We start from the raw sequence: 92,067 nt of genomic DNA on the forward strand, positions 1-92,067 counted from the left end.
ACACTAGCCCGGTGCAGGTACCTTGCATAGCGTGTTCAGGGGAACGGCAGACAAAATGAAATGTGCCGGCCTGCCCCGTGGGGCCGACCGGCACATTGAGGGTGCAAAAAGGGCTCAGGCAGCCTTGACGAAAGCCACGTCAAGGGTGATTGTGACCTTGTCGGAGACCAGCACGCCGCCGGCTTCCAGGGCTGCATTCCAGGTCAGGCCGAACTCCTTGCGGCTGATGACGGTCTTGGCCTCGAAGCCTGCCCGGGTGGCACCGAACGGGTCCACGGCAACGCCGTTGAATTCACCGGAGAACGTCACGGTCTTGGATATGCCGCGGATGGTCAGCTCGCCGGTCAGCTCAAAGTCGCCTTCGTCACCGGAGACGCTGGTGGAGGTGAAGGCAAGCGTGGGGTGGGCTTCCACGTCGAAGAAGTCGGCGCTGCGCACGTGTCCGTCGCGGTTGTCATCGCCAGAGCTGAAGCTGGCGGCCTGGATGGTGGCGGTCACGGCAGCGTCGCCCAGCGTGGGGCCGAGTTCCAGCGTGGCGGCGACGTCGGTGAACTTGCCGCGGACCTTCGAGATGCCGGCGTGGCGGACGGAAAAGCCAACTTCGCTGTGGGCCGGGTCAAAGTTCCAGGTCCCCTGGCTCAGGCCTACGGTTTCAACGGTGGTTGCAGTCATGTGTTGCTCCTTGAAGAGGGTTTGTGTGCAGCTTGTCAGGTTCCCGATCGGGATGCCTTCACGCTGTATAAGCATGCGTTTGCATCTAATATTCCCGGCCCGGGAACTTTTTCCCAAACTTTTTTCCAGCTTGCCCGCGCAGCCTGTGAATTCCCTGATTAACCCCTTGTTGCGTAACTTTGAGAAACTTGGACACATGCCCCGAGTCACTGTTCATCTTCTGCGCCATGGTGAGGTATTTAACCCCGACGGCGTGCTCTACGGCCGGTTGCCGAATTTCCACCTGTCCGAGCGCGGCCATGCCATGGCCGAGCTGGTGGCCGGGCACTTCAAGGACCAGGCCGACGCCGGCAACGCCCCCGTCTACCTGGTGGCCTCGCCCCTGACCCGGGCCCAGGAGACGGCACAGCCCACGGCCTCCGCACTGGGGCTGGACATTGTCACCGATCCGCGCATCATTGAGGCCAGGAACCACTTTGAGGGCATGAAGGTCAGCAAGGGCGAGCTGCTCAAGCCCAAGCACTGGCGCTACTTCGTCAACCCACTGCGCCCCTCCTGGGGCGAGCCTTACCAGGCCCAGGCGGAACGCATGCTGGCAGCGGCACGGGATGCCCGCCGTCGTGCCTTTGAATTGGGAGGGGACGGCGCGCAGGCCATCATGGTCAGCCACCAGCTGCCGATCTGGGCCACGCGGCGCAGCGCGGAGGGGCGCCGGCTCTGGCACGATCCCCGCAACCGTGAATGCACCCTGGCCTCCCTGACGTCCCTGACGTTCGACGGCGACGACGTGGTGGGCGTGAGCTACAGCGAACCGGCGGCGGCCCTTTTGCCCGGCGCCGCCACCACCCCGGGAGCCTGAATGTCCGGCTTCGGGTAGGCAAAAAGACCATTTTCGACGTACTGTAGAAGTTCCAAGCGCAAAAATCCGGGGTGACGCGCCTTCCGGAAACCAAAAAAACGAAAGACTTCCTCGTGACTTCCTCCATGAGCAGGCGTTCCTTGTTCGCCGCCACCGGTGCCGTGCTGTCCGTGGCCCTCGCCGCGTGCACGGCCAACGACCCCCTGGCCCAGCAGGCCGCGGCCGGGGACAACAAGGGGTTCGTGGCCGGGGACGGCTCCGTCACCGAGTATGCGCTGGCCAAGCGCTCGGACCCGGTGGAATTTTCCGGCAAGCTTTTTGACGGCACCACCATTACCGCAGCCTCAGTGCGCGGGAAGGTCACCATCCTCAACTTTTGGTACGCCGCATGCTCCCCCTGCCGCCTGGAAGCGCCCAGCCTGCAGTCGCTGTACTCCGAGTTCAAGGCCCAGGGCGTTGACTTTTTCGGCGTGAACATCCGTGACGAGGTGGCCACGGCGGAGGCCTTCGAGCGCACCTTCAAGATCGGCTACCCGAGCATCATGGACAAGGACGGCGGCGTGCTGTTGGCCCTGTCCCGGCGCAACCTGGTGCCGCCGGCCGCAGTGCCCACCACCTTGGTCCTGGACCGGCAGGGCCGAGTCTCGGCCCGCATTCTGGGGACCGCGGACAAGAGCACGCTCAAGGCCTTGATCACGTCCACGCTGGCCGAGAAGTAGGGACGTTGGTCAACAACCCATTTGCCGAAACGATCTTCAGCGGCTCCATGCTGCTGGCCATCCCGGTTGCCCTGCTGGCCGGGCTGGTGTCGTTTCTCTCCCCCTGCGTGCTGCCGCTGGTCCCCGGCTACCTGGGCTATGTCAGCGGCCTGACCGGCGCTGACCTGCAGAACCAGCGGCGCGGGCGCATGCTGGCCGGCATTGGGCTGTTTGTCCTGGGATTTTCCCTCGTGTTCATGCTCATTGGCGCTGTTTTCGGCCAACTGGGTGCGTGGCTGAAGGGCTCCGACGCCGCGTGGGTCACCCAGGTGCTGGGCCTGGTGGTCATTGTCATGGGAATTGTGTTCCTGGGCGGGCTGGGTTGGTTCCAGCGGGAGGCCAAGGTGCACGCGAAGCCGCCGGCCGGGCTGTGGGGGGCCCCGCTCCTGGGCATCACTTTCGGGCTGGGCTGGGCGCCGTGCATCGGGCCGACATTCAGCGCCGTGCAGACGCTGGCGTTCTCCGACGGCACGTCCGCGACCAAGGGCGCCTTCCTGACTTTTGTGTACTGCCTGGGCCTCGGGGTGCCGTTCCTGCTGATCGCCCTGGGCGTGCGGCGCGGCCTGGGCGCACTCGCCTTCTTCCGCACCCACCGCCGAGGGCTGCAGTGGTTCGGCGGCGGGATGCTGATTGTCCTGGGGCTGCTGATGGTTACGGGGCTGTGGGGAACATGGATCAACAACCTGCAGTTCTGGTTTGCCGGTGAAGTGAGATTGCCAATCTGATGAGGAATGACTCGGTGCAAGACGTGCAAAGCAAGAAGCCGGCCAAGGATGACATTGCGCTGCCCCGGCTGGGGTTCCTCGGCATGCTCAGGTGGGCCTGGCGGCAGCTGACCAGCATGCGGACGGCCTTGTTCCTGCTCCTGCTGCTGGCCGTGGCGGCCGTTCCGGGTTCGCTGTTCCCCCAGCGCCCCTCCAACCCCTCAAACGTGACCCAGTATTTGGCGGACCACCCCACCTCGGGGCCCATCCTGGACTGGTTCAAGCTCTTTGACGTCTACTCCTCACCCTGGTTTGCCGCCATCTACCTGTTGCTGTTCACGTCCCTGGTGGGCTGTGTGCTGCCCCGGGCCAAAATCCACTGGAAGGCCATGCGCTCCGCGCCGCCGCGCACTCCCAAGCGCCTGTCCCGCCTGGCTGAGTACGGCACCGTGGAGATCCCCGCCGGCAGCGGCGTCGATGCCGCGCAGGCCGTCAAGGACGCCGCTGCAGTCCTCAAGGCCCGCCGCTACCGGGTTGACGTCCGGGACCTGGACACGGACAGGCCCTCCGTGGGGGCGGAAATCGGCTTCCTGAAGGAAGTGGGAAACCTGGTCTTCCACATCTCCATTCTTGGCGTGCTCGCCTCCGTGGCATACAGCGGACTTGCCGGGTACAGTGGCCAGCGGATCGTGGTCGAGGGTGAAACCTTCGTCAACACCCTGGTGGGCTATGACACCTTCACCCCCGGGGCCTACTTCAACAGCGACCGACTGAGCCCCTACTCCGTGCAGCTGGACAAGCTGGCCGTCACCTACGACAGGGAGTCCCCGGGCCACTACGGCCAGCCGATCGACTTCACGGCCAGCCTGACCACCAAGTCCGGCCCCGACGCGCCCGCCAAGAAGCAGGTCCTGAAGGTCAATGACCCCGTCGCCCTGGGTGGCACCAACATCTACCTGGTCGGTAACGGCTATGCGCCGGTGGTCACGGTCAAGGACAGCAAGGGCAACATTGCCTTCCAGGGCCCGGTTGTCACCATCCCCACCGACGGCGCCTACACCTCGCTGATGGTCATCAAGGTCCCCGACGCCAAGCCCAACCAGCTCGGCTTCGTCGGCTTTTTCCTGCCCACAGCGCTGCTCGACAAGACCACGGGCGTCACCTACGGCTCCGACCCGGATCCCATCAACCCGCAGCTGAACCTCAACGCCTACACGGGCGACCTGGGACTGGACAACGGCATCCCCCGCAACGTCTACACGCTCGACACCTCCAAGCTGAAGCAGATCAATGGCCGCGACATGAAGGCCGGCGGCATCGTGCTGGCTCCCGGGCAGAGCTACTCGCTGCCGGAACACAACGGCACCATCAGCTTTGACGGGATCAAGCGCTACGCAGCCCTGGACATCCGGCACGACCCCGGACAGAACTTCGTGCTCATCTTTGCCGTCCTGGCCCTGGCCGGACTCATGGCGTCACTGTTCATGAACCGCCGCCGCGTGTGGATCCGCACGGGCAACCACCCGGACGGGCGCACCATGGTCGAATTCGGCCTGCTGGCCCGCGGCGAGGACCACCGCCTGGCGGGGGAATCGGCGGCCATCGACAAGGCCCTCCACGCAAAGTGGCTGGTGCCAGTGGACACACCGGTGCAAGATGGTAAGCAGACACCCACTATCCAACCCGACGCCGGCCAGCGCGTCACCGTGTCAAGTAAGGACCAGTAATGCCAGGAATCAATGCAGGATTCGCACTGCTCAGCCAGCAGTTCATGTTCATGGCCGGCGTGGCCTATGCCGTGGCGTTTGGTGCCTACGCCTGGGACCTGGTGGCCTACAGCAAGCTGATGCGCCGCGGCCTGGCGCTGGAATCCGCCGCTGCGGCGGACTCCGTGGCCGCCGCCAGGCTGGTGGGCGTCGGTTCCGCCGGCAGCATTGGCCAGGACCTCGGCGCGGGTCCCGAAGACCGCGGAGTACGGCCCAGCAGCAAGGTTCATGCCGGCTCGGACGGCATTACGGCCGGCGATTCCATGAAGTACGGCCCGGAAAAGCGCCGCGCCGCCAGGGTGGCCGTGGCACTGACTGTGCTGGCCGCCGTCGTCCACGGCCTGGCAGTGGTCTTCCGCGGGATCGGTGCAGGCCGCGCCCCGTGGGGCAATATGTACGAATTCTGCACCACCGGCGGGTTCACCGTCACACTGATATTCCTGCTGGTCCTCACCCGCCGCGACCTGCGCTTCCTCGGCACGTTCATCATCGGCCTGGTGCTGATCATGATCACCTACGCGTCCCTTGAGGCCTGGACCCCGGCCGGCCACCTGGTGCCGGCCCTGCAGAGCTACTGGTTGATCATCCACGTCTCCATCGCCGTCATGTCCTCGGCCCTGTTCACCATGACGTTTGCCATGTCCGTGCTGCAGCTGTTCCAATCCCGCCGCGAGGCGTCCCTTGCCTCCGGGAAGCGGGACAAGGCCCTGGTCATGCGGCTGGTCCCGAATGCGCTGAGCCTGGAGAACATGTCCTACCGCATCAACGGCATTGCGTTTGTGGGCTGGACCCTGACCCTGATGTTTGGTTCCATTTGGGCGGAAAAGGCGTGGGGCCGCTTCTGGGGCTGGGATACCAAGGAAGTCTGGACGTTCGTGATCTGGGTGGTCTACGCCGGCTACCTGCACGCCCGCGCCACCCGCGGCTGGACCGGCACCCGTGCCGCCTGGCTGTCCATCGCGGGCTACCTGTGCGTGGTATTCAACTTCACCATTGTCAACGTCTTCTTCTCCGGCCTGCACTCCTACGCGGGCGTGGGCAGCTAGAAGTTTCCCCCGCGGCCTGGTCCGCGCGCCGCCGAGAGTACACTTCTGGCGACCTCCGATGTACGGAGGTCGCCAGAAGTGTACACTCGACGAAATTTCGGGCAGACTGCCCGCCAGAACTGTCCCTTCGCGGCTCAGGCCACATCTTTTCGCGTGCCCAGCAGGCCCAGCAGCGACGTCCCCGCGATGTTTTTCGGGTCCGGCCAGCCTGCTTGAACCAACATCCGTGCCACCTTGGTGACGGCTGCCCGCCCACCGAAGCGCATGTCCTCCCTGTTGACCAGCACCTGGCGCCAGCCAAGCGACGCCGTGATGAAATCCCTGTCGTGGTCCTTGCCGTGCTGTTCGGGCGTGAAGTGGTGGTCGCCGTCGTACTCCACGCATGTCCGGTACTCCTCGCAGCTGAGGTCCGGGGCGACCAGCGCGTTTCCTTCGTCGTCGAGAAGTTCACAATTGGGCACAAACAATGGCAGGCCCGCCCTGACGATGAGCAGCCTCAATCTTGTTTCGGGAGGCGAGTCAGAGCCGACGCGGACCAGGCCCATCGCCTCGCGCAACCGGCGGATGCTTCGTGCGCTCTGGTGGCCGGCGAGGTAGGCATTCAGCTCATCCAGTTCCACCATGGCGACTTTGGGCGGGCCAAAGCTGCGGCGGTGCTCGCACACGATCTGGTCGCCCACGGCAACCAGCTCATCCAGGGAGAGCAGCTGTGCGAGGTCCAGGAACGTACGCTGCACAGTTGTGACCGGGACTCCGGCCACCTCGAGGACGTCCGCGGCGCCAAGTTCCATCCGATGGCCGCGTACCCGACGCCGGCGCGGCGTCCCCATGCCTGCGGGCCGCGCCAGGTCCAGGAATCGGTCATCCTCGAGTCGCCGGGGCAGGTAGAGGCCGTGGATTTTCGCGGCCGTAAGATGGCTGACGACCGCTGAAACAGTGCTGTCCGTGTAGGGCCGGCAGGCGTCGAGGACGTCAAATGGCACATTCTTGTGCACCCGAATGCCCCGGCTGGGCATCCACAGGTCCGAGGCCCGGGTCCTGGACCGGGTGACGCCGGCTTCGCGGGCCTGTTCCACGGTGAAAGGACGCGTGGCGAGGTGCGGGGGGAGCGGTGATGGCTTCGTCATGAATCCATTAGGGACCCTGACGGGACGCTTAAAGCCGGATTTTGGGGGCCCGCGAGAAATCTGTGGATAACGGCCGCCGAGAGGACATGTGGGGAGGGCTGGCGGTTGCTGCAGTCCGCCGAATGTACACGAATGGCGGCCCGCATCGGGTGCGGGACCGCCGAGCGTACACATCCGGCGACCCGACTCGGGCGCACCCCGCCAGATGTGTACTATGGGCGCACTTGGGGGTTGTTCAGCGCGCCAGAGCTGTACACTCGGCGCCGCAGCAATGGCACCGTAATGGCGCCCAGCTAGCTCCGGACCGGGCGCCGTTGTGCGCTAGTGCTTCGTTTCGTCGTTGGGGTGCGGGTTCGGCTGGCCGTCGCGGAGCCTGGCCTCCCGGGCGTCGAGTTCGGCCTTGAGCTTGCGGAGGCGCTCGGCCTCGGCCTTCTGCGCGCGATTGACCTCAAGGTTGCGCAGGAACAGGGGGTCGTCGTCGGGCGCGGTGAACTGGGTGGGGCGCCCGGAAGGGGACTGGCCGCGGGGCCCGGAGGTCCACGGGGCCGCAGGGGAGGAAGTGCTGTAGCGCGGGCGGCCCAGGAAGAACCAGAGGAGCACGCCGATCACGGGCATCAGCACGATGACGATGATCCAGGCGGGCTTGGGAATGCTCCGGACATCCGCCGGCTCACTGCGAAGGCAGTCGATCAGCCCGTAAATGAAGAGAACCACACCGAAGACCACTGGGATATAACGCATAACCCAATTCTACCGTTGCAGGACAAATTGCCACTGGGCGGGCTTTCAGGAACAGCCGCTAAACTTGGGCCGTGGCTTTCTTCAAATACTCACTGATCCGTGGCGTGCTTTTTTTGGCATTTTTCCTGCTGGCGTACCTGGTCCTCCAGTTCAGCCCCCTCACGTCCACCCTGATTGCCGCCCTCTGCGCTTTTGTCGTGAGCTTCTTCCTGTTGCGCAAACAGCGGGACGGTGCCACCGCGGTCATTGCCAGGCGGCTGGCCCCCAACGCAGACACCACGCAATCCGCCCAGGCCCTTGCAGACGCCGACGCCGAAGACGCCCTGGTCGATGCCAACCCCGACGTGTGGGTTGATGCGGACCGCAAGAACGGCACCCCCCGCATCCAGCCGGAAGGCTGAGCCCCGGTGCGCTGGATGGAGACGGAGCGGCTGGCCCTCGTGGCGACGTTCCGCCAGGCCGATCCGGATGCACCAACGCTGTGTGAGGGCTGGACTGTCCGCACGCTGCTGGGCCACCTGGTCCAGCGCGAACACAATCCGTGGGCGCGAATGCTGGACACCACAGCCCGCCCTGTCCCGGGCCAGGAAAGGCGCCTCGGCGCCCTCGTCGCGACAGCCCGGACGGCGGCCGGATATGAGGCCCTCGTGCAGCAATTTGCCGCCGGCACCGGTCCCCTGAACCCCATGACGTGGCTGGGGGACGGGGGCCAGCTGCTCGAATACGTGGTCCACCACGAGGACGTGCGGCGCGGCACCGGCAACAAGGACCCCCGGACCCTTCCGGCGGGCCAGCTCGACGCGCTATGGAAGAATCTGCCCCTCATGGCCCGCTTCACCTATCGCCGCTGCCCCGTCGGTGTCAGCATCGCCTCGCCCGGCCGCGGCACCACCGCCGTCCACAGGGCGCCCAGCGGCCGCCGGCCGGCCGCCGTCGTGCTGGCCGGGGACCCTGTGGAAGTGGCGCTCTGCGTCTCAGGCCGGCAGCGTGCTGCAAACATCGAGGTCACTGGCAGCCCGGAAAACACGGCCGCATTCCACGCGTGGGCCGCCGGCAAATAGCCGCCCGGCCCAGCCCGGTGCAGGCCGGCTACAGGCCCGTCAGCACCATCGCCGCGGCAAACAGCACGCTGAACCCCAAATTGAGCAGGCCCGTCTGCTTCAACACGGGGATGAGGCTCTTGCGCTGCTTGCCCTGGAGCATCAGCCAGCTCGGCATGAGCATGAACGGGATGAGCAGCAGCACCAGCAGGATCCACGGCTTGGCGGGCACCAGCGGCATCATGAGTGCCAGGGCCAGCCCCAGCATCACCACGTAGCTCAGCCGCGCCTTCCTGTCGCCCAGCCGCACCGCAAGGGTCCGCTTCCCAACCTCCCGGTCTGTGGGGATGTCGCGGACATTGTTGGCCATGAGAAGTGCGACGGCGATCAGTCCCGTTGCGACGGAACCCAGGACTGCCGCCGTGCTCACCTGGCCGGCCTGGGTGAACGTGGTGCCGAGAGTGGCCACGGGGCCGAAGAAGACAAAGACAAAGACGTCGCCCAGGCCCAGGTAGCCGTACGGGTTCTTCCCTCCCGTGTACCCCCAGGCGGCCAGCACGGCACCGGCGCCGACCAGCAGCAGCCACCACGCCTGGGACAGGACCACTAGGGCAAGCCCGGCCAGCATGGCCAGGCCCAGCGCGGCAAAGGCCGCCATTTTCACGTCGCGGGGGCGCGCCGCACCCGATCCGACCAGGCGCAGCGGCCCCACCCGGACCTCGTCGGTGCCACGGATGCCGTCGGAGTAGTCGTTGGCGTAGTTGACGCCCACCTGCATCAGGAGCGCCACGAGCGCGGCCAGCACCGCCCGGCCCCAGTGCAGGCCGTGGAGGTCGTAGGCGGCGGAGGTGCCAATGATCACGGGGGCGATTGCCATCGGAAGCGTCCTCAGGCGGGCGCCTTCAATCCATTGCCCAACAGTGGCCACGGCTTTGCTCCTTGTTTGCGGTTGCGTTGTGAACAGGCGGCAAAAACTTGCCAGCTTCCATTGTGCCTGTTCGCCGCTACTTCGCGGCGGACGCAGCCTCTGCCAGCAGCGCCAAAATGGCCGCCCTGTCAGGCTTTCCGGTGGAGAGCACGGGCAGTTCCGAGACGAACAGCACAGTGCGCGGCACCATGTGGGCCTCCAACTCCGCCGCCGCGCCGGCCTTCAGCTCCTCGGCCGAGCAGCTTCCCACCACCAATGCCGCCACCTGCTGGCCCCATTCCGCCGAGGGCACGGGCCCCACAAACGCCTCCCGGACACCCTGCACACGGTGCAGCCCGTCCACCACGGCGCCCGCGGAAATCTTCAGCCCGCCGCTGATGATGACGTCGTCCACGCGGCCCAGCACGCGGAGCCGTCCCTCCCCGTCCACCTCGCCCAGGTCGCCGGTTTCATACCAGCGCGAGCCGCCGCCGTCGTCCTCGGTAAAGGCGGCGGCGGTCAGGGCGGGGTCGCCCAGGTAGCCGGTGGCGAGCACGTCCCCGCCCAGCCACACCCGGCCGTCGCGGATGGCGAGCTCCACGCCGTCGAGCGGGACGCCGTCGTACACGCAGCCGCCGCAGGTTTCGCTCATGCCGTAGGTGGTGACCACGTTGATGCCGGCCCCGCGCGCAGCCTCGAGCAGCACGGGGCTCGCCGGCGCGCCGCCCAGCAGGACCGCGTTGAAGCGCCGCAGCACGGTGAGCGTCTCCGCGGTGGGGTTGGTCAGCAGGCGCGTGAGCTGCGTGGGGACCAGCGAGGTGTAGCGCAGCTTGTCGGTGAGTTCCTCCGCGGCCGCCGTGAACGCCTCCGCCGTGAAGCCGCCGGAGAGGTCCATGGCCCAGGGGCGGGTGCCGGCAAACAGGCTGCGCACCAGCACCTGCAACCCCGCCACGTAGTGCAGCGGCAGGGCCAGCAGCCACTGCCCCTCGCCGCGCAGCGCCATGGCCGTGCCCACGCTCGACGCCGCCAATGCGTCCACGCTGAGCATGGTCCGCTTCGGCGTTCCGGTGCTCCCCGAGGTGCGCACGACGGCGGCAATGTCAGTTTCGCTGCCGGCCGGCAGTCCCAGCTCGGCCTGGGGGATGAGGGTGAACGCAGGTGGTTCGCCGGGTGCGGTGGGGTCGATTTCGACGGCGGGGCCTTCGCCGTGCAGCGCGTCGGAGAGGGCCTTGAGCAGGGGTTCGATGTTCATGTTCCAGTTCGGTTCAGAAGTAATAGGGGAAATTGGACCAGTCGGGGTCGCGCTTTTCCAGGAACGCTTCCTTGCCCTCCACGGCCTCGTCGGTCATGTAGGCCAGGCGGGTGGCCTCGCCGGCGAAGACCTGCTGGCCGGCCAGGCCGTCGTCGGCCAGGTTGAAGGCGAACTTGAGCATGCGGATGGCCTGGGGGGACTGGCGGGCGATGTCCGCCGCATACGCCAGGGCCGTGTTTTCCAGCTCGGCATGGTCCACGGCCTCGTTGACGGCCCCCATGGCGACCATGTCCTCGGCGGAATATTCGCGGGCCAGGAAGAAGATCTCCCGTGCCTTCTTTTGGCCGATCTGGCGGGCCAGCAGCGCCGAGCCGTAGCCGGCGTCGAAGGAGCCCACGGTGGCGTCGGTCTGCTTGAATTTCCCGTGCTGGCGGGAGGCAATGGTGAGGTCGGCGACCACGTGCAGCGAGTGCCCGCCGCCGGCGGCCCAGCCGTTCACGACGGCGATGACCACCTTGGGCATGGTGCGCATCAGGCGCTGGACCTCCAGGATGTGGAGCCGCCCGGCCCGTGCGGGGTCGATGGTTTCCTTCGTTTCACCTTCCGCGTACCGGTAGCCGTCGCGGCCGCGGATGCGCTGGTCACCGCCGGAGCAGAAGGAGTGGCCGCCGTCCTTGGGGGAGGGGCCGTTGCCGGTGAGCAACACGGTGGCCACGTCCGGGGTCATGCGGGCGTGGTCCATGGCGCGGTAGAGCTCGTCAACCGTGCCGGGGCGGAAGGCGTTGCGCACTTCCGGGCGGTTGAAGGCGATCCGGACGGTGGGAAGGTCCCTCGTGATGTTGCCCGCCGCGTCCCGCTCCACCTGGCGGTGGTACGTCATGTCCTGGAAGTCGAAGCCCTCCACCACGCGCCAACGGGTGGGGTCGAAGATGTCGGAAACCTGCTCGGGAAGATTGTCTGCGCTCACCCTCACGATCTTAGCGGGCGGGCCGTCAGCTAATGCAGAACTCATTCCCTTCAGGGTCTGCCATGGTGAACCAGGCGTGCGGGCCTTGGCTGGCCTCCCACAGGAAGGTGGCGCCGCGTTCCTCCAATTTTTCCCGGACCGCAGCCTTGTCGTCACCGCCCAGCCGCAGGTCCCAGTGGATGCGGTTCTTGCCGGCCTTTTCGCGGGCCCCGGACTGGAACAGGATCCTCGGCTGCCCGCTGCCTTCATTCGGGCCGGCGGTGATTGCCTGGCCGTCTTTCCAGACCAGCACGCCCAAGTGGCGCATGGTTTGGTCCTCGGTGGCGAAACCCTGCTCCGCCATGGAGCGGATGAACGCCTCATCCGACGGCTCCACCTCCCAGCCCATGGTTTCCGCCCACCAGTCGGCGAGTTCGTGGGGCTGGAGGGCGTCGACAACGATCTGCAGTGAATAGGCCATGGGAAAAGTCTGCCGCGACCCGGCCCGCCCGTCCAGCACTTCTCTGTGGGGACGTACCCGGCGTGGGTTCTGCCCCAGATGCACCGTGGGGCAGAACCCGCGCCGGGTTTTGCCCCACGGCATCCGCTACTGTTTTTTCATGACAGCAATTGCACCGATAACACTGCGCGGAAAATACGTCACCCTTGAGCCGTTGAGCCAGGACCACCATGACGGCCTGGTTGAAGCAGCGTCCGACGGCGAACTCTGGAACCTCTGGTACACCTCCGTTCCGCGGCCCGAGGGCATGCGGGAGGAGATCGAACGCAGACTGGCCCTGCAGGAATCCGGCATGATGCTGCCGTTCACCACACGCCTGAACGATCCGGCCACGGGGGAACCGGGCAGGGTCGTCGGCATGACGACGTACTGCAACATTGTCCCCGAGCTGCCCCGCCTGGAGATCGGCTACACCTGGAATGCGGCCAGTGTCCAGGGGACGGGCACCAATCCGGACAGCAAGCGCCTGCTCCTGGGGCATGCCTTTGAAACCCTCGGATGCGTGGCCGTTGAATTCAACACCCACTGGATGAACATGCAGTCGCGCACGGCCATTGCCCGGCTCGGCGCCAAGCAGGACGGCGTGCTGCGCTCCCACCGGCGCATGGCCGACGGCTCCCTGCGCGACACGGTTGTCTTCTCCATCCTGGCGAATGAATGGCCGCAGGTGCGCAGCGGCCTTGACCTGCGCGTGGCCAAGAAGCGCTAAATGCCTGCAGCGGAGATTCCCCACTGGGAAGGCGCCGTCAACGCGCGCCTGCTTACCGGGGACATCTACCGGATGGGGCGCAGCGAGTGGCTCACCGAGCGCGGCTGGCGGCAGGTGTTCGACGACGGCGTCCGCACAGTCATCGACCTGCGGAACCCGGGCGAGCGGAAGCGCAGGCCAACCGACCCGGTGGTCGGCGAAGGCGCGATGGCGGGATTTGACGTGGTCAATGCCCCCACGGAGGACCCCGACGACGACGAATACCGTGCGCTGGTCCAGCCGTACATGAACCACCCGCGGCTGTACGCCGACATCCTGCGGCTGTTTCCGGCGCAGGTGGCGGGCGTGTTCAAGGTGCTGGCCGCCGCGCGGGGCAAGGTGGTGATCCACTGTTCCGCTGGCCGGGACAGGACCGGGCTGGTGGCGTCGCTATTGCTGGCTCTCGCCGGACAGGCGGACCGGGCCGCCGGCCAGGACGAGCTCGCGTCACGCGGGATCAACAGCTGGCACCTGGTGGCACCCGTGAAGCACGCCTACGAGCACTACCTGGCGGAGCACGAGCTGGCCGGGGTGGTGGCGGACCGCGAGCAGGCGCTGGCCCGGTTTGTGGACGGGCTGGACGTCCGCGCGTTCCTCCTGGCCAACGGCGTCACGACCGCGGAAATCGACGCCATCGTTGCGAGGTGCCGCTGAGCGGAGCCGGCGGGTGCCGCGGTGCGTGAAACCTTTCGCCACGTCGCGGACAATACAGTGCATGGGGAACATGGAGAGCACCGGCGAAGCTGCCGACTGGGAGCGCAGCCTGAGGGGCGACGGCGAGGCATTTGGCCTGGTCTTTGACCGCCACAACGCGCGCGTCTTTCGCCACGCCTATGGCTTCCTGCACAACCGGCACGACGCCGAGGACGCCACCGCGGCTGCCTTCCTGGAGTTGTGGCGCAGGCGCTCAATAGTCCGGCTAGTCAATGGATCGGTGCTGCCGTGGCTGCTGGTGACCACCACGAATTTGGTGCGGAACCACCAGCGGGCCGCACGGAGGTACCGCGCCTTCCTGGCCGCCCTGTCCCGGGAGGCTGAATCGCCTGACGCTGCCGATGAGGCCCTGGACCTCAACCCCCTTGACGCCATGGAACCCGAGCTGGCCGCGGCCGTGCTGGGGCTGAAACCGGCTGATCGTCAGCTCGTGGCACTCATCGTCGTGGCGGGGTACAGCATCGGCGACGCTGCCGCCCTTCTGGACATCACGCCATCCGCCGCCAAAACCCGGCTGCACAGGGCGCGGCTGAAGCTGCGGGAGGCGATGGCGCCGGAGCCGCCCGACCATGCACTGCCGGGACCGCGCGAACTCGAGGGAGAACTGCCATGAACCAGATCGAAATGGACCGCACATTCCAGGGCGCGTTGCGGGCCGCGCTGGTGGCGCGCGTCGAGTCCTCTCCGGCCCGGGCCAGGCGCCGCCGCGTGTGGACGGGGGCGGGCCTGCTCAGCGGCGTGGGCGTGCTGGGCGGGGTGGCCGCCGCGGCGTCGGGGCTCTGGGTGCCGCCGGGCGCGGACGTGGTCTCCCCGCTCGCGAATCCCGTCACGGTGACGCGGACGGGCCCGGCCACGGTGGAATTGGGTGCGGTGCCTGGCGGGGCAACGGGAGTCTCGCTTTCGCTGACCTGCCTGACGCCCGGCAATTTCATGTTCGACGACGGTGCCTCCGCGCGCTGTTCCGCCGCCGACATTGGCACCCCGTCCGCGACGACCGCGTACCGGCAGGAGCTGGCGCGCGGGCAGCACACCGTGACCATCAAATCCGGCCCCGACGATCAGTGGCGGCTGGAAGCCACGTACGTGAATGCGGCGAGCAGTTCCTGGGGCGTCAATGCCAAGGGAGAAACGTACGGCGTGCAGAACGCCAACGGGTCCCCTGTGCTGATCGCCGTGGTGGCCACCAACGGGGCGGAAGGGTATGTGTACGGCAGGGAGCTGTCCGTGCAGCCGGACTTCAAGTCCCCTGAAGAGGCGTTGGCGTGGCAGTCTGCGCACGCCGGGACGTCCGTGGAAATCCCCGTGTACCGCAGCGACGGCGAGACCAAGGTGGGCGTATTCCGGGTCGGCGGGTAGGAATTGCCGGGCGAGCTTTGGCTGCGATTTGAGCCCTAACTACGAATTGCGGGACCAAATAAGAAGATAGGCCTCTTTCTTCTTCGTTAACTGGATACCGGGGCACTGTGTTGCCGCCCGCTTGGCGCCGCGGGTACGTTGGAAGGACCACCGGCCGGCCAGGCCCCAACGACTCGAGGCACCTTGCGTTTCCCCCAGCAATTCAAGAACTGGCTTTTCAACACCCCTGGTATCGCCGACACTGCGAGGTTCGGCACGCTGGCTGAAAAAGCCGCCGCCCGTGCCGACGCGGCGGCCCCCGAAGCCGGCCTGGCGGAGGCGGGGAACATCCTCCGGCAGATGCGCGGTGACGATTCCCCGAACTGGTCCGGGCAGCCCCTGGAGGACTACCTCTTCGCCGCCCGCATCCTGGCCGAGGAGTCGCTGGGAATGACACTCTTCAATACCCAGCTGCTCGCGGCGGCCACCATGCTCCAGGGCACGGTGGTGGAGATGGACACTGGTGAAGGAAAAACACTGGTGGGCGCGCTGGTGGCGGGCGCCCATGCCCTCACGGGCCGGCGTGTGCACGTGCTGACCGTCAACGATTACTTGGCACAGCGCGACGCCGCCTGGATGGGCCCCTATTTCGACAAGCTGGGTGTCACCGCGGCTTCCGTGACGGCAAACAGCACCCGAGAGGAGAAAAAGCTCGCCTACGGTGCCGACGTGGTGTACGTGTCTGTCAACGAGCTCGGCTTCGACGTGTTGCGGGACCGCAGCCGCACCTCGCCGGAACAAGCCGTTCTGCAGGACTTTGACGTGTGCATCGTTGACGAGATCGACTCGGTGCTGGTGGATGAGGCCGTGGTTCCGCTAGTCCTGGCCGGCCGGGCCCGCACCGAACTGCAGGGCGTGGACGTGGCGGATTTTGTCAGCAGCCTGGACCCGGACACCGACTACACGGTGGAACCGGACCGGCGCAATGTCTCCCTCAGCGACGCCGGCATCAACAAGGCGGAGGCGAGGTGGCCCGGCGTCGAGCTTTATTCCGCGGCAGGCACGCCGCTGTTCTCCTCCATCAACGTTGCCCTGCATGCCCAGGTGCTCCTGGAGCGCGACGTCGACTACATTGTGCGTGACGGACAGGCGCAGATTGTTTCCGATTCACGCGGCCGCGTGGCGCACACCCAGCGCTGGCCGGACGGGCTCCAGGCCGCCGTGGAAACGAAGGAGGGCCTGCACAAAACGGAGCAGGGGGAGGTGCTGGACCAGCTGCTGGTGCGCGACCTCATCAAGCAATTCGCCACCGTCACGGGCATGAGCGGGACCGCCGTGGCCGTGGCCGAGTATCTGCGTACCCATTACCTGCTCGACGCCGGACGCATCCCGCCGCATGTGCCCTCCATCCGGCGCGACCTGCCTGAGCACATCTATGCGACGGCGGAACAACGCGACGCCGCCGTCGTCGAGGCAGTGTCGGCCGCCCACGCCACGGGCCAGCCCGTGCTGTTGGGCACCCACAGCGTCTCTGCCTCCGAACGCTTCGCGGCCGCGCTCACGGCCAGGGACGTGGAATGCCAGGTCCTCAACGCCCGGAATGACGCGCTGGAGGCGGAGGTCATTGCACAGGCAGGCCGGAAAAACGCCGTCACGGTTTCAACGCAAATGGCCGGCCGCGGCACCGACATCCTGCTCGGCGGCAGGGACGCTGGCGCGGGCGAACACCAAGAGGTGGCCGAGCTGGGCGGGCTGCTGGTGGTTATTGCGGGCCGCTTCTATTCGGCCCGGCTGGACGGACAGCTCAAGGGCCGGGCCGGGCGGCAGGGTGATCCAGGCGCCAGTGTGATCTACTCCAGCGTGGAGGATCCGGCCGCCAACGGGCAGGAGGCGCACGGCCTTGAGCTGTCGGCCTCGGTTGCCGGGGACGCTGACGACGACGGCCTGCTCAACCGGGCGGGCATGGACGGGCTCCTGGACCGGGCCCAGCGGCTGGCCGAGCAGGAACGGTTCACGACCCAGGAAAATTCGTGGAAGTACAACGAACTCATCGCCTACCAGCGCCGGGTGGTGCTGGCCGAGCGGGACAGGGTGCTGGCGGAGGACGCTGCGGCGCTGGCCCCTTTTGACGGGGCGGAACGATGGGACGAATTCCGCGCGGCCCTCGGTGACGGGGAGCTGGTTCGTGTTTGCCGCCAGCTCATGCTGTTCCACCTGGATGCGCACTGGAGCGACCACCTGGCGCTCCTCTCCGAACAGCGCGCCGCCATCCACTTACGGGCCCTGGGCCGGCAAAACCCACTGGATGAATTCAGGCGCGAAACCATCCTGGCCTTTGAGGGGTTCCTGGACCGGGCCGCCGACAGTGCACGGGAATCCTTCGACGGCCTGGAACTGGCCGGCGGCACGGTGGACCTGGAGGCGGCGGGCATCCGCCGGGCGTCCTCCACCTGGACCTACGTGGTGAACGAGGACCCCTTTGGCAGCCAGTCGGACGCCATTGTGAAGTGGCTGCTGAAAAAGATGGGCAAATAGGCTCCCGCCCCACGCCGCGAAAGCGAATACTGGAGGGGCGGGCAGGCACTCTGCAACGCCAATGTGAGGGGATGATCGCCGTGGCACAACTCATTTACGCCGCAATCACGTCGCTGGACGGCTACGTCAACGATTCAAGTGGCAACTTTGATTGGAGCGAGCCGGACGAGCAGGTCCACGCCTTCGTCAACGATTTGCAACGCCCCATGGGCACGTACCTGTACGGGCGCCGCCTGTACCAGACCATGAAAGTCTGGGAAACCATGTACGGGCAAACGGACCTGCCCCGCGTGGTGCGCGACTATGCGGAGCTGTGGCACCAGGCGGACAAGGTGGTTTACTCCCGGACATTGCACAAGGCGGAAACGGCCAGGACGCGGATCGAGGCCAACTTTGACCCGGCCGCCGTCCGCCGCATGAAGACGGAGGCGACGGCGGACCTCGCCGTGGGCGGCGCCGAGCTTGCCGGCCAGGCGCTGGCAGCCGGGCTGGTGGACCAGGTCCACCTGTTTCTCTCGCCCGTCATCGTCGGCGGCGGCACCCGTGCACTGCCCCACGACGTCCGGACCGGGCTGGAACTGCTGGACGAGCACACGTTCGGCAACGGCGTGGTCCACGTTCACTACAGGGTTCACAACGGGACTTAACCCAGCAACCCCCACAACAGCCAGGCGGAAAGCGCCGCGCAGCCGGCGATGACCACGGCGAAGCCCGCCAGCCACGCGGCTGACGGGACGCCGGTGGACTGCGCCAGGATCCAGGCATCCGAGGTGGCCAGCTGCCGGCGCCGGGTGGTGTGGACGGCGGCGACCTTGAAGAAGTCGCGCACCGAGCCCACGCCCAGTGCGATGCCCAGGGCCAGCACCACGTAGCTGACACCAAGGGGATCCACCAGCATCACCAGCGCCTGGGCAACAGCGGCGCTGGCCAGCGCCACCAGAATCCCCGTGAAATTGCGCAGGAAAACCAGCGCCGCCAAAAGCACCAGCGCACCCACCGACATGGCCGCCCCGGCCCAGCCTGCCGACACGGACCAGACCAGCACGGCCCCCACCACAGCGGGGGCCGGGTAACCCCAAAACCCGGACCAGGTGGCACTGAAGCCGCGCCGCCCGCTGCTGACCAGCTGGCCGGAATGGTCCAGGCCGATCTTCAGCCCGTGAACGAAGCGGCCGGTCATGAGCGCGGCAAAGGCGTGGCCCAGCTCGTGCACAAACGTCACATACAGCCCGAACCACCGCCACGTGGCGCGCGGAATGCTCAGCACTATGGCCACTGCCACGATGCCCAGCAGCACGACGGCGGGGACCACGGGCGTGCCGGTCCGGATGAATCCGGCCAGCACGGCGTGCCACCAGTCGGAGACGGCGCCTCCCAGCTGGCCTGCGGTTCCCTGTAGTCCTGCAGTTCCCAGCTGTCCGGAGGCAAAAGTCATGATTGCAGACTAAACGATCAATCTGGCAGCCCCGCAACTACCCCCGTTGGCCTCAGCCCCCGGCCCCTGACCGCCCCACCAGACCCTCCCTCACGATCTGGGCTCTTTTCCCAATCCCTCCCTCACAATCCGGGCACTTTTCCCAATCCCTCCCTCACCTGCGCTGAGCGTGAAATCCCTTGCAGGCAAAACCGGCGCAGGGTTGGGTGGACAGCATGGCAAACATCCTGATCCTCGGCGGCACGGCATGGCTGGGCAGCACCATCGCCCGGCTGGCCCTGGACGCCGGCCACCACGTCACCTGCCTGGCCCGCGGGGAAGCCGGCGCTTTCCCGGAAGGGGCCGTCGCCGTCGTGGTTGACAGGGACAAGCCTGACGCCTACCGGCACGTGGCCGCGCAGAAGTGGGACCTGGCTGTGGAACTGACCCGGGTTCCCGCCCATGCCCGGGGCGCCCTTGAAGCGCTTTCACCCCGCACCCGCAACTGGGTTTTCGTGTCGTCCTGCTCGGTGTATGCGGACCAGTCCGCCCCTGGGCAGCGGGAGGACGCCCCCTTGCTCGCCCCGCTCCAGCCCGGAGAGGCGTACGCCTCCGAACTGTACGGCGAGGCCAAGTCGGGGTGCGAGCAATTGACCACGGCAAATCGCGGCGGCAACGCGCTGCTGGTCCGGCCCGGGCTGGTCGGCGGTCCGGGGGACCCCACCGCGCGCAGCAGCTACTGGCCGCTGCGTGTGGCGGACCGCCGTGAGCCGGTCCTGGCGCCGTACCAGGACGGCGGCGGGTACCGGCAGCACGTCCAGCTCGTCGACGTCCGGGACCTGGCGGCCTTCCTGCTTCATGCCGGGCTGGCCGGGCGGACGGGCCCGGTCAACGCAGTGGGGGCTTCGGTGCCGCTGACCGATGCGCTCATCGCGGCGCGTGAGGCGGCCAACACCAACCCGTTGATAGTCCCGTACCCGCTCTCCGCCATGGCGGACGACGGCGTGTCCCCCTGGAGCGGGCCGCGGTCCCTTCCGCTGGTGCTCCCCTCGGGTGACGACTACGCTGGATTCGCCCGGCGATCGGACGCCCGGGCGCTGGACATGGGGCTGGTGCGCAGGCCCCTCGTGGAGACGTTCCGGGACATCATTTCAGCGGAGGAGCCGTGGGCCGGGCGCCAGCTTTCCTCGGGGCTGAGCGGGGAGGGCGAAGCGGAGCTCATTGCGCGCCGCAGGCCTGCCCCGGGAGCTGAGGCGCCGCATGAATCGATTGACGGCCCTTGACAACTCCGCCCCGCCCCGTGCAAGACTGGAAAAGTTCTTATCCCCTCCGTGAGGAAACTCCCTTGAAGATCATGGTCGCCTTCGCCTAATCCGCGCCGCAGCGACGCACGCCTCTGCCACAGGAAAGCGTGCGGCTCCCGGCGCATCCATGCCCAGGGAGAACCATGCCGAACACCCACCCCATTTCGCTGTCCCACGCCACTTTTTCCTGGCCCGACGGCACCCCGGTCTTCACCGACCTCACCACCACTTTCACGGAAGGCCGCACCGGCCTGGTCGGCCCCAACGGGACGGGCAAAACCGCCCTCCTGCGCCTTATCGCCGGGGAACTGGCGGCCGACGGCGGCACGGTGGAAACGTCGTCGGCCGTCAGTTACCTGCCCCAAAAGCTGACCCTGCGCACGGACCAGCCCGTGGCCGAGCTGCTGGGCCTGGCCGACAAGCGCCGCGCCCTGGCCGCCGTCCTGGCAGGACGGGAGGACGGCATGGCAGGGAACCTGGAGGTGGTCGGGGACGACTGGGACATTGAGGAACGCGCCGTTGCGCTGCTGGCCGGCTACGGCCTCCCGGCGTCGGGCCCGGAATTCCTGGACCGCACCGTGGGGACGCTGTCCGGCGGCGAGGCCATGATCGCCGCGCTCGCCGGGCTTGAGCTTGCCGCCCGGCCCATCACCCTCCTGGACGAACCAACAAACAACCTGGACCGTGCCGCCCGCCACCGGCTCTGCCAGGCGGTGGAAAATTGGCGCGGCACCCTGCTCGTGGCCACGCATGACAGGGAACTGCTGCAGCGCGTGGACGCCATCGCCGAGCTCCGGCCCGTCCGCAGCCGTGCGTGGTCGGGGGAGCGGGTGCAGCTCATCAGGCACGGCGGCAACTGGGACGCGTACGCGGCGCAGCGCGGGGCGGAGCAGGAAACCGCCGAGCGCATGGTCCGAGACGCCGGCGCCCGGTTCGCACTGGAAAAGCGCCAGCGCATTGAGGCCGAGACCAAGATTGCCCGCAGCGCCCGGCAGGGCCGAAAGGCGGCCGAGTCCATGCCCAAAATCCTTGCCAACGAGCTGCGCAAGCGTGCCCAGGAGTCGGCCGGCAAGCTGCGCGGCACCATGGGCAGCCGCGAATCCGACGCCGCAGCGGCGCTCGCTGCCGCCCGCGACGCCCTCCAGCCCGATTCCCGCATCAGGATCGGGCTGCCGGGAACCGCGGTGCCCGCGGGCCGGACGGTGCTGGACGCGCCCACCGCCGCGGTTGCCCTGGGCGAGATGTACGACGGCGGCACGCCCCTTTCGCCCCAGGCCCGCCTCACGCTTCGGGGGCCGGAGAGGGTGGCGCTGACGGGGCCCAACGGTGTGGGCAAGACGACGCTGCTGGACGCCCTCCGCCCCCATGCCTCCGTGCCGGTGGGGTATTTGCGCCAGCGCATTGGTGTGGAGGATGACAGGTGGGAGGGGCTCGACGACTCGCTTTCAGTCATTGAAAATGTGCGGGCCGCGGCGCCGGACGCGGCGCTGGGGGTGGTTCGCGAGCAGCTGGCGCGCTTTCACTTCCGCGGCACGCTGGTGGACCAGGCCGTGGGGGAGCTGTCTGGGGGCGAACGCTTCCGCGTGGCCCTGGCCAGGATCCTGCTGGCGCAACCGGTCCCGCAATTGTTGTTCCTGGACGAGCCCACGAACAACCTGGACCTGGCCTCCATCGAGCAGCTGGTCTCCGCACTGGCCGACTTCCAGGGTGCACTGGTCGTTTCCAGCCATGACAGCGCCTTCCTCAGGGAATTGAAGCCGGACCGGGAATGGGAGCTGCGGCGGCCAACCCCTCTATAGGCTGGGGTGTGTGATCGAACCAACAGGAACCACCCGCCGATTCCAGCTGACCCTGCGCAAGCCCTGGCACAGGCTGGGGCCCAAGCCGACCGTCGTCGTCAATGGCGTGGGGCAGCCCGCCCAGTGGGGCACCCGGAACTGGAAAGTACCCGGGGACGGTGCCGCCGTCGTGACAATCTTCCTGTTCAACAGGCTCTGGAAGTTTGGCGAGGTGGAATTCGTGGCGGAGCCCGGAGCCTCGGCGCCACTGGTGTATTCAGCACCCTGGCTGCCGTTCGGCCCCGGGAGGATCCGGTCGGCCCCGGGTTCCGACTGATTCGAAAACGCCCTCACCAGGCGGAAGCGAGCAGCCCACCCAGCAGTTCGCCGTCGTCGACCTCCAGCCCGCGGGAGGTGAACCAGGCGCACATGTTGCGGCAGTCCCGGGCCAGCAGCTCAGCGCCCTGCAGGTTGCCGGCCAGGTCCACCAGCTGCGGCAGGTCGATGACCACCAGGCGGTCGCCTGCGGCCAGCAGGTTGTAGGGGGACAGGTCGCCGTGGGCAAAGCCCATCCGGGCAAATGCCGTCATGGCGACCACCAACTGCTCCCAGTAGGACTGCAAACGTTCCGGACCGGGATTGACAGACTGCAGGCGCGGTGCTCCCACCCCCGGATTTTCCGGGTCCTCGATGAACTCCATCATGATCTCCGTGCCGCAAATCTGGACCGGATATGGCACAGCTATGCCAGCTTCGAAGGCCATGCGAAGGTAGCTCCACTCGGCGTCGGCCCAGCGGCCCGCCTCCACCTCACGGCCATAGCTGCTGCCGGTTTTGAGGGCCCGGGCGTCCCGTGAGCGCCGCACGGACCTGCCCTCGGTGTAGGCATCGGCGCGGCGAAATAGCCTTTGCTCGGCGGAGCGGTAGCGCTTGGCCGCCAAAAGCACGCCCCGGGAATCCGCGGCGCGTTCGACAAGAAAAACGTCCGCCTCCTTGCCCGTTTTCAGGACGCCCAGCTCGGTGTCGACGGCGGCGGCATCCTCGATGAGCCAGTCCGGGTAGGGCTGCGGGCCCCGCATAAGTTTTTCCAAACCGGGCCAGGTGGACCAGCGCTGGTTGTCGGCGAGGGAATCGTCCAGGACGTTCCAGTTTGAGGCGCGGAGCATGGCTTCGCGGGAACGCCGACGGGTGGTGTTTGAGGTTTTTTCGAAGTGCTGTTGGTCAGCAGAATACTTCATGGGTGAATCGACTCCTGTGGAAGGACAAGCGAATGTTTTGGGCGCGGAAGGCTGCGCGAGCAATCATTGGGTCCTCCTTGGAGTCGATTCGAATATTCCACGGCCATCTGACCACGGCACAGCCGGTCCTGTCAACGACTTCCTGACACGGCCCGGAACCGCCCCCACACCACAAAGCCATACAAGGCCAGCACGGCCTGGGCCATGAAGAGAAAAACCAGCACGGAGCCCTGCGTAGCTGCTGCAACTCCCAGCAGTGAGACGAGGGACGACACCGCGACCAGCAACCACGCCCAGCGCGAGCGCCGCGCCAGCCCCGCGAGGCCGCCCACAAGGAGCCCGATGCAGAACCCGGAGAGCAGGAGCTGCGCCAAGGGGAGGCCGGCCAGGCTGCGGGACGCCGCCAGAACCCGCTCCAGCACCACCAGCGGAAGGACGTAGCAGACGGCGTACAGCAGCGCGACAAGTGCGGGCGCCACCAGATCACGGGGGCGGAAAGTCCGCAACGCGATTCTGCGGACCAGGGGCCCATTGGCGGGTGCCCGCCAGAACCGGGACAGCCCGTAAATGCTGGCGCCAACGCCCACCAGCGATGTCAGGGACACCGATACGCCATAGGCGAGCAGCTCCGGGGCAGAGCCAAAGAGAGCATAGGGCAGCGTGAGCATTGCCCCCGGAATTTCCAGCGCAAATGATCCCATGGCGAGCCACCAACCCACCTCGTTGCGCCGCGCCAAAAATGCCTCTGACGCGCACATAATGAGTACCCCGAGGATTTTCAGCACCAAGGAAAATGCCTGCAGCGGGTTGAAAATGGGGCCGAACAGGATATCCATCACCCCACTCTATGTGGGCCCCGGCGACTTCCGGCGAGGTCCCCACGGTGATCCCTGCCGCAATATGGCCCGCAGCGGTGCGCACCGTGCTTGGATGGAATCAGACGCTCGAAAGGCGGTTCACAGCCATGGCCCGTGGAATATATGTCAGTGCCACCACACCCGGATCCGGCAAGACACTTGTGTCGCTGGGCCTGGCCGATGCCCTGCACCGGCATGCGGACAGGATCGGCTTCTTCCGCCCCATCACCTCGGCCCCCGACGCCGAAGCGGACCCCACGGTGGCGCTGCTGCGCCGCATGTACAAGCTCGACGCCGGCGTGTGCCGCAGCGCCATGACCGGCGCAGAGGCCCGGGCGCTGTTGGCGGCCGGCCGCCGCGAGGAAATTGACGCCCGCTGCGTGGAAATTTACAGCCAGATCGCCAAGAACGCCGACGTGGTCATCGTTGAGGGCACGGACCTCACCGGCCAGGACGCCGCCGTCGAATTTGACCTCAACGCCCGCCTGGCAAACAACCTGGGCCTGCCTGTCCTGGCCGTGATTGGTGCCCGCGGGCTGACGGCGGAGGAGACTGCCGACGCCGTGGATGTGGCCCGCAAGGAACTGGTCGCCGAAAACTGTTCGCTGCTGGCCATGATGGTCAACCGGGCTGAACCGGACAAAGTGGAGGCCATCAAGGCCGCCGTGCGCCCCGGGGCCAGCCACCGCCCCGTTTACGTCATTCCCGAGATCGAGGAGATTTCCCGTCCCACCGTGGCGGAGGTGGCCGCCAACCTGGGCCTGCGCCAGATTGCCGGGAGTTCCGAGCTGGAGCGGGACGTGCACGCCATCAAGGTGGCCGCCATGACAGTGGGGAATTTCCTGAACCTGCTGGAGCCCAACGACCTGGTGATTGTCCCGGGGGACCGGGCCGACGTCATGGTGGCGTCCCTGGCCTCCGCCTTCTCCCCTGAATTTCCTGTCCCAAGCGGCATGATCCTCACCGGCGGGCTTCCCCCGGACCCGCACGTGCTGCCTTTCCTGGCCCATGCCCCGTTCCCTGTTTTCGCGCACGACGACGACACGTACAGCACCGCCCGCACCGTCAGCGGGGTGCGCAGCGAGATCCACTCCGGCCAGCGCCGCAAGGTTGCCGCCGCAATGGGCGCCTGGGCCCGCAACGTGGACGAGGCCGAACTTTTGGAGCGTGTCTCCCTGCCGCGGCCGGCCACCATGACACCCCTGCGGTTCCTGCACGAGCTCATTGAGCGGGCCCGCAGCGAACGCAAGCACATTGTGCTGCCTGAAGGCGGTGATGTCCGCGTGCTCAGGGCAGCGGAGATCCTGTTCCGCCGCGATGTCTGCGAGCTGACGCTGCTGGGCAAGAGGTCAGCCATCGAGGAGCTCGCCGCGGCCCACGGCGTGGAATTGGGCGGCATTGCCGTGGTGAACCCGGAAACGTCACCGCTGCGCGAGGAGTTTGCCGTGGAGTACCAGCGCCTGCGGGCGCACAAGGGCGTGGACCTGGCCCGTGCCCGGGAAGTCATGGCGGACGGCTCCTACTTTGGCACCATGATGGTCCAGCGGGGCGAAGTGGACGGCATGGTCTCCGGCGCCGCCCACACCACGGCCAACACCATCCGGCCGGCGCTGGAATTTGTGAAGACCCGCCCCGGCGTCAGCATTGTCTCCTCCGTGTTCCTGATGCTGCTGGCGGACCGGGTGCTGGTCTACGGCGACTGCGCGGTGAACCCCGAACCCAATGAGGAACAGCTGGCGGACATTGCCATTGCCTCGGCGGCAACTGCCGCACAGTTTGGGGTGGAGCCGCGCATCGCCATGCTCTCGTACTCCACGGGGGGCTCCGGTGCCGGATCGGCCGTCGAGCAGGTGCGCCGCGCCACCGAGCTGGTGCGCAGCGCCCGTCCCGACCTGGCCGTGGAGGGCCCCATCCAGTACGACGCCGCCGTGGACGCCTCGATTGCCGCCTCCAAGATGCCGGCGTCGGAGGTGGCCGGGCAGGCAACCGTGTTCATTTTCCCGGACCTGAACACGGGCAACAACACGTACAAGGCAGTGCAACAGTCCTCCGGCGCCGTTGCCGTGGGGCCCGTGCTGCAGGGGCTGAACAAGCCCATCAACGACCTCTCCCGCGGCTGCACCGTGGAGGACATTGTGAACACGGTGGCCATCACCGCCATCCAGGCCCAGGTTTCGGCAAGCCCAACCACCGAACGCACCGAAACCACCGAACGCAAGGAACCCTAATGCGCGTGCTCGTCATCAATTCCGGCTCGTCCTCCCTCAAGTACCAGGTGCGTGACACCACCACCGATGAGATCCAGGCGAGCGGGCTGATCGAGCGCATCGGCGAGGGTGGCGGCGGCCCCGCCAACCACGGCGTGGCCATGGACCAGGTGGCGGCGGGGCTGGAAGGAATCCTGGCGCAGAAGCCGCTGGACGCCGTCGGCCATCGGGTGGTGCACGGCGGGGAGCGATTCAGCGAGCCTGTGCTCATCAACAATGAAATCACCCGGTCCATTGAGCGGCTGAACCCGCTGGCGCCACTGCACAACCCGGCCAACGTGCTGGGCATCCGCGCCATCACGGCGAAGTGGCCGGCGCTGCCCCAGGTGGCCGTCTTTGACACCGCGTTTCACCGGACCCTGCCCGAGTACGCGTGGCGCTACGCCGTGCCGGACTCGCTCTACCGGCAGTACGGGATCCGGCGGTACGGCTTCCATGGAACCTCGCACGAATTTGTCATGGGCCGGGCCGCGGAGCTGCTGGGCATTCCGGTCCCGGACTTCAATGCTGTGGTGGCCCACCTGGGCAACGGGGTCTCGCTGACCGCCGTCCGGGGCGGGGCCAGCGTGGACACCTCAATGGGATTCACGCCTCTCGAAGGGCTGGTGATGGGCACGCGCAGCGGCGACCTGGACCCGTCCATCCTGATTTTCCTGCAGCGCCAGGGCCTGTCCGCCGATGAGATTGACACCTTGCTCAACCGCGATTCCGGGCTCAAGGCGCTCGCCGGCAACAACGACATGCGGGCCATCGTGGAGGCTGCCGAGGCCGGGGATGCGCACGCCCGGCTGGCCCTGGACATCACCTCCTACCGGCTGGCGAAGTACATTGGCGGCTACCATGTTGCCGTGGGCGGCGCGCAGGCGCTGGTGTTTACGGCCGGGATTGGCGAGAACTCGGCGGCGTTCCGTGCCCTGGTGGTGGACCGGCTGGGTGCCTTGGGCCTGAAGCTCGACGCCGTTGCCAACCTTGAGCGGTCCGGCTCGCCGCGGGTGGTCAGCACCCCCGAATCGGCTTTCCCCGTCCTGGTGGTCCCCACGGATGAGGAGCGCGCCATCGCGGAGGCGACGGCCGCCGTCGTGCTCGGAACGGAGCAGCGGTAGGCTCTTTGCATGGTTGAAATTCCGTACCCGCTCACCACTGAACGCCTGGTCCTGCGCCAATTCACGCCGGCCGACCTGGAGCCCTACTACGCCTACCAGCGCCTGCCTGAGACCGCCCGCTACCTCCTGGGCGGGCCGCGCAGCTACGTGCAGTGCATGGCGCGCATTGCCAAGTACATCGAGGACCCGTTTGCCGGTCCGGGGGACTGGGCCACCTTTGCCGTGGAACGTGCGGGGCAGCCGGGCCTGGTGGGGGAGCTGGCGCTGAAATGGAACTCCGGCGGCAAGCCGGACAACGGCGTGGGGCCGGAACTGTTGGGGGAAATCGGCTGGACGCTGGCACCCGAGGTGAGGGGGCAGGGGTACGCCACGGAGGGTGCCCGGGCCGTGCTGGACCTGGCCATGGACACGCTGGGATTCCACCGCGTGGAGGCCCGCCTGGACGCCCGCAATTCCGCCTCCGCTGCCATTTGCGAGCGGCTCGGCATGCGCCGGGAGGGCGTGCTGCGCGACAACATGTACCTCAAGGGCGAATGGACGTCCGAGGCCATTTACTCCGTGGTGCGGTCGTAGGGCGGGTTACCGCAGCTCCGTGGCCCCGATCGCGTCGGCCAGGAATGCGTAGTCCCAGGCGCGCGTCTTCCAGCCCTCGTACCGGCCGGACGCGCCGCCGTGGCCGCCGTCCATCTCGATCTTGAGCACAATGGGCTCGGTCCCCGTGGAAGTGGAACGCAGTTCCTGGACCCACTTGGCCGGCTCCACGTACAGCACCCGGGTGTCGTTGAAGCTCGTCACGGCGGCAATCTTCGGGTAGGCCACTGGGCGCACGTTCTCATACGGGGTGTACCCCTTCATGTACTTGTACACCTCCGGGTCCGTGATGGGGTTGCCCCATTCCTCCCATTCCAGGGCGGACAGCGGCAGCTCCGGGTCCAGGATGGTGGTCAGGGCGTCCACGAACGGCACCTGCGCCACGATGGCCGCGTACTTCTCCGGGGCCAGGTTCGCCACGGCGCCCATCAGCAGCCCGCCGGCCGAGCCGCCCATGGCACCGATCCGTGCCGGGTCCACCCAACCGGATCCCGCCAGCCAGTCCGTGGCCGCCACGAAGTCGGTGAAGGTGTTCTTCTTGTTCAGCTTCTTGCCGTCCTCGTACCAGTGCCTGCCCATCTCGCCGCCGCCGCGCACGTGGGCAATGACGAAGACCACGCCGCGGTCCAGAAGGGACAGCCGGGGCACGCCAAAGCCGGGGTCCATGCTGACCTCGTAGGAACCGTAGCCGTACACCACGCCGGCGTTTGACCCGTCCCGGACCAGGTCCGCGCGCCGCAGCACGGACAGCGGCACCCGCGTGCCGTCGCCGGCCACGGCCCACTCGCGCGTGGCCACATAATTCTCGGACCGGTAACCGCCCAGCACGGGGGTCTCCTTGCGCAGCAGCAGTTCGCCGCCCGCCGTGCCCACCGGCAATACGTAGTCGTAAACGCGCGGCGGCGTGAAATCGGAGGTGTAGACCAGCCGGATCACGGGGGACTCAAACTCGCTCCCGCCCATCGAGGCCGTATACAGTTCCTCATCAAAAACAGGCTCGACGCCGGCCGCCTGCGCCGCGGTTCCCAGGCCGTCCAGGGGGGTCACCTGGACGCGCTCAATGGTGTCCTGGCGCAGCGACACCACCATGTGGGTGGCTGTGACGGTGGCGCCGTTGATACGCACGGTCTCGTCATGGGCAATGACGGTGGTCCAGTCCTGATCCGCCAGGGGCTTGGCGAACTCCGCGGCGTCCACCAGGGAAATCATGGAATTGGCGGCGTCGCGGTCATGGGTCAGCAGGACCTTTTCGACACCCTCCCACAGGAACGGTTCGGCGTCGTACAGGACGTGCTCGCTGCGCGGGATGAGCGTCTGCAGGCCCTTTTCGGGGGCGGCGAAGTCCAGCAGGCGGGTTTCGCTGAACTCGGAGCAGCCGATGCTCACGGCCAGGTGGCGGCGGTCGGCGGAGAGGCCGAACCCCGTCCACATGGCCACGTCGTCCTCCTGGTACAGGACCTTGTCTTCGGAGACCGGCGTGCCCAGGACGTGGGTTTTCACCTGGTACGGGCGCCAGGAATCATCCGCCACCATGTAAAAGAGCGTGGTGCCGTCGGGGGAGAAGGCCAGGCCGTAAAACGCCTTGTCGATGGTGTCCGGCAGCAGCTCGCCGGTGCGCAGGTCCTTGATCCGGACGGTGAACAGCTCGTCGCCGGCGTTGTCCACGGCAAAAGCGTACAAATTCCCGTCACGGGTCACGGCGGCACCGCCCAGCGAGAAGAACGGCTGTCCCTCGGCCTCGGCGTTGCCGTCGAGCAAAATGACTTCGCCCGGGACGTCCACGCCGGGCTCCACCACGGGCGGCGTCCAATCCTCGACGGCACTGCCGTCGCCGCTGGCCTTCACCCGGCACTGGATCGAGTAGGCGCTGCCCTCCACCATGCGGGCGTAGTACCACCAGCCGTCCTTGCGGCTCGGCACGGACAGGTCCGTTTCCTGGGTGCGGTTCTTGATCTCATTGAAGATGTCCGTGCGCAGCTGTTCCTGGCCGGCCGTGACGGCGTCAGTAAATGCCTGCTCCGCGTTGAGGTGCGCCACCACTTCCGGGTTGTCCTTCTCGCGCAGCCATTCGTAGTTGTCCGTGAAGGTGTCGCCGTGGTGGGTGCGCTCCACCGGCACCCTTTTGGCGACGGGGGCTGCGGCAGCTTCGGTTGCGGACGGGGTGGCTGCGGCATCGGGAAGGGTCATGGATCCACTGTATAGACCACTGCCCGGCGCGGCACGGGTGTATGCCCACAGCGGAGCGCGGGTTGACCGTGCGCCCCATCACATGGAATATTTATAGAACGAACGGTCGGTAATTTGGCGGCCGGGTCCCTGGCGGAAGCAATTGCCACGCCGCAGAGCACGTTCGAAGGGTACTTTCATGGCCACAGCATCACCACAGGCATTTTTGGTGGACGGCGTCCGGACGCCCGTGGGCCGCTACGGCGGCGCCCTCGCCACCGTCCGGCCCGACGACCTCGCCGCCCTGACCATCAAGGAACTCATCACCCGGACCGGAATCGACCCGGCCGACGTCGACGAGGTCATTTTCGGCAACGCCAACGGCGCCGGTGAGGAAAACCGCAACGTGGCCCGCATGGCCTGGCTGCTGGCTGGCTTCCCCGACACCGTCCCCGGCATCACAGTCAACCGGCTGTGCGCCTCCGGCATGAGCGCCATCACGATGGCGAGCCACATGGTCAAGGCCGGGGCGGCGGACATTGTGGTGGCCGGCGGCGTCGAATCGATGTCCCGGGCGCCCTGGGTCATGGCCAAGCCGGAGAAGGCGTTCGCCAAGCCAGGCGCCACCTTTGACACCTCCATCGGCTGGCGCTTCAGCAACCCCAGTTTCCTTTCCGGGGAGCTGTCCCGCGGCGGAAAAATGACATTCTCCATGTCGGAAACAGCCGAGGAAGTGGCCCGCGTGTACGGCACCTCCCGCGAGGACTGCGACGCCTTTGCTGTCCGCTCCCACGAGCTGGCACTGGCGGCCATTGCGGCCGGCCGGTTCCGGGACGAAATTGTGCCCGTGACGGTCCGCGGCCGCAAGGGCGACACCGTGGTCGACACCGACGAGGGCCCGCGCCCCGGCACCACCGCCGACGTGCTGGCCGGGCTGCGCCCCGTGGTCAAGGGAGGTACCGTGGTCACGGCGGGCAATGCCTCCAGCCTCAACGACGGCGCCTCCGCCATCATCGTCGCCTCCGAAGCTGCCATCCAAAAGTACGGCCTCACCCCGCGCGCCCGCATCATCGACGGCGCCTCGGCCGGCCTGGCCCCGGAAATCATGGGCATGGGGCCCGTCGCCGCCACCCACAAGGTTCTCGAGCGGCAGGGCACGGGCATCAGCCAGCTGGCCGCCGTCGAACTCAACGAGGCGTTCGCCTCCCAGTCGCTGGCCTGCATGCGCGAACTGGGACTGGACACCGGCACCGTCAACAACGACGGCGGCGCCATCGCCCTCGGCCACCCGCTGGGCTCCTCCGGCTCCCGCATAGTCATCACGCTGCTGGGACGCCTGGAACGCGAGGCCCCCGGCGGACTGGGCCTGGCCACCATGTGCGTGGGCGTGGGCCAGGGCGCCGCGCTGCTCGTGGAAGGCCTGTCATGACGCACGACGCCGGGCACCTCCTCGATCCCGCCGCCTTCGCCACGCTTGTGGTCACCGAGGCGGAAGACCGCGTGGCCGTCCAGCTCAACCGGCCAGCGGTGCGGAACGCCATCGACGCGCAGATGGTGGCCGAGCTGCACGCTGTCTGCACCCACCTGGAGGCCCATCCCAAAGTGCTGGTCCTGTCCGGGATACCGGGCGACGAGGCCGCCGGGACCAAGGGGATCTTCGCCTCCGGGGCGGACATTGCCGAACTGCGCGAACGCCGCCGCGACGACGCCCTGGCTGGCATCAACTCCGGCCTGTTCGACCGAATCGCCAAGCTCCCCATGCCCGTCATCGCGGCCCTGGACGGGTATGCACTGGGCGGCGGCGCCGAGCTGGCCTACGCCGCCGACTTCCGCATCGGCACCCGCGCGCTGCGCATGGGCCAACCCGAAACATCGCTGGGCATCATGGCGGCGGCCGGTGCCACGTGGCGGCTGAAGGAACTGGTGGGCGAGCCCGTGGCCAAGCAGATGCTGCTGGCCGGGCGCATCCTCACCGGGGAGGGCTGCCTGGCCGTGGGGCTGGTCACCGAACTCGTGGAATCCGCCGAACTGCTGCCGGCCGCCCACGCACTGGCGGACCGGATCGGGCTGCAGGACCCTTTGGCCGTGCAGGCCACCAAGCGCGTGTTTCACGCCCCGCGTGAAGCCCATCCCGACATAGACAACCACGAGCAGGCCGAACTCTTTGAGTCGCCTGCCAAGTTCGCCCGCATGCAGGCATTCCTGGACAAGAGGAAGAAATGACCCCCACCCCCGACGCTCCCTCACCTTCCGGCGTGTTTTCCCCAACCCTCCCTCACTTTGTGGGGGTCCTGGGCGGCGGGCGCATGGGCGCCGGCATTGCCCACGCCTTCCTGATGGCCGGCTGCGAAGTGCTGGTGGTGGAGCGCGACGGCGACGCTGCCGCAGGCGCCCGCACCCGCGTGGAAGCCTCCGTGGCAAAATCCGTGGAGCGCGGCCTGGCCGGCAGCGCGGAGGGGTTCCTGGACCGGCTTTCAGTGTCCACCGACTACGCGGACTTTGCCGCCTGCGCGCTGGTGGTGGAGGCCGTCCCGGAAATCTGGGAGCTGAAGGTGGCCTCCCTGCAAGACGTGGAAAAGCACCTGGCGCCCACGGCGTTCCTGGCGTCCAACACCTCATCGCTTTCCATGAGCGGGCTCGGCGCTGAGCTGGAACGGCCCGCAAACTTCATCGGCCTGCACTTCTTCAACCCGGTCCCGGCTTCCACGCTGATCGAGGTTGTCATTGCCAAGCAGACCAGCCCCGCCCTGGTGACCACGGCGAAAGGCTGGGTGGAAGCGCTCGGCAAGACCGCCGTCGTGGTTAACGACGCACCGGGGTTCGCCTCGTCCCGCCTGGGCGTGATGCTGGCGCTGGAGGCCATCCGCATGGTGGAGGAGCGCGTGGCGAGTGCCGAGGACATCGACAACGCCATGGTGCTTGGCTACAAACACGCCACTGGCCCGTTGCGCACCACCGATGTTGTGGGCCTGGACGTGCGGCTGGAAATTGCCGAATACCTGGCGGAAACGCTGGGGGAGCGCTTTGCACCGCCGCAGCTGCTCCGGGACAAGGTGGCCCGCGGCGAGCTGGGCCGCAAAACCGGCAAGGGTTTTTTCAACTGGGCATAGGCCCCGCGGATTCGAGGGAAACGGATGGACATGAAGACAGCTATTGAAACGGTGCCCAGCTACATCCAGGATGCCTGGTGGACTCCGGACGACGGCGCCGGGGGCACCGATGCGCGCGACGCCAGCACGGGGGAGGTCCTCGCCCGGGTGTCGGCCGAAGGGCTGGACCTGGCCGCCGCCGTCGAACACGGCAGGACCGTGGGGCAGGCCTCGCTGGGCGGGCTGACCATCCACGAGCGGGCACTGAAGCTGCGCGAGCTGGCGCAGTACCTCAACGGCCGCCGCGAGGAGCTTTACGCAATTTCCGCCCGGACCGGCGCCACGAAGATCGACTCCATGGTGGACATCGACGGCGGCATTGGCGTGCTGTTCACGTTCTCCTCCAAGGGCCGGCGCGAACTGCCGAACGCCAACGTCATTGTGGACGGGCCGGTGGAGGTGCTCAGCAAGGACGGCTCCTTCATCGGCGAGCACATCTACACCCGCATCCCCGGGGTGGCCGTGCAGATCAACGCCTTCAACTTCCCTGTCTGGGGCATGCTGGAAAAGTTCGCCCCCGCCTTCATTGCCGGCGTGCCCACCATCGTCAAGCCGGCCACCCCCAGCGGCTACCTGGCGGAGGCGGCGGTGCGCGCCATCGTTGAATCCGGGATCCTGCCCGCCGGCTCCCTGCAGCTGATTTCCGGCTCCGCCCGGGACCTGCTGGACCGTCTGGACTACCGGGACATGGTCTCCTTCACCGGCTCCGCCAGCACCGCCAACCTGCTGAAGAACCACCCCAATGTGGCCCATGGCGGCGTCCGCTTCACCTCCGAGACCGATTCGCTCAACGCCGCCATCCTGGGCCCCGACGCCGTCCCCGGCACGCCGGAATTCGATGCCTTCGTCAAGTCCGTGGTCACCGAAATGACGGTCAAGGCCGGGCAGAAGTGCACGTCCATCCGGCGCACCATCGTCCCCAATGAGCTGCGCCAGGCGGTCATTGACGCGATTGGCTCGCGGATCACCGAGCGTGTGGTGGTGGGCGATCCCCGCGCCGCCGGCGTGACCATGGGGGCCCTCGCCTCGCTGGAGCAGCTGGCGGACGTCCGCTCCGCCGTCGAGACCATGCTCGCGGCCGGCGGCGAACTCGCCTTCGGCACCCTGGACGCACCCCGGGTGACCCTCGCGGACGGGTCCGTGGCCGCTGTCGCTGACGGTGCATTCATGTCCCCCGTGGTCCTGGGCTGGGCCGACCCCGAGTCCCCGGCCGTCCACACCCTGGAGGCCTTTGGCCCAGTCACCAGCGTGCTGGGTTATGACACGCACGACGGCGGCGCAGAGCAGGGTGTCGACGTCACCGAGGCCGTCCGGCTCGCTGCAATGGGGGCCGGGTCCCTCGTTGCCACCGTGTGCACCAACGATCCTGAGGTCGCCCGGCAATTGGTCACAGGCATTGCAGCCCACCACGGCCGCGTACTGGTCCTTAACCGCGAGGACGCCCGCACGTCAACCGGCCACGGCTCGCCCGTGCCCCACCTGGTGCACGGCGGGCCGGGGCGTGCCGGCGGCGGCGAGGAACTGGGCGGCATCCGCTCCGTCAAGCACCACATGCAGCGCACCGCCATCCAGGGCTCGCCCAACATGCTCACGGCCGTGACAGGTGTGTGGCACACGGGAGCTGACCGGGTGGCTGCCGGCGATCCGGAGTTCGGTGCCGTGGCCGGTGCCGTCCATCCGTTCCGCAAATCCCTGGCCGAGCTGCACATTGGCGACGCATTCGCCTCCGGGCTGCGGCAGGTCACGCTGGAGGACATCACGGCGTTCGCCGACACCACGGGCGACACCTTTTACGCCCACACGGATGCGGTTGCCGCAGAAAAGAATCCGTTTTTCCCGGGCATCGTGGCCCACGGCTACCTGCTGGTGTCCTGGGCGGCCGGGCTGTTCGTGGAACCCGCGCCGGGCCCCGTGCTGGCCAACTACGGGCTGGAAAACCTGCGCTTCATCACACCCGTGGCGGCCGGCGACTCGATCCGCGTGACCCTGACGGCCAAGAAAATCACCCCCCGCGTCACCGACGAATATGGCGAGGTCTGCTGGGACGCGATCCTGCACAATCAAAACGGCGAGATCGTGGCCACTTACGACGTGCTGACGCTCGTGGAGAAAGAGGACACGCTGTACAAGTAGGCAAGACCCTGTGGCGGCCCGGCATTTTTCCGGTGACTATCCGACGCGTCGGCCGCGGGCGGCCTTTGGCGTCTCCTTTACGTCACCTACAAAAAATGCCGGCTCCGCCACTGTCGGGATTACACGCGTCTGTCTATAGCTCCGTGACGTCCACGAGGTGGTCATAGAAGCAGACGTAGCCGGCGATTTCCGCGGCGGGTGGCAACGGCTTCTGGTAGCTCCAGGCCACATCCTCCCCGGACCCGCCCGCCAGCCGCCAGTAGCTGGCCACCCCCTTGTAGGGACACAGCGTTACGGAATCGGTGGGGATCAGCTGGTCCCAGTTCACGTCCGACGGCGGCACATAAATCCGCTCCGCCATGCCTGTCTCAAACACGAGGGCCGGTGTGGTGGATTCAGCCAGCGCCACGCCGCCGCTGCTGACCCTCACGTGCCGGGTGCTGTGCCGGATGTCGATGCGGTGGAAGGGGTCGCGCGGGTGGGCCTGCACGGAGTCGTCCTCCTCCAGCCAGCTGAATGCAGTGGGGTCAAATGCCACGTAGCCGGCGAGGTCCGGGTCGTCCAGCTCAAATGCGCCTCCCGCCGCGGTCTGTCCGCCGGACGAGACGTCCAGTGCCGTTCCCGGGGCGCTGTGCTGGCCAAAGGGAATGCCGGGGTGCAGTACAGGGGGCAGATCCGGTGACGGCGGCGTGGGCGGGGCAGGGCTCAGGACACCCACGACGTCGTTCGCCGGCACCGCGTAGCACGGCACCACCCGCCGTGGTTCCCAAAGCACCACGGCGCTGCGGGTGTCCAGCACGGGGACCCCGCCCAGCAGTGCGCGGATGTGTTTGGCGGTGGGTTCGTAGCGAAGCTCCGGCAGGAGTGCCCAGAGTGAGGCTGATATCTTGGTGGCCATGCCTCCAGCGTGCGCCGTGCCGGGCTGGCCGTCAATCCAGTTGCCGCGGGTACCGTCCCCGGCGCCCCCCGACCGGCGTCCACCGCCCGGGGCCTGAGTCACGACATGCCGCGGTGGTATGTGTTGCGTCGCTCCGTTCGCGTGATGTCGTCACAGTAGGGCGGGGTGAACCAGGCGGTGCCACCGACGAGCCTGACGGTCCAGCCACGCTCGTGGAGATAGTGGTGGTGAAGGCTGCAGCAGAGGACGCCATTGTCCACGCTTGTCGCCCCACCGTCCTTCCAGGGGCGGATGTGATGGGCTTCCGCCCACTGCGGCGGCGCCATGCAGTCCGGATAGGCGCAGCCCATGTCCCGGGCGGCCAGGATCTTTCGTTGTGCGAAGGTGAACAGCCGCTGCGTGCGGCCAACATCCAAAATGCCGCCGTTGCTGTCGCGCAAAAGTTGGGTGACGTCGGCATCGCATAAGTCTTCCTCGAACAGGGCCAGGGGGACCCTGCCGCTGTACGGCACAAGGACCGTGCCGGCAGCAGCCTGTTGGTCGAGGTCTTCCTGGCTTGTGGAGAGGTAGAGCTGGGACTTCAGCCCACCGTTCAGGGGCAGCTTGTCAGTGCGGGCGGCCAAGCGGACGCAATTGATCAGCCCGTCGAGAAGTCTTTGGCCCCGGGTGCGCCTGTCCTGGACGGCCGGGTCGGTGCTTTTGGGGTCGATGGGGTTGAGCCCCTCCAGCTCCGCGTCGGAGCCGGGCTCGGGCACCAACACGCCGTCAACCAGGCGCGGCCACGGCTCTGCGCCGTCACCTTCAGGCTGCGGTGGCCAGTCCGGTGCGGGCCCCAAGGTCCAGGGGACTTCGGCGGCCTGGGATGGCCTGGCCCAGCCGTTGCCAGGGCCGCAGTCGAGGAGGTCCGGGATCCAGAACCACTTGTCGCCGAAAAAGCGGGGCGGGATGGCATGCGGTGGGGCTCCCGGAGGCGGGGCCGGAAGGTCTTGGGCTACCAGTGGCTGAGGCCAACCGGGCGATGCCCATGGGCTGATGGCGACAGAAGGCGGCTTAATCCAGGTGCTGCCGTCGTCCCCTGTGGACGGCGTCCACAAGGGCTGCCTCGGATCCAGGAGGACTGGTGGGGATTGCTGTGCTTGAGGTTCCTGCGGTACTGATGGAGATTGCTGTGGTGGCGGGGATTGCTGTTCTTGAGGTGCCTGCTGTGTCCGCGGGGATTGCGTGGTCTGCCCGGCACGGCCCACGTTCAGCAGTTCTGTCAAGAACTCCAGCTGGTCCGGACCGGGCCCGGCCGGATTGGCTTGCTGTTCCAAGCCCGCCTCATCGTCATTCGCCCGTTTGTCATTCGCCCGTTTGTCATCCGCCTGTTCGGCATCTGCCCCCTCGACATCTTTCACCCTGGGACTCGTGGCCCAACCGATGCCAGCCATGAGGTGCTCATACTGGCGGATGGTTAAATGCCCGTCGATGCGGACCATTCCGCGCCATTGACGGCGGAAGAAGATGCCCTGCTTGGCCAAGAGCTCCGACTCGGACGGCTTTTGCCCGTCCGGGTCAAGGAGTGCCATGGCATGCGCGCCCAGGCGGCGGAGGAATTCAGGCGGCTCAACATCCGCATGCCCGGTGAGATTTTGTTCCAGTTCGCGCACCTTGTTTTCGGGAACGGTCCCCTCAGCGGCAAGGCGTGACGCCGCATCAACAAAACCGGAAATCATGACGGCCTGTTCAGCTGAAACCCGCCCGGAGAACAAGGCCGAGCCCAGCACCGGCTGAGTGGCCTCCGCCGTGACCTTCGTGAGGGCGTCGGTGGTGGGCAGGAAACGACTGGCCAGCCGGAGGCGGCGGGCAGATTCGGCGCGGCTGAGCCTGAGGGAATCGCTCAGGAATTCGCCGGGGGTCCGGGATCCGGATTCTTCGTAACGGCCGTCATCCATGCGGTTCGACAACTCCCCGGCGGCCTGGACCAGGAGGCCTTGCAGGTGCCGGTTGAGCTGCTCCAGCTGTTGGGCCCAGGCGACGGCCTCGGCATCCGTGAGGGTCCCAAGCTCAAGCCCCAAGGGCGAGGAAATGAGGGGTGGGGAAACAGGCGGCGAAGCAACAAGCGGTGAAGACGGTGCCTGTGCTGCTGAGGCGGCCCGCACTAGGGCGTTGGCAAGGCCCAAAAGCTGGTGAATGTGTTCACCAGCCGCGCTCCCATGCTGTGCGGAACCGGGCTCTCCCGGCGTCCTTGCCGTTGCTTCCATGCCTCCACACTACGCGGAAGCACTGACACTGTTCGAGAGAAATTCGAATATGTGGAAAACTCCACAACCTGCTCCACCTGTGGAGGGATGATCCCCGAAAAATCGCCGGTTCGCCGCCGCAGACGGCTACTTGTGCAGCCCTTGGAAGGACATGGTGATGACGTCGTCGGCCAGCTTTTCAGCCGAGAGCGGGCCCCCGGGCTTGTACCACTCCACGATGGAGTTGATGGTGCCAAACAGCAGCCGTGTGATGGTGCCGGGGGCGATGTCGGTGCGCAAGGAGCCTTCCAGCTGGGCAGTGGCGACCAGCCCCGTGATGGTGCGGTCGAAAACGCGGCGCCGGGCCAGGGCGTCGCGTTCCATCTCGGTGTTGCCGCGCAGGCGCAGCAGCAGGGTCACAAAGGGAAGCCGGTCCACCAGCACCCCGATGGTCCCCCGGAGCACAAACTCAAGGCGGGAGTCGGGCGGGCCGGACATGGCGCCGTCGAGCTTCAGGACGCCCTCCAGGCCGCCCATGGCCTCCTCCAAGGCCAGCCGCAGCAGTTCCTCCTTGGACGGGACATGGTGGTAAATGGCGGACTTGGAGATGCCCAGGTGCTCCGCCAGCAAGCCCATCGACGTGGCGTCATAGCCATGTTTGTTGAACACATCCACGGCAATCCGGAGCACTGACTGCTGGTCGTAGCCGGGGCGGCCGCGCTTCGAGGAGGACGTGGCGGTGGCAGGGGCGGAGTTGGGCATGGTTCCTAGTTTCTCACGGGGACTTCGGCTGGGGCTCAATCACCGGCCCTGGGCCCGGCCTTGGGGCGGTTGTCGTAGATCCGGCGGAGCTTGCCGTTGGAGCGTTCCAGCGAGCCTGGTTCAACGACGTCGATCACGCAGGAGGAACCCACATGGATCTTGATTTGGGACTTCAGTTCGGCGGCGGCGGCCGCACGGTCCGAGGGGGTGGTGTTTTCGCGCGGCTCAATGTGGATGGTCATTTCGTCCATCCGGCCCGTGCGGGTCAGTTCCAGCTGAAAATGCGGGCTAAGCGCCGGAATGCGCAGGGCGATTTCCTCGATCTGGGAGGGGAACATGTTCACGCCGCGCAGGATGATCATGTCGTCGCTGCGCCCGGAAATGCGGGACATGCGGCGCATGGAGGGCCGTGCCGTGCCGGGGAGCAGGCTGGAGAGGTCCTTGGTGCGGTAGCGAATGATCGGCAGCGCCTCCTTGGTCAGGGAGGTGAAGACGAGCTCGCCCTTGTGTCCGTCGGGCAAGACAGTGGTGTGGTCGAAGGGGTCAATGATTTCCGGGCGGAAGTGGTCCTCCCAGATGTGGTTGCCGTCCTTGGTTTCCACCGATTCGCCGGCCACGCCAGGCCCCATGACCTCGGACAGCCCGTAAATGTCGCAGGCGTCCAGGTCCATGCCGACTTCCAGCTCGTGCCGCATTTCCTCCGTCCACGGCTCGGCGCCGCAGACGGCAAATTTCAGCGAAGTGCTGCGCGGGTCGATTCCCCGGTGGGTCATCGCGTCCATGATGGTCAGCAGGTAGGTGGGGGTGCACAAGATGGCGTCCGGCTCAAAGTCCAGGATCAGCTGGATCTGCTTTTCCGTCTGCCCGCCGGACATGGGAATCACGGTGGTGCCCAGTGCCTCGGCACCGTAGTGCGCGCCCAGGCCGCCGGTGAACAGTCCGTAGCCGTAGGCGTTGTGGACCTTCATGCCGGGCCGCACGCCGGAAGCCCGCATGGACCGGGCCACCAGGGACGCCCAAACATTGAGGTCGTTTTGGGTGTACCCCACCACCGTGGGCCGGCCCGTGGTGCCGGAGCTGGCGTGGATGCGCACCACCTCGCTCTGCGGCACGGCGAACATGCCAAACGGGTACTCCAGCCGGAGATCTTCCTTGGTGGTGTACGGAAACTTGGCGAGGTCAGGCAGTTCACGGAGATCGGAGGGGTGGACGCCGGCCTCGTCAAACTTGCGCTTGTACATGGGCACCCGGTCGTAGGCGTAGGCCAGGGTGTGCTGAAGCCGGCTGAGTTGGAGGGACTCCAGCTCCTCGCGGCCCATGAGTTCCGCTGCATCCAGCTGCGAGGGGTCGGTCTTGGTGGTGTCGGTCATCGATGACGGACCTTTCAATTCGTGTGTCTATTGGGAATGGTCCGGCTGCGCCCGCGGAATTCGGCCACCACGGTGGGGGAGCCGCCGTTTTCGGCAGTGACCTGCACGTCATACAGCCCGCTGCGGCCCTGCTGCTGGCGGCGGTTGGCGACGGCGGTGATCCGCTGGCCGGCGCGCGTTGGCGCCAGGAAATTGACGTCGACGCCGGACGCCACCGTCACGTGGCTGCTGTCACCCTGGGCGGAGTTGCAGGCCAGGGCAAAGGCGGAGTCGGCGAAGGCAAAAATCATGCCGCCGTGCGTGATGCCGAAGCCGTTCATCATCTCCGGGCGCAGCGTCATGGCAATGGTGGCGTGGCCGTCGCCGAACCCGAGGACCTCAATGCCCAGCCACTCGGACGCGTAGTCGTTCGACAGGATCGGGTGCCGGGCCCCGGCCTCGCTGGACGCCATGTGTTGCTCCTCACTTTTTCTTACCGAATGTTCATTAGGTAATACCCTCCGCACCCGTTCTGTCAATCCGGGCCCGGTGTGATTGACGAGGCGCCCGTCACACTATATTCTGAACGAACGGTCGGTAAATAATGATGGCACCACACTAGAGGAGTTTCCATGGCACGGATCGTGCAGCCGGCGGGCCAGCCCGCCCCCACCAACGCACCCAATGCACCGGACGCCCCAGCCTCGAATGACGCCGCGGGCCAGGCGAACTTTGACGCCATCATTGCCAAGGACTCCCGGGTGGAGCCCAAGGACTGGATGCCGGAGGCCTACCGCCGCTCACTGGTGCGTCAAATCTCCCAGCACGCCCACTCGGAAATCATCGGCATGCAGCCGGAGGCCAACTGGATCACCCGGGCCCCGAGCCTGAAGCGCAAATCAATCCTCATGGCCAAGGTCCAGGACGAGGCCGGCCACGGGCTGTACCTCTACTCCGCCGCGGAAACGCTCGGCACCACGCGCGATGACATGATGGACGCCCTGGTGGCCGGCAAGGCCCGCTATTCCTCCATCTTCAACTACCCCACCGTGACCTGGGCGGACATGGGCGCCATCGGCTGGATGGTGGACGGCGCCGCAATCTGCAACCAGGTGCCGCTGTGCCGCGCCTCCTACGGCCCGTACGGCCGGGCCATGGTGCGCGTGTGCAAGGAGGAGTCCTTCCACCAGCGCCAGGGCTTCGAGATCCTGCTGGAACTGGCCCACGGCACGCCGGAGCAAAAGGCCATGGCGCAGGATGCCGTGAACCGCTGGTATGCCCCGTCGCTGATGATGTTCGGCCCGCCGGATGACGATTCACCCAACTCCAAGCAGTCCATGGCCTGGAACATCAAGCGCTTCAGCAATGACGAGCTCCGCTCCCGCTTCGTGGGCATGCTGGCCGAGCAGGTCAAGGTCCTGGGCCTGACCCTGCCGGACAGTGAGATCCGCTTCAACGAGGACACCAAAAAGTGGGAATACGGCCCCCTGGACTGGGAGGAATTCAAGGAGGTGCTGGCCGGCCGCGGCCCGTGCAACGCCCAGCGCCTGGAACGCCGCCGCTCCGCCCATGAAGACGGCGCCTGGGTCCGCGAGGCTGCCGCCGCCTACCACGACAAGCAGCTGGCCAAGCAGGCCGCCGAACAGAAAGCAGCAGCCTGACCATGAGTGAAGGAACATCAACTGAAGGCGCGACGGCGGCTGCCGGGGCAGGTGCCCACCGCTGGCCCCTGTGGGAGGTATTTGTCCGTTCCAGCCGCGGGCTCAGCCACGTCCACGCCGGATCCCTCCATGCCCCGGACGCCTCCATGGCGCTGCGCAACGCCCGCGACCTCTACACCCGTCGCAACGAGGGCGTGTCCATCTGGGTGGTTCCCTCCGACGCCATCGCCGCCTCCGACCCGGACTCCAAGGGCGCCTTCTTTGAATCGCCCCAGGGCAAGGACTACCGCCACGCCACGTATTACACGAAGAGCGAAGGGGTGAAGCACCTGTGACGGCCGACATGCACGGAGGCGGGGCCTCCCTGGGGGATTCTTCCGCCTCCGCCACGCGCATCACACCCGGTTTCGCACTGCGCCCCGAGGACATTGCGCTTGCCGCCAAGCAAGGCACGGCCAGGCCCGGCGCGGACGTGGCCGAATATGCGCTGCGACTGGGCGACGACGCCCTGATCCTGGCCCAGCGCCTGGGCCACTGGATCTCCCGTGCGCCGGAGCTTGAGGAGGACGTTGCCCTGGGCAACATCGCCCTGGACCAACTGGGCCACGCCCGCTCCTTCCTCACGTATGCGGGCAGCGCCTGGGGCAAGTCCGAGGACGATCTTGCCTATTTCCGCCGCGAACCGGAATTCCGCTCCGCGCACCTCTTTGAACAGCCCAACGGCGACTTTGCCGCCACCATTGCCCGGCAGTTCATTGCAGCCAGCTACCAGTTCCCGCTGTACCGTGAACTGGCCAAGTCCAGCGACCCCATGCTGGCAGCCATCGCCGCCAAGGCGGTCAAGGAAGTTGACTACCACCTGGACCACAGCACCCAATGGGTGCTGCGCCTGGCCGGCGGCACGGAGGAGTCCCGGCGCCGCATGGATGCGGGGCTGAAGCTCATGTGGCCGTTTGTCGGCGAGCTCTTCGAGGACGATCCGCTGACCGCCAAGGTCGGGGACGCCGGCGTCGTGCCGTCATCGTTGAAGGAAGAATTTGACCGGGGCACCGGCGCAGTCCTGGCCGAGGCCGGGCTGGACGTGTCGGGCCACCCCATGGCCACGGGCGGGGGCCGCCAGGGCCGCCACTCCGAATACCTGGGCTTCATCCTGGCGGAGATGCAGGTGCTGGCGCGCGAATTCCCCGGGGCCAGCTGGTGAGTGCCGTGCAGACCGGAACTAGGACGGCGCAGCAGCAGGCCTGGGACGTTGCCGCGCGGGTGTGCGACCCTGAAATCCCCGTGCTGACCATCGCCGACCTGGGCATCCTGCGCAGCGTTGAAGTGTACGACGCCGGGTCCCCGGGTGACGCTGCCCCGCAGCTAAGCGCACCCAAGCCTGCCGTGCAGGTCACCATCACGCCCACCTATTCCGGCTGCCCAGCCATGGAGGCCATCCGCGATGACCTGACGGCAGAATTCAGCCGGGAAGGCTACGCAAAGGTTGACGTGCTCATGGTGCTGTCCCCGGCGTGGACCACCGACTGGATGAGCGAAACGGGCCGGGCCAAGCTGGAGGACTACGGCATTGCCCCGCCCAGCGGGCACTCGCGCGCCGGCGGCCACAGCGGCCCCGTCCGGCTGGCCCTCCAGGTCAAGTGCCCGCAATGCCAATCGCTCAATACCCGCGAACTTACCCGCTTCGGCTCCACCTCCTGCAAGGCGCTCTACGTCTGCCAGGACTGCAAGGAACCGTTTGACTACTTCAAGGTGCTCTAATGACAGTTCCCGCAGACGCCACCGCCCGGCGCCGGGCCTCCTTCCACGCGTTGACGGTCAAGGCCGTCCGCAGGCTCACGGACGACGCCATCGAGGTCGCCTTTGACGTGCCAGCCAAGCTGGCCGGCTGGTACGACTACCTGCCGGGCCAGTATGTGGCCCTGCGCGTGCAGATGCCCGGCCCCGACGGCGTGGACCGCGAGGTGCGCCGCAGCTACTCCATCTGCGCCGTGCCCGAGCAATTTGAGGACGGCAGCTCCGAAGTGCGCGTGGCCATCAAGCGCGACATTGGCGGTGAATTCTCCACCTGGGCCAACGCGTCCCTGGCTGCCGGCGCAGTCATGGACGTCATGAGCCCCATGGGCGCGTTCATCTCCAAGCATGGCAGCCGGGCGGGGTCAGAGGCGGGCGTCTCCAATGTGCTCAACAGCATGAACCACCCGGAAACCCTGGCGCCCACGGCCGGAACGTACGTGGCCATTGCGGCCGGCTCCGGCATCACGCCCGTCATGGCCCTGGCCAAGTCCCTTTTGCGCGGCAACCCGGACACCCGCTTCGACCTGGTCTACGCCAACAAGGCCACCATGGACGTCATGTTCCTGGAGGAACTGGCGGACCTGAAGGACAGGTACCCGCAGCGCTTCGCCCTGCACCACGTGCTCTCCCGCGAACAGCGCATTGCCCCCCTGATGAGCGGGCGCCTCGACGCGGAGAAGCTTCAGGCACTGCTCGGCACCGCCATCCACGCCGACGACGTCGACGAATGGTTCCTGTGCGGGCCCTTCGAACTGGTGCAGCTGTGCCGGGACGTCCTGGAAGCCCGCGGCGTGCCCCGCGACAGGGTCCGCTTTGAACTGTTCACCACGGGCCGCCCCGACCGGCCCGAAGGCCAGGCCGGCCGGCCGGTCCTGGTGGATGAGTCCGAGGAAACGTACAAGATCACCTTCACCCTAGACGGCCTCACGGCGGACATCCTCAGCCCCACGCACGCCCGCGAGTCCATCCTCAACGCTGCCCTGCGCGTACGCCCCGACGTTCCCTTCGCCTGTGCCGGCGGCGTCTGCGGCACCTGCCGGGCCAAGCTGGTGAGCGGCACGGTGGACATGGAGGAAAACTACGCCCTCGAACCCGACGAAGTCGCCAACGGCTACGTCCTCACCTGCCAGTCCCGCCCCACCACCCCCGAGGTCACCGTTGACTACGACGGCTGACGGCCCCGCGCCGCGGGCGGCGGAGCCGGCGGTTTGTGTAGGCGCGCATCGCGGCCGGCGTGGCGCGAAGTGAGCTCTGCGAACGGAGCGCCACCTCCGGTCGTGTCTAAGCGCCGGCAAACCGCCGGGCCGCCGCCGACAACGAGGAATCATCGCCACCAACCGAGGAGCAACCGTGATTGAGCTTTCCATTGCCGGCGGAGTGGCCGAGATTGTCCTGAACGCGCCGGAGAAGCTGAACTCGCTCAACGAGGCCGCGCTGGGGGAGCTGTCGGCTGCCTATGACGAGGCGGCGGAAGGCGCAGCTGCCGGCGCCGTGCGTGCCCTGCTCCTGAGGGGTGAGGGCCGGGCGTTTTGCGCCGGGCGCGACATTGCAGGCGTGGAGGCCGCCACGGATGACGTCAGCGGCTACCTCGACGGGCTCCTGGCCCCGCTCATGAAGAAGATGGCAGCATTCCCCGCCCCCACGTTTGCCGCCGCGCACGGCGCCTGCCTGGGGGTGGGGCTGGGCCTGCTGGTTGCCACGGACGTGGTGTACGTGGCGGAGAACGCAAAGATCGGATCGCCCTTTGCGAACCTTGGCGCCACGCTGGATTCCGGCGGCCACTGGCTGTTCACCGAAAGGCTCGGCACCCATCGGGCGCTGGACCTGATCTACACGGCCGAGCTCATCAGCGGTGCCGAGGCGGTGGCGTCGGGGCTGTTCAGCCGGGCGAAGCCGGCGGAGGAACTGCTGGACTTCACCCGGGCGGCGGCGGCCAAGGCGGCCGGTGGGCCCACCCGGGCATTCATTGCCAGCAAAACCCTCGTGGCACAAATCCGCGACCGCAGGCTGGGACTGTGGGACGCCGTCGTGCTTGAAAATGAGGCGCAGGCGGCGCTGTCCAAAACAGCAGACTACGCCGAAGGTTTCGCCGCCTTCACTGCCAAGCGCAAGCCGGGCTTCACCGGGAAGTAGCCGCCCCTACTTCCGTCCCGTGAAGTGCTCCATGGACTTGTAGACGCCGAAGACTCGCCCGGCCACCAGGTCCCAGGCGGCCAGGGGCAGCACGCCGCGCAGGGCCGTGCTCAGCTTGACGGTCCACGGCATCATGAGGATGGGCGTGCCCTCCTTCATGGCCTGCCACACTCGCTTCGTCACGTCCGCAGGCTCCAGGAGCGGGGTCAGCAGTGGCCCGCGGGCGCCTTCAAACATGCCGGTCTTGATGTAGGAAGGGCAGAAGGTGGTCACCTTGATGTGGCGGTGGCCGGCCTGCGCCAGTTCCAGCCGGAGCGAATCGCTCCAGCCGATCACGGCCCACTTGGAGGACGAGTAGACACTCATGCGCGGGTTGGCGAGCAGCCCCGCGGCGGAGGCCACGTTGACTATGCGCGAGGGCCGCCCGCCCGCGATCATGGCGGGCAGGAACTCGCGGGTGATGTGCATCAGGGCCAGCGTGTTGATGGCCATCGTGGCGGCAATGTCCGCACGCTGGTCGTGTTCCCAGAAGTACTTGCCCCGCACTATGCCGGCGTTGTTGATGAGGATGTCCGGCGTGCCGACTTCCGTGCGCACCCTTTCCGCGGCAGCCTCGATCGCCTCCAGGCTGCCGACGTCCACCGCGTAGCTGTGGATCTCGGAGCCGCGGCCGGCAAGCTCCGCCGCGGCTGCTTCCAGCAGTTCGCCATTGATGTCCCACAGCACCACATGCGCGGCACGGTCCGCCACGGCGAGCTGGGCGTACATCTTCCCCATGCCCATGGCGGCGCCGGTGATGAGGACGGTGGTTCCAGCGAGGGATGCGAGGGTCTCGGTCATGGGGTTCCTGACGACGGGGAGGGGATGAGCTTGCCGGGGTTCATGATGCCTTCGGGGTCCAGGGTGTCCTTGATGCTGCGCAGCACCTGGACGCCCAGGTCCCCGATTTCAGCGCGGAGGTAGGGTGCGTGGTCCAGGCCGACGGCGTGGTGGTGGGTGATGGTGGCGCCCGCGGCAACGATGGCGTTGCTGGCCGCCGCCTTGACGCGGGCGTTTTGGGCCAGCCCGTCCTCCTCCAGCCCGGCGAGGAAGGTGAAGTAGAGGGAGGCGCCGTCGGAATAGACGTGCGAGATGTGCGTCTGGACGTACGCGGCGGCGCCTTTGGCCTGGAGGGCGCTGAGGATGGCACCCCGCACACTGCGGTACGTGTCTTCGAGGCGCCCCCAGGTGGCGGCAGTCTCCAGCGTCTCCACGTAGACGCCCCGGGTCAGCAGCTCGTCGCGCAGGTACGGTCCGCTGAACCGCCCGTGTTCCCATGACTTCCCGGGCAGCGGCCCCAGGGCGATGCCGCCGGCCTGCCGCAGGATCCGGGCACTGCGCCGCTTGCGGGCGCGTGCCTGGCCCGCATCGCCTTCCCAGACAAACAGTGCCAGCGCCGGCGTCTTCTGGCCGCGGACAGCGAGGTAGTGGGACAGTGCGCCGGTCTTCGCCCCGCCCAGCCTGAAGGTCGACGCCGTTTCATCCGTATCGCTGAGCCGGCACACATGTGGCATGTCGCCCCGGGCGCCGTTGTGCCGGAGCTTGCGCAGGGCCTCCGCCCCAGCCTCAAAGGTGGGGAAGGTCCATGCGCCGTACACCTTGGCCTGCGGTGCGGGGACCACCTTGACGGTGGCCTGCGTAATCACACCCAGTGTGCCTTCGCTGCCCAGCACCACGTCGAGCAGTTTGGGTCCGGCGGCCGATCCCGGCGCCAGGGAGCCGGCGTCGAACGGGCCCGCGGGCGTTTCGAGGTGGGCGGCCTTGACCAGCTGGTCCAGGCGTCCGTAGCCGGTGGAGGCCTGTCCGGCGGACCGCGTGGCCACGTAGCCGCCCAGCGTGGCCTCCTGGTGGCTTTGCGGAAAGTGCCCCAGCGTGAAGCCGTGCGGGGCCAGCGCCGCCTCGATGGCCGGGCCGCGGATCCCGGCCTCGAAGGTGGCGGTGCGGGAGGCCGGGTCCACGTGGAGCAGCCGGTCCAGGCGCCGCAGGTCCAGGGTGAGGGTGCCGGAAAACTGCCCGCGCAGCGGTTCCACCCCGCCCACCACGGAGGTTCCGCCGCCAAATGGCACCACCGCCACTTTGCGCTTCACGCACAGGGCCAGGACGGCGCCCACTTCCTCGCTGCCGCCCGGGTAGACGACGGCGTCCGGGGCGCCGAGGGCATCCCCGCTGCGGCGGCGCAACAGGTCCGGGGTGCTCTTGCCGCCGGCGTGGAGGATTCGTTCCGCAGCGTCCGTGGAGACGTGCCCGGGGCCCACAATGTCGCGCAGTTCCGCCAGCACGGAATCGTCCAGTGCGGGTGCGGACAGCCGGACATCGGCGAGGGCTGTGGGCGGGTGAATGGCCTCGACGCCTGCCAGCCCCAGCGTGCGGCGCAGGAACTCGAGGGCGGAGGCGCTCAGCGGCCGGGCGCGGTAAGGGTCGCCCCAGCCGTACCAGACCGACCGGGGGATTTCCTCTGTGAGGTGGGTCACCATAGGATACAGTGTGACACATGAAGTCACAACGTACCAGCACGCCGGCTGATGACAAGCTGCTGGCGGCCACGCGGGAGGCCGTGGTGGTCCACGGCGTCCGGCGGACCACTGCGAATGACATTGCCGAGAGGGCGGGCATCTCCCGCATGACGTTTTACCGGCGGATGGGCTCGGTGGACAACGCGGTGCTGGCCGCGCTCACCGAGGAGTTTCGCCGCTACGCAGGGGTGGCGGGCCACCCGGCCTCAGGCACTGCCCGCCGCCAGCTGGTGCACTTCGCGGTGGAAAGCGTGCGGGTGTTCGCCACCTCGGAGCTGATCGCCTCCATAGCCGAGCGCGACCCCGAATTCCTGATCCCCTACGTGACCGACCGCTTCGGCGCCAGCCAGCAGATTGTCCTGGACAGGCTGCAGGCACTGCTGGACGCCGGCGCCGCCGACGGCAGCATTGAGGCCTCGGCCGGCACAGCCACCACGGTGCTGCTGGCTGTCCAGGGCGTGGCGCTCTCCTCCCGGGTTTTGCTGAAGTCGGGCTCGTTCGAGGGCACCGTCGCTGAACTGGGAAAGATGCTGGAACGGTTCCTGACGCCGTCGGGCGCCACGGCTGACGGCGCCGTTCGGGCCGGAGGGGAGTGACCGTGGCCAACCCCACGTGGATCAATGACACCACGCGCCGGAGCTCCCTGGACCATCTGGCCGGGCACCCGGTGGACGTGGCCGTGGTGGGCGGCGGCATCACCGGCGCCGGCGTGGCGCTGGATGCCGTGAGCCGCGGCCTGAGCGTGGCGCTGGTGGAAGGCGGGGACTTCGCCTCCGGCACCAGCGGCTACAGCTCAAAGCTTATCCACGGGGGCATGCGCTACCTGGCGTCGATGAACTTCGGCGTGGCCTGGGAATCCGCCGTGGAGCGGCGCTGGCTCATGGAGCGGATCGCCCCGCACCTGGTCCGCCGGCTGGGGTTCGTCATTCCGGTCACCCGCGGCAATCCTGCCTGGGAGCCTGCCGCGGAGGCGTTCGGAACGGTCCTCTATGACGTGCTCCGCCGGTTCTCGGGGCTGGGCTCCGCTGTGCTGCCGCGGCCCCGGCTGCTGGCCCGCCGGGACGTGGCGGCGCTGGCTCCCGCCCTTGACATGGAGTTGGTGCGCCGCGGGATTCTGTACTGGGACGGACAGGTGGTTGACGATGCACGGCTGGTGTTTGGCGTGATCCGGACGGCGGCCGGGCTCGGGGCGCATGTGCTGCGGGACGTGAACGCCAGCGCCCTGACGGCCACGGCGGTCCATGCCGTGGACACCCGGACGGGTGCCGGCGTCACGGTCAATGCGCGCGTGGTGGTCAACGCGACGGGCGTGTGGGCGGCCGGCTTTGAGCCGGAGTTGTCGATGACCCCCAGCCGGGGCACGCACCTGGTGGTCGACGCGGAGCGGCTGGGCAACCCGCAGGCTGCACACACCGTGCCGGTGCCGGGGCACTTTGGCCGCTATGTATTCGTCCTGCCGCAGCCCGGTGGCCTGGTGTACATCGGGATTACGGATGAGGAGGACCGTGGTGCGGATGGGCACCACCCTGCGGTTCCCGAGCGCGACGTCGGCTTCCTCCTGGACATTGTCAACACCACCTTGGCCGTGCCGCTGTCGCGCGGCGACGTGGTGGGTTCCTTTGCGGGGTTGCGGCCCCTCGCGGAAGGGGCGCACGGCCATGGAGATGGCGGCACCGCCGACATCTCGCGCCGGCACCTGGTCCTGAACGTTCCGGGTGCGCCCATCACGGTGGTGGGCGGGAAGCTGACCACGTACCGGCGCATGGCCCAGGACGCGGTGGATGCGGCGTCGGCGAGGCTGGGCGTCTTCGCCCCGTCCCGCACCAGGACGCTGCCTTTGGTGGGGGCTGTTCCTGCGCCGGAGCTGGCAGCCGTGGACGCCCCGGCCAGGCTGGTGGAGAAATACGGCACTGAAGCCGCCAGTGTCCAGGAATTCCAACGGCTGGATCCGCTGCTGGCGGAGCCATTGTTTTCCGGCTGCGACACTACGGGCGCCGAACTATTGTTTGGCATCCTTGCTGAGGGCGCAAGCAGCGTGGAGGACCTGCTGGAGCGGCGCACGCGGCTTTCCTTTGTGCCCGCGGAAGCCGCCAAGGCGCGCGGACGGGCCGCGGAAATTCTGGCCCGCGCAGGCACTTTCGGGGCTGCACAGTGAGCGCCGCAGCCGGCGCGGTCCCAGGCGCGGTCTCCGGCGGCCTTCCGTCGGGAGGGGGTGCGCTGCTGCTGGTCAATCCGACGTCCGGACATGGCCGCGGGCTGCGGCACCTGGACCGGACGGCAGCTGCACTGCGGGCCGCGGGATGGGCCCCCACGGTGTCCGTCACCCGGAGCCTGGCGGATGCCACCGCCCAGGCCCGGGCGGCCGCCCCGGGCAGCCTGGTGGCAGTGCTTGGCGGGGACGGCTTCCTCGGTGCGGCCGCGGCGGGCGCATGCGAATCGGCCGCCGTCGTCCTTCCCCTGGCAGGCGGCCGGGGCAACGACACAGTCCGCCGGCTGGGCCTGGACCTTGACCCCGTCAAGGCGGTCCGGGGCATGGGCAGCCTGGTGGTCCGCGAGCTCGACCTCGGGCTGGTCAACGGGCGCCCGTATTTCGGGGTGGCCAATGTGGGCTTTGACGGTCTTGCCAACGAGTACGGCAACAGCGCCCGGCTGAACCTGGGCCCATTCGTCTACCTCTATGGCGGGATTAAGGCCCTGCTCGACTGGAAGGATGTGACGTTCACGCTGGCCGTGGACGGCATCGAGACAACGTTCCCGGGCTGGTTTGTCGCCGTCGGAAACGTGGGCCAGTATGGCGGCGGGCTGGGCATCTGCCCCCGGGCCCTAGCCGACGACGGCCTGCTCGACGTGGTTTCCCTGGGCCGGGCGTCGGCCCTGGGCGTCGCAGCCACGTTTGTGCGGTCCTACCGGGGCAGCCACCTGCGCCAGCCGAACGTCAGCTTCGTGCGCGGCCAGCGGGTGGAGATCAGCGCCAACCGGCCCCTGGCCATCTATGCCGACGGCGAGAAGGTGGCGGCCCTGCCGGCCGTCGTCGAACTGGCGCCCCGCGCCGTCAAGGTGCTGGTTCCGCCGGGCTCGCCTGTCCTTGGCTAGGCGTGGCGTCAGTTCAGCGGGCGGGTTCCCTCCGGCAGGACGCCGTCGTTCATCAGCTGCGTGGCGGCGTCGGCAATGGCGGTCAGGGCCACCCGCTGGATCCACGGGCCGTAGGAAATCCTTGCCACGCCCAGTTCCTGAAGCTTGGACGGCGTGAGTGAGCCGGGGACGTTGATGACGCTCACCTTGCCGCGCCCGATCCCGGCCACCAGTGACTTCACCGTGGGTTCGTCGAGCTTGCCGGGGACAAAGATGCAGCTGGCGCCAACCTCAAGGTAGGCGCGGCCGCGTTCGACGGCGGCCTCCAGGACCTCCCTCGGATCGCGGTCGGCGCCACGCAGGAAAGCATCGGTGCGGGCGTTGAGGACAAAGTCGATCCCCTCGGCGGAGCCGGCCCGGACGGCCTGCTCCATGCGGGCGACCGCCTGGGGCAGCGGGATCATTTGGTCCTCGATATTGGCACCCACAATGCCCACGCCGATGGCCCTGCGGATGGTCTCAGCGGGGTTGCCGTAACCGCGTTCCAGGTCCGCCGTGACGGGCAGTTCCGTTGCGGCGGCTATGCGGCCCACGGCCTCGATCATGGTGGCGACGGGAATGTGCTCGCCATCCTCATAACCGTAGGAGGCCGCGATGGAATGGCTGGCGGTGGCCAGGGCCTTGGTGCCGGGCAGGTCCGAGATCACCCTGGTGCTGATCACGTCCCACACATTGGCCAGTTGCAGGATTTCCGGGGCCTGGTGGAGCCGGAGGAGTTCGGTGGCTTTGCTTGCTGTGCTCATGGATCGAGCCTAGCCCTCATTGGGTGCGGCGTCAGGGGGTGTGGGGGACGGTGTCCTCCTCCTCCACAACCACGGTGTTGACCATGTTGTTGATCTCCTCCGTGGTCAATGCCACGTGCACTGCCCAGATGTAAATGATGGCGCTGAAGACGGCCGTGGCCACGATGTCCCAGTACAGCGGGAACCATGGGTGGGCCAGCGGGCCGAAGTCGCTCAGGTACACGATCAGGCCCATGCCCACCAGGTAGACGGGCAGCCATTGGGCGGCCCTCCAGTCCATTTGCGGCTTGGTGGGGTTCAGCCCGAACACCCTGTTGCCGACCAGGATGACGTAGCCGATAAGGATGGCGACGCCCAGCTTCCAGTCCGTGTTCCAGCCGGTCCACAGGATCAGCAGGTTCGCCACGATGAAGGCCAGGGGCGACATGACGGTGGCAGCCGGCAGCCGGTACGGCCGGTCCTCGTTCGGCAACCGGCTCCGGAAAACTCCCAGGGCCAGGGGTGCGCCGGCGTACATCAGCACGCTGGCACTGGTGATCAGCCCGACAATCGACTGCCAGGTGGGGAACGGCAGGAAGCAGACGCAGCCAATGACGAATGCGGCAATCAGCCCCACCCAGGGGACCCCCGCCTTGTTCGTCTTCTCAAAGACCACCGGCACGTAGCCGTTGCGGCTGAGCCCGTACGAAACCCGGGACGACGCCGTGACGTAAATCAGTGCGGTCCCACCGGGGGAGATGAGGGCGTCAATGTAGAGGATCGAGGCCAGCCAGCCAAAGCCCACCAAGGTGGCGATGTCGGCAAACGGACCCGTCATGGCGGTGTACAGGCCGTTGGTCCAGGTGGTGCCGATCTGGGAGGCGGGCAGTGCCACCAGGAACGCAAACTGGACCAGCAGGTAGATGATCACGCCGATGATGGTGGAACCGATGACTGCCCGGGGAATGTCCCGTTTCGGGTTCTTGCTTTCCCCGGCCAGCTGGTCCGCCTGCTCAAATCCCAACAGCGCAAAGACGATGCCGCCGGTGGAGACGGCGGACAGGATGCCCTTGACGCCGTCCGGGTCAAAACCGTTGGCGGCCGTGATGTTGCCGGGGTGGAAATTGAACACCGCCAGCATGAAGATGGTCAGCAGCGGCACGCCAACCTTCCACCAGGTCGCGGCACTGTTGACGGTGGCCAATTTCTTGATGCTCAAAAAATTGATGGCGGTCACGAAGGCCATGAGGAGGATGGCAACCGTGAGGCCGTTGCCGGTCAAGGTTGGTTGCGGACCGGCTGCGGTCTGCTTAATGACCAGCCAGGACTTCGCAAAGGAATAGTGCCCGGCGTAGTTGATCATGGCCTGGACCTCAATGGGCGCCACGGTGGCCGCCTGCACCCAGGAGAACCAGCCAAACGATGCCCCGACGGCGCCGCCAAAGGCGTAGTGCGGGAAGCGAGCCGTGCCGCCGGACACGGGATACATGCCACCAAGCTCCGCGTGCGGAAGGGCCAGGATTAAAATGCAAACGCCGCCAATGACCCAGGAAATCATGGCGGCGGGGCCCGCAATCTGCAGGGCGTCCTTGGCCCCGAATAGCCATCCCGAGCCGATGATGGAGCCCGTGGAGGCCCACAGGAGCCCGATGAATCCGATCTCACGTTTTAGGCCCGGCCTGGCGCGGGTTGGTGGAACAGGTGTCTTCAGAGTTGCCATGGCTTGCTCCCATTCTCAGTGTCCCCGCACCAGAATGCGCTCGGGCGGAATAAAGGTCAATGGGAAAAATGTGATTCATGGCATATTCATGGTCTAATCGCGCGCGTGTACTAATGAGTGGGGGCCCGCGCGGCCCGCCTACCGCGCGTCCAGGTCCTCAAAGATGAGGAAGGTCTGGGTGTCCTGCACGCCGGCCATGGACTGGAGCTGGTCAAAGATCACCCGGCGCAGGCCCGTGTTGTCCTCGGCGCGCACCAGCAGGATCACGTCGAAGTCCCCACCCACCAGGGCAATGTGCTGCACTTCGGGGATGGCGCGCAGTTCCTCCTTGAGTTCGCGCCAGGAATGCTGGCTGACCTTCAGGGTTACATAGGCCGAGGACTTCAGCCCTGCCTTGACGGGGTCCACCAGGGCAGTGAACTTGGTCAGCACCCCGGTGGACGTAAGCCGGGAAATACGCGCATAGGCGTGGGCGCGGGAGATGTGCACGTTCTCCGCCACCGTGGTCACGGACAGGCGGCCGTCGCGGGTGAGCTCGGCAATGATCTTCCTGTCCACGTCATCGAGGAGGACCGGGGCGTTCTCCGGCATGGGGCTCCTTGGGTGGGTGAAGTGGGGTGCGCGCCGGGGCGGGTGCCCACCATAAGACAACAGTGGCAGGTAATGCACATCACAGTGCTGTTTTGTCTTTCAGAATACGGCAATTGATCGCAGTATTCCAGAGTTTGGCGGCCTTGTGGATACAAAACGATCCAGGAATCCATACTTGAATAACGGAACATCTTTGCCTAAGCGCACCTCCCGGAAGGAGTGGGAATTCAATGACGAACCACCCGGAATTTATGGAATACCCCGGCAACGCCGGCCGCGCCGAAGGCTATCTGCTGCCCTCTGAGGAGCCGGTCCAGCTGATTGCGGCCGACGGCAGCGCCACTGGCAACGACGGCTACAAGGAGCCCTACCAGCTGCCCGGGCCGGCAACGCTGGTGGAAGGCTACGGCCGCCTGGTCATGGGGCGGCGCGTGAATGAACAAGCGAACGCGCTGGTCCGGCAGGGGCGGATGGCGGTGTATCCCTCCTCCACCGGGCAGGAAGCGTGCCAGGTGGCCGCCGACATGTCCCTGCGCGGCAGCGACTGGCTCTTCCCCACCTACCGCGACACCGTGGCCATCCTGGGCCGCGGGGTGGATCCCATGGAAGCCTTCGAATCCCTGCGCGGGGACTGGCACAGCGGCTTTGACCCGCACCAATACAACACAGGCCTGCCCACCACGCCCCTTGCCACCCAGTTGCTGCACGCCGTGGGCGTGGCCCATGCCGCCAAGCTGCGCGGCGAGGACACGGTGGTACTGACCCTGTGCGGCGACGGCGCCAGCAGTGAGGGCGACTTCCACGAAGCCCTGAACTTCGCCGCAGTGTTCCACGTGCCCGTCGTGTTCCTGATCCAAAACAACCAGTACGCCATCTCCGTGCCCCTCATCCGCCAGTCCGTGGCGCCCTCGCTGGCCCACAAGGCCGTTGGCTACGGCATGCCCGGGGAGCGCGTGGACGGCAACGACCTCGCGGCCCTGCTCGCTGTGGTGGGGCACGCCGTCGAACGCGCCCGCAATGGCGGCGGGCCCTCGCTCGTGGAGGCGCACACCTACCGGATGGAGTCGCACACCAACGCCGACGACGCCACCCGCTACCGCACCGCAGCGGAAGTGGCCCAGTGGGTCCCGAAGGATCCCCTGCTGCGGCTGCAAAAGTACCTGCACGACGCCGGGCACCTGGCGCCCGCCGACTCCGAACGTTTCGCCGCAGACGCCGAAGCCGTCGCCAAGACCCTGCGCGACGGCCTGAACACCGAAACCGTCCCGGACCCGGCGGAACTGTTTTCCTTTGTCTACTCCGAGCCGACTCCGCAGCTGCGTGAGCAGGCCCGCCTGCTGGCGGACGAGCTCGCCGCCGGCCAGTCCCTGGAAGGAGCGCTTCGATGACCGCCATGGCGCACAAGCCCCAGCCCCAATCCGGCACCGCAAGCCCTGCCGCCGAGCCGGAACTCTCCGGCATGCAAACCCTCACCTTTGCCAAGGCGCTGACCCTGGCCATGGCCGACTCCATGGCCGTGGACCCTTCCGTGCTGGTGTTTGGCGAGGACGTGGGCACGCTGGGCGGCGTGTTCCGGGTGACCGACGGGCTGACCCGGCGTTTCGGCGAGGACCGCTGCTTTGACACCCCGCTGGCAGAATCCGGGATCATCGGGATGGCCACGGGCATGGCCATCAACGGCATGAAGCCTGTGGTCGAGATGCAGTTCGATGCCTTTGCCTACCCGGCGTTTGAGCAGATCACCAGCCACGTGGCCAAGATGGGAAACCGCACCAAGGGAAAGGTCCGCCTTCCCATCGTCATTCGCATCCCCTACGCGGGCGGCATTGGCGGAGTGGAGCACCACTGCGATTCCTCCGAGGCCTACTACGTCCACACGCCCGGCCTGACGGTCCTGACGCCGTCGACCGTCACGGATGCCTACACCATGCTCCGGGACGCCATCGCCTCACCGGACCCCGTCATCTTCCTGGAGCCCAAGAAGCTGTACTTCTCCAAGGACACCGTGGACGTGGATGCCCTGCGCGCCCGGTACGGCGCCGGCAGCACGGCCCCCAGCACCATTGGCCGTGCAGTCATCGCCCGCGAAGGCTCCGACGCCACGCTCATTGCCTACGGCCCGTCCATGGCGGCAGCGCTCGCCGCCGCTGAAACGGCTGCCGCCGAAGGCCGCTCCCTGCAGGTGGTGGACGTGCGCTCCCTGGTGCCGTTCGACGACGAAACCGTCTGCGCCGCCGTCCGCTCCACCGGGCGGGCCGTGGTCATCGCGGAAGCCCCGGGCTTTGCATCCATGGCCTCCGAGATTGTGGCCCGCATCCAGGAACGCTGCTTCCACTCGCTGGCCGCGCCCGTGCTGAGGGTCACCGGCTTCGACATCCCGTTCCCGGCACCCCGGCTGGAAAAGTACTACCTGCCCGGCGTGGACAGGATCCTGGACACCGTCGAGGAACTCCAGTGGGAGGAATCATGAGCCTGCAGGTCTTCATGCTGCCGGACCTCGGCGAGGGGCTGGTTGAAGCTGAACTGGTCACCTGGCTGGTGGCCGTGGGCGACACCGTCCACGTTGACCAGCCCATTGCCGAAGTTGAGACCGCGAAGTCAGTGGTCGAGGTCCCCTCGCCGTTCGAAGGCGTCGTGGACACGCTGCACGGCGCCGAAGGGGACACCCTGGTGGTGGGCAGGCCCCTCATATCGGTGGCTCTCCCTGGCGCGGCTGCCGCACCCGCGGCCGTGGCACCCCCGGCTGGGGACGCTTCGGTGCCTCCAACGCCGCCACCCGTGGCCGAGAACGTCGGCGGGTCCGGAAACGTCCTGATCGGCTATGGAACGTCGGGGCATGGCGGTGCGGGGCGGACACGGCCCTCCCGGCTGCACAGGATCAACCAGCGCGCGGCGGTTGGGAGCGCTGCTGCCACCGTGCCGACGGCGCGCGCCACGGCCCCCCTGGTGGTGTCGCCCCTGGTGCGGAAGATGGCCCACGATTCGGGCCTGTCCCTGGCCGAGATTCAGGGCAGCGGGGCGGACGGGCTGATCCGGCGCCGCGACGTGGAGGCGGCTCTGGCCCTTGCTTCGGCGCCTGCCGCTTCGGCGCCTGCCCCTCAGGCATTGCTTGAGGTGCCTGCCGCTGGGCCTGCCGTGGATTCCCGGACCGGGCTGCAAGTGCTCTCGCGCACCGCCCTGACAGGCGTGAAAAAGGCTGCCGCCACCGCGCTGGCCCGCAGCCGCCGGGAGATTCCGGAAGCCACCGTATGGGTGGATGTGGACGCCACGGCGCTGGTGGAACTGCGGGCCGGGCTGAAGGCCAAGGACGGCTCCGCGCCCAGCCTGCTGGCCTTCGTGGCGCGGTTTGCCACGGCGGGCCTGGCACGTTTCCCCCAGCTGAACACGCAACTGGTCAGCGAGAACGGCACGGACACAGTTGTCGAATTTGACGGCATCAACCTTGGCTTCGCCGCGCAGACCGACCGCGGCCTGATGGTGCCGGTGCTCCGCGGCGCCCAGGGCCGCAGTGCCCGTGAACTGGATTCGGCCATCAGGGCCGTGACCGGCAAGGCACGCGAGGGCAAGGCCGGCCCGGCGGAACTGTCCGGGGGCACCTTCACCATCAACAACTACGGCGTGTTTGGCGTGGACGGTTCGGCCGCCATCATCAACTACCCGGAAGCCGCCATGCTGGGAATCGGGCGCATCACGGACAAGCCGTGGGTGGTGGACGGGCAGCTGTGCGTGCGCAAGCTGACCGAGCTGACCCTCGCCTTTGACCACCGCGTCTGTGACGGGGCAGTGGCTGCAGGCTTCCTGCGCTTCATCGCCGACTCCATGGAAAACCCGGCGGGGGCGCTCGCGGATCTGTAAGGTCTTGGCGCTACAGTGAAGACATCATTTCGACGCCGTAGGGAGCCACCATGACCGCTGTCCGCCCCCATCGCCCCGGGTGCCGTCGCTGATGGCCATCCTGGACATTGCGGTAGTTGTCCTGCTTGCCATTGCCGGCCTGATATTCCTGTTGCTGCAGTCCTGGCTCGCCGCCACCGTGGTTCGCCGCGTTGTGGGCGTGCCCATCGGATGGCCGCGGTCCATTGCCGTCGGGTTTGTCATGAGCGCCGCGATGGGCGTCACCGTGCAGTATCTCTTCCGTGCCGCAACGGGCCAAAACACAAACGGCCTGAACGTAACGGCCCCTGTGGCGGCCATTTTCCTGGTACTGGCCGTTGGCTGGATCTTTGCGCTGGGCGTGGCCGCGCTCGTGTTCATCGAGGCAGGGTTCCCCACGGGATCCCTGCCCGGGCCCGCCGCGGTCTTCACGGGGTGGAAGGCGCGGCGGCGGCGCGCCCGGCGGTACAGCGAAATTATCTCCATCGCCGTCAGGCACGGACTCGGCTCGAGGCTGCGCGGATTTGGCCGGGGCGACGCTGTGGAACGGGATGCGAAGACGGCCAGGGCCCTGCGTGACGCGCTCAACGAGGCCGGCGTCACCTTCGTCAAGCTGGGCCAGATGCTCTCCACCCGGCGCGACTTGCTGCCCGGGGTTTACATCCGTGAGCTGGAAACGCTGCAGACCAAGGCCACACCGGAGCCGTGGGAATCGATCGAGGCAGCCATCGCCGAACGGCTCGGGCGCCCCCTGTCCGAGGTGTTCGCGGAGGTGGACACCACACCCTTGGCGGCGGCATCCGTGGCCCAGGTCCACCCGGCCGTGTTGTTGGACGGCACACCGGTGGTCATCAAGGTCCAGCGCCCCGGCGCCCTGGAACAGGTCGACCTTGACTCGGACATCATCATCAGGCTTGCCGCATGGCTGAACAAGACCACACCGTGGGGGAAGTCCCTGGGCGTGCACGCGCTCGCCAAGGGCTTTGCCGGCTCGCTCGAAGAGGAACTGGACTACACGGTCGAGCTGGAGAACATGCGCAGCATCGAGCACTCGCTTAATGCCGGCTCGTTTAAAGTCACTGTCCCACACCCCCACGCGGAGATTTCCGGGGAGAGGCTGCTGGTCATGGACCGGCTGCCCGGGCTGCCCGTCGGCTCAGCCGGCGCCTTGTTGACTTCCCTCCCCGCAGCAAGGCGCAGCGAGCTGGCCGCGACCCTGCTCGGCGCCACACTGCAGCAAATCATCACCGACGGGGTCTTCCACGCGGACCTGCACGCCGGCAACATCTTCATCTCCCCCGAGGGGACGCTGGGCCTGCTCGACTTTGGTGCCGTCGGCCGCCTCGACCCGGCCACCGCGTCCGCCCTGGCCATGATGCTGTACGCCATCGACAAGAACGACGCCGCGGCGGCCACCGACGCCCTTGTTGAGCTCCTGGACAGGCCCGAGGACCTGGACGTGAGGAAAGTTGAACGTGAGCTGGGTGCCCTACTCACCCGCTTCAGGCAGGGCTTCCGGGCCGGCGGCAGCCAGCAAATGTTTGGGCTGCTGTTTGGCCTGGTCATTGCGCACAGGTTCACCGTCCCCGCCCAAATCGGCGCAGCTTTCCGTGCCCTGGCCGCCGTCGAGGGCACCCTGCTGCTGATCGATCCCGGCATGGACCTGGTGGCGGCCGCCCGGGCCGAAGGCAGCCGGCTGGTTTCGGCAAAGGTCACCTTTGGCAGCGCCAAGGACGAAATCGAGCAGCAGCTGATGTCGCTGCTGCCGATGCTCAACCGCCTTCCGCGCCGCGTCAACAAGATCAGCGAGGACCTGGAACAAGGCCGTTTTTCCATGAATGTGCGCGTGCTTGCCCACCCCGCCGACCGCCGCTATCTCACGGGGCTGTTCCAGCAGCTGGTCGTGGCGGTCCTGGCCGGCGCCGCCGTGGTTGGTGCCATCATGCTGATCACCAGCAACGGCGGCCCGCTGCTGACGGGCCAGGTCCGGCTGTACCAGGTGTTTGGCTTTGCCCTGCTCTTTGGCGGCTTTGTGCTGGGCATGCGCGCCCTGATGCTGGTGTTCAAGCGCGACGGCGGCGGCTGAGTCTGGCGCGCACCGGCCCGTGAGGCGTGAACGGCGAAGGGTCAGCTGCGGCCGCCCGGAGGCCCCACCACCAGCAGTGCCGTGACGATGGCGGCCACAACCACGGCAAAGCCGGGCACCAGCAGCACGGGCCGGTTGAGCAGCACGCGCAGCGCCTTGCTGCGCAGGGTGTGGTCGCGGGGGTCCGCCGTCGCGGCGGTGCGCCAACCGCCGTCGAGCCTGCCGTGCCTTTCCAGGTGCCGGTCAAAGGGGATCGTGGCGTAGGGCAGGAACGCCGTGGCCATGGCAGTGGCGATCTTCCGCTTGGACCAGTGCTGGTTGGTTCCGACCATCACCGCGCAGAGGATGTAGGCGACAAAGACAATTCCGTGGATGGTGCCGGCAACGGCCACAGGCAGCGGGCCCGCCGTGAAGCCGTACTTGGCCACCATGCCGGCGATCAGCAGGGTCCAGGTGATGGCTTCTGCGGTGGCGAGGGATCGGTAAAAAGTGCGGGGGCTCACGCGGTGTGGTCCATTTCGGGTTGTGGGTTGTGTGGGGCAAGGTGTGGGGGAAGTTCGGGGCGGGCGGCGGCCGTCCGTGCCGCGCGGGCAACGAACACGGAGCCTACCAGGCCGATGAACAGGAAGGCGGCTGCGCCGAGCACGGAGGCGCCGACAGCCTGGGCGAAGCCGCTCGAGAGGGCGTCCACAGCGGCAGGGCCGGCCGCGCCCAGCGGGCCGTGGCTGCCGAGCCGTGCAAGCTGGGGGACCACGCCGCCGGCTGAGTCGCGCAACTGGCCGGCCAGGGTGGTGGCCTGCCCCTCCGGCAGTCCGGCGACACCGCCCAACAGGCCGCCGGCGCGGGTGAAGGCGAAATGTGCCAGCAGGCTGCCCATGATGGCTGAGCCGAGGGCGGCGCCGAGCTGGCGGACCGTGCTTTGCGTGGCCGAGCCCTGGCCGGAGACGCTGGTGGGGATGTCGGCCAGGACGGTGCCCGTGAGCTGTGCCGAGGCCAGCCCCAGGCCCAGCCCGTAGACCACCAGCAGCGCCGCGATGAGCCAGATTGAGGTTGTGGCCGTGATGGACAAACCAAGGACCAGCAGGCCGGCAGTTTCCAGCGCCAGGCCGAGGATGACAACATTGGGCGGGCCCATCCGCGCCGCGAGGTGGCGGGCGGAGGCGCCGGAGAAAAACGCCCCGAGCGCCATGGCGGCGAGCACGAAGCCCGCCCCCAGGGTGCCCAGGCCCAGGATGTTGATGAGGTACAGGGGCAGGACCAGCAGCAGGCCGAACTCGCCGATCGCCACCATGGCGGCCACGGCGTTGCCCCAGGAGAATGTCCCGACCTTGAACAGCGACAAGTCAAGGATGGCGGAGCGTTGGGCCGCGGCGCGGTGCCGTTCCCACAGGATGAAACCTGCCAGCGCAACGAGGCCGGTGGCCAGGGCCAGCGGCACGATGGAGATCGCTGCGTCCGCCGGCCAATGGATGGGGCCGAGGTCCAGGGCGGCGCCGGCATTCCACCAGCCCAGAGTTGGCCCCTCGATCAATGCGAAGACCAGCAGTCCGAAGCCGACGGCGCTGAGCAGCAGGCCGGGCACGTCCATTCCGGCACGGGCCCCGGGCGATTGGGTTTCCGGCACAAACAGCAGGGCTCCGGCCAGGACCAGCACGCCCAGCGGCACGTTGACGATGAAGATCCACTGCCACGCGAACGACGACGTCAGCCACCCGCCCAGCAGCGGGCCGATGGCGGCCATGCCGGAAATGACGGCGCCCCACACGGCAAAGGCCGTGGTTCTGTCCTTGCCGAAGAAGGTCGAATTGACGCTGGAAAGCGTCGCGGGCAGCACGGCCGCGCCGCCCACGCCCTGGACCAGACGGCTGAGGATCAGCCCGGCGGCCCCGTGTGAGAGTGCGGCCAGGATGCTGCCTGCCATGAACAGGACCACGCCGATGATGAACAGCTTCCGCCGGCCAAACTTGTCGCCCAGACGGCCGCTGGTCAGCAGCAGTGCTGCCAGCACCACCGAGTACAGGCTGTTGACCCACTGCGCGTCATTCAGGTCCAGGTGCAGATCGCTGATGATGGTGGGCAGGGACACGCCCACGATGGTGCCGTCGATGACGATCATGGACAGGCCGCCGGCCAGGACGCCCAGTCCCGCCCATTTGTTTCGGGTCCGTTTGCCCGTTGTTGTCACTCCACCCTGCTTTTCCATGCTTTAAGGCTAGTTTGGTGACGGAATGTCAGCATCAATCAAACGGTTGATTCAGCGCCCCGCTGCCCTCCGGCCCTAGGCTTGGACCATCAACACGGGAGGGCCCATGGGACAGGAATGGCAGGAACTGCGCGGCGGCATCCTTGTCACCGCGGCCACCGCCGACCGGGCGCTGGTCAACACGGGCCTCGTGGTGGGGCTTCGGCGCGCACTGGTGATCGACACCGGCTGCGGCCCCCGCCATGGCGCAGAGCTGCTCGCCGCCGTCCGCCGCGTGACGCCGCTGCCGCTGGTGGTGGCGAACACCCACGCCCATTGGGACCACTTCTTCGGCAATGCCGTATTCAAGAACGACGGCGCCACCCAGTTTTGGGCGCACGCCACCGCCGCGCGTGGCATGGCTGCGACGGGGGAGGCGCAGCGGCAGGAGGTGGCCGGCGTCGAGCCTGGAATGGCGGCAGGGGAGGGCCCGCTGACGGAGTTGGTGCCGCCCACCTGCCTGGTGGGCGCTGATCCCGCGGTGCTGGACCTGGGCGGGGTGTCCGCAACCCTTTTCACGATGGGCCCGGCCCACACCGGCGGCGACCTCATGGTGGGTGTGGAGGGGGTGCTCTTTGCCGGGGACGTGCTGGAGGAAGGTGCCGAACCCCAGTTTGGGGATGCGGACCGGGCAGGGTGGATACGGGTGCTGCGGACCCTTTCCGGCATGGGCGCGGAGTACCCGCAGATGGTCCCCGGGCACGGGAAACCGGTCACAGCGGCATTTGCGGCGCACATGGCTGACTCCATGGAGGCCGGGCCGGGTCCCGCCCGCCCGGGTCTAGAGTGGGGGCAGTGAGCAAATCAGCAAATCCCGGTGACTTCAGCCTGTGGTCCATCGCCATTCCGGCGTTTGGGCCATCGTTGTTGTTTGGCATCGGCGAGGGTGCCATCCTGCCCGTCATCCCGCTGAGCGCCCGGGACATGGGCGCATCCCTGGCCGGTGCCGCCCTGGTGGTGTCGCTGATCGGCATAGGCTCGCTGGTCAGCAACATCCCGGCGTCCATCATCACGGCCAGGTATGGCGAACGCCGCGGCATGGTGGGGGCCGCCCTGCTGAGCCTGCTGGCCATGCTGCTGTGCGTCTTCTCCGGCAATCTCTGGTTCTTTGGCCTGGGCGTGTTCCTGATCGGTGCTGCCGCTGCCGTGTTCAACCTGGCCCGGCAAAGCTACCTGACGGAGGCAGTGCCGCCCACGCTGCGCGCCCGGGCCATGTCCACTCTCGGCGGGGTGGGCAGGATAGGACTGTTTGCCGGCCCGTTCATTGGAGCCCTGGTCATCCACCTGGTGGGCCTGACCGGCGCGTACTGGGTGGCCGCCGTCTGCGTGGCCGGGGCCGGGGCGGTGGCCTGGGGCCTGCCGGACCTGGTCAGCGGGGATGGTGTGGCGCCCAAGGGTCCCCAACCCACCTTGAAGTACCTGCTCGCCACGCACCGCAAGGTGTTCCTGACCGTGGGGATAGGGGTGCTGCTGGTCAGTTCCGTCCGTTCCTCCCGCCAGGTGGTGGTGCCACTCTGGGCCGACAACCTGGGGCTCAACCCGGCCGTGACGTCCCTGATCTACGGCCTCTCCGGCGCCGTCGACATGCTGGTGTTTTACCCGGCGGGGAGGGTCATGGACAAGAAGGGCCGCATTGCCGTGGCCGTCCCGTCCATGGTCCTCATGGGTGTCTCCCTGCTGCTCATGCCGCTGACCACGGGCGCCGTTTCGCTGCTGCTGGTTGCCATGCTCATCGGCTTCGGCAACGGCATAGGGTCGGGGCTCATCATGACCATGGGGGCCGACTACTCCCCGCGCAACGGCCGCGCCCAATTCCTGGGCATCTGGCGCTTCCTGTCAGATTCCGGAGGGTCCAGCGGTCCCGCCATCCTCGCCGGGCTGACGGCAGCCGTGACGCTGTCCTTCGGCATCGCCGCCACGGGATTGCTGGGGCTGGCCGCAGCGGCCGTGCTGGGTTACTGGATTCCGCGCAACAAACCCGTGGCCCGCTGAGCCACCGCCCGAAGCGGGCCGGAAGACGGCCCGAAGCCTGCCGCTCAACCTCAAAAAGCTGTTGACGCCCCGGCCCGGGCCGCGAATCATGGAACCATGAGCGCACAATTCGAAACGGTGTGGCAGGCCCTGCGGGACAAAGTGGAGGAGGGCTGGGCGCCCGGAATGGTGGCGGGCATCCGGCACCAGGGAACCACGGAGTACTTTGCAAGCGGCGTGCGCACGCTGGGCCGGCCGGAGCAGATGCGCACCGACACGCCGTTTCGCATTGCCTCGCTGAGCAAGCCCGTGGCCGGGGCCATCGCCGCGTCCATGATTGCGGATGGCACGCTGGCACCCGATGACCCCGCGGACGTGTGGCTGCCGGAACTGGCCTACCCCCGCGTGCTGACCCGCCCCGATGCCCCGCTCGACAGCACGGTTGCCGCCACCCACGACATCACCGTCCGCCACCTGCTGACCCTGACCCACGGGCTGGGCGCCGTCTTCGCAGACACGCCACTGGCCCGCGCCATCGCAGAATCGGGGATCCTCACCGGGGCCATTCCTCCTGACCTGGAGCCCGGTGAATTCATGCACCGCGTTGCCCGGCTTCCCCTGGAGCAGCAGCCGGGGGAGAGGTGGAAATACCACACGGGCAGTGACATCCTTTCCGTGCTGCTGGCCCGCGCGGGCCAGGCCCCGCTGCACCAAATTCTCACCGAACGCATCACCGGCCCGCTGGGCCTGAAGGACACGGCCTTCTTCGCGGACCCGAACGAACTGCCCACCGCCTACCGCCCCGGCCGCGCAGGCCTGGAGGTCCTGGACCCTCCCGACGGCGCCTTCGCGCGGGAACCGGCATTCGAGTCCCTCGGCGGCGGGCTGGTCTCCACCGTGCCCGACTACCTGGCGTTCCTGGCCGCGCTGGCGGACGGCACGCTGCTGCCGGACGAACAGCGACGCGCCATGACCGGCGACCAGCTCACCGATGCGCAGCGCGTAGGCATGGAGGAAGTGGCGGGCCCGGGCACCTCCTGGGGCTGGCAGGTGGCCGTCACCACGGACGGCCGCGATCCGTGGACGGCACCCGGCGGCTACGGCTGGACGGGCGGCACCGGCACCGCTGCTTACGTCAACCCGTCGGCGGACTTCATTGGCGTGCTGTTCACCCAGCGCGCCATGGGCGGACCGCAGGATAATTTCAATTACTTCTGGGAGCCCCTGGCTGCGGCCCTGGGAAGCTAGGCCCTGACAACCTAACGGGAAGGCCGGCGTCGAACCTGGAAGGTCAGGAACAGCGTGGCGGCCAGGGCCAGGCCGTAGCCCACGCACACAATCTGCCCCACCCCGGCCAGGAAGAAACTGGTGGTGCTGGCGGCGGGATCGGGAACCACGGAGTGCAGAATCAGTCCCGTGGCCAGCGCGGCAAGCAGCGCGAGGGCACCTGCCGCGGCGCTCCACCACAGGCTCGACGCCCAGTGTTGGCCCGAACCCAGCCACACATTCCACTTCGTGCCTGAACGCAGCACCAGCACGGCGGCCGCCAGCGTCCAGACCGAGACCACGAAGAAGGCGGCCAGCACGTCGGCAGGGCGGTGCCACTGGTTGATCAGCGTGGACACGCCGGCAATGATCGCGTAGCTGCCGCCCACAAATGCTGCGGCCGGGCGCCAGCGCGGGGACACCACCAGAAACACGGCCGCGGCAGCACTGGCCGCCAGCGTGCTGTGCCCGGAAGGGAGCGAATTCAGGGCCAGCGTTGTCACCCCCACGTCCGGCCGGTTCGGCAGCCACACCTTGATCAGCTGGGTGCTCAGGTTGGCTGCGCCCATGGCAACCAGGGCAATCCCGGCGGCCTTCCAGCGGCGGCGCGCCAGGGTGACGAAAAGAACCACGACGGCGGCAATCACCACCGAGGTGACGGGCAGGTAATCCAGGAGCTGGGACGTGGGCACCCCAATGATCCGGCGGGCCACGGCGGCCTCCACCAGGGCGGATTCGTCAATGTACTGCCCCGTGGTGCTCTTGACGAAGAAACCGTACGTTGCCACCAATCCAGCCAGGCACATGAGGGCGGCCACCACGAAGGGGGCTGCGGACAGGGGCGCGCGGAGGGAGAGGTGGCTTCCGTGGTGGGTGTTCATCCAGACTAGGATCCCATGGATTCTTGGGAGGAAGCTGGCGGCGCTACAGTGTTCACATGCCGTCCCTGGAAGAACTGCTCGCCTGCGCCCATGTCGTCACGCTGCCCATGCGGGTGAAGTTCCGCGGTGTGCTGGAGCGTGAGGTGCTGCTGCTTGAGGGGCCCGCAGGCTGGGCCGAGTTTGGCCCCTTTCTGGAGTACGACGACGGCGAATCGGCCAGGTGGCTCGCATCGGCCGTGGAAGCGGGCTGGGACGGGTACCCCGCCCCGGTGCGCGGCTGGGTACCCGTCAATGCCACGGTGCCGGCCGTCTCCGCCGACGAGGTAGCGAACGTGCTCGGTGCCTTTGACGCCGTGCACACCGTGAAGGTCAAGGTGGCTGAGGCCGGCCAGTCATTGCGTGAGGACATGGCGCGCGTGGCGGCCGTGCGGCAGCAGCTGCCGCATGCGCGGATCCGCGTTGACGCGAATGGCGGCTGGGACGTGGACCAGGCCGTGCAGGCGCTGGCGGCGATGTCCGTGTACGGGCTGGAATACGCCGAACAGCCGGTGGCCACTGTGCCTGAACTGGCCGCGGTGCGCCACGCCATGGAAGGCTCGGTGCTGATTGCGGCGGATGAGAGCGTCAGGAAGGCCGCCGACCCGCTTGCCGTTGCCCGCGCCGGGGCGGCCGACCTCCTGGTGGTCAAGGCGGCTCCCCTGGGCGGCGTGCGCCGTGCGCTGGACATCGTGGCGGAGGCCGGGCTCCCGGCCGTGGTCAGTTCCGCCCTGGACTCCTCCGTGGGCATCCGCGCCGGCCTGGCGCTGGCAGCGTCCCTGCCGGACCTTCCGTACGCCTGCGGCCTCGGCACAGTGTCCCTAATGGCCGCCGACGTGGCCGCCGACAGCCTGGTTGCCGCGTCTGGTGGCATCTCGGTGCGCGATGTCGCCGCGGACCCGTCCCTCCTGGAGCGCTTCGCCGCCGCGCCCGAACGCCGCGACTGGTGGCTGGCCCGCCTCCGCCGCTGCTTTGCCCTGCTGTAGCCCGGCATGGCTAGAGTGGTGGCGTGACGTTACTGAATTCAATGGACGCTGCCCGGTACGTGGTGGATGCACTGGAACGCGGTGGGGTGCGCCACGTGGTGGTGGCCCCCGGATCCCGCAGTGCGCCCCTCGTGTACGCGCTCGCCGAGGCCGAAGCGGACGGTCGGCTCACCGCCTATGTCCGGATTGACGAGCGCGTTGCAGGGTTCACGGCACTCGGATTGGCGCAGGGCTCTGGGGCGCCGGCCGCCGTGCTGACCACCTCCGGCACGGCCGTGGGGAACCTGATGCCCGCCGTCATGGAGGCCAACCATTCCGGCACGCCGCTGCTGGTGCTTTCGGCCGACCGCCCCGAGGAACTGCGGGGCACCGGTGCCAACCAAACCACAGTTCAACTGGACCTTTTTGGCGAGCATGTGCGCTTTGCCACTGACGTTGCCGCCGGGGTTGACCCCACCAGCGCCATCGACACGGCGCTCAGTGCGGCCAAGGGACGCCTGGAGGGCATTCCGGCCGGACCCGCCCAGGTAAATTTGGCCTTCCGCGACCCGCTGACGCCCGCCCTTGACGGTTCCGAATGGGAACATTTGGCGCCGGTGGTTGATCCTGCGCCGCTGGTTGAGCCTGGCGAAACCCCTGGATCTCGACAGGCTCGATCAACGGGGCTTCTGGATCGATCAGCGGAAGTCTTTCCGGCCATTGCCCTGCCCGCCGCCAGGCACCGCACAGTGGTCCTGGCCGGGCACGGGGCCGGTCCGGCGGCGGAACACTTTGCCCGCACCCTGGGCCTGCCGCTGCTGGCCGAGCCCTCCTCAAACGCCCGATTCGGCCCCAATGCCATCGGCCCGTACCGGCTGCTGCTGGACCACTTCGGCCCGGATTCCGCGGCGCCGATTGAACGCGTGGTGGTGTTTGGCCGCCCCACGCTGTCCAGGCCCGTTGCGCAGCTGCTGGCCCGGCCGGACCTGGAGCGGGCGCTCTATGTTCCCCGCCCCGTGGCCTGGTTTGAGGCCGGCCGCCGCCCGGAACTGGTGCTCACGCAATGGGGCCAATTGGTAGGTTTTGCCGGCTGCGGCCCGGACAGCTGGCTGGCGGCCTGGCAGGATGAGGCAGCCGGGGCGGAAAGCGCCCTGGACTCAGCCTTGGACCCTGCCTTGGATTCAGCGCTGGACTCGGCCCACCCTGGAACGCTGTCCGGTCCTGCCGTGGCCCGCGCCGTCTGGGCCCGGGCCCAGGAAGATTCCGTGCGGGGCGGCGCCGGCCTGGGCCGGGCCGGCAACCTCATGCTGGGCTCGTCAAACCCCATTCGCGACGTGGATTTGGCGGGACGCCCCGGGCTGGACGCTGACGCCCAGCCCGGTGTCCATGCCAACCGCGGCCTGGCCGGGATCGACGGCACCATTGCCACCGCCATGGGCATAGCCCTGGCCTCGGGATCGCCCACCCGGGTGCTGCTGGGCGATGTCACGTTCTTGCACGACGCCGGTGCGCTGCTGTTGGGTGCGGGGGAGCAGGAGCCGGACATCCAGCTCATCGTCCTGAACGACGGCGGCGGCGGCATCTTCTCCGTCCTGGAACACGGGAGGCTGGCCGCGGCACCCAACTATGCGGACGCCGTCGAGCGCTTCTTTGGCACGCCCCACACGGCGGAGCTGGGGGCGCTGGCCGGAGCCTTCGGGTGGCGCCACACGCTTGTGCGCACGGCGGCGGAGCTCGCCGCCGCGCTGGCCCCTCCCGTGCGCGGCCGCAGCCTCATTGAGGTCGCGGCCACCCGGGAGGGCCTGCGCGGGCTGCACGAAAACATCCGTGCAGCCCTGAACCGCGGGGCGGCTAAAGGACGCGGCTGAGGAATTCCTGGGTCCGGTGGTGCTGCGGGTTGGCGATGATGTCGCGCGGATTGCCGCTCTCCACCACCACCCCGCCGTCCATGAACGTCAGGGTGTCGCCCACTTCGCGGGCAAAGCCGATCTCGTGGGTGACCACGATCATCGTCATGCCGGACTTGGCAAGGTTCTTCATGACCTCCAGGACGTCACCGACCAGCTCCGGGTCAAGGGCGGAAGTGGGCTCGTCGAAGAGCATCAGTTCCGGCTCCATGGCCAGGGCCCGGGCAATGGCAACGCGCTGCTGCTGGCCGCCGGAAAGCTGTGACGGGTAGAAGTTGGCGCGGTCGGACAGGCCCACCATCTCCAACAGTTCCAGCGCTTTCAACTTTGCCGCCGACTTGGACTGGCGCTTGACCTGCGTGGGTGCCTCAATCACGTTCTGCAGCGCGGTCTTGTGCGGGAACAAGTTGAAGCGCTGGAACACCATGCCAATTTCCCGGCGCTGGGCCGCGATTTGCTTGGCGTTCAGGTCGTGCAATTTGCCGTTGACCTCGTGGTAGCCGATGAGGTCGTCATGGACGTAGATCCGGCCGGCGCTGATGGTCTCCAACAGGTTGATGCAGCGCAGCAGCGTCGACTTGCCGGAACCGGACGGACCGATGATGACGGAGACTTCGCCCTGCCGGACGGTCATGTCAATGCCCTTGAGGACATGGTGGTCGCCGAAGAGCTTGTGCACGCCCTGGATTTCCACGAGCGGCTTGGTCCGGGCCGTGGCCTGCTCTTTCAATGGTGCGGTCTCGGTCATGACTGGCCGCCTTCCGTGGTTCCACCGGACGTTTCCACCGGTTTTGCGTGCGCTGCGGCCACGGCCGCCGTGGCCTTGACGGGTGCCTTTGTGACGTTGTCCACGCCCTTGCCGAAGTGGCGCTCAATGTAGTACTGGCCCACCATCAGCACCGAGGTGATGACGAGGTACCAGAATGCGGCCACCATCAGCAGCGGGATGGGCAGGAACGTCCTGCTCGCCAATGCGTTGGTGACGAACGTCAGGTCCAGGGTGAACGGGACAGCCAACACCAGCGAGGTGGTCTTGAGCATGCCGATGGTTTCATTGCCCGTGGGCGGGATGATGACCCGCATGGCCTGTGGCAGGATGATCCGCCACATGACCTTTGAGCGGCGCATGCCCAGCGCCTCGGCAGCTTCCATCTGGCCGTTGTCCACGGACTTGAGCCCGGCACGGAAGATCTCCGCGAGGTATGCCGATTCATTCAGGCCCAGGCCCACGATGGCGGCAACGGTGGCGTTGATGACAGTGGCCGTGTCCCAGGAAAACAGCTCAGGTCCGAAAGGGACCCCCACAATGATCTTTGGATACAAGGCGCCCACGGAGCCCCAAAAGAGGAGCTGGGTGTAAACGGGAGTGCCGCGGAAGAACCAGACCCAGACCCAGGAAACGTACCTGAACAAGGGATTGTCCGACTGGCGCATGAACGCCAGGAGGATGGCCAGCACAATGGCAATGACCATGGAGGTGACCGTCAGGATCAGGGTCCACCCCACGCCCTGGATCACCAGCACGTCGAAGAGGTAGGTCCGGAAGGTGCCCCAGTAGAACTTGGGGTTGGTGGTCATCGACTGGATGACCAGCACCAACACCAGCAGGATGACGGCGGCCCCAACCCACCGCCACGGGTGGCGAACGGGAACTGCATCAATCAGTTCCACGTCGACACCCGCGTGATGGGAAGGCCGGCGCGTGAGGAGACGGCTCAACGGTTAGCCCGCCGTCGGGTTCAGCACGGCCTTGGGCAGGGCGCCGTCCGTGTTGTTCCAGTTCGTGAGGATCTTGGTGTACGTGCCGTCCTGGATCAGCTTGTTCATGACTTTTTCAACGACTCCCGCGAACACTGTGTCCGTCTTGGCAATGGCAATGCCCTGCTGTGCGGAGTCATAAACGGCACCCAAGGTCTCAAGCTGCCCGTTGGTCTTGGCCAGGGCATTCTTGATGATGGGGGAGTCGGCGCTCATGGCGTCGATGGTGCCGCCCACCAGGCGGGTGGTGACATCCGTCTGGTTCTTCAGCGAAACAATGGTGATGGCGGGCTTGCCGGCCGCCACGCACTTGGCCGAACGGTCCTTGACGTCGGGATCTTCCTCAACCGTTCCCGTCTGGACGCCCACCTTCTTGCCGCAGAGGTTGTCCATGGTGATGCCCTTGGGGTTGCCCTTCTGAACCGCCCACAGCACGCCGGCGTTGAAGTAGCTGACAAAGTTCACGGCCTTGGAACGCTCCGGGTTGATCGTGAAGGAGGACATGCCCAGGTCGTACACAGTGCCGAGCTTTGGCAGGATGGAGGAGAAGTCGGCTGTGTGGACCACGGCCTTCTTGCCCAGCGTGGCGGCGATGGCCTTGGCCAGGTCGACGTCGTAGCCGATGGGGGTTTGGCCGTCCTTGTCCAGGAATTCGGCCGGCTCATAGGACGTGTCGGAGCCAACGTCAATGGTGGCCTTGTCCTTCAGGGCTGCCGGGAGCAGGGCAATAAGTGCATCATCCTTGGCCACGGTGCTGGGGTCAAAGGTTGCCGGGGCGGACGCGCCGTTGGAGGACCCTGAGCCTCCGTCCTGGGATGCGGTGGTGCAGCCTGTCATCGCCAATGCGGCGACGGCGGCGACAGTAGCCAGGCGAACGGTCAGCCTAGTTGAAATTTGCATGTTTTACCCTTTGTTTCTTAGCTGGAGCAGAGCGATGGAATCTAGTGTAGCGCCCTGTGATTTGCATCACGGTAAACGATGTTTCACTATTGAACAACTTTTTCGGCCGCTTTGCAAGGGGCCGGGGAAGGACGCTGTCTGTAATTCCGGACTCTGTTAGCCGTGCAGTCCCAGGGCTTGGAGCATGGGACGGAACTTCGCCCATGTCTCCGCCAATTCGGCCTCGGGGTCTGACGCCTCCACAATGCCCGCTCCGGCGTAGAGCCGTGCCTGGTGGGGCGATTCCAGCACTGCTCCGCGCAGGGCGATTCCCCACTCGCCATTGCCGGCACCATCCAGCCAGCCAACGGGACCGGCGTAGGGCCCGCGGTCCATTTTCTCCAGTTCCAGAATCAACTTCCCGGCGTTGTCCCGGGGGGTGCCGCACACGGCTGCCGTGGGGTGCAGGGCCTCCACGAGGGCCAGGGACGTGGGCAGGTGGCCGTCAATGCCTGCCAGCTCGGCCGTCACGTCGGAGGCCAGGTGCCACACGTTTGGCAGTTCAAGGATGAACGGAACAGCCGGGAATGACAGGTCGGTGGCGAACGGGGCCAGTTGCCGGGTCAGGGACCGGACGGCAAAATCATGCTCCTGCCGCTGCTTGTCGGAGCCGCCCAAAACGGTGGCGGCGAAGTCCACGGAGCCGGCCGGCTCGTCCTCCCGGTCCAGGGTGCCGGCCAACACCCGGGCCTGGGCCGTGGTGCCGTCCACCTTGATCAAAATTTCCGGCGTGGCGCCCACCAGCCCGCGCACCCCGTACGTCCAGCATTCCCCGTACAGTGCCGTCAATCGTTGCAGGATTGAGACACGCCGCAGCGGTTCGGCGAACGTGGCCACCACATCGCGGGCCAAAACCACCTTGTCCAGGCCGCCTTCGGCAATGGCCCTGACTCCCGCGGTGACGGATTCCTTCCACTCCTCCTCGCTGAGCGCGCCTGAGGTGAGCGAACCGGCGGAGGCGCCCTCCGGCGTCGTGCCTGTGGCTTGGAAGGCGGACTCGCCGGACGCCAGTGCCGCACACAGCAGCGCGTGTGCGGAAGCGGAGGTGGGCGCGGTGCCGTCAACCGTCAGCTGGGTGAGCCAGGCCGTGCCGTCACGGAATCCCACCACCAGTGCCGGGATGACCAGTACGGATGGGTGGGAGCTGGTTTTGGAGAAGGCAAAGGAGCCGAAAGCCAGGGCCCCTGTGCCTGGGATGCGGACGGGGTCCTGGACCTGGGCTTGGGCGAGCACCTGCTTCCACCACTCTTCGGCGTCGGCAAAGCGTTCCGGGCCCGTGCCGGAAAAGCTGGCAATTTCGCCAAAACCGAGCAGGCCCTCACCGCGTCGCAGCCAGCAAAACGCGTCGGTGCGGAGCAGTTCGGCGGGAGAGGTGGCGGAATATTCACCCAGTGCAGCGGCGTCCAGGGCCGTGGTCAGGGTGCGCAGCGCAGGCGTGCCGGGGGATGCAGTCATGATGGATCAAGATTACTCGCTTGGGGCAGCCCGGCGTTGGCGGGCCGTGGGATGGGCCACAGGCGCCCAGGCCCGATGCACGAACCCGGGCAAAGTTTGAGACACTAAGGGGGTGAACCGTGCATCCCTTGAGAAGCGTCCGGCAGAAGTGGCAGCCATGTTTGACGACGTGGCCCCCAAATACGACATTGTCAACGACATCCTGTCGATGGGGCAGACGCGCCGCTGGCGGCGGATAGTCTTTGACGCCGTCGGCGCATCGGCCGGCCAGCGCGTGCTGGATCTCGCGGCGGGAACCGGAACCTCCAGCGAACCGTACGCCGACGCCGGCATTCATGTGGTGGCCTGCGACTTCTCCGTGGGCATGCTCAGGGTGGGCAAGCGCCGCCGCCCGGACATTGACTTCATTGCCGGCGACGCCACCAGCCTGCCCTTCGCGGACAACTCCTTTGACGCCAGCACCATTTCCTTTGGCCTGCGCAACGTCATCGACCCGAAGAAGGCGCTGCGGGAGATGCTGCGCGTCACCAAGCCGGGCGGCAAGCTGGTGGTGGCAGAATTCTCCCACCCCACCTTTGCCCCGTTCCGCACCGTTTACACCGAATACCTGATGCGCGCCCTGCCGGCCGTGGCCCGGAAAACTGCTTCCAACCCGGACGCCTACGTGTATCTGGCGGAGTCCATCCGTGCCTGGCCGGACCAGGACAACCTCTCCGCCTGGCTCACAGAATCCGGCTGGGACGCTGTTGCCTACAGGAATTTGAGTGGCGGCATTGTGGCAGTGCACCGCGCTGTGAAGCCTTCCGCCGCCCCTTCGCCGAAGCCCGCCGCGAACTGAGATGAAGGTACTTATCGTTGGGGCCGGCCCCGCCGGTTCCACCGCAGCGTGGCACCTTGCCTCCGCCGGGATCGAAACCATCGTGCTGGAAAAGACCCGCTTCCCGCGGGAAAAGGTGTGCGGCGACGGCCTGACGCCGCGCGCCGTGCGCGAAATGCAGCTCATGGGCCTGCCGCACGTGGCCGGGGACGGCTGGCGCAAGAACAAGGGCCTGCGCCTGATCGCCGGCGGGCGCACGGTGGAAGTGCCCTGGCCCGAGCTCAGCAATTTCCCCAACTATGGGCTCATCCGCACCCGCCTGGGCTTCGACGAGGCCCTGGCCCGCCACGCCCAGGCCGCAGGGGCGCAGATCCTGGAGGGCCACTCGGTCACGCAGGCCCTGACGGACGGCGGCGGCACGGTGGTGGGTGCCAGGGCGTCGCTGTTGGACGGGGCCGGGCGGAAGACGGGAGAAACGCGGGACTTTCATGCCGACGTGGTCCTGGCCGCGGACGGCAACTCCACCCGGACAGCCGTGTCCCTGGGTCATGAAAAGCGCGACGACCGGCCCATGGGTGTGGCCTACAGGACGTACTTCACCTCCCCGCGCCACGACGACGACTGGATGGAGGGCTGGCTGGAACTGGCCGCGCCCTCCCGTGCCGGGCAGCCAGGCAAGCCGCTGCCCGGCTACGGCTGGGTGTTTGGCGTGGGCGACGGCACCTCCAATGTGGGCCTGGGGATCCTGAACTCGTCCAAGGAATTCGGCAAGCTGGACTATCGGGCGGTGCTGCGCGACTGGACCGCCTCCATGCCGCCGGAGTGGGGCTTCACGCCGGAGAACCAGGTGGGGCCCATCCGCGGCGCCGCCCTCCCCATGGGCTTCAACCGCACGCCGCACTACTCGCCCGGGCTCATGCTGCTGGGCGATGCAGGGGGCATGGTCAGCCCCTTCAACGGCGAAGGCATTTCCTACGCCATGGAGTCGGCCCGCTATGCGGCGGAATTCATAGTCCGCGCCGCCGGCACCAATTCCCGCCTGGCTGCAAACCACGCATTGTCCGGCTACAGCGGCTTTGTCCGCGAGCAGTGGGGCAGCCACTTCACGTTGGGCCGGGTGTTTGCCGCACTCATCGGCAAACCGGCCGTGATGAAGCTGGCACTGCGCACCGGCATGCCGCTGCCCGCCCTCATGCACTTCGTGGTCCGGCTCATGGCCAACCTGACCGACCCGGGCGAACGCGGATTTGAGGATAGAGTGATTCAACTACTGGAGAAGCTGGTCCCCGCGACCGGCAACCAAGGCGCCAGCCGCATGTCCAAGCAACAATCCCTACCAATAGTTAGTGTTAAGCAGTGACTACTTCCGCGAACCACAGCTGGACCCACGCCGGCCATGGGCTTCCCGCCACTGAAGACCCCAACCCCAGCACCATGGCCATCGCCACGGGGCTGGCACTGCCGTCAGGTTTTGCCGCCGTCGCCGAAGACCCGGAGCTCGGTCCGTCCATTGCCATGAGCATGGCACGCGTGGAAAAGGTGCTGCGGGAGGCCATCGCGAACTCGGATCCCCTGGCAGACGCCACCAGCCGCCACCTGGTGGAGGCCGGCGGCAAGCGCATCCGCCCCCTGCTCACCCTGCTGGCCGCGCACCTCGGGGACGCGAGCCGGGCGGAGGTGGTGCAGGCCGCCGTCGTGGTTGAACTGACGCACCTGGCCACGCTCTATCACGACGACGTGATGGACTCGGCGCCCTACCGCCGCGGGGCGCCGACGGCCCACGAGGTGTGGGGCAACACGGTGGCCATCCTCACCGGCGACCTCATCTTTGCCCGGGCCTCAATTCTGGTTTCCGAACTGGGCGGCCGGGCCCTGGAAATTCAGGCCCGCACCTTTGAGCGCCTCTGCCTGGGACAGCTCCATGAAACCGTGGGCCCCAGGGCGGATGAAGACCCGGTGGAGCACTATCTGTCCGTCATCGCAGACAAGACCGGTTCGCTGGTGGCTGCCTCCGGACAGCTCGGCGCCATCTTCGCCGGCGTGCCGGAGGAACACCAGAACGTGATGCTGGACTACGGCGAAAAGGTGGGCATCGCCTTCCAGCTCGCCGATGACGTCATTGACGTCACGGGGCTCAAGCAGGTCTCCGGGAAGTCGCCCGGCACGGATCTGCGCGAAGGCGTGCCGACCCTGCCCGTGCTGCTGCTGCGCAAGGCCGCGGCCCGCGGCGACGCAACCGCCAACTCCGTGCTGGAACTGGTGGACGGCGACCTGAGCGGCGACGACGCCCTCGCCGCCGCCGTGTCCGCACTGCGCGCGCACCCCGCCACGGCTGAATCGTGGACCGTGGCGAGGCAATGGTCCGCCGACGCGATTGCCGCCCTGGCGCCGCTGCCGGACGGCATTGTCAAGACCGCGCTGGCCAGCTTTGCCGAGGCGGTTGTCGACCGGGACGTCTAGCCGACCGGGACGCCTAGTTTTCGTCGTCCTCGGTGAAGACCCAGTCCAGCATGTCCAGCACAAATTCACTGAACGTGCCTTCCTCGTTGACCCAGGCACCCGTGGCATTGTTGCGGCGCCACACGATGGGGTCCGGAATGTCCGCCTGGTCGGAGCGCATGCCCCAGGTGTAGTTCTCGTCTTCGTCTTCCAGGAACAGCAGGTAGCCGTCCTCGATTTCCAGCTCCTCGGGGTCCCAGAAGTAGTAGTAGGCCTCCATGAGTTCCTCGCAGTTGCCCACGGCGTGCAGGAATTCACGCAGGGCCTGCGGGACCTGAATGCCCAGCTCGGTGAAGATCGCATCCAGGTCGGCCGTGTCGATCCCATCGGCGGCTTCCCACGCCCCTTCCAGGTACTGGGGCACGAGGGCACGGAACTTCTCCACGAAAATTTCGGACATTCACTTCTCCAAGCTTGGCATGGGCACTGCTGCGGGCTGCACCCTCAATCCTAGCGGCGCCGCCATCGCGGGCTTGCCCAACTGCGGGCGGCCAGCGGGGCGTGCCACTTGAACTTCAGGGCCAGCATGCGCAAAACAAAGACGACGACGGCGGCAGCCGTCCCGGTGGCAAGGTTCAGCCAGCCCAGGTGCCACAGAGCGGTGGCCAGGCCGGCGCCCAGGAACGCGGGGATGGCGTAGAGGTCCTGCGGGTCAAAGACGCGCGGCACGCGGTTGGCCGTGACATCGCGCAGGATGCCGCCGCCCACGGCCGTGGTGACGCCCAGCAGGAGAGCCGCCGCTGCATTCATGCCCGCATCCAGGGCCTTCAGCGTACCGGTGATGCAAAACAGGGCCAGCCCGCCGGCGTCGAACGTCAGCACCAGGCGGCTGACCCGTTCCACCCCGCCCACCAGGAAATACACCACGGCGGCCGCCAGCAGGGGCGGGAGCATGTAAACGGGGTTGCTGAAGGCTGCTGGCGGGCCGGCGTTCAGCACCAGGTCACGCACCACTCCGCCGCCCAGTCCCACCAGGGAACCCAGCAGCACCGATCCCACCAGGTCAAAACCCTTGCGCGCGGCCAGCAGGGAGCCTGAGACGGCGAAGAAGAATACGCCCAAAAGGTCCAGCATCAGGGCAAGGTTGAGGGGCATGGCAGCTGTTCGTCTCTGTTGGCAGTGTTCTCGGGTGGTGCAGGCCATGGCACGGGCCGGCTTAAGCGTACGGTGGCTGGCACGCAACGGGCCAACGGGCGTGTCATCGACGGCGATCGTGGATACGCTGGCACCATGGACTACGCCCACGCGCACCCGCTCATCCACATCGAGGACTTTCGCATGCAGTTTGGCGAGAAGACTGTCATTGACGGGCTGTCCTTTGACGTGGCCCCCGGGGAGACATTCGGGTTTCTGGGCAGCAACGGCAGCGGCAAGACCACCACCATCCGGGCCCTGCTGGGCATCTACCGCCCCACCTCGGGGACGCTGCACATCAACGGGAAGGTGTTCAGTGACGACTACGGTGCACGGCTTGGCTACCTGCCGGAGGAGCGCGGGCTCTACAAAAAGGAGTCGGTGCTGGACGTCATGACGTACTTTGGCCGGCTGAAGGGGCTGTCCCGGCAGGAATCGCAGCAATTTTCCCGCGACTACCTGGACCGGGTGGACCTGGCCGACAAGGCTGAGGTGCGCGTGGACAAGCTCTCCGGCGGGCAGCAGCAAAAAATCCAGCTGGGGGTGACCATCATGAACGACCCCGAACTGCTGATCCTGGACGAGCCCACCAAGGGCTTTGACCCGGTGAACCGGCGGCTGCTGATGGACATCATCGAGGACAGGAAGAAGGCCGGTGCCACCGTCATGATGGTCACGCACCAGATGGAGGAGGTGGAGCGGCTGTGCGACCGAATTGTGCTGCTCAAGGACGGGCGAAGCGAGGCCTACGGCACCATCGATGAGGTGCAAAACCAATTCGGCGGGCGCACCGTGCGCCTCAAGCACAGCGGCACGGTCCCCGATTCCCCTGACTACACGGTGACATTGCGGGAAACCAACTATTCCGAGCTGGCCCTGGACGACTCCGTGGATGAGGCCGAGGTGCTGCGCCGCCTGGTCCAGGCGGGCGTGGTGGTGCGCGGCTTTGTTGCGGCGAAGCGGAGCCTGGACGACATCTTTTTGCAGGTCTACGGCGAAAAGGCCGCCGTCGAAACGGGGGCGAAATAGCATGGCACGCCACAACCTGGGCACCGTGGTGCACTTTGAATTCACCCGAACCGTCAAGAAGCGGCGCTTCTGGATTGCCACCCTGGCCATCCCCATTCTGCTGGCCATAGTCTTTGGCCTGGTCTTCGCCAGCAACTCCTCCACGAAGTCACAGGCGGACGCGCAGAAGCACGACAAGATTTCCTTCACTTACACGGACTCGTCCGCCCTGGTGGACCCCGCGCTGGCCAAGGCCATGGGAGGAACGGTGGAAGCGGACCCGGGCACCGCCGTCGAACGTGTCAAGGCCGGCACCCTCAACGCGTACTTCAGCTACCCGGCCAGCCCGGCCAAGGAGACGGTCAACGTGTACGGCGCCGACCAGGGCATCTTCAAGAACGGCACTTATGACGCCGTGGCCAAGCAGCTGCTGGTGCTGTCGGCCCAGGAAAAGGTGGGCTCGGCGGAGCTGGCCGCGGCCGTGCAGGGCAATTTCCGTTCGGACACCCAGACGTACAAGGACGGGCAGCTCTCCGGCGGGCTGGAGACAGTGGTGCCGCCGCTGCTGTTCCTGGTCCTCTTTTATGTGGTGATCATCCTGCTGGCCAACCAGATGCTGGCGTCCACGCTGGAGGAGAAGGAAAACCGGGTCACCGAAATGATCCTGACCACGCTCAACCCGACCACGCTGGTGGTGGGCAAGGTGATCTCCCTGTTCCTGGTGGGCGCCGTGCAGGCACTGGTCTTTGCCACGCCCATGGTGGCCGGCTACGTATTCTTCCGCGACCAGATGTCCATGCCGGACTTCGACCTCTCACACCTGCAGTTCCAGTTCTGGCCCATGCTGGTCGGTGCGCTCTTGTTTGTGGGCGGCTTCATCCTGTTCACCGGCGTCCTGGTGTCCATTGGTGCGGTGATGCCCACGGCCAAGGACGCCAGCACCGTGTTTGCGCCCGTCATGATCATGATGTTCATCCCCTTCTACATTGTGACCATGGTGGTCAGCGACCCCGGCAACCTCATTGTGCAGATCTTTACCTTCTTCCCGTTCACCGCGCCCATCACGGCCATGCTGCGGAACGGTTTTGGTTCGCTGGGCGGACCCGCGGCAGCGGTGGTGATCGTGGAGCTCTTTGTCTTCGGCTTTGCGGCCCTGCGCCTGGCCGTGCACCTGTTCCGCTACGGCTCCATTGAGTACTCGCGCAAGCTGTCCCTTCGGACGGCATTTGCCAGGAAGGGCTGAGGCCCATGGAACGCAGGGTGCTGTGGGTGGCCATCCTGGCGTCCTTTGTGGCGTTCCTGGACGGGGCCATTGTGAACGTGGCGCTGCCGGCCATGACCCGGGAGCTGGGCGGGGGGATCACCACGCAGCAGTGGGTGGTGGACGCCTACCTGCTCACGCTGGGCTCGCTGATCCTCATTGCCGGCTCCCTGTCCGACACCCTGGGCCGCGTGCGGATCCTGCGGGCCGGGCTGCTGGTCTTTGGGGTGGCGTCCCTGGCCTGTGCGTTTGCCCCCAGCGCCCTGCTCCTGGTGGTTTCGCGTGCCGTGCAGGGTGCCGGGGCCGCACTGCTGGTGCCCAGTTCCCTGGCATTGATCACCTCCACCTTCAGCGGGCCAGCCCAGGGCAAGGCGATCGGCAGGTGGACGGCGTGGACGGGTACGGCGTTCCTGGCCGGGCCCCTGCTGGGCGGGCTGCTGGTTGACTACTCCAGTTGGCGGCTGGTGTTCGCCATCAATGTGCTGCCCATTGCCGCCACCTTCTGGCTGCTCAGGGGCCTGGCCCTTCCCGCAGCCGCCGCGGACGACGCCGGGTCCCCGACTGCCGCGATTGACGTCACCGGCGCTGTGCTTGCGTCGGTGGGGCTGGCCGGGACGGTGTTTGCGCTGATTGAACAGGACAGGCTGGGATGGGGGAGCCCGGCGGTCTTTGTGCCCTTCACGCTGGGCGTGGCTGCCCTGGCCGTGTTTCTTTGGTGGGAGGCCCGCACCGCGCAGCCCATGATGCCGCTGCCGCTGTTCCGGACCAGGAACTTTGGCATGGGCAATGTGGCCACGGCCTTCATCTATGCCGGGGTGTCGCTGGGCGGGCTCATGATGGTCCTGTTCCTGCAGGAGGTGGCGGGATTTTCTGCCGCGCTCGCAGGCCTGGCCTCGATGCCCACCGCGGTCATCATGCTCCTGCTGTCCGGCCCTTTTGGCACGCTGGCCGGAAAGTACGGGCCCCGGCTGTTCATGGCGGTTGGCCCCATTGTGGCGGGAACGGGCTACCTGCTCATGGCCACCACGTCCGTCCCGTTCAATTTTTGGCTGCACATCCTGCCGGGCATCCTGGTGTTCGCAGTGGGCATGTCCATGACGGTGGCACCCCTCACCGGCGCAATCCTCGGCGCCGTCCCCACGAAGCAAAGCGGCATAGGATCGGCCATCAACAATGCCGTTTCCCGGGTGGCCGGGCTGATCGCTGTGGCCCTGGCCGGCGTGATGCTTGGCGGTGTGCTGGACTTTGACTCATTTCGACGCATTGTGGCCATTACGGCGGCGCTGTTCATCACCGGCGGCGTGATTTCCGCCCTGGGCATTGTCAACACGGGGTTGCGGGGCGTCAAGCAGACACAGGCCGCCGCTTAACGCCGTACATTGGCTTGCAACGGCCCTCTGGCGGGACCCGTATTGATGAAAGGAAGCACTCCATGGGCCTTGAAACTGTGATGGTTGCCTGCTCGCACGGCACCAACAACACGGAGGGCCGGGCGCGGATCAACCAGCTCCGGGCGGACATCGCGGCCCTTCGCCCCGGGCTTACGGTGCTGGAGGCCTACGTCGATGTGCAGGAGCCGGCCCTGCCCGATGTGGTGGCGGGGCTGCCCGAGGGGGTTCGGGCCGTCGTCGTGCCGCTGCTGCTGACGGTGGGCTACCACGTCCAGGTGGACATAGCCCAGGCCGTGGCAAGCCGGCCCGGCACTCTCGCCGCCGCACCGTTGGGGCCGGATCCGCGGCTGGCCGGGCTGCTGCATGAACGGCTCGGCACGCTGCCCCACGGGTGGGGGATTGTGCTGGCCGCGGCCGGTTCCTCGCGTCCGGAGGCGGCCGAACAGATCGAGGTGCTTGCGGCGGACTTGGCCGTTCGCAGGCCGGAGCGGGTGCTTGCGGCCTACGGCGCCAGCGCCCGCCCCTCGGTGCCGGAAGCAGTGGCGCAGCTGCGCGCGGAGGGGGCGTCCGGCGTCGCGGTTGCCTCCTATCTGCTGGCGCCCGGCTACTTCCACGACCAGCTCTCGCTGGCCGGAGCCGATGCCGTGTCCGAGCCGCTGCTGCCGTCCGGGCTGGTGGCACAGCTGGCGCTGGAGCACTTCGACGCTGCGGTGTCCCGGACTGCCTAATATTTCGGCACGGGGGTTCCCGGTGAACTTGGCGACGGGTGACGCCGTGCGCTGGCCGTCACTCGTGGATCGCATTGGCGTGCGATCCTGCGCAGGTCCAATTCACCGAAATTCTCAATTTCGTGTTGCGTTCCTCCAGCCTGTTTGATGTTGATGTCGAGGACTGACCCCGTGATTTTCGGAGTCAGAACGGTGGGCTTGTGCGGACGAAAATCCTGTCCAGCATAAGCCCCGCTCACCCGGCATTTTTGCGGGTATACGGGTATACGGGAATCCGGCGACCCTGGCGACACGCGGATTGTTGTTCCGGGGAATTTGGTGGTGGTTGGACCGGTCGTTGACCGGCTTACGGGACACTTCGCCAATATCTATACGGGACACCCCTTGCGGGACGGATTGACGCTTCGAACGCAGGTTTCAACCCTCGTAGCATGTATTCATGACAGACCTGCAGCAGATTGGGGTTAATGTTGGAGCCCCGTGGTTGCCGCCTGGCAGCTCAGCAGAAGTATGGGTAGGGAACAACTTTCCTGCCACAGAACCGGCAATCGTCACAAGACTGCTCCACATCCGACGGACGTCAGGCCATGAGCCGGAATTCTTCTGTGTTCCAACAACCAGAGGTCCAAATCTCCCGACGCGTTATTTGTGGAACGGATCCGACAGCGAGTCCCTAGCGATCGGTACTTCCCGACTGATATTGGAAATCTTCGAGCAAACCGACGTCGCTGCCCACTGCATTGGATTTATTCGAAATGTCGTCCCTACTCCCAACTCCAGCTACACCTACCCTGTGCCATGGGCTCACGTGCCCATATTTCTGGTCGCCGACACCGCCCACCCGATTGTTGACGGCGAGTGGTTTGGAGTCGATCGTGCCCGAATCGAGTTGTCTGACCGGCACTGGTGGCCGATCGTCGAGCATTACCTAGCAAGGAACGACGCCTAACACGTATACAAAGCTCACTAGTCCAAGGTTTCCCAGGTGTAGGCCCGCTCAGGGTTCCTTAGGGGGTATCGCGATCAGTATGACTTTCCTTTCAAAGAACGTACTTCATGTACATTTCAAAATGCTGGATGTACAGTTTAGTTATGTCCACTGTCAGCGTCGCAGACGCACGCAACCACTTTTCAGAAGTCATCGATCGCTCGAAAACCGAAGCGGTGTTCATCGAGCGCCGCGGTCATCGCGCTGCCGTGGTTGTCAGCCCTGAGCGGTATGAGCAGATGCTTGAAGCTCTGGAAGATGCCGAAGATGTCGCCGCATTTGATGAGGCGATGGCAGAGGAAGGCCCCAACATCCCTTGGGCTCAAGTGAAAGCTGATCTGGGCTGGGTATGACTTACCAAGTCGAGTTGCGTCCTGCCGCAGTTCGCGCGTTGAAACGAATTGACCATCAGGATCGCGACCGCATTCGTGGAGCGATCGCGCTCCTTGGTGAGGATCCACGACCGCCTGGCGCCAAGGCCCTCCAAGGGCGTCCCGGCCTCAGAGTTCGCATAGGGGACTACCGTGTCGTCTACACGGTTGATGACAACATCCTCGTTGTAGCAGTGATCACGCTTGGACATCGTAGCAACGTCTACCAACGCTGACTGCCCGCAGACGAATCAGCTTTTGGCCACCCCTATGCCCCGCAGAGCGTTCCCGCTACGGACAGGCTCTGGGTGGCTTCCATTGGCAAGCCGCAGTCCAGTGGCTACCCGACTCAAGTCGCCCTTACCGTACGAATTTATCCGTTTTCTGCGGCGCCCCCAATTGACGGGCCCACGGGCTGCTTGGCTCCGTTCTGTTCAGAATTGCCAGACGCCCATTTAGACTGGGCGCATGATCCCACAGCCCCCACCGATCATGCCCGCCGGAGATGCTGCGCATCGTCACCGTGAACTAGCGGAGTCGTTCGGCGCGCATGCCGAACGCTATGACAGTGCCCGCCCGCGCTACCCGACCGCCCTGGTTGACGCCATCTCTGACCGGATGCGTGGACGCTCGATTCTCGATGTGGGGATCGGGACCGGAATCTCCGCCGAGCCTTTCCGGGAGCGCGGATTCGCCGTGCACGGGATCGAACCTGATCCACGGATGGCCGAGCTTGCGCGTGCCAAAGGGTTCGTGGTCGAGATCGCCAAGCTCGAAGAGTGGGAGGCCGCCGGGCGAACGTTCGATGCAATGATCGCGGGGCAGACTTGGCACTGGGTCGACCCGGCCGCGGGCGCCGCCAAGGCCGCTTCCGTCCTTCGGCCGGGCGGCATCCTTGCGCTCTTCTGGAACGCGGGACGCCCGTCTGGCGAACTCGCCACCGAGTTCGCGGCAGTCTTCGACTCTCTCCACACCGGATTGCCGTTCAATCCCTGGGCTCCGGTCTCCGTGGCCGACCCCTATGGGGCCATCATCGACGCAGCCGCAGCGGGCCTGCGCACGACCGCAGCGTTCAGCGAGCTTGACCGGCTCTCCTTCGATTGGCAGGCGACCGCCACACGCGACGCGTGGCTTGAGCAGACATCAACCTCAGGCGGAATCAATCGACTCCAGAAGGACAAACTGGACGCCCTTCTACAAGGCATGGGCGCCGCGATCGACGCCGCAGGCGGCAATCTCACCGTCGACTACACGACCGTTGCAGCCATTTCCGAGCGGCAGCCCACACGGCACAACGCAGCCTGAGCGCGGATTAGCTAACGCTGGCGCTGCGCACACCGTCCGGCCCACATCATGCGACGTGACCGGCCATTGTCTGGCACCCGGTGAGGGTTTCCCCAGCGGACCTCAGATGCGGTCGCGTGGCAGGGGTTGGTCGGGGTCGGCTAAGCCGGCCTGGATGCTTCGAACGATTGAGGCGAGAATGCCGGACGTGAGCAGTCCCGGCCCGAGCGGACCAGCTGAGTCCTCACCAACGGGCGGCAAGCGCCGGAGCGCCCCCCTGACCTCGTCAGACACATGGTCCAGTTGCCACCGGATCTCTTCACCAACCGCATCGGGACGATCGGGCGCGGCCAGCCCGGCCGCTTTCGCGGCGTAGGCGGCCGCGCCCAAGGCATGGGCGCCCATGTGAGCGACGGCCGCGGCCTGGGCGGCAGCGCGAGCAGCCGCCACCGCCGCTGGAGTCTTCACCTCCCGCGCGGCACGGCCGGCGACAAAGCGCCGGCGGATCTCCCCGGCCGCGCCGAGGTCACCGCGGGCAAATGCCCGGGTCCGGGCGATGGCCACTCGCGGCCGAGCATCGGCCGGAGCCTCCGTCTCAAATAAAGCCAAGACGCGCTCCGCACAGTCAGCGGCCCACGTTGCGACGATACGGCGATCGGTCTCGCTTAAAGCCTGCGGGGAAGCCATACCAGCACCATCTCACACCTGACAGAGAGCCGATGGCACCACGACGAGCCCCACACAGGCCGATCCAGGTTGAGTGACCTCAACCGGACACGGCGAGCTGTCCAGCAGAGCGTTCCCTTACGGGACGCACCGAGCATCGGCGGGCCGGCGAATCTCGATCCTGCTGACGGCCACAACAAGGCCAGCGTCAGGTGAAACAAAGCCCGGGCCCATGACATGCGGATCCGTGACCTACGCGGACCCGCCCACCTAGGCGACCGGTCCGGCGTCGTGCTTGTTGCGCGTTGCCAAGCACAACCGGGCCGGAAATGGGGCACGTGACGAAATATTGCCTAAGGTGAACCCGCGTTGCATCCCTTGTTTGCCGTCAATGGCGGGCAATCTACGCTCGTTTCATGACACAGACAGCTCTAGCCGGAGCAACCGCCCCTGGCACTGACAACGGGACAGCCACCACAACTGCAGGGGCCGCCGCCGCGCATGCCTCCCGCCCTGTCCGCGTGCGCCCCGCAACGAAGCCGCATGGGCAGTGGGTTGTGGACGGCAAGGCCCCGCTGAACCCTGTCGAGGCGTGGAAGCAGGAGGACGACGGTCTCTCCGTGCGCCACCGCATTGAGACGATCTACTCCAAGCAGGGCTTCGACTCCATCGCCGACGACGACCTGCACGGCCGGTTCCGCTGGTGGGGGCTGTACACGCAGCGCAAGCAGGGGATCGACGGCGGCAAGACGGCCTCCCTGGAACCGCACGAGCTTGAGGACAGCTACCTCATGATGCGTGTGAGGACCGACGGCGGCAAGCTCACCACCGAGCAGCTGCGCGTGATCGGCCAAATTTCTGTTGACTTTGCCCGCAACACGGCAGATTTGACCAACCGCCAAAACATCCAGTTCCACTGGATTGAGGTGGAAAACGTCCCGGAGATCTGGCGCCGCCTCGAGGCCGTGGGCCTGCAAACCACAGAGGCGTGCGGCGACGTTCCCCGCGGCATGCTGGGTTCCCCCGTGGCAGGCATTGCCAAGGCGGAAATCATCGACCCCACCGATTTCCTCCAGGAGCTGCGCGACCGGTTCATCGGCAACCCACAGTTCTCCAACCTGCCGCGCAAGTACAAAACGTCCATCACCGGCTACCCGGACCACGACACCATCCACGAGATCAACGACATCTCCTTTGTTGGCGTGCGGCACCCGGAACTCGGCCCCGGCTACGACCTGTGGGTGGGCGGCGGGCTCTCCACCGCGCCCCGGCTGGCGCAGCGCGTGGGCGTGTTCGTGCCGCCGGAGGACGGTCCGGCCGTCTGGGAGGGCGTCACCAGCATCTTCCGCGACTACGGCTACCGGCGCATGCGCAACAAGGCCCGCCTGAAGTTTCTGGTGGAGGACTGGGGTGCGGAAAAGTTCCGCCAGGTCCTGGAGGATGAATACCTTGGCCGCAAGCTGCCCGACGGCGTTGCCCCGCCGAAGGCCACCGTCAACGGCGACCATGTTGGTGTCCACGAACAGAAGGACGGCAAGTTCTTCATCGGCGCCGCCCCGTTTGTGGGCCGCTTCTCCGGCACGCAGATGCTGGCCCTCGCGGACCTCCTGGAAGCCCACGGCTCCCACCGCCTGCGCACCACCCCGCTGCAGAAAATCATTGCCCTGGACATTTCCCAGGACAGGGTCGAGGCAGTGGTGGCCGGCTTGGACGAGCTCGGCTTGTCCGCCCGCCCGTCAGTGTTCCGCCGCAACACCATGGCGTGCACCGGCATAGAGTTCTGCAAGCTGGCCATCGTCAACACGAAGGACACGGCCATCGACGTGATCGGCCAGCTCGAGGTGCGCCTGGCCGACCTGGTCGACGCCGGCGTGCTGGGCGATCCCATCACCCTCTACCTCAACGGCTGCCCCAACTCCTGCGCCCGCATCCAAACCGCCGACATTGGCCTGAAGGGCATTGTGGTCCCCACGGACGACGGCGGCACAACAGGAGGCTTCCAGGTCCACCTGGGCGGGGGCTTGTCTTCGCACAACCGCGAAGAGGCAGGCCTGGGCCGCACCGTCCGCGGCCTGAAGGTTGCCATCGACGACCTGGCCGACTACGTGGAGCGCGTCATCCGCAGCTATGCGGCCAACAAGCTGGCGGAGGAGACCTTCGCCGAATTCGCACACCGCGTGGATGAGGAGCTGCTGAAATGACACGATCCGATCCGCTGGTCGAGCTTGTCGAGACCCCGGTCCGCACCCACGCAGAACTGAAGGCCCTGGCCAAAGCCGGTGCCGCCGAGCTTGGCTGGGACGCGTCTGCCAAGGATGTCATCGCCTGGGTGGCGAAAAACTTCAAAACCGGGGCGGCCGCCGTCGCCTGTTCCATGGCCGACGCCGTGCTGCCGGCCCTGGTCGCCGAGCAGCTCCCCGGCGTGGACGTCCTTTTTCTGGACACCGGCTATCACTTCCCGGAGACCTATGCCACCCGCAACGAGGTGGCGGAAAACCTGCGGGTGAACGTGGTGGACGTGAAGCCGGAGCACTCCGTGGCGGAACAGGATTCGCTGCTGGGCAAGGATCTCTTTGCCCGCGACCCTGCCCAATGCTGCGCACTGCGGAAGGTGGAGCCGCTGCACCGTTCGCTGCAGGGCTACGAACTGTGGTTCACCGGCGTGCGCCGCGACGAGGCACCCACACGGACCAATACGCCGCTGGTCAGTTGGGACGAGAAGAACGGCCTGGTCAAGGTCAACCCGGTTGCCACCTGGTCCTATGAGGACCTGCTCGCCTACTCGGAGGAGAACCTCCTCCCCGTCAACCCATTGCTCAGCCAGGGCTACCCGTCCATCGGCTGCGCCCCGTGCACCAAGAAAGTGGCCCCCGGCGCGGACCCCAGGTCCGGACGCTGGGCCGGAACCTCCAAGACAGAATGCGGATTACACGTATGAGCACCCAAGTCACTGAAGCTGTGATTGACCCCGTCGATGTCCTGACATCCCTCGACCTCCTTGAATCCGAGGCCATCCACATTATTCGCGAGGTGGTGGCTGAGTTTGAGCGCCCCGCGCTGCTGTTTTCCGGCGGCAAGGACTCAGTGTTGATGCTGCACCTGGCCACGAAGGCGTTCTGGCCGGGCAAGGTGCCGTTCCCCGTGCTGCACGTGGACACCGGCCACAACTTCCCGGAGGTCATCGAGTTCCGCGACCGCACCGTGGAACGATTGGGGCTGCGCCTGGAGGTGGGCTCCGTCCAGGAGTTCATTGACAGGGGCGAACTTGCAGAACGGGCTGATGGCACCCGCAATCCGCTGCAGACCGTGCCGCTGCTTGACGCCATTTCACGCAACAAGTTCGACGCCGTGTTTGGCGGCGGCCGCCGCGACGAGGACAAGGCCCGCGCCAAGGAGCGAATCCTGTCCCTGCGCGACGAGTTCGGCCAGTGGGACCCCCGCAACCAGCGCCCCGAACTGTGGAACCTCTACAACGGCCGCCACACGGTGGGCCAGCATGTGCGTGCCTTCCCCATCAGCAACTGGACCGAACTGGATGTGTGGAGGTACATCGCCCGCGAAGGCATTGAGCTGCCGCCGCTGTACTACGCCCACGAACGCGAAGTTTTTGCCCGCGACGGCATGTGGCGGGCAGTGGGCGAGGTTTCGCAGCCGCTCCCGGACGAGGAAGTGGTCATCAAGCAGGTCCGCTACCGCACTGTGGGGGACATGTCCTGCACCGGGGCAGTGGTCTCCAACGCCACCACCGTCCATGACGTGGTGCGCGAAGTTGCCGCCTCCACCCTGACCGAACGTGGCGCCACGCGGGCCGATGACCGCATCTCCGAGGCAGCCATGGAAGACCGCAAGAAAGACGGCTATTTCTAATGAGCATCATCGAAGCCCCACTCGCGCAGCTGACCCTGTTCCGCTTTGCCACCGCCGGCTCCGTCGACGACGGCAAGTCCACCCTGGTGGGCCGCCTGCTCCATGATTCCAAGGCGATCCTGGCCGACACGCTCGACGCCGTCACCCGAACGTCGGAGCGGCGCGGCTTTGGCGGGGAAAACGGCAGCACCCAGAAGATTGACCTGGCGCTGCTCACGGACGGCCTGCGCGCCGAGCGCGAGCAGGGCATCACGATCGACGTGGCCTACCGGTACTTTTCCACCGACCGCCGCAGCTTCATCCTGGCGGACACCCCGGGACATGTGCAGTACACCAAGAACACGGTGACGGGCGCGTCCACTGCGGATGCCGTCGTCGTGCTTGTCGATGCCCGCAAGGGCGTGCTGGAGCAGACGCGCCGGCACCTGTCCGTGCTGCGGCTGTTGCGGGTGCCCAACGTGGTGGTTGCGGTCAACAAGATTGACCTGGTGGACTTCAGCGAGTCAACGTTCCGCGCCATCGAGGCCGATGCCCAGGCCGTGGCTGGCGAGATCGGCCTCAGCGATGTGCTGGTGGTCCCGGTGTCCGCGCTGGAGGGCGACAACGTGGTGGAACGCTCCGCCCACACGCCCTGGTACACGGGTGCCACGCTGCTGGAGATCCTGGAAACCCTGCCCACCACAGACGAGCTGGAACGCGGGCTGGAGCCGTTCCGCTTCCCCGTCCAGCTGGTCATCCGCCCGCAAGGCGCGCTGGCCCCGGAGCTTTCTTCCGCGTTCGACGCCGGCGCCTCCTTCCGCGACTACCGCGCCTATGCGGGGCAAGTGGCTTCGGGCTCGGTGTCCGTGGGTGACGAGATCACCGTGCTGCCGTCCGGGCGGAAGGCGTCAGTGGTGGGGATTGACTTTGCGGGGCGTGCCCTGGACCGTGCCGTGGCTCCCCAGTCCGTTTCGCTGCGGCTGAGCGAGGAGATCGACATTGCCCGGGGCGACGTGATCGCCGCCACCGGGACGTTTGGAGAGGTCAAGCAAGACTTGTATGCGGAGCTGTGCTGGCTTTCGGCCAAGCCGCTGCGCGAGGGTGCCAAGGTACTGATCAAGCACGGCAGCAAAACTGTTCAGGGCCTGGTCCGCGCCGTGACGGGCAAGCTGGACCTGGAGACGTTTGGCTACGGGGCTGTTTCGGGCTTGGAGCTGAATGACATTGGCACGGCACAGATCCGGCTGTCCTCGGCACTGCCCATTGAGACGTATGCGCTGCACCGGCGCACCGGCGCGTTCCTGGTGGTCGACCCCCAGGACGGCAACACGCTGGCCGCCGGCCTGGTCAAGGACCACCCGGGCGACCACGAGGATGAGCGCTACGTGATCTAGCCCCTGGTGGCCGGGCTTGTCGCCGGTGGTCGAGCTTGTCGAGGCTCTGGTTTTGCCGCCGTTTCCGCACTTTTTGGCGCCGCTGTGTCGGTCGC

The 92,067-nt window shown here is 67.0% G+C and carries 86 protein-coding genes; 55 read left to right on the forward strand and 31 right to left on the reverse strand.

The genetic code is table 11. The features are described from left to right. Positions 1–114: 114 nt before the first annotated feature. The gene (locus G6N77_RS09940; protein WP_165182009.1) at positions 115–672 is read right to left on the reverse strand and encodes a YceI family protein; all 558 of its coding nucleotides are present in this window, start codon (positions 670–672) and stop codon (positions 115–117) included. Between the two features lie 196 nt (positions 673–868). On the opposite strand from G6N77_RS09940, the gene G6N77_RS09945 reads away from it, so the two are divergent. The 5 genes from G6N77_RS09945 to ccsB all read left to right on the forward strand — a co-directional run bounded on the left by G6N77_RS09945 (position 869) and on the right by ccsB (position 5,805). Then, positions 869–1,531 (forward strand): histidine phosphatase family protein, encoded by a 663-nt coding sequence (locus G6N77_RS09945; protein ID WP_165182010.1) that lies wholly within the window; start codon positions 869–871, stop codon positions 1,529–1,531. A 125-nt stretch (positions 1,532–1,656) separates the two neighbouring features. Then, entirely contained in the window at positions 1,657–2,250 is a 594-nt protein-coding gene (locus G6N77_RS09950) for a TlpA family protein disulfide reductase (protein ID WP_205678179.1), read from the forward strand. A 47-nt stretch (positions 2,251–2,297) separates the two neighbouring features. Next, complete coding sequence (locus G6N77_RS09955) at positions 2,298–3,014, forward strand: cytochrome c biogenesis CcdA family protein (RefSeq protein ID WP_165182086.1); 717 nt, start codon at positions 2,298–2,300, stop codon at positions 3,012–3,014. Further along, positions 3,014–4,720, forward strand: coding sequence for a cytochrome c biogenesis protein ResB (gene resB / locus G6N77_RS09960; RefSeq protein ID WP_165182012.1), 1,707 nt, complete (start codon positions 3,014–3,016; stop codon positions 4,718–4,720). Before G6N77_RS09955 ends, resB begins: the two co-directional genes overlap by 1 nt. Then, positions 4,720–5,805 carry a c-type cytochrome biogenesis protein CcsB gene (ccsB, locus tag G6N77_RS09965; RefSeq protein ID WP_165182013.1) on the forward strand — a complete coding sequence of 362 codons (1,086 nt, stop codon included), beginning with the start codon at positions 4,720–4,722 and terminating at the stop codon, positions 5,803–5,805. The genes resB and ccsB overlap by 1 nt, the downstream gene beginning before the upstream one ends. Before the next feature lie 134 nt (positions 5,806–5,939). Here the strand turns inward: ccsB and G6N77_RS09970 are convergent, their stop codons facing one another. Together G6N77_RS09970 and G6N77_RS09975 are read right to left on the reverse strand one after the other, a co-directional pair. Continuing rightward, complete coding sequence (locus G6N77_RS09970) at positions 5,940–6,932, reverse strand: endonuclease domain-containing protein (protein ID WP_240901877.1); 993 nt, start codon at positions 6,930–6,932, stop codon at positions 5,940–5,942. A 321-nt stretch (positions 6,933–7,253) separates the two neighbouring features. Next, positions 7,254–7,673, reverse strand: coding sequence for a PLD nuclease N-terminal domain-containing protein (locus tag G6N77_RS09975; protein ID WP_165182014.1), 420 nt, complete (start codon positions 7,671–7,673; stop codon positions 7,254–7,256). Positions 7,674–7,744: 71 nt separating this feature from the next. Between G6N77_RS09975 and G6N77_RS09980 the strand changes: the two genes are divergently transcribed. Both G6N77_RS09980 and G6N77_RS09985 read left to right on the forward strand, forming a co-directional pair. Continuing rightward, positions 7,745–8,074: a DUF4229 domain-containing protein gene (locus G6N77_RS09980; protein WP_165182015.1), complete on the forward strand. Its 330-nt coding sequence runs from the start codon at positions 7,745–7,747 to the stop codon at positions 8,072–8,074. Positions 8,075–8,089: 15 nt separating this feature from the next. After that, the gene (locus G6N77_RS09985; protein ID WP_240901892.1) at positions 8,090–8,734 is read left to right on the forward strand and encodes a TIGR03085 family metal-binding protein; all 645 of its coding nucleotides are present in this window, start codon (positions 8,090–8,092) and stop codon (positions 8,732–8,734) included. Between the two features lie 28 nt (positions 8,735–8,762). Here the strand turns inward: G6N77_RS09985 and G6N77_RS09990 are convergent, their stop codons facing one another. The 4 genes from G6N77_RS09990 to G6N77_RS10005 form a co-directional block, all read right to left on the reverse strand. Further along, positions 8,763–9,641 (reverse strand): 1,4-dihydroxy-2-naphthoate polyprenyltransferase, encoded by an 879-nt coding sequence (locus tag G6N77_RS09990; RefSeq protein ID WP_165182017.1) that lies wholly within the window; start codon positions 9,639–9,641, stop codon positions 8,763–8,765. 76 nt (positions 9,642–9,717) lie between these two features. Further along, positions 9,718–10,872 (reverse strand): AMP-binding protein, encoded by a 1,155-nt coding sequence (locus tag G6N77_RS09995; RefSeq protein WP_165182018.1) that lies wholly within the window; start codon positions 10,870–10,872, stop codon positions 9,718–9,720. A gap of 13 nt (positions 10,873–10,885) precedes the next feature. Beyond that, positions 10,886–11,884, reverse strand: coding sequence for a 1,4-dihydroxy-2-naphthoyl-CoA synthase (locus tag G6N77_RS10000; RefSeq protein ID WP_165182019.1), 999 nt, complete (start codon positions 11,882–11,884; stop codon positions 10,886–10,888). Then, the gene (locus G6N77_RS10005) at positions 11,865–12,299 is read right to left on the reverse strand and encodes a VOC family protein (protein ID WP_165182020.1); all 435 of its coding nucleotides are present in this window, start codon (positions 12,297–12,299) and stop codon (positions 11,865–11,867) included. The genes G6N77_RS10000 and G6N77_RS10005 overlap by 20 nt, the downstream gene beginning before the upstream one ends. 139 nt (positions 12,300–12,438) lie before the next feature. On the opposite strand from G6N77_RS10005, the gene G6N77_RS10010 reads away from it, so the two are divergent. The 6 genes from G6N77_RS10010 (at position 12,439) to G6N77_RS10035 (ending at position 18,317) form a co-directional block, all read left to right on the forward strand. Continuing rightward, positions 12,439–13,047 (forward strand): GNAT family N-acetyltransferase, encoded by a 609-nt coding sequence (locus tag G6N77_RS10010; protein ID WP_165182021.1) that lies wholly within the window; start codon positions 12,439–12,441, stop codon positions 13,045–13,047. Continuing rightward, positions 13,048–13,740 (forward strand): tyrosine-protein phosphatase, encoded by a 693-nt coding sequence (locus tag G6N77_RS10015; protein ID WP_165182022.1) that lies wholly within the window; start codon positions 13,048–13,050, stop codon positions 13,738–13,740. It abuts the gene before it with no gap. Between the two features lie 61 nt (positions 13,741–13,801). After that, a complete protein-coding gene (locus tag G6N77_RS10020) occupies positions 13,802–14,413 on the forward strand; it encodes an RNA polymerase sigma factor (protein WP_165182023.1) in 612 nt (203 codons plus the stop codon). Continuing rightward, positions 14,410–15,156 carry a peptidase M56 family protein gene (locus G6N77_RS10025; RefSeq protein ID WP_165182024.1) on the forward strand — a complete coding sequence of 249 codons (747 nt, stop codon included), beginning with the start codon at positions 14,410–14,412 and terminating at the stop codon, positions 15,154–15,156. The genes G6N77_RS10020 and G6N77_RS10025 overlap by 4 nt, the downstream gene beginning before the upstream one ends. Before the next feature lie 183 nt (positions 15,157–15,339). Further along, positions 15,340–17,670: an accessory Sec system translocase SecA2 gene (gene secA2 / locus G6N77_RS10030; RefSeq protein ID WP_165182025.1), complete on the forward strand. Its 2,331-nt coding sequence runs from the start codon at positions 15,340–15,342 to the stop codon at positions 17,668–17,670. Positions 17,671–17,750: 80 nt separating this feature from the next. Continuing rightward, positions 17,751–18,317: a dihydrofolate reductase family protein gene (locus G6N77_RS10035; RefSeq protein WP_165182026.1), complete on the forward strand. Its 567-nt coding sequence runs from the start codon at positions 17,751–17,753 to the stop codon at positions 18,315–18,317. Here G6N77_RS10035 and G6N77_RS10040 read toward each other — a convergent pair. Beyond that, positions 18,314–19,105 carry a M50 family metallopeptidase gene (locus G6N77_RS10040; protein WP_205678181.1) on the reverse strand — a complete coding sequence of 264 codons (792 nt, stop codon included), beginning with the start codon at positions 19,103–19,105 and terminating at the stop codon, positions 18,314–18,316. The two genes, G6N77_RS10035 and G6N77_RS10040, sit on opposite strands and share 4 nt — an antisense overlap. Positions 19,106–19,320: 215 nt before the next feature. Here G6N77_RS10040 and G6N77_RS10045 point away from each other — a divergent pair, with 215 nt between their 5' ends. The 3 genes from G6N77_RS10045 to G6N77_RS10055 all read left to right on the forward strand — a co-directional run bounded on the left by G6N77_RS10045 (position 19,321) and on the right by G6N77_RS10055 (position 22,503). After that, positions 19,321–20,367: an NAD-dependent epimerase/dehydratase family protein gene (locus tag G6N77_RS10045; protein WP_165182027.1), complete on the forward strand. Its 1,047-nt coding sequence runs from the start codon at positions 19,321–19,323 to the stop codon at positions 20,365–20,367. A 164-nt stretch (positions 20,368–20,531) separates the two neighbouring features. Beyond that, positions 20,532–22,187, forward strand: a complete 1,656-nt coding sequence (locus G6N77_RS10050; RefSeq protein WP_165182028.1) for an ABC-F family ATP-binding cassette domain-containing protein — start codon at positions 20,532–20,534, stop codon at positions 22,185–22,187. Between the two features lie 10 nt (positions 22,188–22,197). Continuing rightward, positions 22,198–22,503, forward strand: a complete 306-nt coding sequence (locus G6N77_RS10055) for a hypothetical protein (protein WP_165182029.1) — start codon at positions 22,198–22,200, stop codon at positions 22,501–22,503. 13 nt (positions 22,504–22,516) lie between these two features. Here G6N77_RS10055 and G6N77_RS10060 read toward each other — a convergent pair whose 3' ends face one another. Further along, positions 22,517–23,404 (reverse strand): serine protein kinase RIO, encoded by an 888-nt coding sequence (locus G6N77_RS10060; protein WP_165182030.1) that lies wholly within the window; start codon positions 23,402–23,404, stop codon positions 22,517–22,519. Positions 23,405–23,535: 131 nt separating this feature from the next. Beyond that, complete coding sequence (locus tag G6N77_RS10065; RefSeq protein WP_165182031.1) at positions 23,536–24,240, reverse strand: nicotinamide mononucleotide transporter; 705 nt, start codon at positions 24,238–24,240, stop codon at positions 23,536–23,538. 128 nt (positions 24,241–24,368) lie between these two features. On the opposite strand from G6N77_RS10065, the gene pta reads away from it, so the two are divergent. Genes pta through G6N77_RS10080 form a run of 3 tightly spaced genes read left to right on the forward strand, consistent with a single transcriptional unit; the run spans position 24,369 to position 28,204 of the window. Further along, entirely contained in the window at positions 24,369–26,489 is a 2,121-nt protein-coding gene (pta, locus tag G6N77_RS10070; RefSeq protein ID WP_165182032.1) for a phosphate acetyltransferase, read from the forward strand. After that, the gene (locus G6N77_RS10075) at positions 26,489–27,631 is read left to right on the forward strand and encodes an acetate/propionate family kinase (protein WP_165182033.1); all 1,143 of its coding nucleotides are present in this window, start codon (positions 26,489–26,491) and stop codon (positions 27,629–27,631) included. Before pta ends, G6N77_RS10075 begins: the two co-directional genes overlap by 1 nt. A 9-nt stretch (positions 27,632–27,640) precedes the next feature. Continuing rightward, positions 27,641–28,204, forward strand: coding sequence for a GNAT family N-acetyltransferase (locus tag G6N77_RS10080; protein ID WP_165182034.1), 564 nt, complete (start codon positions 27,641–27,643; stop codon positions 28,202–28,204). 6 nt (positions 28,205–28,210) lie between these two features. On the opposite strand, the gene G6N77_RS10085 is transcribed toward G6N77_RS10080, so the two are convergent. After that, the gene (locus tag G6N77_RS10085) at positions 28,211–30,409 is read right to left on the reverse strand and encodes a S9 family peptidase (RefSeq protein WP_165182035.1); all 2,199 of its coding nucleotides are present in this window, start codon (positions 30,407–30,409) and stop codon (positions 28,211–28,213) included. A 178-nt stretch (positions 30,410–30,587) separates the two neighbouring features. Here G6N77_RS10085 and G6N77_RS10090 point away from each other — a divergent pair, with 178 nt between their 5' ends. Genes G6N77_RS10090 through paaZ form a run of 4 tightly spaced genes read left to right on the forward strand, consistent with a single transcriptional unit; the run spans position 30,588 to position 35,670 of the window. Beyond that, on the forward strand, positions 30,588–31,817 hold the full coding sequence (locus G6N77_RS10090; RefSeq protein ID WP_165182036.1) for a thiolase family protein: 1,230 nt from the start codon (positions 30,588–30,590) through the stop codon (positions 31,815–31,817). Beyond that, positions 31,814–32,611, forward strand: a complete 798-nt coding sequence (locus tag G6N77_RS10095; protein WP_165182037.1) for an enoyl-CoA hydratase/isomerase family protein — start codon at positions 31,814–31,816, stop codon at positions 32,609–32,611. Before G6N77_RS10090 ends, G6N77_RS10095 begins: the two co-directional genes overlap by 4 nt. Beyond that, the gene (locus tag G6N77_RS10100; protein ID WP_165182038.1) at positions 32,608–33,498 is read left to right on the forward strand and encodes a 3-hydroxyacyl-CoA dehydrogenase family protein; all 891 of its coding nucleotides are present in this window, start codon (positions 32,608–32,610) and stop codon (positions 33,496–33,498) included. The genes G6N77_RS10095 and G6N77_RS10100 overlap by 4 nt, the downstream gene beginning before the upstream one ends. Positions 33,499–33,528: 30 nt before the next feature. Beyond that, positions 33,529–35,670 carry a phenylacetic acid degradation bifunctional protein PaaZ gene (gene paaZ / locus G6N77_RS10105; RefSeq protein WP_370875216.1) on the forward strand — a complete coding sequence of 714 codons (2,142 nt, stop codon included), beginning with the start codon at positions 33,529–33,531 and terminating at the stop codon, positions 35,668–35,670. A 133-nt stretch (positions 35,671–35,803) separates the two neighbouring features. On the opposite strand, the gene G6N77_RS10110 is transcribed toward paaZ, so the two are convergent. The 5 genes from G6N77_RS10110 to paaI all read right to left on the reverse strand — a co-directional run bounded on the left by G6N77_RS10110 (position 35,804) and on the right by paaI (position 41,374). Continuing rightward, positions 35,804–36,568 (reverse strand): DUF427 domain-containing protein, encoded by a 765-nt coding sequence (locus tag G6N77_RS10110; protein WP_165182040.1) that lies wholly within the window; start codon positions 36,566–36,568, stop codon positions 35,804–35,806. A gap of 98 nt (positions 36,569–36,666) precedes the next feature. Then, complete coding sequence (locus tag G6N77_RS10115; RefSeq protein ID WP_165182041.1) at positions 36,667–38,811, reverse strand: HNH endonuclease signature motif containing protein; 2,145 nt, start codon at positions 38,809–38,811, stop codon at positions 36,667–36,669. A gap of 126 nt (positions 38,812–38,937) precedes the next feature. Continuing rightward, positions 38,938–39,552, reverse strand: a complete 615-nt coding sequence (locus G6N77_RS10120) for a TetR/AcrR family transcriptional regulator (protein WP_165182042.1) — start codon at positions 39,550–39,552, stop codon at positions 38,938–38,940. 35 nt (positions 39,553–39,587) lie between these two features. Then, positions 39,588–40,922 carry a phenylacetate--CoA ligase PaaK gene (gene paaK / locus G6N77_RS10125; RefSeq protein ID WP_165182043.1) on the reverse strand — a complete coding sequence of 445 codons (1,335 nt, stop codon included), beginning with the start codon at positions 40,920–40,922 and terminating at the stop codon, positions 39,588–39,590. 14 nt (positions 40,923–40,936) lie between these two features. Then, positions 40,937–41,374, reverse strand: a complete 438-nt coding sequence (gene paaI / locus G6N77_RS10130; protein ID WP_165182044.1) for a hydroxyphenylacetyl-CoA thioesterase PaaI — start codon at positions 41,372–41,374, stop codon at positions 40,937–40,939. Between the two features lie 159 nt (positions 41,375–41,533). Here paaI and paaA point away from each other — a divergent pair, with 159 nt between their 5' ends. The 6 genes from paaA to G6N77_RS10160 all read left to right on the forward strand — a co-directional run bounded on the left by paaA (position 41,534) and on the right by G6N77_RS10160 (position 46,489). Then, positions 41,534–42,562 (forward strand): 1,2-phenylacetyl-CoA epoxidase subunit PaaA, encoded by a 1,029-nt coding sequence (gene paaA, locus G6N77_RS10135; RefSeq protein ID WP_165182045.1) that lies wholly within the window; start codon positions 41,534–41,536, stop codon positions 42,560–42,562. A 2-nt stretch (positions 42,563–42,564) separates the two neighbouring features. Beyond that, the gene (gene paaB, locus G6N77_RS10140) at positions 42,565–42,897 is read left to right on the forward strand and encodes a 1,2-phenylacetyl-CoA epoxidase subunit PaaB (protein ID WP_165182046.1); all 333 of its coding nucleotides are present in this window, start codon (positions 42,565–42,567) and stop codon (positions 42,895–42,897) included. A gap of 8 nt (positions 42,898–42,905) precedes the next feature. Then, the gene (paaC, locus tag G6N77_RS10145) at positions 42,906–43,763 is read left to right on the forward strand and encodes a 1,2-phenylacetyl-CoA epoxidase subunit PaaC (RefSeq protein WP_165182089.1); all 858 of its coding nucleotides are present in this window, start codon (positions 42,906–42,908) and stop codon (positions 43,761–43,763) included. Further along, on the forward strand, positions 43,760–44,320 hold the full coding sequence (paaD, locus tag G6N77_RS10150) for a 1,2-phenylacetyl-CoA epoxidase subunit PaaD (protein ID WP_165182047.1): 561 nt from the start codon (positions 43,760–43,762) through the stop codon (positions 44,318–44,320). Before paaC ends, paaD begins: the two co-directional genes overlap by 4 nt. Then, positions 44,320–45,531: a 1,2-phenylacetyl-CoA epoxidase subunit PaaE gene (gene paaE / locus G6N77_RS10155; protein WP_165182048.1), complete on the forward strand. Its 1,212-nt coding sequence runs from the start codon at positions 44,320–44,322 to the stop codon at positions 45,529–45,531. The genes paaD and paaE overlap by 1 nt, the downstream gene beginning before the upstream one ends. Before the next feature lie 175 nt (positions 45,532–45,706). After that, positions 45,707–46,489, forward strand: coding sequence for an enoyl-CoA hydratase/isomerase family protein (locus tag G6N77_RS10160; protein ID WP_165182049.1), 783 nt, complete (start codon positions 45,707–45,709; stop codon positions 46,487–46,489). A gap of 6 nt (positions 46,490–46,495) precedes the next feature. Here G6N77_RS10160 and G6N77_RS10165 read toward each other — a convergent pair whose 3' ends face one another. Beyond that, positions 46,496–47,329 (reverse strand): SDR family oxidoreductase, encoded by an 834-nt coding sequence (locus tag G6N77_RS10165; RefSeq protein WP_165182050.1) that lies wholly within the window; start codon positions 47,327–47,329, stop codon positions 46,496–46,498. Further along, the gene (locus tag G6N77_RS10170; protein WP_165182051.1) at positions 47,326–49,002 is read right to left on the reverse strand and encodes an FAD-binding oxidoreductase; all 1,677 of its coding nucleotides are present in this window, start codon (positions 49,000–49,002) and stop codon (positions 47,326–47,328) included. The genes G6N77_RS10165 and G6N77_RS10170 overlap by 4 nt, the downstream gene beginning before the upstream one ends. Positions 49,003–49,019: 17 nt before the next feature. On the opposite strand from G6N77_RS10170, the gene G6N77_RS10175 reads away from it, so the two are divergent. From G6N77_RS10175 to G6N77_RS10185, 3 genes are read left to right on the forward strand one after another with little or no spacing between them, the layout of a single operon-like run. Next, positions 49,020–49,637, forward strand: a complete 618-nt coding sequence (locus G6N77_RS10175) for a TetR/AcrR family transcriptional regulator (RefSeq protein ID WP_165182052.1) — start codon at positions 49,020–49,022, stop codon at positions 49,635–49,637. A gap of 2 nt (positions 49,638–49,639) precedes the next feature. Continuing rightward, positions 49,640–51,196 carry a glycerol-3-phosphate dehydrogenase/oxidase gene (locus G6N77_RS10180; protein ID WP_306987191.1) on the forward strand — a complete coding sequence of 519 codons (1,557 nt, stop codon included), beginning with the start codon at positions 49,640–49,642 and terminating at the stop codon, positions 51,194–51,196. Continuing rightward, positions 51,193–52,134, forward strand: a complete 942-nt coding sequence (locus tag G6N77_RS10185; protein WP_165182054.1) for a diacylglycerol/lipid kinase family protein — start codon at positions 51,193–51,195, stop codon at positions 52,132–52,134. Before G6N77_RS10180 ends, G6N77_RS10185 begins: the two co-directional genes overlap by 4 nt. A gap of 8 nt (positions 52,135–52,142) precedes the next feature. Here the strand turns inward: G6N77_RS10185 and G6N77_RS10190 are convergent, their stop codons facing one another. The 3 genes from G6N77_RS10190 to G6N77_RS10200 form a co-directional block, all read right to left on the reverse strand. Then, positions 52,143–52,916 carry an isocitrate lyase/PEP mutase family protein gene (locus G6N77_RS10190; RefSeq protein WP_165182055.1) on the reverse strand — a complete coding sequence of 258 codons (774 nt, stop codon included), beginning with the start codon at positions 52,914–52,916 and terminating at the stop codon, positions 52,143–52,145. 31 nt (positions 52,917–52,947) lie between these two features. Then, positions 52,948–54,615 carry an APC family permease gene (locus tag G6N77_RS10195; RefSeq protein WP_165182056.1) on the reverse strand — a complete coding sequence of 556 codons (1,668 nt, stop codon included), beginning with the start codon at positions 54,613–54,615 and terminating at the stop codon, positions 52,948–52,950. Between the two features lie 138 nt (positions 54,616–54,753). Further along, positions 54,754–55,206 carry an Lrp/AsnC family transcriptional regulator gene (locus G6N77_RS10200; protein ID WP_165182057.1) on the reverse strand — a complete coding sequence of 151 codons (453 nt, stop codon included), beginning with the start codon at positions 55,204–55,206 and terminating at the stop codon, positions 54,754–54,756. A gap of 230 nt (positions 55,207–55,436) precedes the next feature. Between G6N77_RS10200 and G6N77_RS10205 the strand changes: the two genes are divergently transcribed. The 4 genes from G6N77_RS10205 to G6N77_RS10220 all read left to right on the forward strand — a co-directional run bounded on the left by G6N77_RS10205 (position 55,437) and on the right by G6N77_RS10220 (position 61,165). Next, positions 55,437–56,594: a thiamine pyrophosphate-dependent dehydrogenase E1 component subunit alpha gene (locus G6N77_RS10205; RefSeq protein ID WP_165182058.1), complete on the forward strand. Its 1,158-nt coding sequence runs from the start codon at positions 55,437–55,439 to the stop codon at positions 56,592–56,594. Further along, a complete protein-coding gene (locus G6N77_RS10210; protein WP_165182059.1) occupies positions 56,591–57,676 on the forward strand; it encodes an alpha-ketoacid dehydrogenase subunit beta in 1,086 nt (361 codons plus the stop codon). Before G6N77_RS10205 ends, G6N77_RS10210 begins: the two co-directional genes overlap by 4 nt. Next, the gene (locus tag G6N77_RS10215) at positions 57,673–59,061 is read left to right on the forward strand and encodes a dihydrolipoamide acetyltransferase family protein (protein WP_165182060.1); all 1,389 of its coding nucleotides are present in this window, start codon (positions 57,673–57,675) and stop codon (positions 59,059–59,061) included. The genes G6N77_RS10210 and G6N77_RS10215 overlap by 4 nt, the downstream gene beginning before the upstream one ends. Positions 59,062–59,152: 91 nt before the next feature. Continuing rightward, the gene (locus G6N77_RS10220) at positions 59,153–61,165 is read left to right on the forward strand and encodes an ABC1 kinase family protein (protein ID WP_165182061.1); all 2,013 of its coding nucleotides are present in this window, start codon (positions 59,153–59,155) and stop codon (positions 61,163–61,165) included. A 41-nt stretch (positions 61,166–61,206) separates the two neighbouring features. On the opposite strand, the gene G6N77_RS10225 is transcribed toward G6N77_RS10220, so the two are convergent. After that, on the reverse strand, positions 61,207–61,668 hold the full coding sequence (locus G6N77_RS10225) for a DUF3817 domain-containing protein (protein WP_165182062.1): 462 nt from the start codon (positions 61,666–61,668) through the stop codon (positions 61,207–61,209). After that, complete coding sequence (locus G6N77_RS10230; RefSeq protein WP_165182063.1) at positions 61,665–63,368, reverse strand: MFS transporter; 1,704 nt, start codon at positions 63,366–63,368, stop codon at positions 61,665–61,667. The genes G6N77_RS10225 and G6N77_RS10230 overlap by 4 nt, the downstream gene beginning before the upstream one ends. 106 nt (positions 63,369–63,474) lie before the next feature. Here G6N77_RS10230 and G6N77_RS10235 point away from each other — a divergent pair, with 106 nt between their 5' ends. From G6N77_RS10235 to G6N77_RS10245, 3 genes are all read left to right on the forward strand, one after another. Next, entirely contained in the window at positions 63,475–64,206 is a 732-nt protein-coding gene (locus G6N77_RS10235) for an MBL fold metallo-hydrolase (RefSeq protein WP_165182064.1), read from the forward strand. Beyond that, positions 64,194–65,399, forward strand: coding sequence for an MFS transporter (locus tag G6N77_RS10240; protein ID WP_165182065.1), 1,206 nt, complete (start codon positions 64,194–64,196; stop codon positions 65,397–65,399). Before G6N77_RS10235 ends, G6N77_RS10240 begins: the two co-directional genes overlap by 13 nt. A 96-nt stretch (positions 65,400–65,495) precedes the next feature. Then, complete coding sequence (locus tag G6N77_RS10245) at positions 65,496–66,626, forward strand: serine hydrolase domain-containing protein (protein WP_165182066.1); 1,131 nt, start codon at positions 65,496–65,498, stop codon at positions 66,624–66,626. A gap of 11 nt (positions 66,627–66,637) precedes the next feature. Here G6N77_RS10245 and G6N77_RS10250 read toward each other — a convergent pair whose 3' ends face one another. Continuing rightward, positions 66,638–67,525: a phosphatase PAP2 family protein gene (locus G6N77_RS10250; RefSeq protein WP_165182067.1), complete on the reverse strand. Its 888-nt coding sequence runs from the start codon at positions 67,523–67,525 to the stop codon at positions 66,638–66,640. Between the two features lie 56 nt (positions 67,526–67,581). Here G6N77_RS10250 and G6N77_RS10255 point away from each other — a divergent pair, with 56 nt between their 5' ends. Beyond that, entirely contained in the window at positions 67,582–68,547 is a 966-nt protein-coding gene (locus G6N77_RS10255) for an o-succinylbenzoate synthase (protein ID WP_165182068.1), read from the forward strand. Positions 68,548–68,588: 41 nt separating this feature from the next. Further along, positions 68,589–70,394, forward strand: coding sequence for a 2-succinyl-5-enolpyruvyl-6-hydroxy-3-cyclohexene-1-carboxylic-acid synthase (gene menD, locus G6N77_RS10260; protein WP_165182090.1), 1,806 nt, complete (start codon positions 68,589–68,591; stop codon positions 70,392–70,394). Here menD and G6N77_RS10265 read toward each other — a convergent pair. The 4 genes from G6N77_RS10265 to G6N77_RS10280 form a co-directional block, all read right to left on the reverse strand. Further along, positions 70,378–71,181, reverse strand: coding sequence for an amino acid ABC transporter ATP-binding protein (locus G6N77_RS10265; protein ID WP_165182069.1), 804 nt, complete (start codon positions 71,179–71,181; stop codon positions 70,378–70,380). The genes menD and G6N77_RS10265 overlap by 17 nt on opposite strands. Continuing rightward, a complete protein-coding gene (locus G6N77_RS10270) occupies positions 71,178–72,104 on the reverse strand; it encodes an amino acid ABC transporter permease (protein ID WP_262453381.1) in 927 nt (308 codons plus the stop codon). The genes G6N77_RS10265 and G6N77_RS10270 overlap by 4 nt, the downstream gene beginning before the upstream one ends. A 51-nt stretch (positions 72,105–72,155) precedes the next feature. Then, complete coding sequence (locus G6N77_RS10275) at positions 72,156–73,091, reverse strand: ABC transporter substrate-binding protein (RefSeq protein ID WP_165182070.1); 936 nt, start codon at positions 73,089–73,091, stop codon at positions 72,156–72,158. 156 nt (positions 73,092–73,247) lie between these two features. Beyond that, a complete protein-coding gene (locus tag G6N77_RS10280; RefSeq protein WP_165182071.1) occupies positions 73,248–74,585 on the reverse strand; it encodes an isochorismate synthase in 1,338 nt (445 codons plus the stop codon). A 112-nt stretch (positions 74,586–74,697) separates the two neighbouring features. Here G6N77_RS10280 and G6N77_RS10285 point away from each other — a divergent pair, with 112 nt between their 5' ends. The 3 genes from G6N77_RS10285 to G6N77_RS10295 are packed head-to-tail and all read left to right on the forward strand — an operon-like array spanning position 74,698 to position 77,862. Next, entirely contained in the window at positions 74,698–75,423 is a 726-nt protein-coding gene (locus G6N77_RS10285) for a demethylmenaquinone methyltransferase (protein WP_165182072.1), read from the forward strand. A 1-nt stretch (position 75,424) separates the two neighbouring features. Further along, positions 75,425–76,762 (forward strand): geranylgeranyl reductase family protein, encoded by a 1,338-nt coding sequence (locus G6N77_RS10290; protein WP_165182073.1) that lies wholly within the window; start codon positions 75,425–75,427, stop codon positions 76,760–76,762. Beyond that, positions 76,759–77,862: a polyprenyl synthetase family protein gene (locus tag G6N77_RS10295; protein WP_165182074.1), complete on the forward strand. Its 1,104-nt coding sequence runs from the start codon at positions 76,759–76,761 to the stop codon at positions 77,860–77,862. The genes G6N77_RS10290 and G6N77_RS10295 overlap by 4 nt, the downstream gene beginning before the upstream one ends. A gap of 13 nt (positions 77,863–77,875) precedes the next feature. On the opposite strand, the gene G6N77_RS10300 is transcribed toward G6N77_RS10295, so the two are convergent. Then, positions 77,876–78,301, reverse strand: coding sequence for a hypothetical protein (locus G6N77_RS10300; RefSeq protein ID WP_165182075.1), 426 nt, complete (start codon positions 78,299–78,301; stop codon positions 77,876–77,878). Positions 78,302–78,351: 50 nt separating this feature from the next. Continuing rightward, on the reverse strand, positions 78,352–78,996 hold the full coding sequence (locus tag G6N77_RS10305) for a trimeric intracellular cation channel family protein (RefSeq protein WP_165182076.1): 645 nt from the start codon (positions 78,994–78,996) through the stop codon (positions 78,352–78,354). Between the two features lie 135 nt (positions 78,997–79,131). On the opposite strand from G6N77_RS10305, the gene G6N77_RS10310 reads away from it, so the two are divergent. From G6N77_RS10310 to G6N77_RS10340, 7 genes are all read left to right on the forward strand, one after another. Continuing rightward, the gene (locus tag G6N77_RS10310; RefSeq protein ID WP_240901878.1) at positions 79,132–80,064 is read left to right on the forward strand and encodes an ABC transporter ATP-binding protein; all 933 of its coding nucleotides are present in this window, start codon (positions 79,132–79,134) and stop codon (positions 80,062–80,064) included. Position 80,065: 1 nt separating this feature from the next. After that, a complete protein-coding gene (locus G6N77_RS10315) occupies positions 80,066–81,286 on the forward strand; it encodes an ABC transporter permease (protein WP_165182077.1) in 1,221 nt (406 codons plus the stop codon). A gap of 5 nt (positions 81,287–81,291) precedes the next feature. Beyond that, positions 81,292–82,674, forward strand: a complete 1,383-nt coding sequence (locus tag G6N77_RS10320) for an MFS transporter (protein WP_165182078.1) — start codon at positions 81,292–81,294, stop codon at positions 82,672–82,674. Positions 82,675–82,736: 62 nt separating this feature from the next. Further along, on the forward strand, positions 82,737–83,423 hold the full coding sequence (locus tag G6N77_RS10325; RefSeq protein ID WP_240901880.1) for a sirohydrochlorin chelatase: 687 nt from the start codon (positions 82,737–82,739) through the stop codon (positions 83,421–83,423). 1,092 nt (positions 83,424–84,515) lie between these two features. Next, the gene (locus G6N77_RS10330; RefSeq protein ID WP_165182079.1) at positions 84,516–84,764 is read left to right on the forward strand and encodes a type II toxin-antitoxin system Phd/YefM family antitoxin; all 249 of its coding nucleotides are present in this window, start codon (positions 84,516–84,518) and stop codon (positions 84,762–84,764) included. Next, entirely contained in the window at positions 84,761–85,018 is a 258-nt protein-coding gene (locus tag G6N77_RS10335; protein WP_165182080.1) for a type II toxin-antitoxin system RelE family toxin, read from the forward strand. The genes G6N77_RS10330 and G6N77_RS10335 overlap by 4 nt, the downstream gene beginning before the upstream one ends. A gap of 232 nt (positions 85,019–85,250) precedes the next feature. After that, the gene (locus G6N77_RS10340) at positions 85,251–86,087 is read left to right on the forward strand and encodes a class I SAM-dependent methyltransferase (protein WP_205678182.1); all 837 of its coding nucleotides are present in this window, start codon (positions 85,251–85,253) and stop codon (positions 86,085–86,087) included. Between the two features lie 102 nt (positions 86,088–86,189). Here the strand turns inward: G6N77_RS10340 and G6N77_RS10345 are convergent, their stop codons facing one another. Beyond that, on the reverse strand, positions 86,190–86,753 hold the full coding sequence (locus tag G6N77_RS10345) for a putative immunity protein (protein WP_165182081.1): 564 nt from the start codon (positions 86,751–86,753) through the stop codon (positions 86,190–86,192). A 395-nt stretch (positions 86,754–87,148) separates the two neighbouring features. Between G6N77_RS10345 and G6N77_RS10350 the strand changes: the two genes are divergently transcribed. Genes G6N77_RS10350 through G6N77_RS10365 form a run of 4 tightly spaced genes read left to right on the forward strand, consistent with a single transcriptional unit; the run spans position 87,149 to position 91,972 of the window. Then, on the forward strand, positions 87,149–88,933 hold the full coding sequence (locus G6N77_RS10350; RefSeq protein ID WP_165182082.1) for a nitrite/sulfite reductase: 1,785 nt from the start codon (positions 87,149–87,151) through the stop codon (positions 88,931–88,933). After that, positions 88,930–89,670 carry a phosphoadenylyl-sulfate reductase gene (locus G6N77_RS10355; protein ID WP_165182083.1) on the forward strand — a complete coding sequence of 247 codons (741 nt, stop codon included), beginning with the start codon at positions 88,930–88,932 and terminating at the stop codon, positions 89,668–89,670. Before G6N77_RS10350 ends, G6N77_RS10355 begins: the two co-directional genes overlap by 4 nt. Then, positions 89,667–90,599 carry a sulfate adenylyltransferase subunit CysD gene (gene cysD, locus G6N77_RS10360; protein WP_205678183.1) on the forward strand — a complete coding sequence of 311 codons (933 nt, stop codon included), beginning with the start codon at positions 89,667–89,669 and terminating at the stop codon, positions 90,597–90,599. Before G6N77_RS10355 ends, cysD begins: the two co-directional genes overlap by 4 nt. Beyond that, positions 90,599–91,972, forward strand: coding sequence for a sulfate adenylyltransferase subunit 1 (locus G6N77_RS10365; protein ID WP_165182085.1), 1,374 nt, complete (start codon positions 90,599–90,601; stop codon positions 91,970–91,972). The genes cysD and G6N77_RS10365 overlap by 1 nt, the downstream gene beginning before the upstream one ends. The last annotated feature ends 95 nt before the right edge of the window (positions 91,973–92,067 follow it).

This window comes from Arthrobacter silviterrae, assembly GCF_011045165.1.
GTDB classification, from domain to species: Bacteria; Actinomycetota; Actinomycetes; order Actinomycetales; family Micrococcaceae; genus Specibacter; species Specibacter silviterrae.

Coding starts and splice junctions, on each gene's coding strand:
- G6N77_RS10355 (WP_165182083.1), top strand. CDS start 88,930: ATGACACGATCCGATCCGCTGGTCGAGCTTGTCGAGACCCCGGTCCGC.
- G6N77_RS10190 (WP_165182055.1), bottom strand. CDS start 52,916: ATGAGCACAGCAAGCAAAGCCACCGAACTCCTCCGGCTCCACCAGGCC.
- resB (WP_165182012.1), top strand. CDS start 3,014: ATGAGGAATGACTCGGTGCAAGACGTGCAAAGCAAGAAGCCGGCCAAG.
- G6N77_RS10235 (WP_165182064.1), top strand. CDS start 63,475: ATGGGACAGGAATGGCAGGAACTGCGCGGCGGCATCCTTGTCACCGCG.
- G6N77_RS10040 (WP_205678181.1), bottom strand. CDS start 19,105: ATGACTTTTGCCTCCGGACAGCTGGGAACTGCAGGACTACAGGGAACC.
- G6N77_RS10060 (WP_165182030.1), bottom strand. CDS start 23,404: ATGAAGTATTCTGCTGACCAACAGCACTTCGAAAAAACCTCAAACACC.
- paaI (WP_165182044.1), bottom strand. CDS start 41,374: ATGGCGTCCAGCGAGGCCGGGGCCCGGCACCCGATCCTGTCGAACGAC.
- G6N77_RS10120 (WP_165182042.1), bottom strand. CDS start 39,552: ATGCCCAACTCCGCCCCTGCCACCGCCACGTCCTCCTCGAAGCGCGGC.
- G6N77_RS10175 (WP_165182052.1), top strand. CDS start 49,020: ATGAAGTCACAACGTACCAGCACGCCGGCTGATGACAAGCTGCTGGCG.
- G6N77_RS10280 (WP_165182071.1), bottom strand. CDS start 74,585: ATGACTGCATCCCCCGGCACGCCTGCGCTGCGCACCCTGACCACGGCC.
- G6N77_RS10300 (WP_165182075.1), bottom strand. CDS start 78,301: ATGTCCGAAATTTTCGTGGAGAAGTTCCGTGCCCTCGTGCCCCAGTAC.
- pta (WP_165182032.1), top strand. CDS start 24,369: ATGGCCCGTGGAATATATGTCAGTGCCACCACACCCGGATCCGGCAAG.
- G6N77_RS10170 (WP_165182051.1), bottom strand. CDS start 49,002: ATGGTGACCCACCTCACAGAGGAAATCCCCCGGTCGGTCTGGTACGGC.
- menD (WP_165182090.1), top strand. CDS start 68,589: ATGGACGCTGCCCGGTACGTGGTGGATGCACTGGAACGCGGTGGGGTG.
- G6N77_RS10350 (WP_165182082.1), top strand. CDS start 87,149: ATGACACAGACAGCTCTAGCCGGAGCAACCGCCCCTGGCACTGACAAC.
- G6N77_RS10305 (WP_165182076.1), bottom strand. CDS start 78,996: ATGCCCCTCAACCTTGCCCTGATGCTGGACCTTTTGGGCGTATTCTTC.
- G6N77_RS10010 (WP_165182021.1), top strand. CDS start 12,439: ATGACAGCAATTGCACCGATAACACTGCGCGGAAAATACGTCACCCTT.
- G6N77_RS09985 (WP_240901892.1), top strand. CDS start 8,090: ATGGAGACGGAGCGGCTGGCCCTCGTGGCGACGTTCCGCCAGGCCGAT.
- G6N77_RS10220 (WP_165182061.1), top strand. CDS start 59,153: ATGGCCATCCTGGACATTGCGGTAGTTGTCCTGCTTGCCATTGCCGGC.
- G6N77_RS10065 (WP_165182031.1), bottom strand. CDS start 24,240: ATGGATATCCTGTTCGGCCCCATTTTCAACCCGCTGCAGGCATTTTCC.
- G6N77_RS10015 (WP_165182022.1), top strand. CDS start 13,048: ATGCCTGCAGCGGAGATTCCCCACTGGGAAGGCGCCGTCAACGCGCGC.
- G6N77_RS10045 (WP_165182027.1), top strand. CDS start 19,321: ATGGCAAACATCCTGATCCTCGGCGGCACGGCATGGCTGGGCAGCACC.
- G6N77_RS10340 (WP_205678182.1), top strand. CDS start 85,251: ATGATCCCACAGCCCCCACCGATCATGCCCGCCGGAGATGCTGCGCAT.
- paaE (WP_165182048.1), top strand. CDS start 44,320: ATGACAGTTCCCGCAGACGCCACCGCCCGGCGCCGGGCCTCCTTCCAC.
- G6N77_RS10085 (WP_165182035.1), bottom strand. CDS start 30,409: ATGACCCTTCCCGATGCCGCAGCCACCCCGTCCGCAACCGAAGCTGCC.
- G6N77_RS09950 (WP_205678179.1), top strand. CDS start 1,657: ATGAGCAGGCGTTCCTTGTTCGCCGCCACCGGTGCCGTGCTGTCCGTG.
- G6N77_RS10345 (WP_165182081.1), bottom strand. CDS start 86,753: ATGGCTTCCCCGCAGGCTTTAAGCGAGACCGATCGCCGTATCGTCGCA.
- G6N77_RS09995 (WP_165182018.1), bottom strand. CDS start 10,872: ATGAACATCGAACCCCTGCTCAAGGCCCTCTCCGACGCGCTGCACGGC.
- G6N77_RS10310 (WP_240901878.1), top strand. CDS start 79,132: ATGGACTACGCCCACGCGCACCCGCTCATCCACATCGAGGACTTTCGC.
- G6N77_RS09940 (WP_165182009.1), bottom strand. CDS start 672: ATGACTGCAACCACCGTTGAAACCGTAGGCCTGAGCCAGGGGACCTGG.
- G6N77_RS10320 (WP_165182078.1), top strand. CDS start 81,292: ATGGAACGCAGGGTGCTGTGGGTGGCCATCCTGGCGTCCTTTGTGGCG.
- G6N77_RS10250 (WP_165182067.1), bottom strand. CDS start 67,525: ATGAACACCCACCACGGAAGCCACCTCTCCCTCCGCGCGCCCCTGTCC.
- G6N77_RS10265 (WP_165182069.1), bottom strand. CDS start 71,181: ATGACCGAGACCGCACCATTGAAAGAGCAGGCCACGGCCCGGACCAAG.
- G6N77_RS10100 (WP_165182038.1), top strand. CDS start 32,608: ATGACCCCCACCCCCGACGCTCCCTCACCTTCCGGCGTGTTTTCCCCA.
- G6N77_RS09970 (WP_240901877.1), bottom strand. CDS start 6,932: ATGACGAAGCCATCACCGCTCCCCCCGCACCTCGCCACGCGTCCTTTC.
- cysD (WP_205678183.1), top strand. CDS start 89,667: ATGAGCACCCAAGTCACTGAAGCTGTGATTGACCCCGTCGATGTCCTG.
- paaC (WP_165182089.1), top strand. CDS start 42,906: ATGCACGGAGGCGGGGCCTCCCTGGGGGATTCTTCCGCCTCCGCCACG.
- G6N77_RS10330 (WP_165182079.1), top strand. CDS start 84,516: ATGTCCACTGTCAGCGTCGCAGACGCACGCAACCACTTTTCAGAAGTC.
- G6N77_RS10365 (WP_165182085.1), top strand. CDS start 90,599: ATGAGCATCATCGAAGCCCCACTCGCGCAGCTGACCCTGTTCCGCTTT.
- G6N77_RS10025 (WP_165182024.1), top strand. CDS start 14,410: ATGAACCAGATCGAAATGGACCGCACATTCCAGGGCGCGTTGCGGGCC.
- G6N77_RS10210 (WP_165182059.1), top strand. CDS start 56,591: ATGACCGCCATGGCGCACAAGCCCCAGCCCCAATCCGGCACCGCAAGC.
- G6N77_RS10020 (WP_165182023.1), top strand. CDS start 13,802: ATGGGGAACATGGAGAGCACCGGCGAAGCTGCCGACTGGGAGCGCAGC.
- ccsB (WP_165182013.1), top strand. CDS start 4,720: ATGCCAGGAATCAATGCAGGATTCGCACTGCTCAGCCAGCAGTTCATG.
- G6N77_RS09955 (WP_165182086.1), top strand. CDS start 2,298: ATGCTGCTGGCCATCCCGGTTGCCCTGCTGGCCGGGCTGGTGTCGTTT.
- G6N77_RS10095 (WP_165182037.1), top strand. CDS start 31,814: ATGACGCACGACGCCGGGCACCTCCTCGATCCCGCCGCCTTCGCCACG.
- paaA (WP_165182045.1), top strand. CDS start 41,534: ATGGCACGGATCGTGCAGCCGGCGGGCCAGCCCGCCCCCACCAACGCA.
- G6N77_RS09975 (WP_165182014.1), bottom strand. CDS start 7,673: ATGCGTTATATCCCAGTGGTCTTCGGTGTGGTTCTCTTCATTTACGGG.
- G6N77_RS10090 (WP_165182036.1), top strand. CDS start 30,588: ATGGCCACAGCATCACCACAGGCATTTTTGGTGGACGGCGTCCGGACG.
- G6N77_RS10215 (WP_165182060.1), top strand. CDS start 57,673: ATGAGCCTGCAGGTCTTCATGCTGCCGGACCTCGGCGAGGGGCTGGTT.
- G6N77_RS09945 (WP_165182010.1), top strand. CDS start 869: ATGCCCCGAGTCACTGTTCATCTTCTGCGCCATGGTGAGGTATTTAAC.
- G6N77_RS10075 (WP_165182033.1), top strand. CDS start 26,489: ATGCGCGTGCTCGTCATCAATTCCGGCTCGTCCTCCCTCAAGTACCAG.
- G6N77_RS10195 (WP_165182056.1), bottom strand. CDS start 54,615: ATGGCAACTCTGAAGACACCTGTTCCACCAACCCGCGCCAGGCCGGGC.
- G6N77_RS10255 (WP_165182068.1), top strand. CDS start 67,582: ATGCCGTCCCTGGAAGAACTGCTCGCCTGCGCCCATGTCGTCACGCTG.
- G6N77_RS10005 (WP_165182020.1), bottom strand. CDS start 12,299: ATGGCCTATTCACTGCAGATCGTTGTCGACGCCCTCCAGCCCCACGAA.
- G6N77_RS10200 (WP_165182057.1), bottom strand. CDS start 55,206: ATGCCGGAGAACGCCCCGGTCCTCCTCGATGACGTGGACAGGAAGATC.
- G6N77_RS10245 (WP_165182066.1), top strand. CDS start 65,496: ATGAGCGCACAATTCGAAACGGTGTGGCAGGCCCTGCGGGACAAAGTG.
- G6N77_RS10275 (WP_165182070.1), bottom strand. CDS start 73,091: ATGCAAATTTCAACTAGGCTGACCGTTCGCCTGGCTACTGTCGCCGCC.
- G6N77_RS10230 (WP_165182063.1), bottom strand. CDS start 63,368: ATGGAAAAGCAGGGTGGAGTGACAACAACGGGCAAACGGACCCGAAAC.
- G6N77_RS10290 (WP_165182073.1), top strand. CDS start 75,425: ATGAAGGTACTTATCGTTGGGGCCGGCCCCGCCGGTTCCACCGCAGCG.
- paaB (WP_165182046.1), top strand. CDS start 42,565: ATGAGTGAAGGAACATCAACTGAAGGCGCGACGGCGGCTGCCGGGGCA.
- G6N77_RS10050 (WP_165182028.1), top strand. CDS start 20,532: ATGCCGAACACCCACCCCATTTCGCTGTCCCACGCCACTTTTTCCTGG.
- G6N77_RS10205 (WP_165182058.1), top strand. CDS start 55,437: ATGACGAACCACCCGGAATTTATGGAATACCCCGGCAACGCCGGCCGC.
- G6N77_RS10315 (WP_165182077.1), top strand. CDS start 80,066: ATGGCACGCCACAACCTGGGCACCGTGGTGCACTTTGAATTCACCCGA.
- G6N77_RS10325 (WP_240901880.1), top strand. CDS start 82,737: ATGGGCCTTGAAACTGTGATGGTTGCCTGCTCGCACGGCACCAACAAC.
- G6N77_RS10335 (WP_165182080.1), top strand. CDS start 84,761: ATGACTTACCAAGTCGAGTTGCGTCCTGCCGCAGTTCGCGCGTTGAAA.
- G6N77_RS10110 (WP_165182040.1), bottom strand. CDS start 36,568: ATGGCCACCAAGATATCAGCCTCACTCTGGGCACTCCTGCCGGAGCTT.
- G6N77_RS10000 (WP_165182019.1), bottom strand. CDS start 11,884: ATGAGTTCTGCATTAGCTGACGGCCCGCCCGCTAAGATCGTGAGGGTG.
- G6N77_RS10115 (WP_165182041.1), bottom strand. CDS start 38,811: ATGGAAGCAACGGCAAGGACGCCGGGAGAGCCCGGTTCCGCACAGCAT.
- G6N77_RS10080 (WP_165182034.1), top strand. CDS start 27,641: ATGGTTGAAATTCCGTACCCGCTCACCACTGAACGCCTGGTCCTGCGC.
- G6N77_RS10165 (WP_165182050.1), bottom strand. CDS start 47,329: ATGACCGAGACCCTCGCATCCCTCGCTGGAACCACCGTCCTCATCACC.
- paaZ (WP_370875216.1), top strand. CDS start 33,529: ATGAAGACAGCTATTGAAACGGTGCCCAGCTACATCCAGGATGCCTGG.
- paaK (WP_165182043.1), bottom strand. CDS start 40,922: ATGACCGACACCACCAAGACCGACCCCTCGCAGCTGGATGCAGCGGAA.